Genomic DNA, 115,343 nt, shown 5'->3' on the forward strand with positions numbered 1-115,343 from the left:
TGCCGCCTGAGATGAAGACTGACCAGTCATACCATTCCCCGGAAGGTGTTATTTAATAAGCCGGGGAAGTTTACGCCTCGCCCTGCGCGATTTCACGCAGTTTTGCCGAAGGGATAATATTAACCCCCTCCTGCGACGGAGCCAGCGCCTCTTTTAGCATCGCCAGCGCGACATCCCGCGCCTCGATGGACTTCCAGTTACCCGGCAGAATGCGAAACAGCGGAGCGAAAAAAGACTCGTTAAAACGACGTTCGTCACGGTGCCCCATCAGCATGGAAGGCCGCGCGATGGTCAGGCGCTCCCATTTCTGCGCGATTAACGCCTCTTCCATTTTGCCCTTCACCTGGTTGTAAAAAAACGGCGAGCCTGCGTTCGCGCCGTGCGCGCTGACCACCAGGAAATGTTTTGCGCCCAGCTTTTTCGCCGTCAGGGCGGTATCCACCACCAGCGTGTAATCCGCATGGACAAAAGCTTCTTTACTGCCCGCTTCCCGTCGGGTGGTGCCAAGGCAGCAAAAGGCGATATCAATGGGATCCTGCACCTGCGCCAGCGCGTCGGTGAGCTGTGGATCGTGCGGGTTATAGACGCCGGTGATATCCAACAGCGGGCGACGCGTCGGGGCGGCGATATAATTGATATGCCGATCCTGGATCAGCAGCCGCAGCAGATGTCCACCCACCAGCCCGGTTGCGCCGGTAATCAGTACCTGACTCATCTTATCCCCTTTACAGAATTGTCCGTTTGCGTTCTGGGCCTGCTCTACCACACTTAAAAGTCTGTTACAGGTAAGTATTTACCACAAACGGGAAAAAAACAGTCTGAAGCGAAAACAACGGAGGAAGCATGGGTAAAAAAATCGCAGTCTTGATTACCGACGAGTTTGAAGATTCAGAATTTACGTCGCCAGCAGAGGCATTCCGCAAGGCGGGCCACGAGGTGGTCACCATCGAGAAAGAAGCGGGTAAAACCGTGAAGGGCCATAAGGGCGAAGCCAGCGTGACCATTGACGAATCCATTGATAACGTCAGCCCGTCGGATTTCGACGCCCTGCTGTTACCGGGCGGCCATTCACCGGATTCCCTGCGCGGAGACGAGCGTTTCGTCACCTTTACCCGTGACTTCGTCGGCACCGGTAAACCGGTATTTGCCATTTGCCACGGTCCGCAGCTGCTGATCAGCGCCGAGGTGGTACGCGGGCGTAAGCTCACCGCGGTGAAGCCGATCGTTATCGATCTGAAAAACGCGGGAGCCGAGTTCTACGATCAGGAAGTGGTGAACGATAACGATCAGCTGATCACCAGCCGTACACCGGACGATCTGCCGGCGTTTAACCGTGAAGCGCTACGCCTGCTCGGCGCGTAACCAGTGCAGCTTTTTACCAAAGCCCAGGGTGTTGTCGGTAAATTTCAGCTCATCAAGGCGGATTTCCCACACCGGGGCTTTTAGCGCCGCAGCCACCGGGAAGCGGCGCGTATAGCGTTTACGTTGCGCGTCGCTCTCCTTCCCTTCCAGGCGACGAATTTCACCTTTGAACTGGACCCCGCGGATCAGCGCAACAGTTTTAGGCTGACCGTTTACCGTACCTGCCACTTTTGCCTGCTGGCCCGTCATCTGCGCATGCCGCGTTTTGTCTTCGCTCATTACGTAAAAGGCCACGCGCTCGGGATCGTAGTAATAAAAGGCATTTGCGCACCACATCTCCTCGTCTTTACAGACGCACCAGGTCACGACATGCTGCTTTGCCAGCCAGCGGTTAATGGCGGCCAGTGTTTCCATTTTCGCTCTCTCTCATGCTATGGTGCGTTCACCTTAACATACTGAATCTGTTTACTGTGTGCTGGTTTCTCTATCTTGTCCGAACCGCTGATAACGCACTCTACACCGGGATCACTACCGATGTGGCACGGCGTTTTTTACAACATCAAACGGGGAAAGGGGCGAAAGCACTACGGGGGAAAGGTGAACTTCAGTTAGCGTTTTCAGCCGCCGTGGGCGACAGATCCCTGGCGCTCAGGCTGGAATACCGCATCAAGCAGCTGACAAAGCGCCAGAAAGAGCGTCTCGTCAACGGGGACGGCTCTTTCGAGGCGCTACGCGAAAGCCTGCTTAAAAACGATTGAAATGATCGTGGTACTCCACCAGACCGGTAACGCCGTCGAGCGCATCATCTGCCAGATGATGCACCTGGAAAGATGTTTCCGTGCCCGGCCAGTGGCAGCGCAGATCGTATCTGGACGCTGGCTCAAAACCTAAACGTTCGTAGAACGCCGGATCGCCCAGAACGACGACAGCGGCATAGCCAAATTCATTCAGTGAATCCAGTCCTTCATAGACCAGCTGGCGCGCCAGGCCCTGGCCACGGTAGTTTTCATCCACCGCCAACGGCGCCATGCCGACCCACTGCAACTCTTCACCCTGCACAATCACCGGGCTGAAGGCCACGTAGCCGACCACCTGCCCTTCATCGTCAGTGGCAACCAGGCCCAGCGTAATCAGGCCATCTTCGCGAAGATCGTGAACCAGTTGGGCTTCGGCGTCGCCTGCAAAAGAGCGGCGTAACAACGCATCGATACCCGGCGCATCAATCCCAATTTCGACTCGAATCAGCATGGTTCACCTACTGAAGTGTGTTTACTGTCCGGCGGGGTTTTTAGCCCGGCCTCAACGAAATCTGCCATTTGCATCAACATCATACGCAGCGCTTTCGGCATCTGCTCCAGTTCAATGGCATCCATTAAATTTTTGACGTACAGACCGAGCTCCGTGTCGCCTTCAATCACCAGACGACGCTGGAAGAAGAGGGTGTCCGGATCCTGTTTGCGCGCGGCGATCATCAGCAGATCGCTGGCATCCGCGCTAAAGCTGACATCCGCCTCGGCGGTTTCACGGACGATAAGCCGATCGTTCTCAACGGAAGTAAACCAGCGCAACCCGATATCGCGCACTTCAATCTTTAACCAGCGGCCTTCCAGAAACTCCAGCTCACCGTCCTGTAGCGCCTGGCGGAACTGCCAGCTCAGTACCTGTTCCAGCACCTGGCGTTTAAGCGCGAACGGCGCCAGTTTTACCGGCACGCTCAGCATTGATGGACCAAATTGTACGAGACGTGAACGCAGTTTATCCAGCACGAGCTTTACTCCCTGATAGCTATAGTCCTGCTATTTTGCCATATCCCGACAAGAAGATAGCGGCGTAAATCAACAAACCGTTGTCCGGTGTACCTCATTATTGGTGCCATCAATACGCCATTAGCTGCCTTAAATCAAAAATTGTCGCGTATGGGTTAATTAAAATCCCAGCTCGTTAACATTTTTTACGATCCCTGCGATCGACAACATCGGGATAAATTATGGAGCTGCTCTGCCCTGCCGGAAACCTTCCGGCGCTTAAGGCGGCCATCGAAAATGGGGCCGATGCGGTCTATATCGGGCTGAAAGATGATACCAACGCCCGCCATTTTGCGGGTCTTAACTTTACGGAGAAAAAGCTTCAGGAAGCCGTTAACTTCGTCCACCAGCACCGGCGCAAACTGCACATCGCCATCAATACCTTTGCCCATCCTGATGGCTATGCCCGCTGGCAGCGCGCCGTGGATATGGCGGCCCAGCTGGGCGCCGATGCGCTGATCCTGGCCGACCTCGCCATGCTTGAGTATGCGGCAGAACGTTATCCGCATATTGAGCGCCATGTCTCTGTTCAGGCATCGGCCACCAATGAAGAGGCCGTCCGTTTTTATCATCGACACTTTGACGTGGCTCGCGTGGTGCTGCCGCGCGTACTCTCTATTCATCAGGTTAAGCAACTGGCGCGCGTCACGCCAGTGCCGCTGGAGGTTTTTGCCTTCGGCAGCCTGTGCATCATGGCCGAAGGCCGCTGCTATCTTTCCTCGTATTTGACCGGCGAATCGCCAAATACCGTCGGCGCCTGCTCGCCTGCCCGCTTCGTTCGCTGGCAGCAAACGCCGCAGGGACTGGAGTCACGCCTGAATGATGTGTTAATTGACCGCTATCAGGACGGTGAAAACGCGGGCTACCCGACGCTGTGCAAAGGCCGATATCTGGTGGACGGCGAGCGCTACCACGCGCTGGAGGAGCCCACCAGCCTCAACACGCTGGAACTGCTGCCAGAGCTGCTGGCCGCCAATATTGCCTCGGTGAAAATCGAAGGCCGCCAGCGCAGCCCGGCCTACGTGAGCCAGGTGGCAAAGGTGTGGCGTCAGGCCATCGACCGCTGCATGGCGGACCCGCAAAACTACGCCCCGCAGGCGGCATGGATGGAGACGCTCGGCGCGATGTCCGAAGGCACCCAAACCACGCTCGGCGCGTATCACCGTAAATGGCAGTGAGATAATCATGAAATATTCATTAGGGCCGGTGCTTTACTACTGGCCAAAAGAGACGCTGGAAGATTTTTACCAGCAGGCGGCTAACAGCAGCGCCGATGTGATTTACCTCGGCGAAGCGGTGTGCAGCAAGCGCCGCGCCACCAAAGTGGGCGACTGGCTGGATATGGCGAAAAGCCTGGCCGGCAGCGGCAAGCAGGTGGTGCTCTCGACGCTGGCGCTGGTGCAGGCGTCCTCTGAACTGGGCGAGCTGAAGCGCTATGTCGAAAACGGTGAGTTCCTGCTGGAGGCGAGCGACCTGGGCGTGGTGAACATGTGCGCCGAGCGTAAGCTGCCGTTTGTCGCCGGACATGCGCTGAACTGCTATAACGCGGTGACCCTGCGCCTGCTGCTCAAACAGGGGATGACACGCTGGTGCATGCCGGTTGAGCTCTCCCGCGACTGGCTGGCCAACCTGCTTACACAGTGTGAAGAGCTGGGCATTCGCAACAAGTTTGAAGTGGAAGTTCTGAGCTATGGGCATCTGCCGCTGGCCTACTCTGCCCGCTGCTTCACCGCACGTTCCGAAGATCGTCCGAAAGACGAGTGCGAAACCTGCTGCATTAAGTACCCGAACGGACGCAGCATGCTGTCGCAGGAGAATCAGCAGGTGTTTGTTCTTAACGGCATTCAGACCATGAGCGGTTACGTCTATAACCTCGGCAACGAGCTGGCGTCAATGCACGGGCTGGTGGATATGGTGCGTCTTTCGCCGCTGGATACCGGCGTATTCGCCATGCTGGACGCCTTCCGCGCCAACGAAAATGGCGCTGCTCCACTGCCTCTGACGGCAAACAGCGACTGCAACGGTTACTGGCGACGTCTCGCCGGGCTGGAATTGCAGGCGTAAAAAAAGCTCACTTTGTTAACAACGGTTATCATTTTTTAATGCAGTATTAAAGATTGACCGTCGACAAAGTGAGCTGTTATGACTGACAAAACCATTCCGTTTTCGGTGCTGGATCTGGCGCCGATCCCACAAGGCTCCTCGGCCAGAGAAGCCTTCACGCACTCTCTCGATCTTGCTCAGCTTGCCGAAAAGCGCGGCTATCATCGCTACTGGCTGGCGGAGCACCACAATATGGTGGGCATCGCCAGCGCCGCCACCTCGGTGCTGATTGGCTATCTGGCGGCGAATACCACCACACTGCACCTGGGCTCCGGCGGCGTGATGCTGCCAAACCACGCCCCGCTGGTGATTGCTGAGCAGTTCGGGACGCTGAATACCCTCTATCCGGGCCGTATTGATCTAGGGCTTGGCCGCGCGCCGGGCAGCGACCAGCCGACCATGCGCGCCCTGCGTCGCCATATGAGCGGCGATATCGATAACTTCCCGCGCGATGTGGCGGAGCTGGTGGACTGGTTTGACGCGCGGGATCCGAACCCGCACGTGCGTCCTGTGCCGGGGTACGGGGAAAAGATCCCGGTATGGCTGTTAGGCTCAAGTCTGTACAGCGCGCAGCTCGCCGCCCAGTTGGGGCTGCCGTTTGCGTTTGCCTCGCATTTCGCACCGGATATGCTGCATCAGGCGCTGCATCTCTACCGCACGCACTTCAAACCGTCCGAGCGTCTGGAGAAACCGTACGCGATGGTCTGTATCAATATCATTGCCGCCGACAGCAACCGCGACGCGGAATTCCTGTTCACCTCCATGCAGCAGGCGTTTGTGAAGCTGCGTCGCGGTGAGACGGGCCAGTTGCCGCCGCCAGTAGAGAATATGCATCAGCTGTGGTCGGCCTCCGAGCAGTATGGCGTGCAGCAGGCTCTGAGTATGTCGCTGGTAGGTGATAAGGCGAAAGTGCGTCACGGGCTGGAGTCGGTGCTGCGTGAAACCCAGGCGGATGAGATTATGGTTAACGGCCAGATTTTCGATCACCAGGCGCGTCTGCATTCGTTTGATTTGGCAATGCAGGTGAAAGAGGAGTTGGTGGGGTAGTTTTTTGCTATGCCCGGTGGCGCTTCGCTTACCGGGCCTACGGGATCGCGTAGGCCGGATAAGGCGTAGCCGCCATCCGGCACAAAAACTTACTGATATACCGGCAACAGGTTAAAACTCGACAGCACGTGGACCACCGCGTTGCCGATACCAAATACCAGAATCAGCGCAATCATCGGCTTTCCGCCCCAGACGCGGAATTTCGGGCTGCCGAAGCGCTTACGTGATTTGCGCGCCAGCAGCGCCGGTACAATCGCCGCCCAGATGGTGGCCGCCAGTCCCGCATAGCCGATGGCGTACAGGAAACCGTTCGGCCACAGCAGGCCGCCCACAATCGGCGGCAGGAAGGTCAACAGCGCCGTTTTGAAGCGCCCCGTCGCAGAGTCATCAAAACCAAACAGATCCGCCAGGTAGTCAAACAGGCCCAGCGTCACGCCGAGGAATGAACTCGCCACCGCAAAGTTCGAGAAGACCACCAGAAGCAGATCCAGGCTGCGGCTGTTCAGCACGCCGCCCAGCGCCTGTACCAGCACATCAATGTTACCGCCCTTCTGCGCAATGCCGATAAATTCCGGACGCGGGATGTTACCCATCGTCCCCAGCAGCCAGATCACATACAGCGCCAGCGCCAGCAGCGTGCCGTAAACCAGGCATTTCACGATGGTGCGCGGATCCTTGCCGTAGTACTTCATCAGGCTCGGTACGTTACCGTGGTAGCCAAACGACGCCAGACAGAACGGCAGGGTCATCAGCAGGTACGGCGTATAAGAGGTGTTCGTTTCGGCAACGTTAAACAGCGTGGCCGGCGTGACGTGCCCCAGCAGGCTGCCGAAGGTAAGAAAGAAGGTGATGACCTTTGCGCCCAGCACGATTGCCGTCATGCGGCTGACCGCTTTGGTGCTCATCCAGACGATAAACGCCACGCCCAGCGCGAAGCAGAGACCCGCCAGACGCGCCGGAACGTTCAGCGACATCTCTGAGAAGGTGTGATGCAGAATCGACCCGCTCGCTGAAATGTACGCGTAGGTCAGGATATAGAGTACAAACGCGATGGACAGCCCGTTCACCAGGTTCCAGCCTTTGCCCAACAGATCCCGGGTGAGGGTGTCGAAGCTGGAGCCAATGCGGTAGTTCAGGTTTGCTTCAAGGATCATCAGCCCGGAATGGAGCATGCAGAACCAGGTGAAAACCAGCGCCGCCAGCGACCAGAAGAACCACGCACCGGACATGACCACAGGCAGGGAAAACATCCCGGCACCAATGATGGTTCCGCCGATGATCACCACGCCGCCAAGCAGCGAAGGTGACGTTTGGGTGGTGGTTAGTGTTGCCATGCGGCCTTATCTCCAGTGAAAAATGTGGTTCTGCATTTTAGTGTGTTGCACTGTACCAGTACAAGAGTACAAAAGGAATAAAAAAAGCCCCGATAGCGACTATCGGGGCTGTATATTTTACTTTACGTCAGAAGCGAAAGGCTTACGCGTCACCGAAACGACGACGGCTGGCACCTTCTTCACGGCGTGGACCACGGTTTTCGCGGCGCTCGCCGGAGAAACGACGGCCTTCACCACCGCGACCTTCGCTGCGACCGCCTTCACGACGCTCGCCACCGAAACCGCGACCACCGCCACGACGTTCGCCGCCACGGTCAGGACGTGGCTGTGCATCGCCCAGCAGCTGCATGTTCATCGGCTTGTTCAGGATGCGGGTGCGAGTAAAGTGTTGCAGTACTTCGCCCGGCATGCCTTTTGGCAGCTCGATGGTGGAGTGGGAACCGAACAGCTTGATGTTACCAATGTAACGGCTGCTGATGTCGCCTTCGTTAGCGATCGCGCCAACGATGTGACGAACTTCAACACCATCATCACGGCCCACTTCAATGCGATACAGTTCCATTTCGCCAGCGTCACGACGCTCGCGACGTGGACGGTCTTCACCACCACGCTCTGGACGGTCACCGCGTGGACCACGGTCGTTACGGTCGCCACGACGTTCGAAACGATCGTCACGGTCACGGAACTCACGCTTAGGACGCATCGGCGCATCAGGTGGCACGATCAGGCTACGTTCGCCCTGCGCCATTTTCAGCAGTGCTGCGGCCAGGGTTTCCATGTCCAGCTCTTCGCCTTCAGCGACAGGCTGGATCTGGGACAGCAGCGCACGGTACTGATCCAGATCGCTGCTTTCCAGCTGCTGCTGTACTTTCGCGGCGAATTTTTCCAGACGGCGTTTGCCCAGCAGTTCTGCGTTTGGCAGCTCAGCTTCTGGAATGGTCAGCTTCATGGTGCGTTCAATGTTACGCAGCAGACGACGCTCGCGGTTCTCAACGAACAGCAGCGCACGGCCTGCACGACCCGCACGACCGGTACGGCCGATACGGTGAACGTAAGACTCGGAGTCCATTGGGATATCGTAGTTTACAACCAGGCTGATACGCTCAACGTCCAGGCCACGTGCTGCCACGTCGGTTGCAATCAGGATATCCAGACGACCGTCTTTCAGACGCTCCAGAGTCTGCTCACGCAGGGCCTGGTTCATGTCGCCGTTCAGCGCTGCGCTGTTGTAGCCGCTACGCTCCAGGGCTTCAGCCACTTCCAGGGTCGCGTTTTTGGTACGTACGAAGATAATCGCCGCATCAAAATCTTCCGCTTCCAGGAAACGGACCAGCGCTTCGTTTTTGCGCATGCCGTATACAGACCAGTAGCTCTGGCTGATGTCCGGGCGAGTGGTCACGCTGGACTGAATGCGCACTTCCTGCGGCTCTTTCATGAAGCGGCGGGTAATGCGACGGATCGCTTCTGGCATAGTTGCAGAGAACAGAGCGGTCTGATGACCTTCCGGGATCTGCGCCATGATGGTTTCTACGTCTTCGATGAAGCCCATACGCAGCATTTCATCGGCTTCGTCCAGTACCAGGCCGCTCAGTTTAGAGAGGTCCAGGGTACCGCGCTTCAGGTGATCCAGCAGACGGCCCGGCGTACCGACAACAATTTGTGGGCCCTGGCGCAGGGCGCGTAACTGCACGTCATAACGCTGGCCGCCGTACAGGGCTACCACGTTTACGCCGCGCATATGTTTAGAGAATTCCGTCATGGCTTCAGCAACCTGAACAGCCAGTTCACGGGTTGGAGCCAGGACGAGGATCTGCGGCGCGCGCAGGTCCGGATCAATGTTGTTCAGCAGCGGCAGCGAGAATGCTGCGGTTTTACCGCTACCAGTCTGGGCCATGCCCAGCACGTCACGACCAGAAAGCAGGTGTGGGATACACTCAGCCTGGATCGGAGATGGTTTTTCGTAACCCAGATCGTTAAGGGCTTCAAGGATAGGAGCCTTCAGGCCCAGATCTGCAAAAGTGGTTTCGAATTCAGCCATGTAGTACAAGTGCCTCGATATTAATGGCGGCCAGTCTACTTAGCTCATCGTGAAAATGATTAGCAATTTTCATTGAAAAGTGTGAACCGGCTCAAATTAGGTGTATTGACGAACAACAACGCCCTCACCAGTGAAGGTGATGGCAATCAAAAGATTACGGGCTGATGTTTATGTCGTCAGCTATTGCTGGTCCGATTCTGCCAGGTCGTCTTGCTCCTGGCCCAAGAGCGATAATTCCAACAATGCATAACGGTGCTCAACGAAGTTATGTACGTTGTTAGCAACCGCTAATTTGAACAGTGCCGTAGCGCTGTCCATATCCCCCAGACTTAGGTAGTACTTACCTAAATAGAAGTTGGTTTCACTGAGATGCTCAGCGAGCGAGGTGTTATCCGTTGCGTCCGCCTTGAGGCGTTCCATCAGCGTTGCTTCGCTAATGTTGCCCAGGTAGAACTCGACAATGTTCCATCCCCACTGTTCCTTGTCCGATTTCTCGAAGCGCTGTTTCAGTGCTTCTTTGGCCTGCTTCTCATCAAGCTTCTGCTCAACGATGTAAAGCCACAGGCTGCGGAAAGGATCATTAGGATCGTCTTGATAAAACGCCAGCAGATCATCTTGCGCTAACTTATCACGTCCGCCGTAATACAATGCGATACCGCGATTCAAGTGCGCGTAGTTGTAAGTTGGATCAAGCTCAAGTACAGAATCAAACGCTTCATAGGCAGCATCAAAATTGCCTGCCTGCGTTAAATAAATGCCTAAGTAATTGAATACTTCAGGCATATCAGGTCGAATCGCCAGCGCTTGTGAAAAATCATTTCGCGCCAGTGCCCTCAGACCGAGACTATCATACAACACTCCGCGCTCATATAAAAGCTGTGCGCGTTCGTCATCGGTTAAAGCCCGACTGGCAAGTATTTGTTCCATGCGTGCCAGAATGACTTCCTGCTGCAAAGTCGGTTGCAATGGCACTGCGAGGACTTCGCTCTTACGCCAGGCAGAGTTGCTGCATCCTGCCAGCGTTAAAGCTGTCGCAACGAAACACCAGCGCAAAAAAGGCTTCATTTCCCACTCCCGAAGACAACTATTGGATGAACGTCCTGTCCCCCGGCGGCTTAACAAGGCGTCCTGCCTGATAATAAGCCCTCCGCCTGCGCGGAGGGCAAATGGCAACCTTACTCGCCTTGCTGTTCAGCAGCCGGAGCTTCCGGCGCCGCAGCAGGCTGAGACTGCTCGGTTGCTTCTTTAATGCTCAGACGGATACGGCCCTGGCGGTCAACTTCCAGAACTTTCACCGGTACTTCCTGACCCATTTGCAGGTAATCGGTCACTTTCTCAACGCGCTTGTCAGCGATCTGAGAGATGTGTACCAGACCTTCTTTACCGCCACCGATGGCAACGAATGCGCCAAAGTCAACGATACGGGTCACTTTACCATTGTAGATACGGCCCACTTCGATTTCTGCCGTGATCTCTTCGATACGACGGATAGCGTATTTCGCTTTCTCGCCGTCGGTTGCTGCGATCTTCACAGTACCGTCATCTTCGATTTCGATGGTGGTGCCCGTTTCTTCGGTCAGTGCACGGATAACGGAACCGCCCTTACCGATAACATCTTTGATCTTGTCTGGATTGATCTTGATGGTGTGAATACGCGGAGCGAATTCAGAGATATCACCGCGTGGCGCGTTGATAGCCTGTTCCATCACGCCCAGGATGTGCAGACGCGCACCTTTAGCCTGGTTCAGAGCAACCTGCATGATCTCTTTGGTGATACCTTCAATTTTGATATCCATCTGCAAGGCAGAGATACCGTCGCGGGAACCCGCCACTTTGAAGTCCATATCACCCAGGTGGTCTTCATCACCCAGAATGTCAGACAGAACAACGTAGTTGTCGCCTTCTTTCACCAGACCCATTGCGATACCCGCAACGGCGGCTTTAATTGGCACGCCTGCATCCATCAGCGCCAGAGAAGCGCCACACACGGAAGCCATGGAAGAAGAACCGTTGGATTCAGTGATTTCAGACACCACACGTACGGTGTACGGGAATTTGTCTGCTTCTGGCATCACTGCCAGCACGCCGCGCTTCGCCAGACGACCGTGACCAATTTCACGACGCTTCGGTGAGCCAACCATACCGGTTTCGCCCACAGAGTACGGAGGGAAGTTGTAGTGGAACAGGAAGCTGTCAGTGCGCTCGCCCATCAGTTCGTCGATGATCTGTGCGTCACGTGCAGTACCCAGGGTCGCGGTTACCAGCGCCTGCGTTTCACCACGGGTGAACAGCGCAGAACCGTGAGTACGTGGCAGTACGCCAGTACGCACGTCCAGACCACGGATCATGTCTTTTTCACGGCCATCAATACGCGGCTCGCCTGCCAGTACGCGGCTACGAACAACGTTTTTCTCGATGGCATGCAGGATTTCACCAATTTCGTTAGCGTCCAGCGTTTCGTCTTCGGCAACCAGGGTCGCGGTTACTTCAGATTTGATCACATCAACCTGAGCATAGCGCTCCTGTTTGTCGGTGATGCGGTATGCGTCGCTCAGACGAGATTCTGCCAGTGCAGCAACGCGTGCGTTCAGCGCGTCGTTGGCCGCTTCTGGCTGCCAGTCCCAACGTGGTTTACCGGCTTCTTTCACCAGGTCGTTGATGTTCTGGATAACAACCTGCTGCTGGTCGTGGCCGAAGACCACAGCGCCCAGCATCTGGTCTTCGCTCAGCAGTTCAGCTTCGGATTCAACCATCAGCACCGCGGCTTCAGTACCGGCGACAACCAGGTCCAGCTTACTCTCTTTCAGCTCTTCCTGAGTTGGGTTCAGCACGTACTGATCATTGATGTAACCCACGCGCGCAGCACCGATTGGACCATTGAATGGAATACCAGACAGTGACAGGGCAGCAGACGCACCGATCATCGCAACGATGTCCGGGTTAACCTGCGGGTTAACGGAAACAACGGTTGCGATAACCTGCACTTCGTTCACGAAGCCTTCCGGGAACAGCGGACGAACCGGGCGGTCAATCAGACGCGCGATCAGGGTTTCGCCTTCGCTTGGACGGCCTTCACGACGGAAGAAGCCACCTGGGATTTTACCGGCAGCGTAGGTACGCTCCTGGTAGTTAACGGTCAGTGGGAAGAAGTCCTGACCTGGTTTAGCTTTTTTCTGGCCAACTACGGTAACGAATACAGCAGTGTCATCCATGCTTACCATAACGGCAGCAGTAGCCTGACGCGCCATCATGCCGGTTTCCAGCGTGACGGTATGCTGACCATACTGGAATTTACGAACGATCGGATTCAGCAAAGTTCTGTCCTTTCTTAAATGTTTGAAAGCACACCTCAGGTGTGCTGACGATTTAACCCGACCTTCTTCGCATCCTCGCGACTAATGACAACCGACACCCCCATGGGTGAAGCCTCTCATTAGCCGCGCGAACCTCTGCAATGAAGATCATTTATAGCAACAATACAATAGTTTCCATTGAATTGCTGCCGTCTGGTTGAAAAAAGGGGCCATCAGGCCCCCTTTTCTGAAACTCGCAAGAATTAGCGACGCAGACCCAGACGCTCGATCAGCGCGGTGTAGCGTGCAACATCTTTACGCTTCAGGTAGTCGAGCAGTTTACGACGCTGAGAAACCATACGCAGCAGACCACGACGGCTGTGGTGATCTTTTTTGTGCTCTGCAAAGTGACCTTGCAGGTGGTTAATCTGTGCAGTCAGCAGTGCAACCTGAACTTCGGTAGAACCGCTGTCGTTAGTACCACGACCAAACTCAGAAACGATTTTAGCTTTAGCTTCAACGCTTAGAGACATTTTCAAACTCCAAAGTATAAAGAATGTAAGGATGCCGATCTCTAATTCAGCTATCCCATGTACGCCCCGCAGATTGTTAAACAATTTACCAGGCGTTAAGCGGCGATATTCTACTCGTCTCCCCTGCTTATCGCAAGGTAAGGCGTTATCACCGTCACGCTTCGACCGGATATTCGACGACCAGACGACGCGGCGCCACACGCCCTTCGCCGTCCATTTCGCCCATACCGATGAATTTCCCTTCGTCACCTTCCGTCACGCGTACCAGGCCCTCAAGCGGTGCCCCCGTTGTGCGAACCGGGTTTCCGTTCTTAAAGTAAACGGACGATGTTAAAGGAAGATTAACAACCGGGAAGTCCACTGCCGGACTGTCCATTGGCATCAGCAGGGGGTCCAGCAGATCGGCCGGCGCAACGCCCTGCGCTTGCGCCTGCTCAATCAGGGCGTGCAGATGCTCAAGCGTCACCATGCGTTCGACCGGATATTTGCTGACCGCCAGACGACGCAGATAAATCACATGCGCGCCGCAGCCCAGCTTTTCACCGAGGTCATCAATGATGGTGCGGATATAGGTCCCTTTCGAACAGTGTACTTCCAGCTCGAGTTCATCACCTTCGTGACGAATGAACAGCAGCTCATACACGGTAATCGGACGAGCTTCGCGCGGAACCTCAATGCCCTGACGTGCATATTCGTAGAGCTTTTTGCCCTGATATTTCAGCGCCGAATACATCGACGGCACCTGTAGCGTATCACCACGGAAGCTGTCCAGCGCCGCATCAAGTTGCTCTGCGCTGAAGGTCACCGGGCGCTCTTCCACCACCTGGCCATCTGCATCGGAGGTATCCGTGCGCTGGCCCAGTTTGGCAATCACGCGGTAGCGCTTATCGGAATCCAGCAGGTACTGGGAAAACTTTGTCGCTTCCCCCAGGCAGATCGGCAGCATGCCGGTTGCCAGCGGATCCAGCGCGCCAGTGTGCCCTGCTCGGTTGGCGTTATAAATACGCTTCACTTTTTGCAGCACGTCGTTGCTGGATGCGCCCTGTGGTTTATCCAGCAACAGCACGCCATGCACGTCACGACCGCGACGACGAGGACGACTCATCAGTCCTCCTTGCTGTCGTCCGCCGGGTTAACACGACGCTCATCGTCATGTTTCACCACGCTGGTCACCAGGTTGGACATACGCATACCTTCAACCAGCGAGTTGTCGTAGAAGAAGGTCAGCTCTGGCACGATACGCAGGCGCATCGCTTTGCCAAGCAGAGAGCGAATGAAACCAGAGGCTTCCTGCAACGCTTTAATGCCGTTCTTCACAGCGTCTTCATCCTGGTCATTCAGGAAAGTTACAAACACTTTGGCGTACGCCAGGTCGCGGGACATTTCCACGCCAGACACGGTGGTCATCATACCCACGCGTGGATCTTTGATTTCACGTTGCAGAATGAGAGCGATCTCTTTCTGCATCTCCTGCGCGACGCGCTGTGGGCGACCAAATTCTTTCGCCATAATAAATTCTCCAGACAAAAAAGGGGCTTAAGCCCCTTTTTAAAATTACTGCCGGGTGGCGCTTCGCTTACCCGGCCTACGCTCATTAATCTTCTGTTGACGAAGATTACGCGATGGTACGCTGAATTTCGATGATCTCGAACACTTCGATCATATCGCCAACGCGAACGTCGTTGTAGTTCTTCACGCCGATACCACATTCCATGCCGTTACGGACTTCGTTAACGTCATCTTTGAAGCGGCGCAGGGATTCCAGCTCACCTTCGTAGATAACCACGTTGTCACGCAGCACGCGGATTGGGTTGTGACGCTTGATGGTCCCTTCGGTAACCATACAGCCCGCGATCGCACCGAATTTCGGTGATTTGAACACGTCACGTACTTCAGCCAGACCGATGATCTGCTGTTTCAGCTCAGGAGACAGCATGCCGCTCATCGCTGCTTTCACTTCGTCAATCAGGTTATAGATGACGGAGTAGTAACGCAGATCCAGGCTTTCAGCATCAATCACTTTACGCGCAGATGCGTCAGCACGAACGTTGAAGCCAACCAGGATCGCGTTTGACGCTGCTGCCAGAGTTGCGTCGGTTTCGGTGATACCACCTACGCCAGAACCGATGATCTTCACTTTCACTTCGTCGGTAGACAGTTTCAGCAAGGAGTCGGAGATCGCTTCCACAGAACCCTGAACGTCCGCTTTCAGAACAACGTTCACTTCGTGAACTTCGCCTTCGGTCATGTTGGCGAACATATTCTCGAGTTTAGATTTCTGCTGACGAGCCAGCTTCACTTCACGGAATTTACCCTGACGATACAGAGCGACTTCACGCGCTTTCTTCTCGTCACGTACGACGGTTACTTCGTCACCGGCAGCCGGAACACCGGACAGCCCCAGGATTTCCACTGGAATGGACGGACCCGCTTCCAGCACTTCCTGACCCAGTTCGTTACGCATCGCGCGAACGCGACCGTATTCGAAACCACACAGAACGATGTCGCCCTTGTGCAGAGTACCTTCGCGAACCAGAACGGTTGCAACCGGACCACGACCTTTATCCAGGAAGGATTCGATTACCGCGCCGCTCGCCATACCTTTACGAACCGCTTTCAGCTCCAGAACTTCAGCCTGAAGCAGGATGGCGTTCAGCAGGTCGTCGATACCGGTACCCGCTTTTGCAGATACAGGGATGAACTGTGCTTCACCGCCCCACTCTTCCGGCATAACGCCGTACTGGGACAGTTCGTTCTTCACGCGATCCATATCGGCTTCTGGCTTATCGATTTTGTTGACTGCAACAACCAGAGGCACCTGCGCCGCTTTCGCGTGCTGGATAGCTTCAATGGTCTGTGGCATCACGCCATCGTCGGCAGCAACAACCAGAACAACGATATCCGTTGCCTGAGCACCACGAGCACGCATTGAGGTAAACGCTGCGTGGCCTGGGGTATCCAGGAAGGTGATCATGCCGTTTTCGGTTTCTACGTGGTAAGCACCGATGTGCTGGGTAATACCACCCGCTTCGCCGGAGGCAACCTTAGTAGAACGAATGTAGTCAAGCAGAGAGGTTTTACCGTGGTCAACGTGGCCCATGATGGTCACAACCGGTGCGCGCGGTTCAGCCGCTGCGCCCGTATCACGGTCGCTCATTACTGCTTCTTCCAGCTCGTTTTCACGACGCAGGATAACTTTGTGGCCCATCTCTTCGGCAACCAGCTGTGCGGTTTCCTGGTCGATGACCTGGTTGATGGTGGCCATTGCGCCCAGTTTCATCATCGCTTTGATGACCTGAGAGCCTTTCACCGCCATCTTGTTAGCCAGTTCGCCAACGGTGATGGTTTCGCCGATCACAACGTCACGGTTAACGGCCTGAGCAGGCTTCTGGAAGCCCTGCTGGAGAGCGGAACCTTTACGCTTACCACCTTTACCGCCGCGAACCGCTGCACGCGCTTCTTCACGGTCAGCTTTTGATTCAGCGTGTTTGTTACCTTTTTTCGCAGGACGCGCAGCTTTTGCACTGCGAGTACGACCACGACCACCTTCTACTTCGCGGTCGTTGTCGTCTTCTGCCTGACGCGCATGCTGAGACGTGGTGACGTGATAATCGCTGGTATCTTCAGTTGGTTCAGCGGTATTCACACCATTCTTCTCGTTTTCTTCTGCCATGCGACGCGCTTCTTCGGCGACGCGGCGAGCTTCTTCTTCAAGCTTGCGGCGGGCTTCTTCTTCCGCTTTACGCTTCAGCTCGGCAGCTTCATTTTCACGGCGGGCTTTTTCAGCCTGGGCAGTTTTGGTCATTTCGTCGGTCTGTTGATTGCTCACTTTGTCTTTTTCCGCAGCGTCACGCTTCGCTTTTTCACCGGCGTCGCGTTTCGCTTTTTCTGCGGCCTCACGTTCAGCTTTTAATTCTGCTTCACGTTTGGCAGTGGCTTCTGCCTCACGCTGAGCTTGTTCTTCCGCTTCACGCTGTGCCTGCTCTTCCGCGGCAAGGCGTTCTGCCTCTTGCGGATCACGTTTTACAAAGGTGCGCGTCTTGCGGACTTCAATTTGTACCGACTTGCTTTTGCCACCGGTACCAGGGATGTTCAACGTGCTACGCGTTTTACGCTGTAGCGTTAACTTGTCAGGCGTAGAGCCGTGTTCACGGTTCAGGTGCGCTAACAAGGTTTGTTTTTCTTGCGCGGTCACCGAGTCATCAGCGGACTTCGGGATCCCTGCATCAGCAAATTGCTGTACCAGGCGGTCCACGGAGGTCTGAATCTCAGCAGCCAGCGATTTTACAGTTACATCAGTCATGCTGTTCCTTCCTGCTACAGTTTATTACGCTTCGTCGCCGAACCAGCAAATATTACGTGCGGCCATGATGAGTTCGCCGGCTTTCTCGTCGGTTAAACCTTCGATATCGGCCAGGTCATCAACGCCTTGCTCAGCGAGATCTTCCAGCGTACAAACACCACGGGCAGCCAGCTTGAACGCAATCGCACGATCAAGACCTTCCAGATTCAGCAGGTCATCAGCCGGCTTCTTATCGCCAAGGCTTTCTTCCTGAGCCAGCGCCAGGGTGGTCAGTGCGTTTTTAGCGCGTTCACGCAGGGCTTCAACGGTTGGTTCATCCAGACCGTCAATTTCCAGCAGCTCTTTCATTGGCACGTAGGCCAGTTCTTCCAGCGTAGAGAAACCTTCTTCAACCAGCACAGTGGCGAAGTCTTCGTCAATGTCCAGGTATTTGGTGAAGGTATCGATCGCCGCGTGGGCTTCAGCCTGATGCTTGGCCTGAAGGTCATCAACGGTCATCACGTTGAGTTCCCAGCCGCTCAGCTGTGACGCCAGACGTACGTTCTGACCGTTACGGCCAATCGCCTGCGCCAGGTTGCCCGCTTCTACAGCGATATCCATGGTGTGTTTGTCTTCGTCAACAACGATAGACGCCACATCAGCCGGTGCCATTGCGTTGATCACGAACTGCGCCGGGTTGTCGTCCCACAGAACGATATCAATGCGCTCGCCGCCCAGTTCGGTAGAAACCGCCTGAACACGTGCGCCACGCATACCGACGCAAGCACCGACCGGGTCGATACGCTTGTCGTTGGTTTTCACCGCAATTTTCGCACGGGAACCCGGATCGCGGGCCGCCGCTTTGATTTCGATAACTTCTTCGCCGATTTCCGGCACTTCGATACGGAACAGTTCAACCAGCATTTCTGGTTTAGAACGCGTCACGAACAGCTGTGCACCACGCGCTTCAGGACGTACGGCATACAGCACACCACGAATACGGTCGCCTGGGCGGAAGTTTTCACGCGGCAGCATGTCTTCACGCAGGATCACGGCTTCAGCGTTACCCGGCAGCCCTTCGGATTTGATCTCCAGAGAGATGTTGTCGCGGTTCACTTTCTTCACCACGCCAGTGATGATTTCGCCTTCCTGATCGCGGAACTGATCGACAACCAGCGCGCGCTCGGCTTCGCGAACTTTCTGCACGATAACCTGCTTCGCGGTCTGGGTGGTGATACGGTCGAAGGTAACAGATTCAATCTGATCTTCAACGTAGTCACCCACGTTCAGACTTTCGTCTTCAAAACGTGCCGCTTCCAGGGTGATCTCTTTGGTCGGTTGGGTCACTTCTTCAACGATTACCCAACGACGGAATGTATCGAAGTCACCGCTTTTACGATCGATTTCTACGCGAACATCGATCTCTTGTTCGTATTTTTTCTTGGTTGCTGTAGCCAGTGCACTTTCCAGCGCTTCGAAAATCTTCTCACGCGGCAGTGATTTCTCGTTGGAGACGGCTTCAACAACAGCCAAAATTTCTTTGTTCATCGCGGGCTTTTCACCTCAATCCAGACTGTTAAAAGTGGGGAACCAGGTTCGCCTTCTGGATATTACTCAGCGCGAACACTTCATCTTTGCCTTCGACTGTCACCGTGATCATTTCACCATCAACGGCTTTAATAATTCCCTGCCATTTACGGCGATTCTGTACGGCCATACGCAGAACGAGAGCCACTTCTTCACCGGTAAAGCGCACGTAGTGCTCGGCCGTGAACATCGGACGATCGAGGCCAGGTGAGGAAACTTCCAGGTTGTACGCAACGGTAATCGGATCTTCAACATCAAGAACCGCACTCACCTGGTGGCTGACATCAGCACAATCATCAACATTGATGCCATCTTCACTATCAATATAGATGCGCAGTGTGGATGTACGGCCGCGAACGAATTCGATGCCGACCAGTTCGTAGCCCAGTGCTTCGACCGGCGCAGTAATCATCTCTGTTAATTTTTGCTCTAATGTGGACAAGCCCACCCCCAAGACATAAAAAAAGGGCGTAAAGCCCAGTTATTCTGTAGTCAGATAACAAAAAACCCCGATAAATCGGGGCTTTAGATAACTGAACCCTATAGCCACAACTGTGGCCTGGAGCACTCTCCGAAAGCATTTTTTCAAATCCAGCTACGAAGGCTCTAAGTCTTCACAGTATATTTGAAAAAGAACTTTATGGGAAAGTGGTTGCGGGGGCCGGATTTGAACCGACGACCTTCGGGTTATGAGCCCGACGAGCTACCAGGCTGCTCCACCCCGCGCCTGAAACGTGGCAAATTCTACGCGTTTTGGACAGAATTTGCAAATAATGCTGGGATTTGGTACCGAAGACGGGACGTAAAATCGGCATTCAGTATATTGATAGTTGACCCCACCTGTCAACCCAACTTCGGCCAGGGCAATAAAAGGGAAATTTTTACAAAAAACGCACACGTCTCTTTCGGTCGTCGATAAAAGATGATTAAATGAATACTCACTTATTTTGCATAAACATGCATCGAGAGCGAAAGCGGTCTCTAATCAGTCAATCAAGCAGGGTTTTATTATATGACGACGATTCTCAAGCATCTCCCGGTAGGACAACGTATTGGCATCGCTTTTTCTGGCGGCCTGGATACCAGCGCTGCACTGCTGTGGATGCGCCAGAAGGGAGCGGTTCCTTATGCATATACTGCGAACCTGGGTCAGCCGGACGAGGAAGATTATGACGCGATCCCTCGTCGTGCCATGGAATATGGCGCAGAGAACGCACGTCTGATCGACTGCCGTAAGCAGCTGGTCGCCGAAGGGATTGCCGCGATCCAGTGCGGTGCTTTCCATAACACTACCGGCGGCCTGACCTATTTCAATACCACCCCGCTGGGTCGTGCCGTCACCGGCACTATGCTGGTCGCCGCCATGAAAGAAGATGGCGTGAACATCTGGGGGGACGGTAGCACCTATAAAGGCAACGATATTGAACGTTTCTATCGTTATGGCCTGCTGACCAACGCCGAGTTGCAGATCTACAAACCGTGGCTGGATACCGACTTCATCGACGAGCTGGGTGGCCGCCATGAAATGTCTGAGTTTATGATTGCCTGCGGCTTTGACTACAAGATGTCGGTTGAGAAAGCCTACTCAACCGACTCCAACATGCTGGGTGCGACGCATGAAGCGAAAGACCTGGAATTCCTGAATTCCAGCGTAAAAATTGTTAACCCGATCATGGGCGTGAAGTTCTGGGATGAGAACGTTAAGATCCCGGCGGAAGAAGTGACCGTGCGTTTCGAACGTGGTCATCCGGTTGCCCTGAACGGTAAAACGTTCTCCGACGATGTTGAACTGATGCTGGAAGCAAACCGCATCGGCGGTCGTCACGGGCTGGGTATGAGCGATCAGATCGAAAACCGTATCATCGAAGCAAAAAGCCGCGGCATTTACGAAGCTCCAGGGATGGCGCTGCTGCACATCGCTTATGAGCGTCTGCTGACCGGTATTCACAACGAAGACACCATTGAGCAGTATCACGCTCATGGCCGTCAGCTGGGCAAACTGCTGTATCAGGGTCGCTGGTTTGATCCACAGGCGCTGATGCTGCGTGACGCCCTGCAACGTTGGGTGGCAAGCGCCATCACCGGCGAAGTGACCCTGGAACTGCGTCGCGGTAACGACTACTCCATCCTGAACACCGTGTCTGACAACCTGACCTATAAAGCAGAGCGTCTGACCATGGAGAAAGGTGAGTCAGTATTCTCTCCGGACGATCGTATTGGCCAGCTGACCATGCGTAACCTGGACATCACCGATACCCGTGAGAAGCTGTTCAACTATGTTGAGAATGGCCTGCTCTCCGCGAATTCCGGTAATGGTCTGCCGCAGGTTGAGAACCTGGAACACAGCGATAAGAAGTAATCGACAGCAAGACATGCAAAAGGCGCCCAATGGGCGCCTTTTTTGTGGTCTTCGTAGGCCCGGTAAGCGCAGCGCCACCGGGCAAAACGGCGGGTGGCGCTGCGCTTACCCGCCCTACAATAGATCGGAAACACAGAATATAGAGACGAAAAAAAAGACGTCTTGCGACGTCTTTCTTCTGGAATATTGGTACCGAGGATGGGACTCGAACCCACAAGCCCGTTAGGGCACTACCACCTCAAGGTAGCGTGTCTACCAATTCCACCACCTCGGTACGGAATACTTACTGCGGGATATCGCTGGTTGGCTTAGCCGGTGCAGCTGGCTGAGTTTGCTCAGTTTTTGCTGGCGCGCTCAGGTTTTCCCACTCGCTTCCTTTACTGGTCTTGTTGCTGTTGATATTGCCCAGCACCAGACTGATAATGAAGAACAGCGTAGCCAGAATCGCCGTCGTGCGGGTCATGAAGTTCGCAGAACCACTTGAACCGAACAGCGTACCAGAAGCGCCTGCTCCGAAGGAGGCTCCCATATCAGCGCCTTTACCTTGCTGTAGCATAATCAGCGCTACGAGAGCGATGGCTACAATAAGGAAAATAACTAAAAGAGCTTCGTACATAATCAACCTGTTCCTTGCGGATTTGCCGCATACCAATGCTTCGACCAATTAGCAGGATTTTGTTTCCCACTGAAGCGGGTGTGAATACTAACCAAAGCGAATCACCTTCGCAAGGGCATTTTCGAGGCATTGTATCAACTGCGGAAAAAAACAGCAAAAAGCCATTAATTGTTTAAAACAAAGGCGGCAAACGCCGCCTTTTTAAACACTTATTCTGAAAGATTATGCAGCTTTGACTGCATCCGCAATGCGGTGCGCAAATTCAGTCACCTGCGCTTCGTCTTCGCCTTCCACCATCACGCGGATCAGCGGCTCGGTACCCGACTTACGCAGCAGGACGCGCCCACGGCTGCCAAGCGTCGCTTCCACCTCTGCCATCACCGCTTTCACGTTATCATTTTCCAGCGGGTCACCTTTACCCGCGGTGAAACGCACGTTGACCAGGATCTGCGGGAACATTTTCATGCCGCTGCACAGATCGTGCAGGCTCATATGGTTACGCGCCATCGCGGCAACAACCTGAAGCGCCGCCACAATGCCGTCACCGGTGGTGGTTTTATCGAGCAGGATCACGTGGCCGGAGTTTTCCGCGCCAATACGCCAGCCTTTCTCCTGGAGTTTTTCCAGCACGTAGCGGTCACCCACTTTCGCACGAACAAACGGGATGCCCAGCTGTTTCAGCGCCAGTTCCAGTCCCATATTGCTCATCAAAGTGCCCACCGCGCCACCGCGCAGTTGCCCCTGACGCAGGCCTTCACGCGCAATGATGTAGAGGATCTGATCGCCATCGACCTTGTTACCTTCGTGATCAACCATGATCACACGGTCACCATCGCCATCCAGGGCAATACCCAGATCGGCCTTTTCAGCCAGGACACGCGCTTGCAAGGCACGCACGTCTGTCGCGCCAACTTCTTCGTTGATGTTCAGACCGTCCGGCTCGCAGCCGATAGTGATCACTTTCGCACCCAGCTCGCGGAACACATTCGGCGCAATGTGGTAAGTCGCACCGTTTGCACAGTCCACCACAATTTTGAGGTGTGCCAGGCTCAGTTCATTCGGGAAAGTGCCTTTGCAGAATTCAATGTAGCGGCCTGCGGCATCGACAATACGGTTGGCTTTACCCAGCTCAGCGGAGTCAACACAGGTGATCTCTTTTTCCATTTCCGCTTCAATCGCCTCTTCCACGTCATCCGGCAGTTTAGTGCCGTCGATGGAGAAGAATTTGATACCGTTGTCATAGAACGGGTTATGGGAAGCGGAAATGACGATGCCCGCTTCCGCACGGAAGGTGCGGGTCAGATAGGCAACAGCAGGAGTCGGCATTGGCCCCGTAAAGGAAGCTGAAAGCCCCGCCGCCGCCAGCCCGGCTTCCAGCGCGGATTCCAGCATATAACCCGAAATACGGGTATCTTTACCAATAATGATCTTACGGGAGCCATGACGCGCCAGCACTTTCCCCGCTGCCCAGCCCAGCTTCAGGACAAAGTCAGGGGTAATTGGCGCATCGCCTACGCGCCCACGGATGCCATCGGTACCAAAATATTTACGATTACTCATAGCGTTTGTTTTCCTTCGCTGCCAGTGTGGCTTCCACCACACGCATGGCTTCTACTGTTTCTTTTACGTCATGGACGCGAATGATGTGTGCACCTTGCATCGCGGCAATCACCGCGCAGGCCAGACTGCCGCTCAGACGTTCGCTCGGCCCGACATTCAACAACTGACCAATCATCGATTTTCTCGACATTCCCACCAGCAGTGGCAGGCCGAACTGATGAAACTCTGATAAGCGCGCAAGCAACGCGTAATTGTGTGAGAGATTTTTACCGAAACCGAAGCCCGGGTCGAGCAGCAATTTCTCTTTTGCGATACCCGCACGTTCACAGCGTTCGATATGCTCAATAAAGAAGCGGGTGACGTCGGCAAACACGTCTTCATATTTTGGCGCCTCCTGCATTGTCTTAGGCTGGCCCTGCATATGCATCAGACACACCGGTAGCCCGGTTTCTGCGGCGGCTTCAATCGCGCCCGGCTCGGTCAGCGAGCGGATATCATTGATAATGTGAGCGCCCACTCTCGCCACTTCACGGATCACTTCGGGTTTGGAGGTATCAACAGAGATCCACACTTCAAAGCGCCGGGCGATAGCCTCCACCACCGGCACCACGCGCGCCAGCTCTTCTTCCACCGAAACCTCCGCCGCGCCAGGCCGCGTTGACTCCCCTCCAACGTCAATGATGGTGGCACCCGCGTTAATCATTAAATTCGCGTGTTTAACCGCGTCGATAAGCGAATTATGCGTGCCGCCGTCAGAGAAGGAATCAGGCGTGACATTCAGGATCCCCATCACATGGGGATGTGAAAGGTCGAGATGCGAGTCCTGGGCGAATAGTTTCATGGTGAAGTCCCTGGGATTAATGTGGTTAAACAGATAAGAAAAACCCCGGAGCAAGCTCCAGGGTTTGAGATACAGACAAACGCTTCAACAGCAGTGACTTACTTGTCGCCTAACTGCTCTGACATGGTGTTGCCCGGGTTTGGCGTACGCGGTTCATCGACCGGACGCGGCGCACGCGGGGTGCCATTGTTGTCAGAATTGTTAGACGCGCCTGGGTCTTCCCAGCCTGCCGGCGGACGCACTTCGCGGCGCGCCATCAGGTCGTCAATCTGTGGTGCATCGATGGTCTCATATTTCATGAGCGCATCTTTCATCGAATGCAGGATGTCCATATTGTCGTTCAGGATCTGACGGGCGCGAGCGTAGTTACGTTCAATCAGCGCTTTCACTTCCTGGTCGATGATACGTGCCGTTTCATCGGACATATGTTTCGCTTTTGCCACGGAACGGCCCAGGAACACCTCGCCCTCTTCCTCTGCATACAGCAGCGGACCGAGTTTGTCGGAGAAGCCCCACTGGGTCACCATGTTACGCGCCAGGTTTGTCGCCACTTTAATATCGTTCGACGCACCGGTGGAAACATGTTCCGCACCGTAGATGATCTCTTCTGCCAGACGACCGCCGTACAGGGTTGAAATCTGGCTTTCCAGCTTCTGACGGCTGGCGCTGATCGCGTCGCCTTCAGGCAGGAAGAAGGTCACCCCCAGCGCACGACCGCGCGGAATAATCGTCACCTTGTGTACCGGATCGTGTTCCGGCACCAGACGACCGATAATCGCGTGGCCCGCTTCGTGATATGCCGTGGACTCTTTCTGCGCTTCCGTCATCACCATGGAGCGACGTTCCGCACCCATCATGATTTTGTCTTTCGCTTTCTCAAATTCCACCATGGACACCACGCGCTTGTTACCGCGAGCGGCAAACAGGGCTGCTTCGTTGACCAGGTTAGCCAGATCCGCACCGGAGAAGCCTGGAGTACCACGCGCGATGATTGCCGCGTCGATATCTGGCGCCAGCGGTACGCGACGCATATGCACTTTCAGAATCTGTTCACGACCGCGAACATCCGGCAGACCGACCACAACCTGGCGGTCGAAACGGCCTGGACGCAGCAGCGCAGGGTCAAGTACGTCCGGACGGTTAGTTGCCGCGATAACGATGATACCTTCGTTACCTTCGAAGCCGTCCATCTCAACCAGCATCTGGTTCAGCGTCTGCTCACGTTCATCGTGACCACCACCCAGGCCTGCGCCACGCTGGCGGCCTACGGCGTCGATTTCATCGATGAAGATGATGCACGGTGCTGCCTTCTTAGCCTGCTCGAACATGTCACGCACACGAGATGCACCGACACCCACGAACATTTCAACGAAGTCAGAACCTGAAATAGTAAAGAACGGCACCTTCGCTTCACCCGCGATGGCTTTTGCCAGCAGGGTTTTACCGGTACCCGGAGGGCCGACCATCAGGACGCCTTTCGGGATCTTACCGCCCAGTTTCTGGAAACGGCTCGGCTCGCGTAGGTATTCAACCAGTTCACCCACCTCTTCTTTTGCTTCGTCACAACCTGCTACGTCAGCAAACGTGGTCTTGATCTGGTCTTCCGTCAGCATACGCGCCTTGCTCTTACCGAACGACATGGCACCTTTGCCACCACCGCCCTGCATCTGGCGCATAAAGAAGATCCAGACGCCGATAAGAAGCAGCATCGGGAACCAGGAAATGAAGATAGAAGCCAGCAGGCTTGGTTCTTCCGGCGGCTCGCCTACCACTTTGACGTTTTTGGTCAGAAGGTTATCAAGCAGCTTAGGATCGTTCACCGGGATGTAAGTCGTGTAACGGTTACTATCTTTCTTGGTAACGTTGATCTCACGTCCGTTGATACGCGCTTCGCGAACCTGGTCCTGATTGACCTCTTGCAGGAAGGTAGAATAATCCACCTTGCGGCCATTCGACTCGCTGGGCCCAAAGCTCTGGAATACTGACATCAGCACAACGGCAATGACCAGCCAGAGTATTAGGTTTTTCGCCATGTCACTCAAGGGATTAACCTCATATTACAACTGTGTTAAAAACAGCGTCAGGATACTCTATATCCAGTTTCATTCAAACTTTCGCCTGAAATCTACCGGTTATCATTTTCGCCCGGTCGCTACAATATACACTTCACGGGAACGGGCCCGGGAAGAGTCCGGCTTACGAACTTTGACCTTCGCAAACAGGGAGCGAATTTCCTTAAGATACTCCTCGAAACCTTCGCCCTGAAACACCTTCACAACAAAACTACCACCAGGCGCTAGTACATCACGACACATTTCTAACGCTAGTTCCACCAGATACATGGCGCGGGGGATATCCACCGCCGGTGTTCCACACATATTTGGCGCCATATCCGACATGACAACCTGGACCTTACTGTCACCTACACGATCAAGTAATGCTTTCAGCACTAATTCATCACGAAAGTCGCCCTGAAGGAAGTCGACACCGACGATGGGATCCATTGGTAAAAGATCGCATGCGATGATTCGGCCCGTTCCGCCGATCTGCGTAACCGCATACTGGGACCATCCGCCAGGTGCCGCACCGAGGTCGACCACCGTCATTCCCGGTTTAAAAAGTTTGTCACTTTGCTGTATTTCATCAAGTTTAAACCAGGCGCGGGAACGCAACCCCTTTTTCTGCGCCTGTTGAACATATTTATCGCTAAAGTGTTCCTGAAGCCAGCGGCTGGAGCTGGCAGAACGCTTTTTACCTGTCATTTAACATTTCCGTCCTGGTTCATCGTTGCTTGCCTGTGACGTAAATTTCTACGCAGCTATTTGGCGATATTAGGGAGATGGCGGTAGAATGAACCGTTTTCAATCCCAACGTAAGCAAAAATATACGATGAATCTGAGTACTAAACAAAAACAGCACCTTAAAGGTCTGGCACATCCGCTCAAGCCTGTAGTGATGCTTGGCAACAATGGTTTGACCGAAGGGGTGCTTGCCGAGATTGAACAAGCGCTGGAACACCACGAGCTGATCAAGGTGAAAATCGCCTCTGAAGACAGAGACACTAAAAACCTGATCGTGGAAGCCATCGTGCGCGAAACCGGCGCCTGTAATGTACAGGTCATCGGTAAAACGCTGGTGCTCTATCGCCCATCTAAAGAGCGCAAAATCTCGCTGCCACGTTAAGGATATCCTGAATCGAACACATTTTCTGTGTGAAACGAGGGATTTCTTTCAGCAGGCGAGCAAAATGCCATGCTCCGTGAGTTGATAAAAGGCCGCTATGCGGCCTTTTTCTTTTCTTTACAATGTATCAACATCTTAGTAGAGAAGCGAATTACAGATATTCAACCTTAATAATTTCGTATTCCACTTCACCACCAGGGGTGCGGATGGTGACCACATCGTCCTGCTCTTTGCCAATCAGGCCACGAGCAATCGGCGAGTTCACCGAAATCAGGTTCTGTTTGAAGTCCGCTTCATCATCACCCACGATGCGATAGGTCTGCTCTTCGTCGTTGTCCAGGTTCAGCACGGTAACGGTTGAACCAAAAATCACACGGCCATTATTCGGCATTTTGGTGATATCAATAACCTGCGCGTTAGACAGTTTCGCCTCGATATCTTTAATGCGCCCTTCACAGAAGCCCTGCTGCTCACGCGCGGCGTGGTATTCAGCGTTCTCTTTCAGGTCGCCATGCTCACGCGCTTCCGCGATAGCGGCGATGATTTCAGGGCGACGTACGGATTTCAGAAAATCCAGCTCTTCGCGCAGTTTTTCGGCACCACGTAAGGTCATCGGAATAGCTTGCATTTGTTATACCTCTTAAACATTCCTGTTGGGAGCAGTGTTCCCTGCTCCAGCCCACCTGAACAGGCCAGAAGCAAAAAGAAAACCGACCCGGGAGCAACGCCCCAGGTCAGCAGCAATTTTTCAATTTGATACGCATTTTACCGCGAAGTTCACTATGGGTCATCGTTTACTTTACAGTGCCATGCACCGTAGTATGACGGTTTGTTTTCGGGTTGTTAGCGCGAGATTATGCGATTTTCCAGTTTTATCATCGGATTGACTACCAGTATAACGTTCACCGTTCAGGCCGCGAATGTTGATGAGTACATTAATCAACTGCCCGCCGGCGCGAACCTTGCCCTGATGGTGCAGAAGGTTGGCGCGCAGGCTCCCGAGATTGACTATCACAGTCAACAGATGGCGCTGCCTGCCAGTACCCAGAAGGTGATCACCGCCCTCGCCGCTCTGCTCCAGCTCGGGCCTGACTTCCGTTTTACTACCACCCTTGAAACCAGAGGTAACGTTGAGGGTGGCGAACTGAAAGGCGATCTTATCGCCCGTTTTGGTGGCGATCCCACCTTTAAGCGCCAGGATGTCCGCAACATGGTGGCGGTACTGAAAAAATCCGGCGTAACAAAAATTGATGGCAACGTGCTGATCGACACCTCCATTTTCGCCAGCCACGATAAAGCGCCTGGCTGGCCATGGAACGACATGACGCAGTGTTTTAGCGCCCCGCCAGCCGCCGCCATCGTTGACCGTAACTGCTTCTCCGTATCGCTTTACAGCGCGCCAAAACCAAATGACTTAGCGTTTATCCGCGTGGCGTCTTACTACCCGGTCACGATGTTCAGCCAGGTGCGGACGCTGGCGAAAGGCTCCCCGGAGGCACAGTATTGCGAGCTGGACGTGGTACCGGGCGATCTCAACCGCTATACGCTCACCGGCTGCCTGACCCAGCGGGCCGATCCACTCCCGCTGGCCTTTGCCATTCAGGATGGCGCAGGTTATGCCGGTGCCATTTTTAAAGATGAACTGAAGCAGGCGGGCATAACCTACACCGGAACGCTGCTGCGCCAGACGCAGGTGAATGAGCCAGGCACGGTGATTGCCAGCAAACAGTCCGCGCCACTGCATGATTTGCTTAAGATTATGCTGAAAAAGTCGGATAACATGATTGCCGACACGGTATTCCGCATGATCGGGCACGCGCGCTTTGGTGTGCCGGGCACCTGGCGGGCCGGTTCTGATGCCGTACGTCAGATCCTGCGCCAGCAGGCGGGTATCGATCTGGGCAATACGATCGCCGTTGATGGTTCCGGTTTATCGCGTCATAACCTGATCTCGCCGGCCACCATGATGCAGGTGTTGCAGTACATTGCTCAGCATGACGCTGAGCTAAACTTTATTACGATGCTGCCGCTTGCCGGACACGACGGCTCTCTTCAGTACCGCGCGGGCCTTCACGCTGCGGGCGTGGATGGCAAAGTTTCAGCCAAAACGGGTTCCCTGCAAGGCGTTTACAACCTTGCCGGTTTCATCACGACCGCCAGCGGACAACGCATGGCATTTGTGCAGTATCTTTCCGGCTATGCCGTCGAACCGGCTGACCAGCGCAATCGCCGTATTCCACTGGTACGTTTCGAAAGCAGGCTCTATAAGGACATCTACCAGAATAACTAGCGATGAAACTACTGATAGTTGAAGACGATCTGTTATTGCAGGAAGGGTTAGCGCTGGCGCTGGGCAATGAGGGCTACGCCCTGGATTGTGCCGCCACGGCCGCTGAAGCAGATGCCCTGATCCAGAGCGGTGAATACAGCCTGGTGATCCTGGATTTGGGACTGCCGGATAAAGACGGCGCGACGCTGCTCTGCCAGTGGCGTCGTCGCGGAGTGGAGAATCCCGTATTGATTCTCACCGCCCGCGATGCCATTGAAGACAGAATTAACGGGCTTGATTCTGGCGCTGACGATTATCTGGTAAAACCCTTCGCCCTTGCCGAGCTACAGGCTCGCGTGCGGGCGTTGATCCGCCGCTATCAGGGCCACAGCGACAACCTGCTGACGGACGGAGATATCACCCTCAATCTGCAAACTCAGCAGGTGCTGCGCCAGTCTCAGCCTGTGGAAGTGACGCCAAAAGAGTTCGCTCTGCTGACGCGCCTGATCATGCGCAGCGGGCAGACCGTGCACCGCGAAACGCTGCAACAGGACATCTACTCCTGGCAGGACGATCCAGGATCAAACACGCTTGAAGTTCACATTCATAATCTGCGCCGCAAGCTCGGTAAAGATCGCATCAAAACCGTACGCGGCGTGGGTTACCGTCTGGAGAGTCAGAAATGAACAGTATGCGCCGGCGATTAATGGTGTTGCTGGCGGTTATTCTGCTTTTTTTTCAACTCATTAGCGTAGTCTGGCTATGGCATGAGAGCCGCGAGCAAATCGGTTTTCTGGTGAACGAAACGCTGTCCGCCAAAGCGCGCAACAACCATGTCGAAAAAGAGATCCGCGAAGCCATTGCCTCCCTGCTGGTCCCTTCACTGGTGATGGTCGGTTTTACCCTGCTCTTCTCATTCTGGGCAGTCACATGGATCACCCGACCACTCAACAAACTTCGCGCCAGCCTTGCGAACCGTTCGGCGGATAATCTGACTCCCCTGCCGATGTATTCTGATATGGAAGAGATAGGCGCAGTAACCACGTCCCTCAACCAACTCCTCGCCCGGCTGGACCACACTATTCAACAGGAACGCCTGTTTACCGCCGATGCGGCACACGAGTTACGTACGCCGCTGGCGGGGATTAGGCTCCATCTGGAACTGATGGCTCAGTCCGGTTCCCCGCAGGCCACGCCACTGATAAACCGGATCGATCAGCTGATGCACACGGTGGAACAGCTGCTGATGCTGGCGCGTGCCGGACAGGCGATGGCCAGCGGCCATTACGATACCGTGAACTGGACTGAGTCGATCATTGCTCCGCTTAGCCTGGAGCATGAAGCCAAAGAGCATACGGTAATATGGCCGGCCCACAGCACGCTGACGGTACAGGGGGACGCCGTCCTGTTACGTCTGATGCTAAGGAACCTTCTGGAGAATGCCGCCCGTTACAGCCCGGCAGGCACAATCATTGAAGTGGCATTAACAGCGACGGAGGGGGGTACCCGGGTGAGCGTTACCGATCAGGGGCCGGGTATTGATGAGGCGCACCGCCAGTCGATCACCGAACCTTTCCGACGTCTCGACCAGCGCTACGGCGGCAGCGGCCTTGGGCTGAGCATCGTACAGCGTATCGTACAGCTCCATCATGGTCATTTAACGCTGGAGAACGGCGCTGAGGGCGGCCTCATCGCCAGCTGTTGGTTACCGACGAAAATAGGATAAAAAAAAGCCCCGTTAAGGGGCTTTATACAGGGGTTAGTGCTTGTAGATGAACTCGACGCCTTCTTCGTCGTCTTCATCCCAGTCATCGTCCCAGTCTTCATCATCTTCTTCCGCTTCCAGCTCTTCGAGCTGCTGGCGGTGGTAGTCATCCCACATGAATTCGACTTTTTCAGGCTGTTTCGCCTCTTCTGCCTGAACAACCGGATTCTCGATGATAAAGGTCATCACATCCCAGCAGAGATCTTTCACGCCAACCTGGCTGGCGGCAGAGATCAGATAGTACTTATCTTCCCAACCCATCGCTTCGGCAATCGCTTTAGCTTTCGCTTCAGCTTCCGCTTTGTCCATCAGGTCGATCTTGTTGAATACCAGCCAGCGCGGTTTTTGCGCCAGTTTTTCACTGTATTTCTCCAGCTCGCCGATAATGATACGAGCGTTTTCAACCGGATCGGAACCATCGATTGGATCGATGTCGATGAGGTGCAACAGTACGCGGCAACGCTCAAGGTGCTTCAGGAAGCGAATACCCAGACCGGCGCCTTCTGCAGCCCCTTCAATCAGACCCGGGATGTCAGCGACCACGAAGCTCTTCTCGTTATCCATACGGACAACGCCCAGGCTCGGTACCAGCGTCGTAAACGGATAATCTGCCACTTTTGGTTTCGCCGCAGAGACCGCACGGATAAACGTCGATTTACCGGCGTTTGGCATGCCCAGCATCCCCACATCCGCCAGCAGCATCAGTTCCAGTTGCAGGTCGCGCTTATCACCCGGGGTACCCATGGTTTTCTGACGCGGGGTACGGTTAACGGAAGATTTGAAACGGCTGTTACCCAGACCGTGCCAGCCGCCTTTCGCCACCATCAGGCGCTGACCGTGTTTGGTCATATCACCCATGGTTTCGCCCGTACCCTGATCGATGACACGCGTACCCACCGGCACTTTGATCGTCACGTCTTTACCGCGTTTACCGGTACAGTCGCGGCTCTGGCCGTTCTGGCCACGCTCGGCGCGGAAAGATTTTTCGAAACGGTAGTCGATCAGCGTGTTGAGGTTTTCATCCGCCTCCAGCCACACGTCGCCACCGTCCCCACCGTCACCGCCGTCAGGACCGCCACGAGGAATATATTTTTCACGGCGGAAGCTTACACAACCGTTACCGCCATCACCTGCCACGACCAGGATCGTCGCTTCATCAACAAACTTCATTTTACTCTCCGTAACTCATTCGCCTGAGCGGGGGACTATTACAACCGCTTCATTTTTGCGCCAACGCCCCCAGAGACGATGACCAATGGCGGAATACATCGCGCCCGCAACCACGACAAACGCACCGAGATAACCCAACAGGTTGAGCATCGGCTTGACGAAGACATCGGGCCAGGCCATTGATAACAAATCTGAAAATAACAGCGTAAACAGCGGGGTAAGCGTGATTAAGGCGCTCACCTGTGCTGCCTGCCAGCGCGCCATGGCTTCAGCCAGCGCGCCATAACCGACCAGCGTATTCAGCCCACAAAAAATGAGGCACGCCAGTTGCCAGTCGCTGAGCTGGGTAATTACACCCGGCTTCGCTAAAGGCAATAATGCCAGTGTACACAAAGTGTACAGCAAAAAGAGGATCTGCTGTGAGGCAAGACGGCGCAATAACACCTTTTGCGCGACGCCATAACTCACCCAGACCGTTGCTGCGCCCACCCCAAAAATGACACCCCAGGTGTAATCCGTCAGGCGGGTAAAAATCTCAATCAGGCTGGTGTTAAAGAACATCACCAGCCCGCAAAGCAGCATACTTGCCCCGATGATCTGCGTGCCGCGCATCTTCTCCTTGAGGATGAATACGCTGGCGACCATCATGCCGACCGGTGAAAGCTGACCAATCACCTGCGACGCTGTAGGGCTAAGATATTGCAGGGAAGAGCTGAACAGAATGAAGTTACCGAACAGACCGCCCGTCGCGATAGCCAGTAACACCAGCCAACGCGGTTTTCGAAAGATGCGCAGCGGTGGCAGCTTACCTTTGACGGCCAGAATGGCGCCCAGGCCTATGCTTGCCATCAGGAAGCGATAAAACACCACCGTCGGTGGCTCCATGACTTCCAGTACCTGCTTCATTGCAATTGGCAGCGCACCCCAGCACATTGCGGTAGTGAGCGCCAAAAGAATACCAATGCCGGCCTGCTGCTTCATGCCCGTTTTCCCTACAGAAAATTTTCCGGGTTTCCAATGTAAAAAGCCCCGCAACACGTTGCGGGGCTTTAATCCGTTACCGGACCGAGAAAACCTTACTCAGCAACGATGCTGATGTATTTACGGTTGTTCGGGCCTTTAACTTCAAATTTCACTTTACCGTCTGCTTTAGCAAACAGAGTGTGGTCACGACCGCAACCTACGTTGGTACCCGCGTGGAACTTGGTGCCACGCTGACGAACGATGATGCTACCCGCCAGAACGGATTCGCCACCGAAACGCTTAACGCCCAGGCGTTTAGCTTCTGAATCGCGACCGTTACGTGTGGAGCCGCCAGCCTTTTTATGTGCCATTTAAATCTCTCCTCAGGTCTTAGGCGCTGATGCCAGTAATTTTCACATCAGTGAACCACTGACGGTGGCCCTGCTGCTTACGATAGTGTTTACGACGACGAAACTTAACGATTTTAACTTTCTCGCCACGACCGTGAGCAACAACTTCAGCTTTGATAACGCCGCCATCAACGAAAGGAACGCCGATTTTGACTTCTTCACCGTTTGCGATCATCAGAACTTCAGCGAACTCAACAGATTCGCCAGTTGCGATGTCCAGCTTTTCCAGGCGAACGGTCTGACCTTCGCTTACTCGGTGTTGTTTACCACCACTTTGGAAAACCGCGTACATATAAACTCCGCTTCCGCGCACATCCTCGTATGATTCAGAGTGCGCTATAAATATTCACAATAGGGCGCGAATATTACGCAAAACGCGAGCCTTTGACAAGTGCTACCATCAATACATGAAGAAAAAAAACACAACACGTACGGTAACGTTTATCTGAGCCGTTTTTTCAGTACAATCAGCAATACTATTTATAAACCGAAACCCTTTGTGTACCCATCTCGTGTGGGATAAACAGGATAAAAAGCCCGGCTTTTGCGATGAATTTAGAAAAAATCAATGAGTTAACCGCGCAAGATATGGCGGGTGTGAATGCAGCAATCCTGGAGCAACTCAACTCTGACGTTCAGCTGATCAATCAGTTGGGCTATTACATCGTCAGCGGCGGCGGTAAACGTATTCGTCCGATGATTGCCATTCTGGCCGCACGCGCGGTTGGCTATCAGGGAAATGCCCATGTCACGATCGCGGCGCTGATCGAATTTATCCACACCGCCACCCTTCTTCACGACGATGTTGTGGATGAATCAGACATGCGTCGTGGCAAAGCCACCGCCAACGCCGCGTTTGGTAATGCGGCAAGCGTTCTGGTAGGCGATTTTATCTATACCCGAGCCTTCCAGATGATGACAAGCCTTGGCTCGCTGAAGGTGCTGGAAGTGATGTCAGAAGCCGTGAACGTTATCGCTGAAGGTGAAGTCCTACAGCTGATGAACGTCAACGACCCGGACATCACCGAAGAAAACTATATGCGGGTGATTTACAGCAAGACCGCACGTCTGTTCGAAGCCGCCGCGCAGTGCTCTGGCATTCTGGCTGGCTGTAGCGAAGCGGAGGAAAAAGGCCTTCAGGACTATGGCCGTTACCTCGGCACCGCGTTCCAGTTGATTGATGATTTGCTGGACTACAGCGCGGATGGCGAAACGCTCGGTAAAAACGTCGGCGATGACCTGAACGAAGGCAAGCCAACGCTGCCGCTGCTCCACGCGATGCGCAATGGTACACCAGAGCAGGCGAAAATGATCCGGGAGGCTATCGAGCAGGGAAATGGACGCCATCTTCTGGAACCGGTACTGGAAACAATGGCAATCTGCGGCTCCCTGGAATGGACGCGTCAGCGCGCTGAAGAAGAAGCGGACAAAGCCATCGCCGCTATTCAGGTCATTCCCGACAGCCCATGGCGTGATGCGCTAATCGGCCTCGCGCACATCGCCGTCCAGCGCGACCGTTAATCCCTCATCATCTCCCTGCCCCTACGCAGGGAGACTCCAGTACGCTCCAGTAAATTACATTTACGCGTAAGCCCATCGGGTTACAGGCCGTATGTATAAAGCCGTGCCTTATTCTGAATATTGCTTCTCGTAACATGAACTTTTTAGAACAGATGTTCGAAGTGAGTATAGTAATGCTGTCTTTTCACACGAAACGACGTGGACGATAACGAACACAAGGACAGCATTATGGATACAAAATTCATCGACTGGCATTCTGCTGACATTATTGCGGCACTGCGTAAAAAAGGAACTTCGCTGGCTGCCGAATCACGTCGTCATGGGCTGAGCTCGTCGACGCTGGCAAACGCCCTGACCCGCCCATGGCCGAAGGGGGAACTGATTATCGCGACGGCGCTGGATACGCATCCGTGGGTGATATGGCCGTCACGCTACCACGATCCCATCACCCATGAATTTATCGACAGAACGCGCATGATGCGCCAGAGCAAAACGAAGAAAGCGCATCAGGACTGATGCACCAGAATTGACAAGAACAGCAATCCCCCGGCCTGTTCTGGCAGGGGGGTGCCGGAATGATTACTCGCCCTTCACACGCTCGATATTTGCACCCAGCGCGCGCAGCTTATCCTCAATACGCTCGTAACCACGATCGATGTGGTAGATACGATCGACAACGGTAGTCCCTTCCGCAATACAACCTGCCAGTACGAGGCTCGCAGATGCGCGCAGATCGGTCGCCATCACCTGCGCACCGGACAGTTTTTCAACGCCGTGGCAAATTACCGTGTTGCTTTCAATCTCAGCATGCGCACCCATACGGATCAGTTCCGGTACGTGCATGAAACGGTTTTCGAAGATGGTTTCCGTGATGAAGCCCGTGCCTTCGGCCACCAGGTTCAACAGCGTGAACTGTGCCTGCATATCCGTCGGGAATGCCGGATGTGGCGCAGTACGCACGTTAACGGCTTTAGGACGCTGCCCGTGCATATCCAGGCTGATCCAGTCTTCACCGATTTCAATGTCCGCACCCGCATCGCGCAGCTTCGCCAGCACCGCATCCAGGGTATCCGGCTGGGCGTTACGGCAGACAATCTTACCGCCAGAAATGGCCGCGGCCACCAGGAAAGTGCCGGTTTCGATACGGTCTGGCAGTACGCGATACACACCGCCACCCAGACGTTCAACGCCTTCGATGGTGATACGGTCTGTGCCCTGCCCGCTGATCTTCGCTCCCAGCGCGACCAGGAAGTTCGCGGTATCCACGATCTCCGGCTCACGGGCGGCGTTTTCGATGATGGTAGTGCCTTCTGCCAGCGTAGCAGCCGACATGATGGTGACCGTTGCGCCCACGCTCACTTTGTCCATGACAATGTGCGCGCCTTTCAGACGACCATTGACGGATGCTTTAACGTAACCCTCTTCCAGCTTGATCTCCGCGCCGAGTTTTTCCAGCCCGAAGATATGCAGGTCAACGGGACGCGCGCCGATAGCGCATCCGCCCGGCAGTGAAACCTGTCCCTGACCGAAGCGCGCCACCAGCGGACCAAGCGCCCAGATGGACGCACGCATGGTTTTCACCAGCTCATACGGCGCTGAGAAGTTGTTCACGTTGCTGGCATCGATCCAGACGGAACCGTTACGCTCCACTTTGGTGCCCAACTGGCCGAGCAACTTCATGGTCGTGTCGATATCTTTCAGCTTCGGTACGTTCTGGATCTCTACCGGCTCTTCTGCGAGCAGCGCAGCGAAAAGAATGGGCAGCGCGGCGTTTTTAGCGCCAGAAATTGTGACTTCGCCCTGGAGACGCGTAGGTCCCTGTACACGAAATTTATCCATCGTTTGCTCTCTTATAAATTCAACCGTGCTGCGGGCGTTTCGCCCTCAGCTCAAAAACCGTTTAGTTTGCGATCGCGTGCCCACTCCTGTGGGGTGAACGCTTTAATCGACAGGGCGTGGATGCGGTTATCCGCAATGTATTCCATCAGCGGCGCGTACACAGCCTGCTGTTTCTTCACGCGACTCATTCCGTCGAACATCTCACCCACAGCAATAACCTGGAAGTGACTGCCATCGCCAGAGACGTGGGCTTCCTGAAGGGAGAGTGCATTCATCAGCACAGTCTGGATTTCATTATTTTCCATGGGGTCTACATCATCTGATAGTGAAAACAAGCTCAACATCTTAGAGCAAAGTGGCGCGGTCTTAAACAAGCAAAAAGCCCCGACGCGTAAACTGTCGGGGCTTTCAGAAGTAACGTACTGAAAAAATTAGCGAGGTAATACGTCTTCGGGCAAATTGTAAAGCTGTGCAAGGGTAATCACGTTATCGCTTACCCCCGTCAGGGTGACGCTACTCCCCTGCTTTTTGCCCGTGGCCACCAGGTGCGCCAGCAGGGCGATACCGGCGGTATCTACCCGCGTGACGCCATGGAGATCAATCAGCGTCACGCCCTGCATCGCGTTATGGCGAGCGTCCCACAGCGGGTTAAGCAGATCCTGATCCAGCTCTCCCGTCAGCGTCAACGTCTCGCCGTCACGCGCCCAGCTAAGCTGCTGTGACATTACTTCTTCTCGTCCAGGGTAATTTTCTGACGAGAGATGGACTGAAGCTGAGCCGTCAGGCCATCAATGCCTTTAGTGCGCAGCAGATCGCTCCACTCGTTCTGTTTAGTGGTGATCATGCTGACGCCTTCAGCGATCATGTCGTACGCCTGCCAGTTTCCGGTCTGACTGTTTTTACGCCACTGGAAGTCCAGACGAACCGGTGGACGACCGTTTGGATCGATAATCGTCACGCGAATAGGAATGATAGTGGCATCGCCCAGCGGTTGTTCAGGGGCAATCTGATAGGTCTGCCCGTGATACATCGCCAGCGCCTGGCCGTAAGCCTGTTTCAGGTATTCACGGAACGCCGCAAAGTAAGCCTCGCGCTGCGCCGGGGTCGCGTCTTTGTAGTAACGGCCCAGCACCAGTGCGCCCGCGTACTTGATCTGCACATACGGCAGCAGCTCCTGATCCACCACATCACGTAGATAATCAGGGTTAGAACGGATTTTTGGCTGTTCGTTTTTAAGACGGTCGAAGGTTTTCTTCGCGGCCTCATTCATCAGTTTGTACGGGTTACTCTGATCCGCAGCGTGCGCCGCGGTAAGAGGGGCAATGACCAGCATGGCAACCATTAACAGTCGTTTAAACATGAATAACTTCTCCTGAAATTAATTCGTCGCGCCTGGCGTCGGTTCGACGTTGGTGTGGTCTTCACTCTGCGCAGGGGCATCGTCAGACTTTTTATCATCCCCTTTACTGTTGTAAAGGAACTGACCAATCATATCTTCCAGCACCATCGCTGACTTGGTATCCTGGATTACGCTACCGTCTTTAAGGATAGTCGTTCCCAGCTCAGGATCTTCAAAACCAACGTTAAGGGCCAGATATTGCTCCCCCAGCAGGCCAGAGGTGCGGATAGAAAGCGAGCTGGTGTCCGGAATGTGGTTATAGCGCTCTTCGATATCCATCGCGACGCGCGGCAGATAGGTTTTCTCATCAAGCGTAATGTCGGCGACACGTCCGATAACGACGCCACCAATACGCACCGGTGAGCGCGCTTTCAGGCCGCCGATGTTATCGAAAGTCGCGTAGATACGGTACGTCGGCTCGGCGCGAACAGAGGTGATGTCCGCCGCTCGCAGGCAGATGAACAGCGCGGCCAGCAGCGCCAGAAGCAGAAACACGCCAACCCAAATTTCATTTTTTCTCGTTTGCATGAACTCAATTCCCAAACATCAGTGCGGTGAGCACAAAATCCAGACCTAAAACGGCCAGCGACGAATGTACGACAGTACGCGTCGTTGCACGGCTAATGCCCGCCGACGTCGGAATGGCATCGTAACCATTAAACAACGCAATCCAGGTAACCGTCACAGCGAAAACCACGCTCTTGATCAGACAGTTCACCAGATCCATCCGCAGATCGATGGCGTCCTGCATGGCAGACCAGAAGAATCCGGCATCAATGCCTTTCCAGTTAACGCCAACCAGCGCGCCTCCCCAGATACCTACCGCCACAAAGAGGATAGTCAGTAACGGCAAGGAGATAACCCCGGCCCAGAAGCGCGGCGAGATCACCCGGCGCAGCGGATCGACTGCCATCATCTCCATACTGGAGAGCTGCTCGGTGGCGCGCATCAGGCCAATTTCCGCAGTCAACGCTGACCCGGCACGCCCGGCGAACAGCAGCGCGGCAACCACCGGCCCGAGTTCACGCAGCAGCGAGAGCGCCACCAGCATGCCAAGGCTGGTTTCCGCGCTGTAGGTTGTCAGTACCAGATACCCCTGCAACCCCAGCACCATGCCAATAAACAGACCCGACACGATGATGATAAGCATCGACAGCACGCCGACGTTATAGAGCTGCCGCACCAGTAACGGCGCATGCTTGCGGAACTCCGGTTTGCCGACCAGCGCGTTGAACAACATTAATCCGGCACGCCCGAACGTACTGATGGTTTTTAGGCCACGGTGTCCAAGACCCGCCAACGCATTTAACAGCATGAGTGGCTTAACTCCCTATTCCCAGTAAATCGTCATGATAGTCGCCCGCCGGATAGCGGAAAGGCACCGGCCCATCTGCGATACCGTCCAGGAACTGCCGCACGCGCGGATCGCCATTCTCCTGCAACGCCTGCGCGCTGCCGTGGGCGACGATCTTTTTGTCAGCCACAATATAGGCGTAATCAGCGATACTCAGCACTTCCGGCACGTCGTGGGAAACCACCACGCAGGTGACGCCAAGGGCGCTGTTCAGCTCCGAAATTAACTTCACCAGCACGCCCATGGTGATGGGGTCCTGCCCGACGAACGGTTCATCGAACATGATTAAATCGGGTTCCAGGGCAATAGCACGCGCCAGCGCGGCGCGGCGCGCCATCCCACCCGAGAGTTCGGACGGCATGAGTTTCGCAGCCCCCCGCAGCCCCACGGCTTCAAGCTTCATCATCACCGTGCTGTGCAACAGCGCAGGAGGAAGATGGGTGTGCTCACGCAGCGGATAGGCCACGTTGTCAAAAACGTTCATATCGGTGAACAGCGCACCCGACTGAAAGAGCATGCTCATCCGTTTGCGAACCGTGTAGAGGCGCGAGCGAGACATCGCCGGGACGTTTTCGCCGTCGAAGAGAATTTCGCCGCTGTCAGGGGGGATTTGCCCGCCGATAAGACGCAGCAACGTGGTTTTACCGATCCCTGACGGCCCCATGATGGCGGTGATTTTACCGCGCGGCACGGTCAGCGAAATATCATCAAATATTAACCGGTTGCCGCGAGAAAAACTGACGCCCCGGACATCGACTATATTCGCCATCGTTTGGCTCATTTATGGTTCCTTACTTACCTTGCTTCACGGCTGGCATGAAGCGTAAATCAGCCCTAAACCCCGCATTTTTACAGAATATTCACTATTGGGGTTAGCGAAAGCTGGCATTTGTTTTACTTTTCCGGCGCATAAAGTCAAAATTAGGAATTCGTCACGTCTCAGACTTCATCTGGCGCTAAAATTCGTGCGCAGTGGACCAGCGAGTATACCTGAAGAAAGGACTTTTGATGCTTTTAGCAACAGCACTGTTAATAATTGGTTTACTGTTGGTGGTCTACAGTGCTGACCGTTTGGTCTTTGCCGCATCCATTCTCTGTCGACTCATTGGCATGCCGCCCATCATTATCGGCATGACGGTGGTCAGTGTAGGCACATCGCTTCCTGAAATCATCGTTTCTGTTTCAGCCTCGTTGCATGGCCAGGTTGACCTCGCTATCGGCACCGCGATTGGCTCTAACATCGTCAATATCTTGCTGATTTTAGGCTTAGCCGCATTACTGCATCCATTTCGCGTACATTCCGATGTTTTGCGTCGTGAATTGCCGCTAATGTTAGTCGTCAGTCTGCTGGCGGGCTATGTGCTTTATGACGGGGTGCTGAGCGTCGGTGACGGTATATTCCTGCTCGCCCTGGCCGTGATCTGGTTGCTTTACAGCGTGAAGATCGCACGTCTGGCGGAAAAACAGGGTAACGATAGCCTCACGCGTGAGCACCTCGCCGAGCTGCCCCGGGAAGGGACCTTACCCGTCGCCCTGCTGTGGCTGGGCGTCGCGCTGATTATCATGCCAATGGCCACGCGGATGGTGGTCGATAACGCGACGGTGCTGGCGAACGCGTTTGCGATGAGCGAACTGACAATCGGTCTGACGGTCATCGCTATCGGCACCAGCCTGCCAGAGCTGGCTACCGCCATCGCCGGGGCGCGTAAAGGGGAAGATGATATCGCCATCGGCAATATCATTGGCTCGAATATTTTCAATATCGCGATCGTGACGGGGCTGCCGGCATTAATCTCACCGGGGCCGTTTAACCCTATGGTTTTCACGCGCGATTACGGTGTGATGCTGCTGGTCAGCGTGATTTTCGCCCTGCTCTGCTGGCGGCGAAAAGAGCAGATCGGCAAAGGCGCGGGCGCGCTGCTGACGGGTGGATTTATCGTATGGCTGGCGATGCTGTACTGGCTCTCGCCACTTCTCTCTGGGTAAACGGAAACGCATTATGTCGCAAATAGAATTGCAGCCGGGTTTTGACTTTCAGAAAGCAGGCAAAGACGTTCTGGAGATTGAACGTGAAGGTCTGGCGCAGTTAGATCAGTACATTAATCAGGATTTTAGTCTGGCCTGTGAGAAGATGTTCTACTGCGCCGGTAAAGTCGTGGTGATGGGGATGGGCAAATCCGGCCATATCGGGCGCAAAATGGCGGCGACCTTTGCCAGTACCGGCACGTCGTCATTCTTCGTTCATCCCGGTGAAGCCGCGCACGGTGACCTCGGCATGGTTACGCCGCAGGACGTGGTTATTGCGCTGTCCAACTCCGGGGAATCGAATGAAATCCTGGCGTTGATCCCGGTGCTGAAGCGTCTGCACGTACCGCTGATTTGCATGACCAGCCGCCCGGAAAGCAGCATGGCGCGCGCGGCGGATATTCACCTGTGCGTGAAGGTGCCTAAAGAAGCCTGCCCGCTGGGGCTGGCGCCGACCTCCAGCACAACCGCCGCGCTGGTGATGGGCGATGCCCTTGCCGTTGCGCTGCTGGAAGCCCGCGGTTTTACGCCAGAAGATTTCGCCCTGTCTCACCCCGGCGGCGCGCTCGGGCGCAAACTGCTGCTGCGGGTTAACGATATTATGCACACCGGGGATGAGATCCCGCACGTCAGCAAAGAGGCCTCTTTGCGCGACGCGTTACTGGAGATCACCCGTAAAAACCTGGGCATGACGGTTATCTGCGACGATCTGATGAAGATTCAGGGCATTTTCACCGACGGCGACCTGCGCCGGGTATTCGATATGGGTGTGGATGTCCGAACGCTGGGCATCGCTGATGTAATGACACCAGGAGGGATCCGCGTCCGTCCGGGTACGCTGGCGGTAGATGTACTGAACCTGATGCAGTCCCGTCATATTACCTCAGTGATGGTTGCCGATGGCGACCAACTGCTGGGTGTGGTACATATGCATGATCTGCTGCGCGCTGGCGTAGTGTAATGAAGGATAAGACAATGAGTAATGCGGGTGCATCCCTTGCAACCTGTTATGGCCCGGTGAGCGCCCACATGATGTCAAAGGCGGAAAATATCCGCCTGCTGATCCTCGATGTGGATGGTGTGCTCTCCGACGGTCTGATTTATATGGGCAATAACGGCGAAGAGCTGAAAGCCTTTAACGTTCGCGACGGTTACGGTATCCGCTGTGCGCTCACGTCCGGTATTGAAGTTGCAATCATCACCGGGCGGAAAGCTAAACTGGTAGAAGATCGGTGTGAAACGCTGGGCATTACGCATCTCTATCAGGGACAGTCTGATAAGATGGTAGCCTTCCGGGATTTGCTGGGAAAACTGGCCATTGCGCCAGAGAATGTGGCATACGTCGGGGATGATTTGATCGACTGGCCAGTCATGGCGGAGGTGGGTCTGAGCATCGCCGTGGCTGACGCGCACCCGCTGCTGATCCCGCGTGCTGATTACGTTACCCATATTCACGGTGGCCGTGGCGCCGTCCGTGAAGTCTGCGATCTGCTTCTGCTGGCGCAGGGCAAGCTTGATGAGGCGAAAGGGCAATCGATATGAGTAAAACCAGACGTTGGGTTATCATTCTGCTTGCGCTTGTCGCCCTGATACTGATTGGCGTAAATCTCGCTGACCGCGATGATACGCAAGCGGAAGTGGTTAACACGAGCGACCCGACCTATAAAAGCGATCACAGCGACACCGTGGTCTATAGCCCGGAAGGTGCGCTGAACTATCGCCTCGTTGCTCAGCATGTAGAATATTTTTCAGATGACGGCACCTCGTGGTTTACCCAGCCGGTCCTGACCACCTTTGATACGGACAAAGTGCCGACGTGGTCAATCAAGTCTGACCGGGCAAAACTGACAAATGACCGTATGCTTTACCTGTATGGTCACGTTGAAGTCAACGCCCTGACCGCTGACGCGCAACTGCGAAAAATTACGACGGATAACGCCCAGATCAACCTGGTCACCCAGGATGTCACGTCGCAGGATTTAGTCACCCTGTATGGCACAACATTTAATTCCAGCGGTTTAAGAATGCGCGGGAACTTACGCAGCAAAAACGCCGAGCTGATTGAAAAGGTTAGAACCTCCTATGAAATTCAAAACAAACAAACTCAGCCTTAAAGTTGTTATCGCCAGCGCGCTGCTGGCGGCCAGTCTTCCCGCGCTTGCTGTGACTGGCGACACCGAACAGCCGATTCATATTGAATCCGATACCCAGTCTCTGGATATGCAGGGTAACGTCGTCACCTTTACCGGCAACGTCGTTGTGACCCAGGGCACCATCAAAATCAACGCCGACAAAGTGGTCGTTACCCGTCCGGGCGGCGAGCAGGGGAAAGAGATTATCGATGGTTATGGCAACCCGGCCACCTTCTACCAGATGCAGGACAACGGCAAGCCGGTGAAAGGCCATGCCTCGCATATGCACTATGAACTGGCGAAGGATCTGGTCATCCTGACCGGTAATGCTTACCTGGAACAGCTGGACAGCAATATCAAAGGCGACAAGATCACTTATCTGGTGAAAGAGCAGAAAATGCAGGCCTCCAGCGAAAAAGGCAAACGCGTCACGACCGTGCTTGTGCCTTCGCAGTTGCAGGACAAGAACAACGGTCAGGCTCCGGCAAAGAAAAAGAGTAACTAATTCGTTATGGCAACTTTAACTGCAAAAAACCTCGCGAAAGCGTATAAGGGCCGCCGCGTCGTCGAAGATGTCAGTCTGACCGTCAACTCCGGCGAAATCGTGGGTTTGCTTGGCCCTAACGGCGCGGGTAAAACTACGACCTTCTACATGGTAGTGGGCATCGTCCCGCGTGACGCCGGCAACATCATTATCGATGATGAAGATATCAGCCTGCTGCCGCTGCATGCCCGCGCGCGTCGTGGCATCGGCTATCTGCCGCAGGAAGCGTCTATCTTCCGCCGCTTAAGCGTGTTCGACAACCTGATGGCCGTGCTCCAGATCCGTGACGATCTGACCAGCGAGCAGCGCACTGACCGTGCGAACGAGCTGATGGAAGAGTTTCATATTGAACACCTTCGCGACAGCCTCGGTCAGGCGCTGTCCGGTGGTGAACGCCGCCGCGTTGAGATTGCGCGCGCGCTGGCAGCAAACCCGAAATTTATCCTGCTGGATGAACCGTTTGCGGGCGTTGACCCCATCTCCGTTATCGATATCAAACGTATCATTGAACACCTGCGCGACAGCGGGCTTGGCGTACTGATCACGGACCACAACGTTCGTGAAACGCTGGCGGTGTGTGAGCGCGCCTACATAGTGAGCCAGGGCCATCTGATTGCCCACGGTACGCCGCAGCAAATCCTCGAAGATGAGCATGTTAAGCGCGTGTACCTTGGGGAAGACTTCAGACTCTGATAGGGTAGAGGTTAAGTCACGCCGAACCGGAGAAAAACGCTCTGAACATGAAGCAAGGTTTGCAATTACGGCTCAGCCAGCAACTGGCCATGACGCCGCAGCTCCAGCAGGCAATCCGTCTGTTGCAGCTGTCCACGTTAGAACTCCAGCAGGAGCTCCAGCAGGCGCTGGACAGCAATCCGCTGCTGGAGCAGACCGATCTTCATGACGAGGTAGACGCCCAGCAGACGCAGGACACAGAAACGCTCGACTCCGTAGATGCACTCGAACAGAAAGAGATGCCGGACGAACTGCCGCTGGATGCCAGCTGGGATGAAATCTACACCGCGGGTACCCCTTCCGGGACGCGTGCAGACTACCAGGACGATGAACTCCCGGTCTACCAGGGCGAAACTACCCAATCGCTTCAGGACTACCTGATGTGGCAGGTGGAGCTGACGCCTTTCTCCGATACCGATCGCGCCATTGCCACCTCGATTGTCGATGCCGTTGACGACACGGGCTATTTGACCGTGACGCTGGACGAGATTCTTGAAAGCATCGGCGATGACGAGATTGAACTGGAAGAGATCGAAGCCGTCCTGAAACGCGTTCAGCGTTTCGACCCGATTGGCGTCGCCGCGAAAGATCTGCGTGACTGCCTTCTGATCCAGCTTTCGCAGTTTGCTAAAGAGACACCGTGGATTGACGAAGCCCGGCTCATCATCAGCGATCATCTGGATCTGCTGGCGAACCACGACTTCCGCACCCTGATGCGCGTCACGCGCCTGAAAGAAGAGGTGCTGAAGGAAGCGGTGAATCTGATCCAGTCGCTCGATCCGCGTCCGGGGCAGTCGATTCAGACCAGCGAACCGGAATATGTCATTCCCGATGTGCTGGTGAGAAAACACAATGGCCGCTGGGTCGTTGAACTGAACGCCGACAGCATTCCTCGCCTGCAAATCAACCAGCAATACGCCTCCATGTGCACCAGCGCCCGTAACGACGCTGATAATCAATACATTCGCAGCAACCTTCAGGAAGCACGCTGGTTGATTAAGAGTCTGGAGAGCCGTAATGACACGCTGCTGCGCGTCAGCCGCTGTATTGTCGAACAGCAGCAGGCATTCTTTGAGCAGGGCGAAGAGTTTATGAAACCGATGGTGCTGGCGGACATAGCCCAGGCCGTCGAGATGCATGAATCAACCATTTCCCGCGTGACCACGCAGAAGTATCTGCACAGCCCACGCGGTATTTTTGAGCTTAAGTATTTCTTCTCCAGCCACGTGAACACCGAAGGCGGCGGCGAAGCCTCGTCGACGGCCATTCGCGCACTGGTGAAGAAGTTGATCGCCGCGGAGAACCCCGCGAAGCCACTCAGTGACAGTAAGTTAACCACCATGCTGTCCGATCAGGGTATTATGGTGGCACGTCGTACTGTCGCGAAGTATCGAGAGTCTTTATCCATTCCGCCGTCTAACCAGCGTAAACAACTGGTTTGACACAACCGATAAGGAAGACACTATGCAGCTCAATATCACCGGACATAACGTCGAGATTACTGAGGCTTTACGCGATTTTGTAAACACTAAGTTTGCGAAACTCGAGCAGTATTTCGAGAGGATCAACCAGGTCTATGTTGTGTTGAAAGTGGAGAAAGTGACGCATATCTCGGATGCGACCCTGCACGTCAACGGAGGGGAACTCCATGCCAGTGCGGAAGGGCAAGACATGTACGCGGCTATCGACGGCTTGATTGATAAGCTTGCGAGACAGCTCAATAAACATAAAGATAAACTGAAACAACACTAATTGTCCGGGCAGTTAACGGGTGCAGGACGGCCTGTTGTGAAACACAACAGGCCATTTGTACAGTTAGCGCTTAGGTGAAATTATGATAAACAACGATTCCGCTCTTCAACTGAGCAATGTCCTTAACCAGGATTGTACCCGCAGTGGCGTTCACTGCCAGAGCAAAAAACGTGCGCTGGAAATCATCAGTGAGCTGGCCGCAAAACAGCTGGGTCTGCCGCCGCAGATCGTGTTTGAAGCCATTCTGACTCGTGAAAAAATGGGCAGTACCGGCATCGGTAATGGCATTGCGATCCCGCATGGCAAGCTGGAAGAAGATACGCTGCGTGCCGTGGGGGTGTTTGTGCAACTGGAAACGCCTATCGCTTTTGACGCCATTGATAACCAGCCTGTGGATCTGCTCTTCGCGCTGCTGGTTCCTGCCGATCAGACCAAGACCCACCTGCACACGCTGTCGCTGGTTGCCAAACGTCTGGCGGATAAAACCATTTGTCGTCGACTGCGCTCAGCCCAAAGTGATGAAGAGCTTTATCAAATTATCACTGAAGCAGAAGGCAATCAGGATGAGGCATAATCGGGAAAGGGCCTTCAGAACGGCTGCCCTGAGGAGAAACGGAACATGGTGCTGATGATCGTCAGCGGTCGTTCGGGGTCCGGGAAGTCCGTGGCTCTGCGCGCGCTGGAAGACATGGGATTTTACTGTGTAGATAACCTGCCGGTAGTGTTGTTACCCGATCTGGCGCGGACGCTGGCGGACAGGCAAATCTCTGCCGCCGTCAGTATTGACGTGCGTAACATGCCGGAATCGCCGGAAATCTTCGAGCAGGCAATGAACAGCCTGCCGGAATGCTTCTCGCCTCAGCTCTTGTTCCTGGACGCTGACCGCAACACGCTGATCCGCCGTTACAGCGATACACGTCGTTTGCATCCGCTCTCCAGTAAAAATCTTTCGCTGGAAAGCGCCATCGATAAAGAGAGCGATCTGCTTGAGCCGCTGCGTTCGCGGGCCGACCTGATTGTCGACACCTCTGAAATGTCCGTCCACGAGCTGGCGGAAATGCTGCGTACGCGCTTACTCGGCAAGCGCGAGCGTGAACTGACGATGGTGTTTGAATCCTTTGGCTTTAAGCACGGCATACCTATCGATGCGGATTACGTTTTTGATGTGCGTTTCCTGCCGAACCCGCACTGGGATCCGAAACTGCGTCCGATGACTGGTCTGGATAAGCCGGTGGCGGCGTTCCTCGACCGACACACAGAAGTACACAATTTTATCTACCAGACGCGAAGCTACCTTGAGCTATGGTTACCTATGCTGGAAACAAACAATCGCAGCTACCTGACGGTGGCGATTGGCTGTACCGGCGGTAAACATCGTTCGGTCTACATTGCCGAACAGCTGGCCGATTACTTCCGCTCACGCGGGAAGAACGTTCAGTCCCGTCATCGCACGCTGGAAAAACGCAAAACATGACCGTAAAACAGACCGTCGAAATCACCAATAAGCTGGGCATGCATGCGCGCCCGGCGATGAAGCTGTTTGAGCTGATGCAGGGTTTTGATGCTGAGGTGCTGCTGCGCAACGACGAGGGAACCGAGGCAGAAGCCAATAGCGTGATCGCCCTGCTGATGCTGGATTCTGCCAAAGGCCGCCAGATTGAAGTTGAAGCCACCGGCCCGCAGGAAGAAGAAGCGCTGGCGGCAGTGATTGCCCTGTTTAACGCCGGGTTTGACGAAGACTAACGTTCGCCATGTCGGCGGGTAGCGCTGCGCTTACCCGCCCTACATAAGATTATTTCGCTCCATAAACCCTTCCCCACCCAACTGACGCATCTGGCGCATAATCCACGCCTGGCGGCTTCGCACGTAGCCTGACGGGGTGCTGGCCTTAAAACGCAGCGGGTTCGGCAGCACGGCGGCAAGGAGTGCCGCTTCGGACATAGTCAACCTGCTGGCGGGCTTGCCAAAATAGCGCTGCGATGCCGCTTCGACGCCAAACACGCCGTCACCAAACTCCGCGATATTCAGGTAGACGGTCAAAATGCGTTTTTTGCTCCACACCGTCTCGACCCCCAGCGTCAGCCCGGCCTCCAGCCCTTTTCTTACCCAGCTGCGACCGTCCCATAAGAACAGATTTTTTACCGTCTGCTGAGAAAGCGTTGACGCGCCGCGGACGCGGTTTTCATGACGTTCATTATGATCCAGCGCCTTCTCAATAGCCGCCACGTCAAAACCCCAGTGCTCCGGGAATTTCTGATCTTCTGCCGCAATGACCGCCAGCCCCATCCACGGGGAGATTTCATCCATGCCGACCCAGTCTGAGTGGGCAACATAGCCAAAATCACCCAAGAGCCAGGCGCTAATCTGCCGCTCTGCCATCACGGCGGAGAACGGGACGGGCAGGATGCTGAACAGCGCAATGCCTCCGCCCCAAAAAACGGCCAGGACCAGCACAATACGCAGCAGGATCCGTTTTAACCACCCGCCAGGGGATAATTTACGACTCATTCGGTAAGAACCAGCACTCTGTCCACCAGCTTTTCAATGCCTGCGGCAGCCTCAGCGATATTCTGCGCCAGCATATACGCCGGCGTGGTGATGATTTTATTGTCCTCATCCACCACAATGTCGTCTACCGGGCATGGCACGTGCTCGCCGCCCATATCCTCGATAATTTCAGCGGTATCAATGTCGGTTCCGATCGTGAGCCGCAGCGGGAAATCAAAAATTTTCGGCAGCATGGCTGGCGCAATACAGATAAAGCCCTGCGGCTTACCTGCTGCATGCATCGCCAGCGATAGCGCTTTCAAATCGGGATCGACATGGCACGCCGCGCCTTCTGTTGCAAACGTGCTCAGGTTTTTTGCCGCGCCAAAGCCGCCCGGCACGATGAGCGCATCAAGTTCAGCGGCATCGGCCTGTGCCAGCGGATGAATATCTCCACGCACAATACGTGCCGCTTCAATCAGCACGTTACGGCTTTCCGCCATTGGCTCGCCGGTAAGATGATTCATTACGTCTGCTTGAGTTTTATCCGGCGCGAAGCAGAGAACGTCTGCCCCCTGCCGCGATAATGCCAGCAGCGTTAATACGGTTTCATGTATCTCTGAACCATCGTAAACGCCACATCCGCTCAGCACGACACCCACTTTCTTCATTCTGACGATCCTTCTAAGCAACTCGCTGAAGCACATTAAAAATTCTGATTAAAACGCTATGCTTCACACATTTCACTGATTCATGTAACAAACTTTTTAAGATTTGCTATCTTATCTGCGTGCGGCCTCAATTTTCAGGCGGCGTCCATGCGAAAACAACCCACAAAAATCAGGCGCAGCCACGATTTCCCTGGTGTTGGCGCAGTATTCGCGCACCCCGGTATAGCCGGGGTCATTTTTTTCTGGCATCTACCCAGGCTTTCAGCACTGCCACATCGTTTTGCCACTCCTGTTTCATCTCTTCGACCCAATCACCTACATTATCTTCCCAGGCAGGTAAATCAGGCGACTGAATCTGTTGGCCCAGTTGCTGGAGATGACGTAACCCGACCGATCCTGCCGCGCCTTTGATTTTATGTCCCTCTTCGACGATGCCCTTCTGGTCACGCGCCGTCAGGTTGGATTCGAGCACGTTCAGATAGCCCGGCATCATTTTTTCGAACACGGCCAGGCCATCGGTGATCAGTTTTGGTCCTACCAGATCGATATACTGCTCCAGCATGGCGGTATCCAGTATCGTTTGGGCTTTGGCGCTATCAACAGACGTCATGGTGCTCTCCTCTTCATCACAGGTATCCCAGAACTTCTTGATCATCGCCGTCAGGGCAGGTACCGCCAGCGGCTTGCTGAGCACATCGTCCATTCCGGCCTCGAGGTACTCTTTTTTATCTTTCAGCACGTTTGCGGTCAACGCCACCAGCGGCGGCAGCTCGTCAGGAGCATATTTGCGCGTCAGCTCGCGGGAGATATCCAGTCCGGTCATGTCCGGTAGCTGAATATCGAGCAGCACCAGGTCGTACTCGCCCGGCGTGAACATCTCCAGCGCGGCTTTGCCGGTCATCGCCACATCCACGCTGTTACCGAGTTTTTCCAGTACCGACCGGGCGACAATGACGTTCAGCTCAATATCTTCCACCAGCAGGACGTGCAGGGCTGGCAGCGGCATATCGTCGTTCTCAAACGTATCTTCCACCTCTTCCGCTACGGCAGGCGCATGGACGGTAAGCGTAAAGGTGGAGCCTTTACCCGGCTGGCTGGCAACGGTGATATCCCCGCCCATACTTTTCGCCAGACGTTTCGACACCGCCAGGCCAATGCCCGTACCGGTCGCCGGTTTACCGCCGTGGCTGTCTTTAACCTGATAATACATGGCGAAGATCTTATCCTGCTCTTCCTGAGGAATGCCGATACCCGAGTCCTCAACTTCAAAGTGCAGCATGTCGCCTTCGTCATAGCGAATGCGCACCGCAACCTGCCCCTTCTGGGTAAACTTCACGGCATTGCTGATGAGGTTCCACAGGATCTGACGCAGCCGCGTGCCGTCCGTCACCACTTTATGCGGCAGCGGCAGCGTCGGCTCCATCACAAAGCTCAACCCTTTTTGCTGGGCCTGCAAACCTGACAGGTTCTCCAGGTCCGCAAGGAAGCCTGTAAAATCAACCGGCTGGTTGTCGAGCTGAACTTTACGGCGCTCCATCTTATCCATGTCGATAATATCATTGAAGATATTGCCAAGCGTGACCGCCGAGACGTGGATCGTTTTGAGGTATTTTTCCTGCTCGCTGGTCAGCTCGGTATCCAGCAGAATGCGGCTCAGCCCCACAATGCCATTCAGCGGGGTGCGCAGTTCATGGCTGATGGTGGAGATGAAGGTGGTCTTGTCACGGCTGGCGCGCTCCAGCGCATCCTGATAGCGCTTACGCTCGGTGATATCACGGCCAAAGCCCATCAGACCATGACGTTTACCCACCCGGTCGTAATAAGGTACTTTGCGGATCTCAAAGCAGGCTTTGCGCCCGTCGGGGTAGTCCAGCCACTGCTCATAGGTCAGCGAAACGTTATGGCGGAAGACCTTTTCATCCGTCTCCATCACTTTTGCTGCCGCCTCTTCGGAATAGACATCCTGAGGTTTCAGGTGGATCAGCTGTTTTTCGCTTTTCCCGGTCAACAGTTCCATGGCCCGGTTACAGCCGGAGAACTCTTTATCTTCATTACGGTAGAACACCAGATCCGGCGACGCATCGAGGAACGAGCGCAGGAAAGAGGATTGCTGTTCAAGCTGGATCTGCGTGACTTCACGCTCTTTCATCTCAATTTTCAGCTGCTCAAGCGTGGTCTGACGCTCGGCTTCCGCCTTCTCACGGTCTGAAATTTCCTGATTCAGCTGGGCAATGTTGTCCTTGAGCTGAACGTTGAGTTTAAGATCGCGCTCGCGCATCTCTTCCAGCTTATCCACCAGTTTCGATAAACGCTGTCGGGACTCTTCCAGCTGCTCAACCACCACGGAGAGGAAATAGACCGCCCATGGGGTGATCAGCAGGCCAAAGAAAATAGAGCGGATCACGTCGATGCTCTCGACCTGACCATGCAGAACCATGGTCACGGCCATTTGCACGACAATGGCCAGAACGACCAGCGCCAGCGCCAGCAGCATGGAAAAACGCACCAGCCCGAGCTTCATCATCAGGTCGACGTAGTACTGGGCCAGCATTCGAATTTGCTTCATAGAGGATCCCTTCACGACTTTATCGCTCAATAATACTCAAATTCACGGCGAGGCGTTGAAGGTTGTGAGAAAAAGTGCGGGGTGAAACAGGAGATTAGCCTCGCCCCCGGGCTAGCGGGAGCGAGGAAGACGTTTTATCAGGAGCGTTTTAGCAGCATCCAGAGGCTGATCAGGAAGAAACTGGCGCTCGGCAACAGCGCGCCGATAATTGGCGGAATGCCATACACCAGTGTCAGTGGACCGAAAATCTGATCGAGGACGTAGAACACGAAACCAAAGCTGATACCAGTTACCACGCGAACCCCCATCGGCACGCTACGCAGCGGTCCAAAGATGAACGACAGCGCCATTAGCATCATCACCGCCACGGACAGTGGCTGGAAGATTTTGCTCCACATGTTGAGCTGGTAACGCCCCGCATCCTGTCCGCTCGATTTCAGATACTTCACGTAGTTATGCAGACCGCTGATGGAGAGCGCATCGGGATCGAGCGCTACCACGCCAAGCTTGTCCGGCGTCAGGTTGGTTTTCCAGGTACCGCTTACGGTCTGCGAACCGGTGATCTGTTTCGGGTTCGTCAGGTCAGATTCATCAACCTGGGATAACCGCCACAGCTTGTTGTTCGCATCAAATTTAGCGGAGGCGGCATAACGCACCGACTGCAAACGACGATCGTTGTTGAAGGCGTAGATGCTCACGCCGCCCAGTTCATCGTCCCCTTTCACGCGTTCGATATAGACGAAGTTCTGACCATCTTTCGCCCATAACCCCTGCTGCGTGGAGAGCAGCGAACCACCGTACATAGCCTGAGCACGGTAGTTACGCGCCATCTGTTCGCCCTGCGGCGCGACCCATTCGCCAATCGCCATGGTCAACAGCACCAGCGGGATCGCGGTTTTCATTACCGACAGCGCAACCTGCATACGGGTAAAGCCAGATGCCTGCATCACCACCAGCTCGCTACGCTGAGCCAGCATCCCCAGGCCCAGCAACGCCCCCAGCAGGGCCGCCATCGGGAAGAAGATCTGCACATCTTTTGGTACGCTGAGCAGGGTGTACATCCCGGCACCCAACGCATCGTAACTCCCCTGCCCGGCTTTTTTCAGCTGGTCAACAAATTTGATAATGCCCGAGAGCGACACCAGCATGAACAGGGTCATCATGATGGTGGTGAAAATCGTTTTACCGATATAGCGGTCAAGTACGCCAAACGCCTGCATTAGATGGCTCCTTTACGCGTAAACCGGGCACGAAGACGACGCACAGGCACCGTGTCCCACAAGTTGAGTCCGACTGCCAGCAGCAGATACAAACCATTCACGACCCAGGTCCAGATCATCGGGTCAATTTTTCCTTTCCCGCCGTTAGACTTGATTGAGGTTTGCAGCAGGAAGAACACCAGATACAGCAGCATCGCTGGCAGCATCGACAGCACGCGGCCCTGGCGCGGGTTCACCACACTCAGCGGAACCACCATCAGCGCCATCATAAATACGGTGAATACCAGCGTGATACGCCAGTGCAGTTCAGCACGCGCACGATCGGTATCGGTATTCATTAAGGTGCGCATATCCATCTGCTCAGTATCCGTTGGATCGAGCGCGACGGCCTGATGACCAATGATGGCCTGGTAGTTCTGGAAATCGGTAATACGGAAGTCGCGCAGCATAGCCGTGCCTTCGAAACGCGTTCCTTTGTTCAGCGTGACAACCTGAGAGCCGTCTTTACGCTGAGACAGCTGACCGGAGTCCGCCACCACCACAGAAGGCCGAGCGTTACCTTTCGGGCGCAGTTGAGCAAGAAACACGTCATTGAAGCGGTTGCCATCGACGCTTTCGATAAACAGCACGGAGTTACCGTCGGTCGCCTGCTGGAACTGCCCCTGCGCCAGCGCCGCCAGCCCCGGGTTAGCTTTTGCTTCCGCCAGCACCTCATCCTGATGACGAGAGGAGGTCGGCCCCGCCCACATGACGTTAACCGCGGCAACAATGCCCGTAAACAGTGCCAGCACCATGGCTGCTTTTACCAGTACGGCTTTACTGAGGCCGCAGGCATGCATCACGGTGATTTCACTTTCGGTATAGAGCTTACCCAGGGTCATCAGCAGACCAAGGAACAGGCTTAACGGCAGGATAAGCTGCGCCATTTCCGGCACGCCAAGCCCGAGCAGGGAAAGCACCAGATTCGTTGGGATTTCGCCATCAACCGCCGCGCCGAGGATCCTGACCAGCTTCTGACAGAAAAAGATCAGAAGGAGGATAAAGAGGATCGCCAGTTGGCTCTTCAGCGTCTCCCGAACCAGATATCTTATGATTATCACTTTAAATACGCCCGTTAAAACTCGTCTTATGCAGGAATTTAGCTTGTTTCATGGCTTAAACGTCATTTATTCTCTTGAGTCGTCGAAATCATCGCTAAGATTAAAAAACCCGGCGGATTCGCGCTTCATGACATTTATTGACGTGTCGAAACCGTAGTAACGTAAGATTAACACGAAGTCACCACAACGGCGGACATGAGTTACGAAAGGTTTCAATTCTATCCGTAGCCGCCGCCGTTGTCTTTAAGATTCAGGAGCGTAGTGCATGGAGTTCAGTGTAAAAAGCGGTAGCCCGGAGAAACAGCGGAGTGCCTGCATCGTTGTGGGCGTCTTTGAACCACGCCGACTCTCCCCGATCGCCGAGCAACTCGATAAAATCAGCGACGGCTATATCAGCGCCCTGCTGCGCCGTGGCGAACTGGAAGGCAAACCAGGGCAGACCTTGTTGCTGCACCATGTTCCGAACGTCCTGTCCGAGCGTATTCTGCTGATTGGCTGTGGTAAAGAACGTGAGCTTGATGAGCGCCAGTACAAGCAGGTTATTCAGAAAACCATTAATACACTGAATGATACTGGTTCGATGGAAGCCGTCTGCTTCCTGACGGAGCTGCACGTTAAGGGCCGCAACACGTACTGGAAGGTGCGCCAGGCCGTCGAAACCGCAAAAGAGAGCCTCTACAGCTTTGATCAGCTGAAGACCACCAAAAGCGAGCCGCGTCGCCCGCTGCGTAAAATGGTCTTTAACGTGCCAACCCGTCGCGAGCTGACCAGCGGCGAGCGCGCCATTCAGCACGGTCTGGCCATTGCCGCCGGTATCAAAGCGGCAAAAGATCTTGGCAATATGCCGCCAAACATCTGTAACGCCGCGTACCTGGCGTCTCAGGCGCGCCAGCTGGCTGACGCCTACAGCAAGAACGTTATCACCCGCGTTATCGGCGAACAGCAGATGAAAGAGCTGGGGATGCACTCTTATCTGGCGGTCGGTAACGGCTCCCAGAACGAATCCCTGATGTCAGTCATTGAGTACAAGGGCAATCCGTCTGAAGATGCGCGTCCGATCGTGCTCGTCGGTAAAGGGCTGACCTTCGACTCAGGCGGTATCTCCATCAAGCCTTCAGAAGGCATGGATGAGATGAAGTACGACATGTGCGGCGCGGCGGCGGTTTACGGCGTTATGCGCATGGTCGCGGAACTTCAGTTGCCCATCAACGTGATCGGCGTGCTGGCGGGCTGCGAAAACATGCCTGGCGGCCGCGCTTATCGTCCTGGTGATGTGCTGACCACCATGTCCGGCCAGACCGTTGAGGTGCTGAACACCGACGCCGAAGGTCGTCTGGTACTGTGCGACGTGCTGACCTACGTTGAGCGTTTCGAACCTGAAGCGGTGATTGACGTGGCTACACTGACCGGCGCCTGCGTGATTGCGCTGGGGCATCACATCACCGGCCTGATGTCGAACCACAACCCGCTGGCGCATGAACTGATCGGCGCGTCCGAACAGGCCGGCGACCGCGCGTGGCGTCTGCCGCTGGGGGACGAGTTCCAGGAACAACTGGAGTCTAACTTCGCAGACATGGCAAACATCGGCGGTCGTCCTGGCGGGGCGATTACCGCGGGCTGCTTCCTGGCGCGCTTTACCCGCAAGTACAACTGGGCGCACCTGGACATCGCGGGGACCGCATGGCGCTCCGGTAAAGCCAAAGGCGCGACCGGACGTCCGGTGGCGCTGCTGTCGCAGTTCCTGCTCAATCGTGCGGGTTTTAACGGCGACGAGTAATGATAAACGCCGGGTGGCGCTACGCTTACCCGGCTTTGCATTTAAATCCACGACAAGAAACCCCATATATGAAGAATGCAACGTTCTACCTTCTGGACAATGACACCCATCAGGATGGCCTCAGCGCCGTTGAACAACTGGTGTGTGAAATTGCCGCAGAACGTTGGCGCGCAGGTAAACGCGTCCTGATTGCCTGTGAAGATGAGCAGCAAGCGATTCGCCTGGATGAAGCGCTATGGGCGCGCCCGCCGGAGAGTTTTGTTCCGCATAACCTGTCGGGCGAAGGTCCACGCGGTGGGGCACCGGTGGAGATTGCCTGGCCGCAAAAACGCAACAGCAGCGCGCGCGACATTCTCATTAGCCTGCGGACAGACTTTGCAGATTTTGCCACCGCTTTCACAGAAGTGGTAGACTTTGTCCCTTACGAAGAATCTTTGAAACAACTGGCGCGCGAACGCTACAAAGCGTACCGCCTGGCCGGTTTTAACCTGAATACGGCAACCTGGAAATAATGGAAAAGACATATAACCCACGCGATATCGAACAGCCGCTTTACGAGCACTGGGAACAGCAGGGCTATTTCAAGCCTAACGGCGACGAAAGCAAAGAGTCCTTCTGCATCATGATCCCGCCGCCGAACGTCACCGGCAGTTTGCATATGGGGCATGCTTTCCAGCAGACCATCATGGACACCATGATCCGCTACCAGCGCATGCAGGGCAAAAACACCCTGTGGCAGGCGGGGATTGACCACGCGGGTATCGCGACCCAGATGGTGGTTGAGCGTAAAATTGCCGCTGAAGAGGGTAAAACCCGCCACGACTACGGTCGCGACGCGTTCATCGACAAAATCTGGCAGTGGAAGGCAGAATCCGGCGGCACCATTACCCGTCAGATGCGCCGCCTCGGCAACTCCGTGGACTGGGAGCGCGAGCGCTTCACCATGGACGAAGGCCTGTCCAACGCCGTGAAAGAAGTCTTCGTCCGTCTGTACAAAGAAGACCTGATTTACCGCGGCAAACGCCTGGTCAACTGGGACCCGAAACTGCGTACCGCCATCTCTGACCTGGAAGTGGAAAACCGCGAGTCTAAAGGCTCCATGTGGCACATCCGCTATCCGCTGGCAGACGGTGCAAAAACCGCAGACGGCAAAGATTATCTGGTGGTGGCGACCACCCGTCCGGAAACCCTGCTGGGCGATACCGGCGTGGCCGTTAACCCGGAAGATCCGCGTTATAAAGATTTGATCGGCAAATTCGTGGTGCTGCCGCTGGTGAACCGCCGTATTCCGATTGTGGGCGACGAACACGCCGACATGGAAAAAGGCACCGGCTGCGTGAAAATCACCCCAGCGCATGACTTCAACGACTATGAAGTCGGTCGTCGTCATCAACTTCCGATGATCAACATTCTGACCTTCGACGGCGATATCCGCGAAAGCGCAGAAGTGTATGACACCAAAGGCAACGAGTCCGACGTTTATTCCAGCGACATCCCGGCTGAGTTCCAGAAGCTGGAGCGCTTTGCCGCGCGTAAAGCCATCGTAGCCGCCGTTGACGCGCTCGGCCTGCTGGAAGAGATTAAGCCTCACGATCTGACCGTGCCGTACGGCGACCGTGGCGGCGTAGTTATCGAGCCAATGCTGACCGACCAGTGGTACGTGCGTGCCGACGTGCTGGCGAAACCGGCTGTGGAAGCGGTTGAGAACGGCAGCATTCAGTTCGTGCCGAAGCAGTACGAAAACATGTACTTCTCCTGGATGCGCGATATTCAGGACTGGTGTATTTCCCGTCAGCTGTGGTGGGGTCACCGTATCCCGGCGTGGTACGACAACGAAGGCAATGTCTACGTTGGCCGCACCGAAGAGGAAGTGCGTCAGGAAAACAACCTGGGCGCTGACATTGCCCTGCGCCAGGATGAAGACGTGCTGGATACCTGGTTCTCCTCCGCGCTGTGGACCTTCTCTACCCTCGGCTGGCCGGAAAACACCGACGCGCTGCGTCAGTTCCACCCAACCAGCGTGATGGTCTCCGGCTTCGACATCATCTTCTTCTGGATCGCCCGCATGATCATGATGACCATGCACTTCATCAAAGACGAAGACGGCAAGCCGCAGGTTCCGTTCCATACCGTTTACATGACCGGCCTGATCCGCGACGACGAAGGCCAGAAGATGTCCAAATCCAAGGGTAACGTTATCGACCCGCTGGATATGGTAGACGGTATCTCTCTGGAAGAGCTGCTGGAAAAACGTACCGGCAATATGATGCAGCCGCAGCTGGCGGAGAAAATCCGCAAGCGTACCGAGAAGCAGTTCCCGAACGGGATCGAATCTCACGGTACCGACGCCCTGCGCTTCACCCTGGCGGCGCTGGCCTCCACCGGCCGTGACATCAACTGGGATATGAAGCGTCTGGAAGGTTACCGTAACTTCTGTAACAAGCTGTGGAACGCCAGCCGCTTCGTGCTGATGAACACCGAAGATCAGGATTGCGGCTTTAACGGCGGCGAAATGACCCTGTCTCTGGCAGACCGCTGGATCCTGGCGGAATTTAACCAGACGGTTAAAGCATTCCGCGACGCGCTGGACAGCTACCGCTTCGACATCGCGGCAGGCATCCTGTACGAATTCACCTGGAACCAGTTCTGCGACTGGTACCTGGAGCTGGCGAAGCCGGTCATGAACGGTGGTTCTGAAGCGGAACTGCGCGGCACGCGTAATACGTTGATTACCGTTCTGGAAGGTCTGCTGCGCCTTGCGCACCCGATCATTCCATTCATCACCGAAACCATCTGGCAGCGCGTGAAGGTGATTGCCGGTATTAATGCCGATACCATCATGCTCCAGCCGTTCCCGGCATTCGATGCCGCGAAAGTGGATGAAGCCGCGTCTGCGGATACCGAGTGGCTGAAACAGGCGATCGTTGCGGTACGTAACATCCGCGCGGAAATGAACATCTCTCCGGGTAAACCACTGGAGCTGCTGCTGCGCGGTTGCAGCGAAGCTGCCGTTCGTCGCGTCACCGAGAACAACACATTCCTGAAAACCATGGCGCGTCTGGAAAGCATCACCGTGCTGCCTGCCGATGACAAAGGTCCGGTTTCCGTGACCAAAATCATCGACGGCGCGGAGCTGCTGATCCCGATGGCGGGCCTGATCGACAAAGACGCGGAGCTGGCGCGTCTGGCGAAAGAAGTGGCGAAAGTCGACGTGGAAATTGGCAAAATCGAAAGCAAACTGGCGAACGAGGGCTTTGTGGCCCGCGCGCCGGAAGCGGTCATCGCCAAAGAGCGTGAGCGTCTGGTTGCCTTCGCCGATGCGAAGACCAAACTGATCGAGCAGCAGGCGGTTATCGCAGCCCTGTAATGCTTTTACCCCTTACGCTTCAGGGCGTAAGGGGTATCCTTCCTGAAAACTCCTCGCTTGCACTCCCCTTTCTGCGGTGCTATTAACAGCAGTTGTGTGTCAATTTTTGTCATGAGTAATGCTATGAGCGTGATTACCCCCGTCGCGACGACAATGCGTCGGATCACTGAGCAGGACAACCCGGCTATCGCCGCCGTTATCCGCACGGTTTCTGCCGAATATGGCCTGACCGCCGACAAAGGCTACACCGTGGCCGACCCCAATCTGGACGAACTTTTTCAGCTGTACAGCCAGCCGGGTCATGCCTACTGGGTCATTGAACAGGACGGCCAGGTCGTGGGCGGCGGCGGCATTGCCCCACTGCTTTGCAGCGAGCCGGATATCTGTGAACTTCAGAAAATGTATTTCCTGCCAACGATACGCGGACAAGGCCTGGCGAAAAAGCTGGCGCTGGTCGCCCTGGAACATGCACGCTCACAGGGCTTTAAACGTTGCTACCTCGAAACCACCGCTTTCCTTAAAGAGGCCATTGGCCTGTATGAGCATCTGGGCTTTGAGCATATCGATGCGCCACTGGGCTGCACGGGCCACGTGGACTGCGAAGTCAGGATGCTGAAAAGTCTGTAAGTTTCGTTCCTGCCGTCTTCTGTTAAGCGTCTGTAAACTGAATGCTCTACACTCACAGTTCACACCAAAACAGGGGAAACGCGATGTCGAAGATAAAAAGCTACGCCGCACCGCAGGCGGGTGCAGAACTTGAGCTGTACGAGTACGATGCGGGCGAACTAAAAGCGGAAGACGTCGAAGTACAGGTTGATTACTGCGGGATCTGCCACTCGGATCTCTCGATGATCGACAATGAATGGGGCTTTTCCAGCTATCCGCTGGTTGCCGGGCACGAAGTCATTGGCCGCGTCGTGGCGCTCGGCAGCGCCGCGCAGGACAAAGGGCTGAAAGTGGGCCAGCGCGTGGGTATCGGCTGGACGGCACGCAGCTGCGGTCACTGCGATGCCTGTATCAGCGGCAACCAGATCAACTGCCTTGAGGGCGCAACGCCGACCATCCTTAACAAGGGCGGTTTCGCCGATAAGCTGCGCGCCGACTGGCAATGGGTTATCCCGCTGCCGGACAGCATTGATATTGAATCCGCAGGTCCGCTGCTGTGTGGCGGTATCACCGTATTTAAACCGCTGCTGATGCATCACATCACCGCCACCAGCCGCGTCGGCGTGATCGGTATTGGCGGTCTGGGGCATATTGCCATCAAACTGCTGCATGCGATGGGCTGTGAAGTGATGGCGTTCAGCTCTAACCCGGCGAAAGAGCAGGAAGTGCTGGCGATGGGTGCGGATAAAGTGGTGAACAGCCGCGATCCTCAGGCACTCACCGCCCTGGCAGGCCAGTTTGACCTGATCATCAACACGGTAAACGTCGATCTCGACTGGCAGCCGTACTTTGAAGCGCTGGCCTACGGCGGTAACTTCCACACCGTGGGTGCGGTGATGAAGCCGCTGCCGGTTCCGGCGTTTACCCTGATCGGCGGGGATCGCAGCGTGTCAGGCTCCGCGACCGGTACACCGTACGAGCTGCGCAAGCTGATGAAGTTTGCCGGACGCACAAAAGTGGCACCCACCACCGAGCTGTATCCGATGTCAAAAATCAACGAAGCAATCCAGCACGTGCGCGACGGCAAAGCCCGCTACCGCGTGGTGTTGAAAGCGGATTTTTGATGTGACATTGCCGGGGAATGTGCGGCCTGATGCCCTCACCCCAACCCTCTCCCTCAAGGGAGAGGGGGCCGTCTGTGCAGGCATTATTTTGTGGGGATCCCTCAGCTCACAGGGAGAGGGCGCAAACACTAAAAACGGTAACGGTTGTTACCGTTTTGCATCTACCATGGTCTTAAACACTTCCGCCACCGCGACTGCCCCCGGATCCATCACCCCGTCCAGATTCTCTTTATTCACATACGACGAGCGTCCCGCGCCGGCTTTCGCCATTTTTGCCGTTGCTTCGGCGCCCTGCTGCGCGGCCTGCGCTGCCGCCTGAATATTGCCTTTCTGTAACGCCTCCAGCGCCGGTTGCAGCGCATCGATCAGCGTACGATCGCCGAGATCCGCGCCGCCATACTGCTTCATCTGCGCAAGTCCGCTCAGCAAGGCTTCAGGTAGCGGCTGTCCATCGTGAAGCTTTTGTCCTGCCGCCGTGAAGAAGATCGACATCAACACCCCACTCGATCCGCCCATCACCGTTGCCAGCCGCTCGCCTACCAGCAGGAGTAATGTCGGCACGTCGTTAAGGGGCAGGTTGTTCTCCTCAAGTCGCTGCGCAATATCCCGCGCCCCTTGCGCAAAAGTGGAGCCCGTGTCGCCATCGCCTACTTTGGCATCCAGCGCGTTAAGGCGGTTTTCCAGCTGAATCAATGTTTTCGTTACCGAGGCGACGGCCTCGCTCACCTCCGTATTGTCCGACGGGGCATATTCCACGCGATCATGAAGGGCGCTATGTGGGACGGTACGCAGGGGCGCGAACGCCACGGGCTTCTGCCAGCCCAGCGTCTCGACCTCGGCGTGAATCGCCTTCTCGAAGAAATCGTTGAGCTTTAGCAGCGTTAACGAAAAGCCTTTCATATCCAGCGCACTCACCAGCGGCGCCGGGCCAATCAGATACGCAATATTCTCTTTCAGCGCCGAGTGCGCCAGCTCTTTGGTCAGCAGCGCCATCTCCAACGCCGATACGCCACCAAGATTGTTAATCAGCACCGCAAAACGCCCTTCCCCCGCCTGCGCGCGTAACGGCGTCACCAGCGTGTCGATAATGGCTTTGCTGTTTTGCGTATCCACGACGGAAGCTCCCGGCTCGCCGTGAATGCCCAAACCCAGCTCGACATGGCCTTGTTTAATGCGCCCCCCTTCATCATCGCTGCCCGGCAGGTTGCACGTTTGCATCGCCACGCCCAGGCTCCAGAGGTTATCGCAGGCCTGTTGCGCAATATCCCGCACGTCGTTTAGCGATTTCCCCTGCTCTGCCGCATATCCCGCAATTTTATGCACCAGCGCCGTTCCCGCGATACCACGCGGCTGCTTGTTATCCGGCAGGGCGATATCATCCGCCACGATAACCATCTCGACCTTCAGGCCGTAGCGTTTGGCTTTTTCCGCCGCCAGGCCAAAGTTAAGCCGGTCGCCGGTGTAGTTTTTCACAATCAGCAGGCAGCCACGGTCGCCCGTCACCGCCACAATGGCATTGAGGACCGCATCCACGCTTGGGGAGGCGAACAGATCGCCACACACCGCTGCGGTAAGCATGCCTTTGCCGACGAACCCGGCATGTGCCGGTTCATGGCCGGAGCCGCCACCGGAGATCACCGCCACGCGGCTTTTATCCCAGTCGCCGCGAGCCACCACGCGGATGGCCGGATCGATATCCAGTTTGACGAGATTACCGTGCGGCGCGGAGAGAAGTATGCCTTCAATGGCATCGTTGACAAGCTGTTTGCGGTCGTTAAAAAAGAATCTGGACATAGTTTCCCAAAATTTTGTTTACCGTATGCAAAAGCATAGTCCGCACTGGATAATGCGCCGCAAAGTGAGGAATTTACGCAGACATTTTGCCGTCAGGTTGCCTATACTCCACCCAGGACTACGAGAGGACGTGCATCATGAGTACACCATTGTTAATCGCCAGGACGCTGGAAAAAGAGCTGTTTTTACTGCCCGCGATGGCGAACCGTCATGGCCTGATCACCGGCGCGACCGGGACGGGAAAAACCGTTACCCTGCAAAAGCTGGCTGAGTCGTTTTCAGAGACTGGCGTGCCGGTTTTTATGGCTGACGTGAAGGGCGATTTAACTGGGGTGGCTCAGGAAGGTGCAGCGTCAGAAAAACTGCTTGAGCGCCTGAAAAATATCGGTATCACGGACTGGACGCCGCACGGTAATCCGGTGGTGGTCTGGGATATCTTCGGCGAAAAAGGGCATCCGGTGCGTGCCACCGTCTCCGACCTCGGCCCGCTGCTGCTGGCTCGTCTGCTTAACCTCAACGACGTGCAGTCCGGGGTACTGAACATTATCTTCCGTATCGCCGACGATCAGGGGCTACTGCTGCTCGACTTCAAAGATCTGCGCGCCATCACCCAGTACATTGGCGATAACGCCAAATCCTTCCAGAACCAGTACGGCAATATTAGCAGCGCCTCAGTGGGCGCCATTCAGCGCGGGCTCCTGACGCTGGAGCAACAGGGCGCCGAACACTTCTTCGGCGAGCCAATGCTGGATATCAAAGACTGGATGCGTACCGACAGCAGCGGCAAAGGCATCATCAACATTCTGAGCGCAGAGAAGCTCTACCAGATGCCGAAGCTTTACGCCGCCAGCCTGCTGTGGATGCTCTCTGAACTGTACGAACAACTGCCGGAAGCAGGCGATCTGGAAAAACCCAAACTGGTGTTCTTCTTTGACGAAGCGCACCTGTTGTTTAACGACGCGCCGCAGGTGCTGCTGGATAAAATTGAACAGGTTATCCGCCTGATCCGCTCCAAAGGCGTCGGGGTCTGGTTTGTGTCGCAAAACCCGTCGGATATTCCGGACAACGTACTGGGGCAGTTGGGTAACCGCGTGCAGCACGCCCTGCGCGCCTTTACGCCGAAAGATCAGAAAGCGGTGAAAGCCGCGGCGCAAACCATGCGTGTCAATCCGGCCTTTGATACCGAAACCGCCATTCAGGCGCTGGGCACCGGTGAAGCGCTGATTTCGTTCCTCGATGCAAAAGGCAGCCCGACAGTTGTCGAGCGCGCGATGGTGATTGCGCCCTGCTCGCGCATGGGTCCGGTAACGGACGATGAACGCAACGGCCTGATTAACCACTCCCCGGTGTACGGAAAGTATGAAGACGAGGTGGATCGCGAATCGGCGTTCGAGATGCTGCAAAAAGGGGTGCAGGCGACTGCCGAATCGCAGGATGCGCCTGCCGCAAAAGGGCAATCTGTTGCCGTGGACGACGGCATTCTCGGCGGGCTGAAAGATATTCTGTTCGGCAGCACCGGGCCACGCGGTGGCAAACGCGATGGCGTGGTTCAGACCATGGCAAAAAGCGCGACGCGTCAGATTACCAACCAGATAGTACGCGGCATGCTGGGAAGTCTGCTAGGCGGCCGTCGCCGGTAGCGGGGGAACCCACGGGCGGCCAAGCGCCGACCCCTGTACGCCGTTCTCCTGTAGATAGCGGTTGATTTCCAGCATCCCCGTCCAGCGGTTCTCACACCATAGCGGTGCCAGAAGCGTTGGACGGCGGGCGCTTGCCGAGATGCGGTGGTAAACAATCTCCGGCGGCGTATGGCGAATCATTTCCCCCGCAGTCACCGTATAGTCGTCGAGTTCGATACCACATAACCGCCCCGCTTCCCAGGCTTTCGCCATTATGCTGCCCTTCACGATATGCAGCGGATGCAGCTTAATGCCATCCACGCCGGTCTCAACGACTTTTTCCAGCGTTTCCAGCCCGTGCTGCTGCCCTTCTCCCGGCAAGCCGACAATCAGATGCGAGCAGACTTTTAATCCACGCTCGCGGGCGAGACGCGTGGTGCGCTGATAGCAGGCGAAATCATGCCCGCGATTGATACGGTGCAGGGTTTTGTCATGCGCGGTCTGCAAGCCCAGCTCCAGCCAGATCTCGTAGCCCTTCTCTTTGTACTCGCTAAGTAAATCCAGCACGGCGTCCGGCACGCAGTCCGGACGCGTCCCCACGCACAGCCCGACAATGTTCGCTTGAGCAACCGCCTGCTGATACATCGAGCGCAGCACCTGCACCTCCGCCCACGTGCTGGTATAGGCCTGGAAATAGGCCAGATACTGCTTCGCGCGGTTCACCAGACTCGCCTGATGGGCGAGCTGTTCAGCGATAGATTTATGCTGCTGGGCCTCGTCAGCAAACGAGGCCACGTTACAGAAGGTGCAGCCACCACGCCCGATGGTGCCATCGCGGTTCGGGCAGCTAAAGCCGCCGTGCAGCGTCAGTTTGTGAACCTTTTGTCCGTAGCGCTGCAAAAGATCCCCACCAAACATATTGACTAATTTCTGTAACTGCATAATCTGATAGACCGTCCCGAAGAAAGGGGACAAGCCTGCCATTTTTAGCCTCTGTCGGCGATGACCTGGATCAATCGCCCTGGACGGCTTTTATCTATTTGAATAAATAATCACGATTACCGACATTTCATTCACCCTGAACGTAATTACTTTTCCTTATGTTCTGATGGTTTTTTTCATTTATAGCGCCAGGACTGAAAAACAGTGATTTTATGCGGCATTGAATGAAACACCAGATTAATATTCTGCTATAAATCTGCATTTCAGCACGCTGCATCGATAATACCGCTTTCGTATAGTGAGTCAGATCACACTCCCCTGCACCTGCCCGGTGCTTTAAGCGGTTGTAAAAATAGTTAAATACACAATAAAAACAACTAGATAAGCACTCTTTAGCACATTTTTGTATAAATAAGATTGCCATTTGACCTGTGTACCAATTCCCGATAAGTTGGAAATCCGCTGGAAGCTTTCTGGATGAGCGGCCTGCTCATCATATTTATGCAGTAATTGAGATTCCCTCTGAAGCAAGTCCTCAAACTTGTTTACCTGCGCAAAAGGATGAAAAAGAGGGCGAATGCGAGGTCCGCGTATGAAACGCTAACCCCGTCGCCATGCTCTTTCTGCGCCTGTGCGCCACGGTAAAGTTCAGTGGGAAGCCCGACGAGCCTGGGGAGGTTCACTGATATGTTGTACGATAAATCCCTTGAGAAGGATAACTGTGGTTTCGGCCTGATCGCCCACATAGAAGGCGAACCTAGCCACAAGGTAGTGCGTACTGCTATTCACGCACTGGCCCGTATGCAGCACCGTGGCGCCATCCTTGCCGATGGTAAAACCGGCGACGGTTGCGGTCTGCTGCTGCAAAAACCGGATCGTTTCTTCCGCATCGTGGCGGAAGAGCGCGGCTGGCGTTTAGCCAAAAACTACGCTGTCGGTATGCTGTTCCTGAATCAGGATCCAGAAAAAGCTGCCGCGTCACGCCGCATCGTTGAAGAAGAACTTCAGCGTGAAACCCTGTCGATTGTCGGCTGGCGCGATGTGCCAACCAACGAAGGGGTGCTCGGTGAAATCGCCCTCTCCTCGCTGCCTCGTATTGAACAGATTTTCGTCAACGCGCCTGCGGGCTGGCGTCCGCGTGATATGGAACGCCGTCTGTTTATCGCACGCCGCCGCATTGAAAAACGTCTTCAGGACGATAAAGAGTTCTACGTCTGTAGCCTCTCTAACCTGGTGAACATCTATAAAGGTCTGTGTATGCCGGCTGACCTGCCGCGCTTCTATCTGGACCTGGCGGATCTGCGTCTGGAATCGGCCATTTGCCTGTTCCACCAGCGCTTCTCCACCAACACCGTTCCACGCTGGCCGCTGGCTCAGCCGTTCCGCTACCTGGCGCACAACGGTGAGATCAACACCATTACCGGCAACCGCCAGTGGGCCCGCGCCCGTACCTATAAGTTCCAGACCCCGCTGATCCCGGACCTGCACGATGCCGCACCGTTCGTCAACGAAACCGGCTCGGACTCCAGCTCCATGGATAATATGCTGGAGCTGCTGCTGGCGGGCGGGATGGATATCGTGCGCGCCATGCGTCTGCTCGTGCCACCGGCCTGGCAGAACAACCCGGATATGGACCCTGAGCTGCGCGCGTTCTTCGACTTTAACTCCATGCACATGGAGCCGTGGGACGGCCCGGCGGGCATCGTGATGTCCGACGGTCGTTTTGCCGCCTGTAACCTGGACCGTAACGGTCTGCGTCCGGCGCGCTACGTTATTACTAAAGACAAGCTCATCACCTGCGCCTCTGAAGTCGGGATCTGGGATTACCAGCCTGACGAAGTGGTCGAAAAAGGCCGCGTCGGTCCGGGCGAGCTGATGGTGATCGACACCCGCGGTGGGCGTATTCTGCATTCCGCCGAAACCGACAACGATCTGAAGAGCCGCCATCCGTACAAAGAGTGGATGGAGAAAAACGTGCGTCGTCTGGTGCCGTTTGAAGATCTGTCGGACGAAGAAGTGGGCAGCCGCGAGCTGGACGATGACACCCTCGCGAGCTTCCAGAAGCAGTTTAACTACAGCGCGGAAGAACTGGACTCGGTTATTCGCGTGCTCGGCGAAAACGGCCAGGAAGCGGTCGGCTCAATGGGTGACGATACCCCGTTTGCCGTGCTTTCCAGCCAGCCACGCATTATTTACGACTATTTCCGTCAGCAGTTTGCGCAGGTCACTAACCCGCCAATAGACCCGCTGCGCGAAGCCCACGTCATGTCGCTGGCCACCAGCATCGGCCGTGAGATGAACGTATTCTGTGAAGCCGAAGGCCAGGCGCACCGTCTGACCTTTAAATCACCGATCCTGCTGTACTCCGATTTCAAACAGCTCACCACCATGAAAGAGGAGCACTATCGCGCCGACACGCTCGATATCACCTTCGACGTGACCGAAACGAGCCTCGAAGAGACGGTGAACGCGCTGTGCGACAAAGCCGAGCAGATGGTACGTAACGGCACCGTTCTGCTGGTGCTCTCTGACCGCAACATCGCGAAAAACCGTCTGCCGGTGCCTGCACCCATGGCGGTGGGGGCTATCCAGACGCGTCTGGTGGACAAGAGCCTGCGCTGTGATGCCAACATCATCGTTGAAACCGCGAGCGCGCGCGACCCGCACCACTTTGCGGTGCTGTTAGGCTTTGGCGCCACGGCGATTTATCCGTACCTGGCCTACGAAACGCTGGCACGCCTGGTAGATACCCGCGCGATCGATAAAGGCTACCGCGCCGTGATGCTGAACTACCGTAACGGCATCAACAAAGGTCTGTACAAGATCATGTCCAAAATGGGCATCTCGACCATCGCCTCTTACCGCTGCTCGAAGCTATTTGAAGCGGTCGGCCTGCATAACGAGGTCGCCAACCTCTGCTTCCAGGGCGTGGTCAGCCGTATCGGTGGCGCCGGTTTTGCTGACTTCCAGCAGGATCTGGTGAACCTGTCGAAACGCGCCTGGCTGGCACGTAAGCCGCTGGAACAGGGCGGCCTGCTGAAATATGTCCACGGGGGTGAGTATCACGCTTATAACCCGGACGTAGTGCGCACGCTGCAACAGGCGGTGCAGAGCGGCGAGTACAGCGATTATCAGCAGTATGCTGAGCTGGTGAACAACCGTCCCGCGGCGACGCTGCGCGATCTCATTGCCCTCAATCCGGGTGAGGAAGCGGTGAGCATTGACGAGGTTGAACCCGCGTCTGAGCTGTTCAAACGCTTCGATACTGCGGCGATGTCCATCGGCGCGCTGAGCCCGGAAGCCCACGAAGCGCTGGCGGAAGCCATGAACAGCATCGGCGGCAACTCCAACTCCGGCGAAGGCGGTGAAGATCCGGCCCGCTATGGCACCAATAAAGTGTCCCGTATTAAGCAGGTGGCGTCTGGTCGCTTTGGCGTAACGCCTGCGTACCTGGTTAACGCCGACGTGATTCAGATTAAAGTCGCGCAGGGTGCGAAACCGGGTGAAGGCGGTCAGCTGCCGGGTGATAAAGTCACCCCATACATCGCTAAGCTTCGCTATTCAGTGCCGGGCGTGACGCTGATCTCCCCGCCGCCGCACCACGATATCTACTCTATCGAGGATCTGGCGCAGCTGATTTTCGACCTGAAACAGGTCAACCCGAAAGCGATGATCTCCGTGAAGCTGGTTTCCGAACCGGGCGTTGGCACCATTGCCACCGGCGTGGCGAAAGCCTATGCGGATCTGATCACCATCGCCGGTTACGACGGCGGCACCGGCGCAAGCCCGCTCTCCTCCGTGAAATATGCGGGCTGTCCGTGGGAGCTCGGCCTGGTGGAAACCCAGCAGGCGCTGGTGGCTAACGGCCTGCGTCACAAGATCCGTTTGCAGGTGGACGGTGGGCTGAAAACCGGCCTCGACATCATCAAAGCGGCGATTCTGGGAGCGGAAAGCTTCGGCTTTGGTACCGGCCCAATGGTTGCGCTCGGCTGTAAATACCTGCGTATTTGCCACCTGAACAACTGTGCAACGGGCGTTGCTACCCAGGACGAAAAGCTGCGTAAGAACCACTATCACGGCCTGCCGTTCAAAGTGACTAACTACTTTGACTTCATCGCCCGTGAAACCCGCGAGCTGATGGCGCAGCTGGGCGTGAAGCGTCTGGTGGATCTGATTGGCCGTACCGACCTGCTGAAAGAGCTTGAGGGCTTCACGGCCAAGCAGCAGAAGCTGGAGCTGTCCAAGCTGCTGGAAACCGCTCAGCCGCATCCTGGCAAAGCGGTTTACTGCACCGAGAACAATCCGCCGTTCGACAACGGCGTGCTGAACGCGCAGCTGCTGCAACAGGCGAAGCCGTACGTGGACGAGAAGCAGAGCAAAACGTTCTGGTTTGATATCCGCAACACCGACCGTTCCGTGGGTGCGTCCCTCTCCGGTTACATCGCACAAACGCACGGTGACCAGGGTCTGGCGTCGGATCCGATTACCGCGCACTTCAGCGGTACCGCGGGTCAGAGTTTCGGCGTGTGGAACGCAGGCGGAGTTGAGTTATACCTGACCGGCGATGCCAACGACTACGTCGGAAAAGGCATGGCGGGCGGTCTGCTGGCGGTGCGTCCTCCGGTTGGTTCAGCCTTCCGCAGCCATGAAGCGAGCATCATCGGCAATACCTGTCTGTACGGCGCAACCGGCGGTCGTCTGTTTGCCGCGGGCCGTGCGGGCGAACGTTTTGCGGTGCGTAACTCCGGCGCCATCACCGTGGTGGAAGGCATCGGCGATAACGGCTGTGAATACATGACGGGCGGAATTGTGTGCGTCCTGGGTAAAACCGGCGTGAACTTTGGCGCGGGCATGACGGGCGGTTTTGCCTACGTCCTGGATGAAGACGGTGAGTTCCGCAAACGCGTGAACCCGGAGCTGGTGGAAGTGCTGGACGTTGATACGCTGGCCATCCACGAAGAACACCTGCGCGGTTTAATTACCGAACACGTGCAGCATACCGGTTCTTCGCGCGGCGAAGAGATCCTGGCCAACTGGCCGGCGTTCTCTGCGAAATTCGCGCTGGTTAAGCCGAAGTCCAGCGATGTTAAAGCCCTGTTGGGTCACCGTAGTCGTAGCGCAGCAGAGCTGCGCGTGCAGGCGCAGTAAGGAATTCAGATGAGCCAGAACGTTTACCAGTTTATCGACCTTCAGCGTGTTGATCCGCCAAAGAAACCGCTGAAGATCCGTAAAATTGAATTTGTTGAAATCTATGAGCCGTTTTCAGAAGGCCAGGCCAAAGCACAGGCAGACCGCTGCCTGTCCTGCGGTAACCCTTACTGCGAATGGAAGTGTCCGGTCCATAACTACATCCCGAACTGGCTGAAGCTGGCCAACGAAGGGCGTATTTTTGAAGCCGCCGAGCTGTCTCATCAGACCAACACCCTGCCGGAAGTGTGCGGCCGCGTGTGCCCTCAGGATCGTCTGTGTGAAGGCTCCTGTACGCTGAACGACGAGTTTGGCGCGGTAACCATCGGCAACATCGAACGCTATATCAACGATAAAGCGTTCGAGATGGGCTGGCGCCCGGATATGACCGGTGTGCGTCAAACCGACAAGCGCGTAGCGATTATCGGCGCGGGCCCGGCAGGCCTGGCCTGTGCGGACGTGCTGACCCGTAACGGCGTGAAGGCGGTGGTCTTTGATCGCCACCCGGAGATTGGCGGCCTGCTGACCTTCGGTATCCCGGCCTTCAAGCTGGAGAAAGAGGTCATGACCCGCCGCCGCGAAATCTTCACCGGCATGGGCATTGAGTTCAAACTCAACACCGAAGTGGGCCGCGACGTACAGCTCGACGACCTGCTGAAGGATTACGACGCCGTGTTCCTGGGCGTGGGAACCTATCAGTCCATGCGCGGTGGTCTGGAGAACGAAGATGCGCCAGGCGTGTACGACGCGCTGCCGTTCCTGATTGCGAATACCAAACAGCTAATGGGCTACGGCGAGACCGCCGATGAGCCGTTCGTCAGCATGGAAGGCAAACGCGTGGTGGTGCTGGGCGGCGGTGATACCGCGATGGACTGCGTGCGTACCTCCATTCGTCAGAATGCGGCGCATGTCATCTGTGCCTACCGTCGTGACGAAGAGAACATGCCGGGTTCTAAACGCGAAGTGAAAAACGCGCGTGAAGAGGGCGTCGAGTTCCAGTTCAACATCCAGCCTCTGGGTATTGAAGTGAATGCCAACGGTAAAGTGAGCGGCGTGAAGATGGCGCGCACGGAGATGGGTGCGCCAGATGCGAAAGGCCGTCGTCGCGCGGAGATCGTGGCCGGTTCTGAACACGTGATCCCGGCTGATGCCGTGGTGATGGCGTTTGGTTTCCGTCCTCACAGCATGGAGTGGCTGGCGAAGCACAGCGTAGAGCTGGACTCTCAGGGCCGCATCATTGCGCCAGAAGGCAGCGACAACGCGTTCCAGACCAGCAACCCGAAAATCTTCGCCGGTGGCGACATCGTTCGTGGCTCTGACCTGGTGGTCACGGCGATTGCCGAAGGCCGTAAAGCGGCTGATGGGATCATGAACTTCCTCGAAGTGTAAATAATAATGCCCGGCAATGCCGGGCATTATTTTTATATTCTGCCAGTTTCTGAATATTACAGATACTTGATGGTAAACGTTGCCTGACCATCCATGTTGGTATCATCAGTAATAGCCAGCGTATTGGTATCCTGAATCGCAGCAGAAACCGCCATCGGAATGACCAGGTTTTTAAACGCAACTGGCGCGGTGCTGCCAACTGTAGCAACGGATACAATCTGGCTACCGTCATTAACCATCAGTGTGCCGTTATCAGACCAGCTGGTGCCGTTGTCTGCGCTGTAGATCGCCCCAACAGTGGCACCATCAGCAGTAATCGTGTCGTTTTTCACGAAAATGGTGTAGTTACCGATGTTAACGTTTCCTGCGGTCTTATTCAGACCAAACATATTGAGCGGCTGAATAATATCGTTACCGTTACCCGCACCATCTTTAACCATAATGTTTGGCGCAGTACCAGTACGGTCGTCAGAAACGCTAAAGCCCGCTTTGGTCAGCGCAGGGCAGGTAATAGAAAGAGAGAAATCTTTCTGGCCCAGCTGGTTAATAGCAGTGGTGTTCAGGGCTGACAGGTGGATCGTACCGTAATCTACCACGCCACCGCCGCTGATTTCAGGGATGCAACTGCTATTTGTCAGAACGCCTGTGACTTTCAGTACGGCGGTGTCTGCGGCAAAGGCAGAAGATACAAACATGACAAGCATAGAAGCCAATACAACTTTTTTCATTTGTTAATTCTTAACGTTAATGTAAATGTTCTTTCTGCTTTTAATAAAGTGGGCTACTCTCGCTATTAAAAACAGAATTTTCTAAACAAAGAGGGAAGTTACTCCCTCTACATATTCAAACCTAAATAATCCGCTGTAAGCGTAAATGCTAATATAGCCTTACACAACGACAGAGCGGGATATTAATACCCAAATAACTTAAAGGTATTTCAGGGTAATTGTTGCCTGACCATCTAAAGATGTATCGTCAGTAATCGCCAGCGTATCGGTCCCCTGAATAGCCAGAGAGGTAACCAGTGGGAAAACCGCAGTGGTAAATGCAACAGGGGTCGTTGTGCCTGTGGTTGCGGCACTGATAATGGAGATACCGTCGCTGCGAACCGCACCGCCTGATTCCCATTTAGAGCCATTCCAGTCGACGTTTGAAAAAATTTCGTCGCCCTCTTGCCCATCAATGGTGACTTTCTTATTTTTGATGAAAAGCATATAGTTACCAATATTCACACCACCTGTGGTTTTACCTACGCCATACTGATAGTAAGAAATGTTTTGCATTGTGCCGTTGAAATCGACATTAATACCAGCCTTACTTGACTCGCGATCGTCATTCACAACCCAACCAACCTGAGTAGGCGCACCGCATGTAATCGTCAGGTTAATATCTTTGTCACCTAACTGGTTAACAGCTGTTGCAGAGAGCTCACCCAAATGGATAGTGCCATAATCTACGACACCGCCGTTACTTAACTGAGGAGTACAAGCGGCATTTGTCAGCTTACCTTTTACCTGCAATACTGCGGTATCAGCAGCAAATGCGGAAGCGACACAAAGAGACAACGCGGTAGCGAGAAGAACTTTTTTCATTTGTTAATCCTTAACATTATTGATTCACGGAAACCCAACCCAATCTTTTATTCATGTAAAGAATGGGTTGTATATTCCGCACTTACTAATTGAATGGCGTACCATTCGTGATAAAACAATCCTGCAACGCTTAAAGATAACGTTATTACGATATCATCACCACATTGCCTATGGATTATTTTGCAATATTTTCCAGCTTAAATCGCTTTCCAGCGTTGTTTGATCGGCATTATTACTGAATGCACTTTCATTAAGCACAGGGAATATCGTAGCTGTAAATGTCATCTGCTGGCCCGTAACGGCCTGGTTATTTTCAACCGCGACGACGGCTTCATTATTTCTTAAATAGAATGGCGAAGGCGACCCGCTTTCCGGCGTAAAGTTAAGCTGATCAACCGTTTTACCCACGGTATAGCTTTTGCCATCAACATTCATATCATCAATTTTAACTGCGACACCGCCATTCTGACCAAAACGGAAGCGACCTTTCTCTCCAGCATTACCCTGTAAAAGCACTGCCAGCTTCTGTTTGTCTGGACAAAACACATTCACGGTAACTTCCCGTTCCGGCAATTTATGCCAGCTTTGCTGAGACGTAACAATATCGTCACGCTTGAGCTGTTTATAATCTACAATGGGCTGAGAAAGCGTGATCTGACAATCTTCGGCAAGCGTCAAACCGGGTAAACAAAACGCCAGAAACGTCGCTACTTTGATTACGCGCTGAGTCTTCATTGGCATACTCCGTTTACTTCCTCATAGAACGCTTCGTCATCTTTTTTATCACTTAAGGTATAGTGAATCTGACAAAGCCGATTGTTATTGTCATCCATGGCATACAGCCCTTTCAGCTGATCGGCATCATTGATAAACACATGGCCGTCATCCACGCTGGTGACGATATAATTGCCCTTCTCATCAACAATGGATAACCCCTTCGCCAGTGGTGTACCATCCGCTCTCTTCACCCGCAGCATCACGCGACGGCTATTCAGAATTTTAAAGCTGACTTCACTGACGGAAGCATGCCCTGCCGCAACGTATTTAATGCCGTTCGCCAGCGTCATGCTTGGCGGAAGTTTATTGGCATCAATTTCAATACGGGAGTTACGCCACTCATTCAGCCCCGGTACCACAGCCTGTCCCCAATGGTCGGTCCAGATGGTGCCCTGCGGCGTTGAAATCTCTACGCCACTCTTCGGCTCGTTCAGCTTAGCGATGGCGAACGTATCTTTAATAGCGTACGGCGAGAAGGTCACGCCATCTTTATGCATTGCGATACCGCCCGTCAGCGTTGCGCTATAGTTGCGCTGGTTACTACCGCTGCTGCCCCCACCAACGCTCAACTGGGTATAGTGCAGGTTAGTGTTGATATTGCCGTTAAAGCTATTCTCATTGTCATCGTTATCACGATCCGCAGAGATATAATAATTGGTGTTATCGCCAATGGCGCCGCTGTTCGCGACACCATAGGTGGTTCTGTCACCCTGCTTGCGCATATAGCTGCTCAGGCTTTGCGAGCCGCCGAGTGGAATGCTCAGGTTGACGTAGAGCATATCGTCATCCTGCTCGTCATCAGTATTTCCGACGGCGCTCTGCCAGTTCACGGTGATGCTGGCATATTTAAAGGTTTTACCCCACGACAGCAGCAGGTAGCGGCTGTCCTCGTAGTTTGCGCTCTGGTTGTAGTTAAACCCTGCGCTAAACGTACCCGCAATTCCTGTCGCAAAACTTACGTTGCCGCTGTAAGTATTATCATTAGGCTGAAATTCATCATCCAGCGCATCGGCAAGCTCGCGGTAACCGCTGCTAAAATGCGTTGCGCTGGCGGAAAGGCTCACGTGTTCACCCAGCGTTAAATCGCTTTGCAGCTCGGTTTTGAGCCCGCTATTACTGTCGCCAAACTGCTCTTTACTTGCCGCAGCGGTAGTCGTGATGCCCCATATATCAGAGAGCATAAACTCCGCGCTGCCGCCCGCAGCCTGATACTTTTCTGCCACTGCGCCGGATGCCAGTACGTTCATCCATGGTGTGATACGCCAGCCGTCAGAGACGTTCGCGACCAGCGGATCGCTATAATCGCTGTCAATACTCCGTACCTGGCCCACAGACATGGTCAATCCCTGCGGACGCCCCAGCTTGCGGGTTCTGACTGCGGAAGCAGGCACAATGAAGTGGCTTGAAGAGCCATCTGATTCCACGACAGTCACGTCGAGATCGACGTTATTTCTGACAACTGGCACATCGTCCAGGGTAAACGGACCCGCCGGCACTAACGTACTGTAGACGAGACGACCACTCTGGCGCACCTCAACGCGCGCCTGCGAGGAACGGGCGATACCCGATACGCTTACGCCAGTCCCGTCCCTTTCCAGGCCGTTGGTGGGCATGAGCTGCACCCCCGTAATCGGCACGCCGCTTAATACACCGGACATGGCGTTAATTTCACCCACCTGCATGGTCAGGCGCTGGGGAACAAATACATGCTCCGCGTAGGTGTAAATGCTTTCCGCATTTTTATCGCCATCATCATCCGTCAGGATATAACGGCTGCGCACAGACCAGTCCATCGTATTAAAGCCAGCCTCCAGGCTAGCCTGCGAATAGCGGCTGTTATCGCTGTCGCCATATTCGTTACGGGTACTGAATAATGAGTAGTTCAGTAACCCCGCCGTGCCACCTTGCTGAAAGTGTTTAATATTGGAGGTTAAACTGTTAATTGCCTCCTGGGGTAAATAAAGCTCTACCGCGTCCTGGTTTGGTAATGCGTTGACAACCGCCTGCGCATAATCGCTGCGGATATCATGGCACGCTTCGCCAGCCTTGAGCGGGACAGGCATAATCCCGGCAAAATCCAGAAAATCTTTATCAATACAGAGCTCGCCGTCTTCATTAAAACGTGCAGCGGCCGTACCGCGATCTTTCCCATTCACTTTAACCTGTACAGAGTGTGTGCCGGGTAAGAATCGTGGCGCTTGTGCAAAGTAATGGTTTAAATCGGGGCTTAATCCACGTGACTGAATAATGCCCGTATCAAACGTCACTTCCCTCGCATACAAAGAGGGTGTCGCGAGGACTACCAGAGGTAATGTGCCACAAAGAATAGCGCGGACACAAAGTGCAAGGCGGCTTTTTTTACACACCGTCATATCCCTATTGAGTGTTATTTATTTAATTCTGAAACAAAGCTCGGTACTTCCACACCGTAGCGACTGGCCGGGAAAAATTTCACTTTATTATCGCCGCTCACCGTTTTCTTCAGCGTTGCGGTCATACTTTGGCCTGGTAAAATATACGTTTTAGGCAGCGTGCCTGCGGTGCCAGATGGCTGAGTCATAACGTTTTGTGCCAAACGCACAACGTATTTGCTGGGGTTTTTCACCGTAAGCGTTGTACCCGTTGCGTTCCATTCCAGGTACTTCCATGCATCGGTAACAACCGCCAGTTTCGCCGGACGGATAAGCACAGGCAAATCCTGACGAAGATTAAATCCGATCTTAATGTTCTTGTTATCGCTTTTCGGCGGAATACCCTCGAACGTCACACGTTTATAGTGCTCAGCCTCCAGCGGTTCTTTATTTTGTAAAATAAAACGAAGCTGCTGGGTCTGGCCAGGCTCCAGACGTACCACTGGTTGGGTGGAAATCAGTTTTAAACCCTGATCGTCCGGTAAATCAAGGACATTGGTATATAACAGAGCCGGAAAGCTGTCCGTATTTTTGACGTTGATCGTACCGCTGTGCGTTGCCTCATCAATTACCAGTAAACTGGTTTCAGGAACCATTCCTGCTGCATACGTCGAGAATTGAGCTGAAAACAGAGCGGCAGCAATAACGGACTTCAGTAAGGTTTTCTTTAAACAAGACATAATTATCACTCCTTTAATCCACAACACAACATTCCATGTTCACGTGTAGTTAGAAAGGAATAAACAAGATATGTTTATTCCCTTTTTAATTAATATACCGATTTTAAAATATTATAACTTTTAAAATATTATAAATATTTCAGGCTGATAGTCAGCTGACCATCAAGTGTGGTATCGTCGGTAATGGCCAGCGTGGTAGTATCCTGAATAGCCAGTGATGTCACCAGCGGGAATGTTGCACTCAGGAATGCCAATGGAACTTTTTCGCCAGATTTTGCAACAGTAAACTCACGGATGTTTTGAGCCTGACTAGAACCATTCGTGCTCGTGGTCCACTTGGAGGTATCACCATTCTGAGTGTAAATAGGATCAACTGTCGCCCCGTCAGCGGTTACGCTATCAACCTTAACAAACATTGCATAGCTGCCGATGTTCACGCCGCCCGTTGTTTTACCTACACCGTAGGTCTGACTAGAATTGGATAGGCTTGCACCGGTAAACATTGCGTTATTAACGGTTAAACCCGCATTCGTCTCTGCACGATCGTCAACCATAGTCCACGAAACTTTCGTCGCAGCAGAACAAGTGATGGTTAGATCGATATTATTCTGACCTAACTGGTTTACTGCGCTGGCAGACAATGAACCAAGGTGAATAGTACCGTAATCTACTACACCACCTTTACTTAATTCTGGAGTACAGGCAGCATTTGTCAGCTTACCTTTTACCTGCAATACTGCGGTATCAGCAGCAAATGCGGAAGCGACGCAAAGAGACAGTGCGGTGGCAATAAGAACTTTTTTCATTCGTTAATCCTTAACATATGATAATTAAAAATAGGTTTCCATCAGGTACAAAACTATTTTTGCAATATGAGCTGTCACTGGGGAACTTTATAATATTATTTTTATAAATATATGCAATTTAGCAAATTTAATTTATACTTTTAGTTTCTCTGATATAATAATCATGAATTATTAAATCGGGTATTACGCAAGGCTACCCGCTTAAATTATTCATTGCGTTTATTATTGTAACCATTCTTCTCGAGATAAAAAAAAACCAAAAATGCAGTCTCATATTCTTATTTTTCGATCAATTTAAAAAATATATAATTTTCTCCAAAAAAAAACGGCCAGGCATAAACCTGACCGTTAAGATTAAAATTGAGTTAGCGTTATTTTACAACGCGTAATGCCGGACGTCCTCCGCGCGGCGGCGGATCGTCATCAGGATCGTTATCATCTTCGCGATCGGGCTTATCACCATCAATCACAGACATCACCGTTTCGCTCTCGGTCCCAACGCCGCCCTCTTCATCGTTCAGGCTCGCAACCTCTTCATCATAAGCTGCTTCCGGCTCAAACATTGTGCCCGCACCGTTTTCACGGGCGTAGATAGCCAGCACAGCTGCCAGCGGCACGGAAACCTGACGCGGCACGCCGCCGAAGCGCGCATTAAAGCGCACTTCGTCGTTCGCCAGCTCCAGGTTACCCACTGCGCGTGGCGCAATATTCAGTACAATCTGTCCGTCGCGCGCGTATTCCATTGGAACCAGCACGCCCGGCAACGTCACATCCACAACCAGGTGCGGCGTGAGCTGGTTATCCAGCAGCCATTCATAGAAGGCGCGCAGCAGATACGGACGGCGTGGTGAAAGTTGTGACATTTCCACAGTCATTAGCCTCGGCCGAGACGCATTTCACGTTCCGGTTCAGTTAAGGATGCCAGGAAAGAGTCGCGTTCAAAGACGCGAGTCATGTAGCCTTTCAGCTCTTTCGCGCCAGGACCGCTGAACTCTACGCCCAGGGTTGGCAGACGCCACAGCAGCGGAGCCAGGTAGCAATCTACCAGGCTGAACTCGTCGCTCAAGAAGAAAGGCTTTTGACCAAATACCGGCGCAATCGCCAGCAGCTCTTCACGCAGCTGTTTACGTGCAGCATCCGCTTCAGAAGAGGAACCGTTGACAATAACGTTCATCAGCGAGTACCAGTCTTTCTCGATACGCTGCATGTACAGGCGGCTTTCACCACGCGCAACAGGATAAACAGGCATCAGCGGCGGATGCGGGAAACGCTCATCTAGGTATTCCATAATGATACGGGATTCCCACAGGGTCAGCTCGCGATCCACCAGCGTCGGTACGCTTTGGCTCGGGTTGAGATCGATCAGATCCTGAGGCGGGTTATCCTTTTCCACATGCTCGATCTCAAAACTGACACCCTTCTCGGCCAGCACGATACGAACCTGATGGCTATAAATGTCAGTAGGACCAGAAAACAGCGTCATTACCGAACGTTTGTTGGCAGCGACAGCCATGAAAACCTCCAGGTATATTCAGAATTTTTACTGCTACCAGCCCAACGGGGCCAGCCAGATGATGTATCGCCCATCCCAGAGAAGACATATTGTTCAAGAATCGAACAAAAATCGAGTATTCACCGATATTTGGGCAGAAAATTGGATGATAGTTTACCAGATTTTGATGGCTTTGTGGTGAGGGGATTCCGGAAATGTGGAAAAAGAGAAGATATATGAAATGTTACTGTGGATAACCTGCGTATTATCCATAAAAAAACCCGCCGAAGCGGGTTTTTCGCCAATCGTTCTGCGTAAGCAGAATGGATTAACGTTTTGAGAACTGTGGACGACGACGTGCTTTACGCAGACCCACTTTCTTACGTTCAACCTGACGCGCGTCACGAGTAACGAAGCCAGCTTTACGCAGTTCAGAACGCAGGGATTCGTCGTACTCCATCAGAGCGCGGGTGATACCGTGACGGATCGCACCTGCCTGACCGGAGATACCACCACCTTTAACGGTGATGTACAGATCCAGTTTTTCTACCATATCAACCAGTTCCAGCGGCTGGCGAACTACCATGCGGGCAGTTTCGCGACCGAAGTATTGTTCCAGAGAACGCTGGTTGATTACGATTTTACCACTGCCCGGTTTGATGAAAACGCGAGCTGCGGAACTTTTGCGGCGACCAGTGCCGTAGTATTGATTTTCAGCCATTGCCTATAATCCCGATTAGATGTCAAGAACTTGCGGTTGCTGTGCCGCGTGGTTGTGCTCGTTGCCTGCGTAAACTTTCAGTTTACGGAACATAGCACGACCCAGCGGGCCTTTTGGCAGCATGCCTTTAACCGCGATTTCAATCACACGCTCAGGACGGCGGGCAATCATCTCTTCAAAGGTCGCTTCTTTGATACCACCGATGTGGCCGGTGTGGTGGTAGTACATTTTGTCAGTACGCTTGTTGCCGGTAACAGCAACTTTGTCAGCGTTCAGAACGATGATGTAATCACCGGTATCAACGTGCGGAGTGTATTCCGCTTTATGCTTACCGCGCAGGCGACGAGCCAGTTCAGTAGCCAGACGGCCCAGAGTTTTACCGGTCGCGTCAACAACATACCAGTCGCGCTGTACGGTTTCTGGTTTAGCTGTAAAAGTTTTCATTAAAAGCTTACCCAAATAATAAGTTACACGTTGGTGAACACCCAAACGTTTAGTCAGTTGAGGTTCACACGACAAAGTCCGGCAAACCTACCCCTTCGAATAGCACATGCCGACACATAGAAAGTTTCGGGAAAAAAACCTTCTCGTAACGTGGGGTCGCAAGATTATAGAGAAGTTGAGGTCAAAGATCGACCCTTAAATGTGATTTGGAATGGGTTTTTCGGGGTTGCGTACTGTGCGGTCTGGTGCCCTCACCCCCAGCCCCTCTCCCACGGGGAGAGGGGCGCATTTATTACGGCATATGCTCACGCTTGAGGTACTCTTCGCTCTGCATCTCTTGCAGGCGCGACAGGCAGCGCTGGAACTCAAACTTCAGGCGCTCGCCCTGATAGATCTCATATAAAGGCACCTCGGCGCTGACCACCAGCTTAACGTGGCGCTCGTAAAACTCATCTACCAGCGCGATGAAGCGGCGCGCTTCGCTCTCCATGAGTGGGGTCATAACGGGTACATCCCACAACATAACGGTATGGAACAGACGTGAAAGCGCAATGTAGTCATGCTGGCTGCGGGCGTCCACGCAGAGCGTTGCAAACGAGACGGCCAGCGTCTGGTTCTCTACGCCAAGCGTCGACAACGGGCGATGATTAATCTCCAGCGCTGGCGCCTTATCCCGCGGCGCCCCTGCCAGCGCCAGCCACAGTTTATCCATCTCGCTGGCTGTGTCGGCGTTCAGCGGTGAAAGCCACAGGTGCGCCTGCGTTAATGTGCGCAGACGATAATCGACGCCGGCATCGACATTCATGATGTCGCAGTGCTGTTTAATGGCATCTATGGCTGGCAGGAAACGCGCCCGCTGAAGACCATTGCGATAAAGCTCATCCGGCGGGATATTTGAGGTCGCCACCAGGGTGATCCCACGCGCAAACAGCGCTTTCATGAGGCCCCCCAGCAGCATGGCATCCGTAATATCGGAAACAAAGAACTCGTCGAAGCAGAGCACGTCCGTTTCCGCCTTGAAGCGATCGGCCACAATCTCCAGCGGGTCGGTTTCGCCCTGGAGCGCCGTCAGCTCTTCATGGACCCGCAGCATAAAACGGTGAAAGTGCAGACGCTGCTTACGCGTGCCGGGCAGGCTCTGGTAGAACATGTCCATCAGCCAGGTCTTACCCCGCCCAACGCCACCCCACATATATAATCCACGAACCGGTGCGTTTACCGTGGGCTCTTTTTTGCCCAGTAAACGGCCGAATGCCGCCTTCAGCCCACTGCTCTGCACCGCATCGGCGGGTTTCGCCAGAATTTCCTGATAAATCGTGTCCAGGCGGTTAACCGCTTCACGCTGGACATCATCCGGCTGGTGTGTGCCCTCGCTCAGGGCCAGTTGGTAACGCGATGAAGGGGACAGGTTTTGCATGATGTTGTTGTTATTCCTTTAGTTAAACCTCACCAGCGCGCGTGGCTGATGAAAAAAAGGCCGTTCTACACTACGCGATGATACGTCAGGATTCCACTTCTGCGGAAATAGCGGTTATAGTGGCATAATCAGGCACAGGCAGGAGCCGAGCCAACACCCTACGGAACAACAAGACAACGGGAGAAGTTCATGACCTGGGAATATGCGCTAATCGGTTTAGTCGTCGGCATCATCATTGGTGCTGTGGCCATGCGTTTCGGTAACCGCAAATTGCGTCAGCAGCAGTCACTGCAATACGAACTGGAAAAGAACAAAGCCGAACTGGAAGAATATCGCGAAGAGCTGGTCAGCCACTTTGCCCGTAGCGCTGAGCTGCTGGACAACATGGCGACAGATTATCGCCAGCTCTACCAGCACATGGTGAAAAGCTCCAGCAGCCTGCTGCCGGAAATGACCGCGGAGACCAACCCCTTCCGCAATCGTCTGGCTGATTCTGAAGCCGGTAACGATCAGGCACCGGTTCAGATGCCACGCGACTATTCAGACGGCGCGTCCGGCCTGCTGCGCGGTGGCGTAAAACGCGATTAATCGCACAACCTGAATAAATTTTACGGGCGCACCTTATGCGCCCGTCCTTTCTTCCCGTCCCCAGCTATTATTTAGTCAAACACCTCATTGTTCAGCGGTTGAAAATTCAATAACATCAAGATGTTTTTGGGGCCGTTCTTTTTCATTCCAGGATACGAGAGTCAGCATCGATGAAGAAAAAAAACCAGCTGTTGAGCGCCTTAGCGTTAAGTGTCGGGTTATCTCTCTCGGCGTCCTTCCCCGTCAGTGCGGCACTGCCTTCGCAGGTGCCTGGACAAGAAGCCATTCCCAGCCTTGCGCCGATGCTTGAAAAAGTCCTGCCTGCGGTAGTCAGCGTTCAGGTGGAAGGGACGGCACGCCAAAGCCAGCGTATTCCCGAAGAGCTGAAGAAATATTTTGGCGAAGACGCGCCGGATCAGCAGGCTCAGCCGTTTGAAGGTCTGGGCTCAGGGGTAATTATCGACGCGGCTAAGGGCTATATCCTGACCAATAACCACGTGATCAGCCAGGCCGATAAAATCAGCGTTCAGCTGAACGATGGCCGGGAGTTTGACGCCAAACTGATCGGCGGTGACGATCAGAGTGATATCGCCCTGCTACAGGTACAAAACCCCAGCAACCTGACCCAGATCGCCATTGCTGATTCCGATAAGCTGCGCGTCGGTGATTTTGCTGTCGCGGTCGGTAACCCGTTCGGCTTAGGCCAGACCGCCACCTCCGGAATTGTCTCCGCCCTGGGGCGCAGCGGCCTGAATCTCGAAGGGCTGGAAAATTTCATCCAGACCGATGCCTCCATCAACCGGGGCAACTCCGGCGGTGCGCTGCTTAATCTGAACGGTGAGCTGATCGGCATCAACACCGCTATCCTCGCGCCAGGCGGCGGCAGCATCGGGATTGGTTTTGCCATTCCGAGCAACATGGCGAAAACTCTGTCTCAACAGCTGATTCAGTTTGGCGAGGTTAAGCGCGGTCTGCTGGGCATCAAAGGCATGGAGATGAGCGCCGATATCGCCAAAGCCTTTAAGCTCAACGTCCAGCGCGGGGCGTTTGTCAGCGAAGTGTTGCCCAACTCAGGCTCTGCGAAAGCGGGCGTGAAATCCGGTGACGTTATTGTCAGCCTGAACGATAAACCGCTGAGCAGCTTCGCTGAATTACGTTCGCGTATTGCCACCACGGAGCCTGGCGCTAAAGTGAAGCTGGGCCTGATCCGCGAGGGCAAACCGCTGACCGTGGAAGTGACGCTGGACAAGAGCACCTCCTCTTCCGCCAGCGCAGAACAGATCTCCCCGGCTCTACAGGGCGCTACGCTGAGCGATGGTCAGCTTAAAAACGGCACGAAAGGCATTTCTGTCACTACCGTTGAGAAGAGCAGCCCGGCCGCGCAGGCAGGTTTGCATCAGGACGACGTGATCGTGGGCGTGAACCGTACTCGCGTGCAGTCTATTGCCGAAATGCGTAAGGTGCTGGAGAGTAAACCGGCGGTCATTGCCCTGCAAATTATCCGTGGCAACGATACCCTCTACATTTTACTGCGTTAACCATTTGCGACTCCGGGCATCGCCGCTGCGTGTGATGTCCGGATAACTCATGTTATGCTGCAAACCGTTCCTTTTTTAACGACACACGCATCATGCTTTTAAAGCTCTTTCGTTCAATTGTCATTGGTTTGATCGTTGCCGGTCTGCTGCTGGTGGCTATGCCATCTTTACGCCAGTTCAACAAACTGTCGGCTCCTCAGTTCGACAGCACGGATGAAACGCCTGCGACGTACAATCAGGCGGTACGCCGTGCCGCCCCCGCCGTGGTTAACGTCTATAACCGCGGGCTTAACAGTTCTGCTCATAACCAGCTGGAGATCCGCACGCTCGGTTCCGGTGTGATCATGGATGACCGGGGCTACATCATCACCAATAAACACGTCATTAACGATGCCGACCAGATTATCGTCGCCTTGCAGGATGGCCGCGTGTTTGAAGCCCTGCTGGTGGGGTCGGACAGCCTGACCGATCTGGCGGTGCTGAAGATCAACGCCACCGGCGGTCTGCCGACTATCCCGATTAATCGCAAACGAACGCCGCATATCGGCGATGTGGTACTGGCGATCGGTAACCCGTACAACCTGGGTCAGACCATCACTCAGGGGATCATCAGCGCGACCGGTCGAATCGGCCTGAACCCGTCAGGGCGGCAGAACTTCCTGCAAACCGATGCCTCTATCAATCACGGTAACTCCGGCGGTGCGCTGGTGAACTCTCTGGGCGAACTGATGGGCATTAACACCCTCTCCTTCGACAAGAGCAACGACGGCGAAACACCGGAAGGGATTGGCTTTGCCATTCCATTCCAGCTGGCGACCAAGATCATGGACAAGCTGATCCGCGATGGCCGCGTGATCCGTGGCTACATCGGTATTGGTGGGCGTGAAATCGCACCGATGCATACGCAGGGCGGTGGTATCGATCAGATCCAGGGGATTGTGGTCAACGAAGTGGCGCCTGGCGGCCCGGCGGCCAATGCAGGTATCCAGGTGAACGACGTTATCCTTTCCGTCAACGGTACGCCAGCGGTCTCTGCGCTGGAAACCATGGACCAGGTGGCTGAGATTCGCCCGGGCTCCATCATCCCTGTTGAAGTCATGCGTAATGACAAGAAGCTGACGATCCAGGTCACCATCCAGGAATACCCGGCCACTAACTGACGGGCATAAAAAAACGGAGCTTAGCGCTCCGTTTTTTTTACCGGGACAAGATCACTTGTTAACGAACTCTTCGCCCAGCGTGATGTCTTTCTTCAGCGTATCCAGCATGCCTTCCATCGCGTTTTGCTCAAACGCGCTCAGCGTGCCGATAGACTTACGCTCTTCAACACCGTTTTTACCCAGCAGCAGCGGCTGAGAGAAGAAGCGCGCGTGTTCACCGTCGCCTTCAACATAGGCGCATTCAACAACGCCTTTTTCGCCCTGCAACGCGCGAACCAGAGACAGGCCGAAACGTGCCGCCGCCTGACCCATAGACAGGGTTGCAGAACCGCCACCCGCCTTCGCTTCCACCACTTCGGTGCCTGCGTTCTGAATGCGTTTAGTCAGGTCAGCCACTTCCTGCTCGGTGAAGCTCACGCCCGGGATCTGCGACAGCAGAGGCAGGATGGTCACGCCAGAGTGACCGCCGATAACCGGCACTTCCACTTCCGTTGGCTGCTTGCCTTTCAGCTCAGCCACGAAGGTGTTGGAGCGGATGATATCCAGCGTAGTTACGCCGAACAGTTTGTTCTTGTCGTAAACGCCTGCTTTCTTCAGTACTTCTGCTGCGATGGCAACGGTGGTGTTCACCGGGTTGGTGATGATACCGATGCACGCTTTCGGGCAGGTTTCAGCGATCTGCTGAACCAGGTTTTTCACGATGCCCGCGTTGACGTTGAACAGGTCTGAACGATCCATACCCGGTTTACGTGCAACACCCGCGGAGATCAGCACCACGTCGGCACCCTGCAACGCAGGGCGCGCATCTTCACCGGAGAAGCCTTTGATTTTCACAGCTGTCGGGATGTGGCTCAGGTCAACCGCCACACCTGGGGTTACCGGAGCAATATCGTACAGGGAGAGTTCTGAGCCTGAAGGCAGTTGGGTTTTCAGTAGTAGGGCAAGCGCCTGGCCGATACCACCAGCAGCGCCGAGGACTGCGACTTTCATCCTAAACTCCTTATTATGGTTAACTTAAGTATCTGTAACTCCGTTGCGGCGACCATAATTCAGCACGTCATTAATTACAATTTTCATCGCTAAAGAATTTGAGGTCGCACGTCTTTCACCTTCACCTGAATACTATCGGGCTGTAGGCAACAACGAATTAAGAGGGGGTTACAATACACCCTGCCACGCCACCAAAACAACATCATTTTGATAACATTTAATTTACTTTTAAGGTTATTTGCGCGGCGTGACCCAGGCATGTTTTCCGATAACGAAATCTGATAAAATCTCTCCCTTTCATAACATTATTTCAGCCTGGCGTCAGGTAGATAATTTGCATAAAAATTCATCCACATGCATAATAATGTTGTTTCTATCGTCATATTCCGGGTGACTTATGCGAAGCTCGTCTAAGCAAGAAGAATTAGTGAAGGCGTTTAAAGCGCTACTCAAAGAAGAGAAATTCAGTTCTCAGGGAGAAATTGTTCAGGCGTTGCAGGAACAAGGCTTCGACAACATCAACCAGTCGAAGGTCTCTCGCATGTTAACCAAGTTTGGAGCGGTGCGTACGCGCAACGCCAAAATGGAAATGGTTTATTGCCTGCCTGCTGAACTTGGCGTGCCAACGACCTCCAGCCCGCTGAAAAACCTGGTTCTGGACATCGACTATAACGATGCCGTGGTCGTGATCCACACCAGCCCGGGCGCAGCCCAGCTGATTGCCCGCCTGCTGGACTCGCTGGGTAAAGCAGAGGGGATCCTCGGAACCATCGCCGGTGATGACACCATTTTTACCACCCCGGCAAATGGTTTCTCGGTGAAAGACCTCTACGAAGCGATTCTGGTCCTGTTCGAACAGGAGCTGTAATTGTCTGCCCCGTAGCGCCTGACTGCGGGGATCATTCTGCTGCTTCCGCGTTTTACCCTGCTTTTCTCTGCCTGCTGTTTTTGCAAATAGTGCTTTTTACCGCCTGTTAACATTCATTCAGTGAATGATCTGCCGCAAAACCGCACAAAAAATCAAATTGATCTATCCCTTTGATTTAGACAAGAAAAAACCATAAACCTCGCATTGTGGCGCTCCTTTTTATGCATTCGCGTTATAAAAAATGATTTTTTTAACACGTAATAACAGGCGAAACCATTAGTCTGGTATTAATTTTTTGCGTGATTAGTGTATACTTGATTTTGTGATGAGGGTCACAGAACAAAGACCCCAGTAAAATAATTGACGAGGTAAATAATCATGAAAATTAAAACCACTGTAGCTACCCTGAGCGTACTGTCAGTCCTGTCATTCGGTACGTTTGCAGCCGACACCATTAATGCCGAACAGGCACAATCCCGTCAGGCTATCGGGACTGTTTCTGTTGGTGCCATCGGTACGTCTCCGATGGACATGCACGAAATGCTGAACAAAAAAGCGGAAGAACAGGGTGCGTCATCTTATCGCATCATCGAAGCGCGCAGTGGCGACCACTGGCACGCTACCGCAGAACTGTACAAATAAACCCTCGTCGTATCTCATCATACGACTTGCCCCTGACCTCCCGGTCAGGGGCTTTTTTATCACTGGCGCACGTTGAAACGCAGTTGCCCTTCCAGCTCCTCCTCCGCTTCATCAAACAATAAAATCAATGCGCCAAAGCGTCTGCGCAGTTTTTCAGGCAGATGGGTAAATTCGATTTCCAGCGGTAACGGCAGCCTGTCGCCGGTAACCACATCCCACAGCATATCAAGATTGCTTACGCTGCCCCGCTCCAGGTCGAACGCCCGAATAAACTCGCGATAGAAGTCTTCCTGACTCTCAATTTCGTCAAAATCAAAGGTATAAATTTTCATTGCCAGCCACCCGGTACAGGCGGGCGGCAAATGCCGCCCTGTCTATTATAATCCCCCGATATGCAGGGTTTTAACTTCCAGAAACTCCTCCAGCCCCAGCACGGCCCCCTCGCGGCCCAGCCCGGACTCTTTTACGCCCCCAAACGGACCCAGTTCGGTCGAGACCGCACATTCATTAATTCCGATCATGCCGCTCTCAATGGCCTGTGAGACGCGGAACACGCGCGAAAGATTCTGGGTATAAAAGTAGGCCGCCAGCCCGTAAGGCGTATTGTTAGCGCGCATAACCACTTCGTCTTCCGACGTGAAGCGGAAGCAGGCGGCTACGGGACCAAAGGTCTCCTCTTCTGCCAGCTTCATGCCTTCATGGCAGTCACCGAGTACGGTTGGCATCCAGAAGTTGCCGCCAAGTTCGTGCGGTTTACCCCCAGCCAGCACCGTGGCGCCCTTCGCTACCGCATCTTCGACGTGCTCACGCACTTTCTCGACAGCCGAAGGCTCAATCAGCGGGCCGACAACGACGCCCTCGTCCAGACCGTTACCCACCTTCAGCGCCTTCACCGCATCGGCAAGTTGATTGACGAACTTGTCATAGACCGTCTCCTGAATATAGAAACGGTTTACGCTGACGCAGACCTGCCCGGCGTTACGGAACTTATTGGCGATCGCGCCTTTGACGGCGGCATCAATATCCGCGTCCTCGAAAACGATATACGGCGCATTACCGCCCAGCTCCATCGATACCTTTTTCATGGTCTCTGCGGAATTGCGAACCAGCGTTTTCCCGACGGCGGTTGAACCCGTAAACGAGATTTTGCGCACGTCATGGCTGGCCATAATGGCGTCGCTAATTTCTGAGGTGCTCCCCGCGACCGCATTCAGCACACCATCCGGCACACCAGCCTGCTTCGCCAGCGTCAGCAGCGCAAAGGCGCTCAGCGGCGTGTTGTTTGCAGGTTTGATCACGCCGGTACATCCTGCTGCCAGCGCCGGGCCGAGCTTACGGGTGAGCATAGCCATCGGGAAATTCCATGGCGTGATAGCAGCAACCACCCCGACAGGTTCACGAGTGGCCAGAATACGGGAGCCAGGTTTAACCGGAGGAATGATTTCACCGTTGGCGCGCTTGGCCTGCTCGGCAAACCACTGAATGAAGCTGGCAGCGTAGTCCACCTCACCTTCAGCCTCTTTCAGCGGCTTGCCCTGCTCGGTAGTCATCAGCCGCCCGAGCCAGCTTTTGTTCTCGATAATCAGTTCATACCAGCGATAGAGGATCGCGGAACGCTCTTTTGCCGTTTTTGCGCGCCATGCGGGAAAGGCCTTCGTCGCGGCCACAATGGCCTCTTCGGTTTCGGCTTTTCCTGCTTTCGCCACTTTCGCAATGACCTCGCCCGTGGCCGGGTTTAGCACATCAAACGTGGTGTCGAGTGTTTTCCAGATACCGTTGACCAGATACCCGGTCTGAAAAAGAATACTGTCCTGAAGAGCCTGGGTTGTCATGTGTCCTCCCTTCCTGAATGTTTGAACCTGCAAGAATAAGTATAGCCACAAAAAAACCGACGCTTTTGGCGTCGGTTTTCTCTTCGTTAGCTGTCTGTCAGCGCATTCTGGTAGCGGTGCAGCATAAACACCAGCCGCTCTACCGGCTCGGTAACCTGCGGCGGCGCTTCCCAGATCCGCAGTTTCTCCTGGTAGATATCCAGCTCCTCCAGCAGTTGCTTAAAGTAGCGGCGACGTTTGTCATCACTGGATGCCGATATCACATGGTCCGCCGTGCGCCGTAGCTGGCGGTGGAAGGCGGACAAATCGTCGTTGATCGGCACTGGCGCGTTCCGCAGACGCTGGTGCGCGATAATCATGGTTAACGCCAGGCGGAAGCGGGCGACATCGCCCGGGAATTTATTTAGCAACAGGAACAGCTGCTGATAGAGCGCCGGCAGGTGGTTCTCCTTGCGCCGCGCGGTGTTGGTGGTCAAGGACGATACGGCGGCCGATACAAACTGATTCAGCAGCACGCGCCCTGTCCGCGCCTGAGAGTTATCCCGCACCAGCAGGATCACCATCATTGCTAGGAAACAGCCCACCAGCTGACCTAGTGCGCTATCCAGGAACTGACTGAAATGGAAGGTCATCGGGTTATCCAGCACGATGATGTTAATCGTACTCGCCAGTGCGCCTAACGATCCCAGACGGCGTTTTTGTACCTCAATCCCGATAAAGAACGCCATCACCGCCAGGCTGATGCAGAGCAAAAGCATGCTTTGCTGCGTCGAGGGAATAATCACCAGGAAGTAGAGCGCGCCAATAGGTAACGCCGCAATAGTGCCGTACAGAAAATCGATCGCGACCATGCGCGGGTTGGGCAGACGCATCGCCAGCGCGGTGACGACGGCAATCATCACCATCGCGCCGCTGCCAGACGTCCAGCCGGTCCACAGCCAGAACAGCGTGCCGAGTATACAGGCCAGGGTGGTACGCCAGAAGTTAACCATCGCATGATGGCGCTCGGCGGATTCAGGTTTGATCACCACTTCGCCCTGTAACACCTCTTCTTCCGCCGCACTGATTTTGGTGTTGCTAATCACGCCGCGTTTCAGGAGCAGGTAGCGCGTTGCGGCGCCTACCCAGGTATAAATGATGACTGGCGTATCCCGTTCTCCTGTCCACGCAATCACACGACGCATGCGTTTAAGCTGTCGATGCACGTCCTGCACCGTCTCCACAGGCTCATCAAACAGTTCGCGGAAAGTATCCGTTACCACTTCGGGGCGGGTGTTCTGAATCAGGTAGGTTTCACACGCCTGGGTGATCAGCGTTAACGAGACGGTATTGATCGCTTTCAGACGACGGTTGGCCCGCTCCCAGCGGGAAGACTCCATATTGAGGTTACTGCGCATCCCTTCCAGCGCCTGCGTGCGGCGCACCAGCGCACTCCAGGCCTTGTCGACCTCTTCGCTGTCGCCGTGCTTAATGCACAGCTGCATGAGCTGGTACTGAGCAACAATCAGCGCGTCCAGCTCACGATCGACTTCCTGCTTGATCGATCGCGGAGAGAAGAGCAGGTCTGCGACAATCGCGCAGACGATACCAATGACAATCTCGCTGCAACGTTCCACGGCGAACTGCGGAGCAAGCAGCGGTTCACTCTGAATGGTGATGATAATAATCAGCGCGGTATATCCCGCCAGACCCCAGGCGTACGAGTTCTCCACCTTCACCAGCGAAGAGACCCAGGTGCAAAAACCCGCCCAGATACAGCATACAATCAGCATCAGCAGCGGCGTGCGGATCATCAGGATGATAATGGTCAGGGCGGCGATACAGCCGATAAAGGTGCCGATAATACGCAGCATCCCGCGATAGCGAATTGCCCCGGAGTAAGGTTCGCCACCCGCCGCGAAGGCAGGACCGGCGGCGACGATCGCGGCGGTCAGAACGGCCCAGCGCGGCGTTTCAAGCTGGAAATGGAAGCCAACAAACAGCGCCAGCACAATGGCGCATGCCAGCTTCACGGCGAAGCGGATGTGCTGGCTGGCGATGGAAAAAATGCCCATAGCGATCAACCAAACTCGCGCAGGCGATGGGCGATTTGACGGAAGATCGAATCCTGGCTGGCATCACGGTCTTTTTCACCCGTGATCACCACCGTCGCCGTGGTGCCTGCGGGCCAGAGGTTGCTCTGCTGCTCATCCAGACGAATGCGTACCGGTACGCGCTGCGCCAGACGAACCCACTCGAGGTTAGAATCGACGGTCGCCATCCCTTTTGAATCATTGGTACTGCTGGAGTTGGTCACCCCCGCGGCCACGCTGTCCACGGTTCCCTTCAGGACCCGGTTGCTGCCGAGCGGCGTGATTTCGGCGCGATAGCCCGGACGCACGCCTTCCAGCTTGGTCTCTTCCATATAGGCGAGGACGTAGAAAGAGTTCTTTTTCACCAGCGCCACGGCCGTAGAGCCGCGCGTAATAAACTCGCCCGCATAGACATTGAGGTTGGTCACCCAGCCATCGGACGGGGCGCGGATAACGGTACGTTCCAGATCGAGCTTCGCCAGATCGCGCGTCGCCTGCGCTTTTGCCAGCTGATGCAGCACGGTTTGCAGCACGTTATTGGACTGGTCAATCTCTTCCCGGGACATGGCCTGGATGCCCAGCTTGTTACGGCGTCCTGCTTCACGGCGTTTTTCAGAGGCCAGCGCGTTGTAATACGCCACGTCTGCTTCCGCTTCTTCCAGCGCTTTTTGATAGCGCGGCTGGTCGATGGTGAACAGCACCTGATCTTTTTTCACCAGTTGGTTATCGTGGACGTTGACTGCCGTAATGAGACCGGCGACATCGGGCGCTATCGCGACCACCTCCGCGCTGAAACGCGCATCGCGCGTCCACGGGGATTCGGTGTAATAAACCCAGGCGCGAAAAATAGCGATGAACGCCAGGATGACCAGCGCCATAGTGATGGCAGTGCGGGAGATTTTTCTTGTTAGCGTTTTCACATCAACCTCAGACAAACATGCGCGATATTAAATAGAACAGGCAGCAATACAGCGCGGTATTGAACAATGCAGGATGCCAGACGAAATCATAAATCCCGGTAGGGACCAGCACCTTGCGCACCAGCCAGAAGATCGCCAGTGATAAAAGAAGCTCGAAAAATATCGGTGGGAACGACAAACCGAACACCACGATAACGGGAAACAGACTCATGTTGACCTTGATTAAAGAGAGTGCAGGTTACTGGATTTTTAAGCTCGCGCCGCCGCAGGAGAGCAAGAATTGCCGGGCGAGAGTGGCGCAGCCGTTATGTAATTAATAATATATTAACGTAACTGTTATGCTGTTATCTATCATATGTGATCTAAATCACTTTTAAGCCAGAGTGAATAATGGAACGTCTAAAACGCATGTCCGTCTTTGCGAAAGTGGTTGAGCAAGGCTCTTTTACCGCCGCAGCACGTCAGCTACAAATGAGCGTCTCATCCATTAGCCAGACAGTGTCAAAACTGGAAGATGAGCTTCAGGTGAAGCTGCTCAACCGCAGCACCCGCAGCATCGGGCTGACGGAAGCGGGTAAAATTTACTATCAGGGCTGCCGTCGAATGCTGCATGAAGTGCAGGACGTTCACGAGCAGCTCTATGCCTTTAACAACACGCCTATCGGCACGCTGCGTATAGGGTGTTCTTCAACTATGGCACAAAATGTTCTCGCTGCCATGACGGCGGAAATGCTGAAAGAGTATCCCGGTTTAACCGTTAATCTGGTTACGGGCATTCCGGCACCGGACCTGATTGCCGATGGGTTAGACGTGGTGATCCGCGTTGGCGCGTTGCAGGACTCTAGCCTGTTCTCGCGTCGACTGGGCAGCATGCCGATGGTGGTCTGCGCTTCGAAAAGCTACCTGGCACAGTATGGCGTGCCGGAGAAACCTGCCGATCTGAGCAACCACTCGTGGCTGGAATACAGCGTTCGGCCAGATAACGAATTTGAACTGATCGCGCCGGAAGGGCTTTCCACTAAACTGCTGCCTGAAGGCCGCTTCGTCACCAACGATCCGATGACCATCTCACGCTGGCTGGTGGCCGGGGCCGGGATCGCCTACGTACCGCTGATGTGGGTGATCAACGAGATCAACAGCGGCGTACTGGAGATCCTCTTCCCGCGCTACCAGTCCGATCCGCGTCCGGTGTACGCGCTCTATACGGAAAAGGACAAGCTGCCGCTGAAGGTGCAGGTCTGTATTAACTATCTGACGGACTATTTTGTGGAAGTGGCGGAGCTGTTTCAGGGCATGCGGGGCAGAAGGAAAGAGTAGGCTTTTCCCCTCTCCCCGTTGGGGAGAGGGTTAGGGTGCGGGGGAAAATTTACGCCGTGCCGCCCACCGTCAGATTATCTACTTTCAGCGTAGGCTGACCGACGCCCACAGGCAGGCTCTGGCCCTCTTTGCCGCAAACGCCCACGCCGTTATCCAGCTTCAGATCGTTACCCACCATGGAAATCTGCTGCATGGCCTCAATGCCGGAGCCAATCAGGGTTGCGCCTTTCACCGCTTTGGTCACTTTGCCCTTCTCAATCAGATACGCCTCTGAGGTAGAGAAGACAAATTTGCCGGAGGTGATATCCACCTGACCGCCACCAAAGTTTGGCGCGAAGATCCCGTAATCAACGGATTCGATAATCTCCTGCGGCGTGGATTTGCCCGGCAACATGTAGGTGTTGGTCATGCGCGGCATCGGCAGGTGCGCGTAGGATTCACGACGGCCGTTACCCGTTGGCGCTACGCCCATCAGGCGCGCGTTAAGCTTGTCCTGCATGTAGCCTTTCAGTACGCCGTTTTCGATCAGCACATTGTACTGGCCCGGCGTGCCTTCATCGTCGATAGAAATCGAGCCGCGACGGTCGAGCATGGTGCCATCATCCACCACGGTACACAGTTCGGAGGAGACAAGCTGCCCCATCTGACCGCTGAATACGGACGTCCCGCGACGGTTGAAATCACCCTCAAGGCCGTGACCGACCGCTTCGTGCAGCAGCACGCCAGGCCAGCCTGCGCCCAGAACCACCGGCAGCGTACCGGCAGGAGCCGCCACGGCAGACAGGTTGACCAGCGCCATGCGCACGGCTTCTTTTGCCCACGCATCCGCGCGCGCTTCGCCGTCAACGTCGCCGAGGAACCAGTCGTAGCCAAAACGACCGCCGCCACCGCTTGAGCCGCGCTCGCGCTTGCCGTCGTCTTCAACCTGCACGCTGATAGAGAGACGCACCAGCGGGCGAACATCCGCCGCCAGGGTACCGTCCGTCGCCGCCACCAGGATCAGTTCATAAACACCGGTCAGGCTGGCAGAGACTTCCTGCACGCGTTTATCCGCCGCGCGAGCCACTTTGTCCACGCGACGCAGGATGTCGAGCTTCTCTTCGCGGCTCATGCTTTGCAGCGGGTCGATGCTGGTATAGAGCGCAGCGTGCTGCACTTCACCCAGCGTTTTCACGCGACCATCTCCGGTATCACGCACAATGGTGCGCGCGGCCTGCGCGCTCTGCTCAAGTGCGGCGAGGCTAATCTGATCGGCATAAGCAAAACCGGTTTTCTCCCCGCTGACGGCGCGCACGCCGACGCCCTGGTCGATGTTGTAAGAGCCATCTTTAATGATGCTGTCTTCTAAAACCCAGGATTCGTGATAGCTCGACTGGAAATAGAGATCGCCGTAGTCGAGGCGGCGTTCGGTCAGTTGACCAAGAATGGAGAACAGGTCCTGATGGCTCAGGCCGTTCGCTGCGAGCAAATGTTCACTTACCAGGTTCAGACTCATCTATTGCTACTCGTTCGTTGCCGCCCGTGGCGGTATAAAGATCGTATTTATTGAGAGTGAGGCAATTACCTGCCCACGTCAAATCATTGCGGTGCTTCTTTGCGCGGCTGGCGCAGCACCTCGTTAATCTGCGGTTTATCGACCGGACCGGTAATGCGATAGCGCAGAATAGAGACCTTGCTCCACAGCGGCCCCAGCACTTTACTGGCGGCAAACACCGCCGCACCGACAATCGGGTTCACCACAAAGGCCGCCGCAACGCCCACGCTTGCGGAAATTTCCGGCGCCACCACGGCTTCCATATCCAGTTCGCGACGCACGAGGTTGACCGAGCCTTTCATGGCGATATCCGCTTCCAGGCCATCCACCAGCGTATCGTCCGTATGCAGAACGCCGTCTTTGATCCACGCCGTACTGCGAATGGAATCGTAGTAGAAACCTTCGCTGAAGGTGTCGCTGAAATCGAAGCGCAGCTTGCGCAGCAGCGCATCAAAACTCAGCAGGCGCAGGATCTGCCCGGCGCGCCCCGTGCTCACGTCGGCAATCTCACCCTTACCGAAGTTGGTTTTCAGGATGCCGTTAAGCGAAGCTTCATCGGGTGTCCACGGCGCAGCGCGCCAGTGCAGATCGTAATTCACATCGAAGGACGATCCGCGAAGCGGCGTGCTAATGCCGAAGAAGTTAGCCGCGGCGTCCAGCTTATTGCCTTTAATATCGCCTTTCAGCGAGGTGCGTTGTTCACCCGGTTTGTTCACCCATTCGCCCGCGGCAGTCATGCGGCCAAAGCCGGTATCCACCAGCCCACCAGAGAGGCTCAGCGTATTTCCCTGAATGGCAAAATCACCGTCGATACGGCCATATTTCTGTCCCCACAGCCAGCACTCCGCGCAGCGCAGCTGGAGATCGGGCCAGCCGCTGAAATCCACGCGCGACGTCCCATTGCCACTGACAGGAGAAGTGCTTGTCGACTCTGCTTTAGACGCCGTAAAGGTCGGATTGTAATAGAGATAACGGATAGCCGCCTGCCATGGCGCGTGATCGCGCATGATCAACGAACCGTTGATCTCACGCCCCTGCGCCTCGACCTTTGAGCCGTTTACCGTCGGCCGGGAGACAATACTCAGGTTGTTCCACTGCTGCCCGCCCAGCGTCAGCGCAGGCGTGCGCAAGGTAATGGACTGCGGGAACTGCGCCGTTTGGTCGACGTTTTGCCCGACACCTTTCTGGAACAGTGCCAGCCACTCTGCGCCATCCATCGGCGGGAGATTCAGTTCAACGCCCGCCTGCTCCGGCAGCGGCGGCGTGGTACGGCTGTCCGTCGTCCAGATCGCCCTGTCCAGCGTCAGCTTGCGGTTAAGCAGCCAGCGGCTGTTGAAGTGGTTTGTTCCGCCCGCGTTTCCGGTTAAATCGAAGCTGTTAAGGTTGCCCGCAACCTTAACGTTGACGGGCAATGCTTCACCGCTTTTTTTATTCAGCGGCGCGGGAAGCTGGCTGCTGAGGTTTTTTAGATCGCCCGTAATGTCGACGTTATAGCGCGCACCGGCATGATAAGGCAGGTCGATGGCGACCTTGCCATTCCATGACACCGCACCGTCCACCGCATTCTCAATCGGCTTCGGCAGAACATCCATGCGTGACGGCTGCCAGTTCGCGTCCATATTGACCGCCACCTGGTAGGCTTTATCGCCCTCGGTGGTGGAGAAATCGATATTAACGGGTTGATTGAACCAGGTCGCTTTAAGCGGCTCACTTTTCAGCGTGCCGTTAACAAAGCTGAACTGACCGCTGAGGTTTTTCAGGGTGCTGTCCAGCGGCTTGATATAGAGGCTGTTGTTATTAAGGCGAACGTCGCCTTTGGCGGTGGTCAATTCACCGTCCAGCGGGATATCCAGATGTAAGCGAGCATTCACATCGCCATCTAACTGCAACTGCTGAAGGGTGGCTGCCAGGGAGTCATTCAGCGGCGTATCTTCAAAGTACGGGCCAACCGCTTTACCCGGCCCCTTAATATCCGCATCAATCAGCAGCTTCTCTTTGGAATAATCCGGGATGTTTGCCGTCAGGTTGCTTGCCGTTACGCCGCCCAGCGCGACGCTGTCCGTCTTCATCCACAAGCCGTCATTCAGGAAGTTGAGTTCAATATCCAGATTCTTCAGCGCCGGCCAGTCTGGCTGGAAGGCATAGGTGGCGTTGCGTAGCGGCACCAGAACCTGGAACTGGCCTTCGTTGTGCTTATACGGGAACAGGTGCGGGTTGCCGCCGTAGACCAGCGTGGCGTTATCCGCCTGGCCGCCCTGAATAGCGCCGCTGAGATAGTCCACCAGCGCTTTCCCCATCAGGTTTTCCGGGAAGTAGCGCCACGCCTGCGAACCGTCATCCGTGCTGATGCCCGCCAGAATACCCAGCCACGGCTCATCGCCTTCAGGCTGTAGATAACGGAAATTACCGCGGGCATGTACCGCTTTGGCTTTTACATCAATATCGCGGCCATCGAGCTGAAAACCTTTGTCATTCTTCAGCCAGTTGAGAGTGGCATTTCCCTTTTCGATCTCCAGTGGCGCACGGAAGACCGTTTCGTACGGCATTTTCGCGTCCTGCATTTCTGCCGTCAGCCTGCCGTTTTCCACGCTTCCTTCCAGTTTACCGCTGAAGTGCTCGGCACCCGGCAGCAGTTTCCACTGTTTCCATGCGAGATTTTTCCATGCCGCCTGAAAACGCGTCTTTTCCGTAGCCTGGAGCGGAATATCCAGCGCCAGCCGGTTTATCTGCCCGCTCGGCTGCGTCGCCAGCCAGATTTCGCCCAGCTCCGGTGAAAGTTTTGCGGCCATTGAACGCAGCCCTTCGATCGCCGTCAGATCCAGGTTACTGGCGCGGATACGCAGCTCGTCGCTGCGTTTACCGTTTATCCCGCCGACGTCCTGTTCCGGCATCCACGCCAGCGTCAGCGCGCCGCGCGGCCAGGGTTTGTTATCCATGGAGATGCGCGTATCCGGAATGGCGAACTGCCAGCCGCCTTTATCCTGCGTCACGTGTGCGGTGAGGTTATCGACGGAAAGTTGATGCTGATGGTTTTCCCCTTTCCAGCTCGCGCCCCCCTGCTTAAGCCAGATATCGCCGCTGGCGAACGCCCCGTTCGTCAGCGTCATCCAGCCTTCCAGGCTGAAGCGCGCGGTCTCCAGCTGCATGTTCTGCTGTAGCCACTCACCGAGCCACGGCTTCACGTCCACGTCGTCCGCCTGTAGCCAGACCCTGCCGTTGTTCAGCAGGCCATTGTCGTCACGCAGATCCATCCGCACCTGCATAACCCCGTGCTGCCCGTTCAGGCTGGAGAGATTCACCTGCCCCTCGGCGCGGTGGCGATCTTTCCCGTTTAACCAGGTCAGCTGTGGGATCGCCAGCTCAGCGCGCTGACCGGAAAGAGTAATAAAGCTCACTTCGCTGTCGCGCAGATCGAAATGATCGAACTGCCGCAGGAACAGATCGCTGATACGGCTGGTTTCCAGCCCTCGATCGCTGTCGCCGCTTTGCAGCGACGTGTTAGTCATCAGCTGAAGTTGCCAGAAGGTGAGATCGCGAAACTGCCAGCGCAGATGCAGCAGGCTTTGCCAGACATCCAGCGCCAGGGTGACGCGTTTGATTTTGAGGTGGCCGCCATCTTTCAGGCTGGCGTGGATATCCCGCGCATCTAGCGTCGGGCCAAAGTTCTGCCAGCTTGCCTCGATATGACTCACGTCCACCGGCAGGCCGGTGGCGGATTCGATTTTTGCCAGTATCTGCGGACGCCAGCTGTCCAGATGCGGCAAGGCGAGACGCAGCCCGCTCACGAGCAACGCGACAATCACGACCAGCGTTGCCCCTGTAAGCAGTAAAATCCCCGGCAATCGCCTCACGCGTCTCTCCTTGTCAGCCTTAAATCTCGCAGCGAACTGCGTTTACATCATGACGACGTCAAACTGCTCCTGGTTATAGAGCGGCTCAATTTGCACTTTTACCTGTTTGCCGACAAAGATTTCCACTTCCGCCAGCGCGTGCGACTCTTCCCCTTTCAGGGCCTCCGCCACCGCAGGGGAAGCATAGACCAGAAAACGGTCTGAGTCGTAGGCATGATGGACACGGACAATTTCACGCATGATCTCGTAGCAGACCGTCTCCACCGTCTTTACCGTTCCGCGTCCATGGCAGGTTGGACACTCATTACACAGGACATGTTCCACGCTTTCGCGGGTCCGTTTCCGGGTCATTTCCACAAGACCGAGCTGCGAGAAGCCATTGATGCTGGTTTTCACGCGGTCCTTACTCAGCGCCTGCTCCAGAGAGTGCAGCACGCGACGGCGGTGATCTTCATTGTTCATATCGATAAAGTCGATGATGATAATGCCGCCCAGATTACGCAGGCGAAGCTGACGCGCGATGGCCTGCGTCGCTTCGATGTTGGTGTTGAAGATGGTGTCATCGAGGTTGCGATGGCCGACAAACGCGCCGGTGTTGATATCGACGGTGGTCATCGCTTCGGTTTGATCGATGATCAGATAGCCACCCGATTTCAGCTCAACCTTACGCTCCAGCGCACGCTGGATTTCGTTTTCAACGTCATAGAGGTCAAATATCGGCTGGCGTCCGGTGTAATGCTCCAGCAGACCCGGCATTTCCGGGATGTACTCGGCGGTGAACTCCAGTAAGGCTTCGTACGTCAGACGGGAGTCCACGCGGATGCGGTCAAGCTGGGCGTCGGCGAAATCACGTAATACGCGCTGAGCGAGCGCCAGCTCACCGTACAGCCGGTAGCGGGTCTGGTTGCGTTTTTTACGCTCCATCACTTTGGTCCAGACGCGCTTCAGGTAGGCCGCATCCGAGGCGAGATCTTCTTCGCTGATCCCTTCCGCCGCGGTACGGATAATAAACCCGCCCTGCTCGTCGCAGTAGGCGCTGACCACCTTTTTCAGGCGCTCACGCTCGCTTTCGCTCTCAATACGCTGTGACACGCCGACGTGCGACGCCCCCGGCATAAACACCAGGTAGCGTGAAGGCAGGGTGATGTCGGTGGTCAGACGCGCGCCTTTAGTGCCCAGCGGATCTTTTACCACCTGCACCATCAGATCCTGGCCCTGACGCACCAGCTCAGAGATGTCGCGCACGGCAAACTGCTTTTGCTCTTCGCCTGCCACACATTCGGTGTGCGGCATGATATCGGAGGCATGTAAAAACGCCGCCTTATCGAGCCCAATATCTACAAAAGCCGCCTGCATACCCGGCAGGACACGACTGACACGACCTTTGTAGATATTGCCTACGATTCCGCGTCGCGCTTCACGCTCAATATGAATTTCCTGAAGAATGCCACCATCAATGTAGGCCACACGGGTTTCCGATGGCGTTACGTTTACCAACAATTCAGCCGTCATAATTATCCCTTCCCTCACGCAGTGAGTTAAAATTGCTCAGCAACTCATACGTTTCCACCAGCGGTAAGCCGACTACGGCGTGATAGCTGCCATTTATCTTCCTGACAAAACAGCCACCCAACCCTTGAATACCGTATGCACCTGCTTTATCCATAGGTTCACCGCTGGCGATATAGCCGGCGATCTCCTCGTCGGTGAGGACTCTGAACGTCACTTCCGTTACCACAAGGCAATCCAGAACGTACTGGCTGTCTGCCAGCGCTACCGCCGTCATCACCTGATGGGTTTGTCCGGACATGTTACGCAGCATCCGCGCCGCATGGTCTGCGTCGCGGGGTTTCTCAAGCACCTCACCATTGAGAATGACAATGGTATCCGCACCCAGCACCGGTAAGTCACGCGGCACGCATGCCACGCCCGCCTGCGCTTTTTCACGCGCCAGACGAGAGACATACTGCTGAGCGCTTTCACCCTCAGCGCGTTTTTCTTCAATACCGGTAACGATGCGTTCGAAGGAGACACCCAACTGCGCGAGCAGTTCCTGGCGACGCGGAGAACCGGAGGCAAGATACAAAGACGTCATAGAAACCTTTTATTGCACGGCAAACTGCTGGCGAATTTTACGCATCAGCAGGAACAGCCACGGCCAGAGCACACCGTTTACTACACTACTCCAGAACACTTCCGGTCGGAAAGAGACGTTGATCACTAAAAACTCTGCCCAGAAAACAACGATATCCGCAGCGAGCGACAACAACATCACCACCAGCGCCTGTTGCCAGAGCGCAAGGTTACGAAAGAGCTGGAATTTGAGTGCGACGAGATACGCAATAATGCTCATGGATAAGGCGCGGACGCCAAGCGTAGAGCCACTGATAAGATCCAGTATGGCACCCATCACAAAACCTGTGCCGACATTTACGCGGTGCGGCAGGGCAAGGATCCAGTAGAGCAAAATGAGCAATACCCAGTTTGGCCGGAAAACAAGAATGTCGTCCGGCCAGGGCATAATTTGCAGCAACAGTGCAACGAGGAATGAGAGCCAGATTACCCAGCGCCCCTGGCTACGATAACTGGCCACTACTGCCCTCCACCCGAGACTTGCGGCGGTGGCGGCGCATCCGGCAGCGGCTGCGTTAACCCCGTCGCCGGAGCCGGTACGGGTGCAGGTGGTCCCATCGCATCCGGCGCAGGCAGTACCTGCGGCATCATCTGCATCAGGCGTTCATTCGCCACGCGATGCACATCTTCCGGGGTCATCGGGTTAGCTCCGTTACGATCGGCGCCCCACAGCAGCAGCAGGTAGCGCAAACGCTGCAAGCCGGCCGTTGGACGCGCCTGAATCACGGTGTAGGCACGCTGAGTGTCGAGCTTCACGGAAGAGACAACCGCAACCGGGTAGCCCTCAGGGAAACGACCGCCCAGACCGGACGTCACTAGCACGTCGCCCACGCGGATATCCGTGTTGGCGGGCAGATGTTCCAGTTGCAGATCGTCCGTGCAGCCGTTACCGGCGGCAATCACGCGAATATCGTTACGCAGCACCTGAATCGGCAGTGCATGGGTGGCATCGCAAATCAGCAGCACGCGGCTGGTCAGTTTAGCAACCGCCACAACCTGGCCCACGACGCCTTTATCGCTGATGACAGGCTGACCTTCGTATACGCCGTTCACGCTGCCTTTATCAATCACCACCTGATCGCTGTACGGATCGTTTACGGTGGAGATCACCTGGGTGACCATTTTCTGTTCATCCTGGCGCAGCGGCGAGCCAAGCAGTTCACGCAGGCGTGCGTTTTCCTGCTTATATTGCCCCAGCATCAGCAGCTCGCTGTTTTTCAGCAGCAGTTCCTGGCGTAACGCACGGTTTTCGAGTTCGAGCTGGTCACGCGATGAGAGCGTTTGCGACACGGAGTCGAGCAGTTCACGGGGACCATTTGAAATAAAGTAGAAAGGACTGACGGCGGTATCCATGTACGTTCGGATCTGGCTGAACGTACCGAGGCGGCTATCGGCAATAATGACCCCGAGCGCAACCAGAACCGCCAGGATCAGGCGAAACTGTAGCGACGGGCCACGGCTAAAAATTGGCTTCATAGGCTATGCGTATTCTCGCGTCAGAGAGAAAGGGTAGCAAATTGCTACCCTCTCACACCCGACTACTCTTCGCTAAACAAGTCGCCGCCGTGCATGTCGATCATTTCCAACGCCTTGCCACCACCACGGGCGACGCAAGTCAGTGGATCTTCTGCAACTACGACAGGAATACCTGTCTCTTCCATTAACAGGCGGTCGAGGTTACGCAGCAGCGCACCACCACCGGTCAGCACCATACCGCGCTCGGAGATATCGGAAGCCAGCTCTGGCGGGCACTGTTCCAGCGCAACCATCACCGCGCTCACGATACCGGTCAGTGGCTCCTGCAACGCTTCCAGGATTTCGTTGGAGTTCAGGGTGAATCCGCGTGGCACGCCTTCCGCCAGGTTACGACCGCGAACTTCGATCTCGCGCACTTCATCACCCGGGTAGGCAGAACCGATTTCGTGCTTGATGCGCTCTGCGGTCGCTTCACCGATCAGAGAGCCGTAGTTACGGCGAACGTAATTGATGATAGCTTCGTCGAAACGGTCGCCGCCGATACGCACGGAAGAGGAGTACACCACGCCGTTCAGGGAGATAACGGCTACTTCAGTGGTACCGCCACCGATATCCACCACCATAGAACCGGTTGCTTCAGAAACCGGCAGACCCGCACCAATTGCCGCAGCCATCGGTTCTTCAATCAGGAAGACTTCACGCGCACCGGCACCCTGAGCAGATTCACGGATTGCACGGCGTTCAACCTGGGTCGCGCCAACCGGCACACACACCAGCACGCGCGGGCTTGGGCGCATGAAGCTGTTGCTGTGAACCTGCTTGATGAAGTGCTGAAGCATTTTTTCGGTCACGAAGAAGTCAGCAATAACGCCGTCTTTCATTGGGCGGATCGCGGCGATGTTGCCCGGCGTACGGCCCAGCATCTGCTTCGCATCATGACCTACTGCGGCCACGCTTTTTGGCGAGCCGGCACGATCCTGACGAATGGCCACAACGGAAGGCTCATTCAATACGATGCCTTGTCCTTTTACATAAATAAGGGTATTCGCGGTACCCAGGTCAATGGACAGGTCATTGGAAAACATGCCACGAAATTTTTTCAACATACTAAGGGATAATCCTGAAAGCTGGGGCGGAAAACAAAATCCGCTTACTTTACCAACCACACGCAGCAGCGACAAGGCGCAAAAATCGTCTGCTACGGTGAAAATTAGTGCAGCACGTTTCCTTTGTTACAAATTCATCCCCTGAATCCCTCAGGGCTGAGTAAACAGCAGCGTCCCTCACTTTCACTTGTAACCCATTAAAGGTCGTTCACTGGCTTTTATGCTCGTCTTACTCAAAGCTACAGGCGCGATATTCTACGTGAAAACAAAGTAAACGGCAGGTCAAACAGAGTATCTTTGCAAATATTTTTTCACATTGGTGTCAAGCGGCTGAGAGGCGGCAAAAAAATCCCCCTGACCGCCCGTCACGCCGCGCTCTGTCAACATCTGCCATTCACTTCGTGAACGTACGCCTGTGGCAAATACTTGCGTTTGCGTTCCTTTGCACGCTTCCACCAGGCTTTGTACCAGCAGCTGGTTTTCCGTGCGTTTTTCAATATTCCTTACCAGACCCGGATGCAGCTTCAATAATTCAACATCCAGCTCTTTGATCCAGCTGGTGCTCACCAGCGTCAGACCCGCCTGGGTTACCGCCACGCGAGCTCCAAGCGCATTGATTAAACGCACCACCGGGCGCAACCGGCTGATGTGTTGACCTACATCTGCCTCTGCAAGTTCAAAAATAATGCGTTTGCGTTGCGATTTTTCGCATTGCATTAACGTGTCACGTAACCAGCGCTGGAAGCGCGGACGGATCAGCGATTCGACGGTCACCTGTAAAGCCAGATTTTCTTCAGGCCAGTACGATAAAAACGGAATGAGGCGGGTGATTTGCTGACGGTCATACTCTTCGGACAATCCGAATTGCAACACCATGGGCAGATATTCCGCGGAGATAACCTCTTCGGTGCCATCAAAAATACGGCACATCAGCTCACGATGATGGACATGACCACTCTTCATGACCGCCGGTTTTTGATAGATGCGCGGTCCGCCCCGGCTCAGCATCTGTTCAATCAGGGTTCGCCAGCGCACGTTGCCGCGCCCTTTCTCAGGCAGCGTATCATCATAGACCGCCCAGCCGTTCGCCCCCTGCAATACGGCGTTACGCGTTGCCGCTTCCGCATGTTCCATCACCTGCTCCGTCGACTGACCGCCGCGCCAGGCACAGATGCCTATATGCACCATGTCGTCTCTGTCGAGCATTTTGCTCTGGGGCAGCGCATCGACGGCTTTCAGCAGCTGGCTGGCGATACTCTCGGACTCCTTTAAGGTGCGATGCGGCAGCAAGACGGCAAAATCGCTGCGGTGGTAGCGTGCCAGTAACGCGCCGGGGTAGCGCATAATAAAGGTGGACAGCAGGTTAATCAGCGTAAAGAGGTTCTCTTCCGCCACGCGCTGACCCCAGGTATCACGGAGCAGATCAAAGTCGGGCAGGCGAATCATCATTACCACGCCATGCGTACCCACCTTTTCGGGGTCATCAAGAAGGGTAGCCAGCTGATTATCAAAGAAGAGACGGTTGTTGAGGCCCGTTTTGTTATCCTGCGCGGCATAAGAGCGAATCAACGTGTCCATACGGCTACGCTGATCGCTGGCAAACTGGATTTCGGAGAGCAGCACGTCCAGGGCGCTACTGGTGCGTGATGGCCATTCATAAACCGATCCCCGCACCTGCGGACCCCGCTCGCCATTCAGTATCCGCACGGAGCGTGTTTCCAGCAGTTCCTGACCGGAAAGTTGACGACGCTGCCAGCGAACGGCGAGGAAAATCAGCAGTACGATAAAGGCAACTGCGATGGTTAAGGGCGCGGTGGTCATAAGCGAGCGTAAATAGTTGCTCATCGGATCCTGGTACATCAGATGAATTGTCATACCCGGATGTTTAAGTGAATTAACCGTGACGTCCCGATACTGATCTACCGTGCCGGCAGGACGATAGCTGCCCTGGCGGGTATGGCTGAAAACGGTCTGCTTCCCCTGTTTAATGTCGATCTGCACTATATCCACAGGCACCATTAACTCATCCAGCTCACGCGAAAGCGCCGGGAAGGAGGACGTTATCAGGCGAGTGTCGATAACCGATGCAACCGATTCAACCCGGTTAACCAGCTTATCCTGGATGGCATTGTAAAAGCTCAGCGAGCAGCCGATTAGCGTGACAAATATGGTCAGCCCCGTCAGCAAGGTAATAAAAGCTGAGAACTTCGTCGTTAATCGCATCCTTGAGATTACTCCGTGGGTTGAAGGGGGGCAAGTGAGCACTAACTTGCATTTTAAATGCGACATACTACCAAACCTGGTGTATCTGGCAATTTATTGCGTTAAATCGGCACTGCGTTTCATTGAGCGAGTATAGTCATCAGGACATATTTTCCCATCATCAAACCTAGTGAGGACCCTGTATGCAGGCTTTGATCTTAGAACAGCAGGACGGCAAAACCGTTGCCTCGGTGCAAGCCATTGAGGAGAACCGCCTGCCGGAGGGCGACGTGACCGTAGATATCGACTGGTCCAGCCTGAACTATAAGGATGCACTGGCGATTACGGGAAAAGGTAAAATCATCCGAAATTTCCCGATGGTGCCAGGAATCGACTTTGCAGGCCGCGTGCATACCAGTGAAGATCCGCGTTTTCACGCCGGACAGCAGGTGCTGCTCACCGGCTGGGGCGTAGGTGAAAACCACTGGGGCGGACTGGCAGCACAGGCGCGCGTCAAAGGTGACTGGCTGGTCCCGATGCCCAAAGGCCTGGACGGTCGTAAGGCGATGATCATCGGCACGGCAGGCTTCACCGCCATGCTGTGCGTGATGGCGCTGGAAGAGGCCGGGATCCGTCCTGAGTCGGGCGAAATTGTCGTCACTGGCGCCAGCGGCGGCGTGGGCAGCACGGCCGTCACGCTGCTGCACAAGCTGGGGTATCAGGTCGCCGCCGTCTCTGGCCGCGAAAGTACGCATGATTATCTACGTCAGCTGGGCGCAAGCCGCATTCTGAGCCGCGACGAATTTGCCGAGACCCGCCCGCTGGAAAAACAGGTCTGGGCTGGCGCAGTAGATACCGTCGGCGACAAAGTGCTGGCGAAGGTGCTGGCGCAAATGAATTACGGCGGCTGCGTGGCGGCCTGTGGTCTGGCGGGTGGATTTGCCCTGCCGACGACGGTGATGCCATTTATTCTGCGTAACGTGCGTCTTCAGGGTGTCGATTCGGTCATGACCCCAGCCGAGCGGCGGGTTGAGGCCTGGGAACGTCTGGTGCAGGATCTGCCAGCCTCATTCTATGAGCAGAGCGCCACTGAGATTACCCTGAGCCAGGCGCCAGAGTTCGCCAATAAAATCATGGACAACCAGTTCCACGGTCGTGCGCTGGTTAAAATCGCCTAATCTTCAAATTTTCGTGACATATTCGCGCTAACCCTCCTCCTCCGTCATGCTTAGAAAAACGCCTGACGGAGGATGCCATGAAAACCCGAAAACTGACGGAAGCCGACGTAACGTCTGAATCTGTCTTTATGCTACAGCGCCGCCAGATCCTGAAAATGCTTGGCATCAGCGCCACTGCCCTGACGCTCACCCCTGCGGCCCATGCCGATCTGCTCGACTGGTTTAAGGGCAACGATCGCCCGAAAGCCCCCTCCGGCGCACCGCTTGACTTCACCAAACCGGCACAGTGGCAGAATAAACTGACGCTGACGCCGGAAGATAAAGTCACCGGCTATAACAACTTCTATGAGTTTGGTCTTGATAAGGCCGATCCTGCCGCCAACGCCGGGAGCATGAAAACCGATCCCTGGACACTGAAGATAGATGGCGAGGTGGCAAAACCGCTGACGCTGGATCATCATGACCTCACCACCCGCTTCCCCCTTGAAGAACGCATTTACCGTATGCGCTGTGTGGAAGCCTGGTCGATGGTGGTGCCGTGGGTAGGTTTCCCTTTGCATAAACTGCTGGCGCTGGTTGAGCCCACCAGCAACGCGAAGTATGTTTCTTTCCAGACGCGCTATGCCCCGGACGAGATGCCAGGCCAGAAGGATCGGTTTATCGGCGGCGGGCTGGAGTATCCCTACGTTGAAGGTTTACGTCTCGACGAAGCCATGCATCCGCTTACGCTGCTCACCGTCGGGGTTTATGGCAAAGCGCTGCCGCCGCAAAACGGGGCGCCCATTCGCCTGACCGTACCGTGGAAATACGGTTTCAAGGGCATCAAATCGATCGTCAGCATTAAGCTCACCCGTGAACGCCCCCCCACCACCTGGAACCTGGCAGCGCCTGACGAGTATGGTTTTTTTGCCAACGTTAACCCGCACGTTGACCATCCGCGCTGGTCGCAGGCAACAGAACGTTTTATCGGTTCCGGCGGCGCGCTGGATGTTAAACGCCAGCCAACGCTGCTGTTTAACGGCTATGCGGATGAGGTGGCATCCCTCTACCGTGGTCTGAACTTACGGGAGAACTTCTAAGTGCGTTTAACGGCAAAGCAGATAACCTGGCTGAAGGTACTCCTGCATTTAGCCGGATTGCTCCCCTTTATCTGGCTCTTCTGGGCAGCCAGCCAGGGACAGTTCAGTGCCGATCCGGCGAAAGATATTCAGCATTTTACGGGTCGGATGGCTCTGAAATTTTTGCTGGCGACCTTGCTCGTCTCACCGCTGGCGCGCTACGCTAAACAGCCATTATTGATACGCACCCGTCGGCTTTTAGGGCTATGGTGTTTCGCCTGGGCAACGCTGCATCTCACCAGCTACGCCCTGCTGGAACTGGGCATTAACAACCTGGCACTCCTTGGCAGCGAACTGGTGACGCGTCCCTATCTGACGCTGGGTATCGTAAGCTGGCTGGTTTTACTGGCGCTAACGCTGACATCCACGCAGTATGCGCAGCGAAAACTGGGTCGACGCTGGCAACTACTGCATAACTTCGTCTATCTTGTCGCGATCCTCGCCCCTATTCATTACCTGTGGTCGGTGAAGATATTATCCCCTCAGCCGGTCATCTACGCCCTGCTGGCCCTGGCCCTTTTAGCGTGGCGTTACAAGAAGTTCCGCCAGTGGTTGCGATAGTTCACGAAACTGTGCGTTTTCCCGCAGATTATTTATCAACCGCGAATCTTTTTCGGATAGCGGTTGATAATCTTCCCTGATAAGACCAGTATTTAGCTGCCAAATGCTACGAAATCGTTATAATGTGCGACTTCGGTTTTCCGGACAGGGGTTTTAGGCCTCTGAAAGGGTGACAATTGCGCTTTGAGGGTATATGTTGTTTTTTACCCGAAGATCGCAGGAGATAGCGGCATAATGGCTGATAAATTCCAAATTTTAGTTTTAAACGGACCGAACCTGAACATGCTCGGCACCCGTGAGCCAGAGAAGTACGGCACGCTAACATTGAGCGAAATTGTTAACCGTCTGAGTACGGAAGCAGCGTCGCTGAATGTGGATTTGGACCATTTTCAGTCTAACGCGGAGTACGCAATCATCGACCGTATTCATCAGGCTAAAGACACTGTGGACTATATCCTGATCAATCCGGCCGCGTTTACGCACACCAGTGTTGCTATACGCGACGCACTGCTCGCGGTGAGTATCCCGTTTATCGAGATCCACCTGAGTAACGTGCACGCCCGAGAGCCGTTCCGCCACCACTCCTACCTGTCAGATATCGCCGCTGGCGTGATTTGTGGGCTGGGTGCAGACGGCTATTCATACGCTTTACAGACAGCGGTAAAACGCTTGTCACAATCACACTAAACAAGAGTACGGAACCCACTCATGGATATTCGTAAGATTAAAAAACTGATCGAGCTGGTTGAAGAATCAGGCATCTCCGAACTGGAAATTTCTGAAGGCGAAGAGTCTGTACGCATCAGCCGTGCAGCCCCAGCCGCTAGCTTCCCGGTAATGCAGCAAGCTTATGCTGCGCCAGTGCAGCAGCCTGCGCTCTCCGCAGCCGTTGCGCCAGCGGCAGCAGAAGCGGCACCTGCGGCTGCAACAGAAATCAGTGGTCACATCGTACGTTCCCCAATGGTTGGTACTTTCTACCGCACCCCGAGCCCGGACGCGAAGGCGTTCATCGAAGTGGGTCAGAAAGTCAACGTAGGCGATACCCTGTGCATCGTTGAAGCCATGAAAATGATGAACCAGATCGAAGCAGACAAATCAGGTACTGTGAAAGCGATCCTGGTCGAAAGTGGTCAGCCGGTAGAATTTGACGAGCCGCTGGTCGTCATCGAGTAACGAGGCGAACATGCTGGATAAAATTGTTATCGCCAACCGTGGCGAGATTGCACTGCGTATTCTTCGTGCCTGTAAAGAACTGGGCATCAAGACCGTGGCCGTGCATTCAAGCGCGGATCGCGATTTAAAACACGTATTGCTGGCGGATGAGACGGTCTGTATCGGTCCGGCTCCGTCCGTAAAAAGCTATCTGAACATCCCGGCGATCATCAGCGCCGCCGAAATCACTGGCGCGGTCGCGATTCACCCGGGTTATGGTTTCCTCTCTGAGAACGCCAACTTTGCTGAGCAGGTTGAACGCTCTGGCTTTATCTTCATCGGCCCGAAAGCCGACACCATCCGCCTGATGGGCGACAAAGTGTCTGCGATCACCGCGATGAAAAAAGCCGGTGTACCAACCGTACCGGGCTCTGACGGCCCGCTGACCGACGATATGGATGCTAACCGCGCCCATGCTAAACGCATTGGCTATCCGGTGATCATCAAAGCGTCCGGCGGCGGCGGCGGTCGCGGTATGCGCGTTGTACGCAGCGATGCTGAACTGGCGCAGTCCATCTCCATGACCAAAGCGGAAGCGAAAGCGGCTTTCAGCAATGACATGGTGTACATGGAAAAATACCTGGAAAACCCACGCCACATCGAAATTCAGGTGCTGGCTGACGGTCAGGGTAACGCGATCTATCTGGCAGAACGTGACTGCTCCATGCAGCGTCGTCACCAGAAAGTCGTCGAAGAAGCGCCAGCGCCGGGCATTACGCCGGAACTGCGTCGCTACATCGGTGAGCGTTGCGCCAAAGCGTGTGTCGATATCGGCTATCGCGGGGCGGGTACCTTTGAGTTCCTGTTCGAAAACGGCGAGTTCTACTTCATTGAGATGAACACCCGTATTCAGGTTGAACACCCGGTTACCGAAATGATCACCGGCGTTGACCTGATTAAAGAACAGCTGCGTATCGCAGCCGGTCAGCCGCTGTCCATCAAACAGGAAGAAGTTGTGGTTAAAGGCCATGCGGTAGAGTGCCGTATCAACGCCGAAGACCCGAACACCTTCCTGCCAAGCCCGGGTAAAATCACGCGTTTCCACGCGCCGGGTGGCTTTGGTGTGCGCTGGGAGTCCCATATCTACGCCGGTTACACCGTACCGCCGTACTATGACTCAATGATTGGTAAGCTGATCTGCTACGGCGAAAACCGTGACGTGGCCATTGCCCGCATGAAGAACGCCCTTCAGGAGCTGATCATCGACGGGATCAAAACCAACGTTGATCTCCAGATGCGCATTATGAGCGACGAGCACTTCCAGAATGGTGGGACTAACATCCACTACCTGGAGAAAAAACTCGGTCTGAACGAGAAGTAAGAGATCAGTGTTGCTAAAAGGCCGGATTATCCGGCCTTTTTTATTTCTGGGGATCGCTAAGCCCCATCATGTACAATCCCCGCTTTCTTCATCCACAAGGGACAAAAAATGGACAAACGTTTTGTTCAGGCCCATAAAGAAGCGCGCTGGGCGCTGTGGCTGACCCTTCTCTATCTCGCCGCATGGTTAGTAACTGCTTACTTACCTGATTCGGCAATTGGCATTACCGGCCTCCCGCACTGGTTTGAAATGGCCTGCCTGCTGCTGCCGCTGGTGTTTATCCTGCTGTGCTGGGCGATGGTGAAATTCATCTATCGCGATATTTCACTGGAGGACGATGATGCAGCTTGAAGTCATTCTGCCCCTTATCGCTTACCTGTTCCTGGTGTTTGGCCTGTCGGTTTATGCGATGCGTAAACGTTCGACCGGCACCTTTCTGAACGAGTATTTCCTCGGGAGCCGCTCAATGGGTGGCGTCGTGCTGGCCATGACGCTGACCGCTACTTACATCAGCGCCAGCTCGTTTATCGGTGGCCCGGGCGCCGCTTATAAGTACGGGCTGGGCTGGGTACTGCTGGCCATGATCCAGCTGCCTGCCATTTGGCTCTCTCTGGGCATATTGGGTAAAAAGTTTGCCATTCTGGCCCGTCGCTACAATGCCGTAACGCTGAACGATATGCTGTTTGCTCGCTATCAGAGTCGCTTGCTGGTATGGCTGGCAAGCCTGAGTCTGCTGGTGGCGTTTATTGGCGCAATGACGGTGCAGTTTATCGGCGGCGCACGTCTGCTGGAGACGGCAGCCGGTATCCCCTATGAGACGGGCCTGGTCATTTTCGGTGTGAGTATCGCGCTGTATACCGCGTTTGGCGGGTTCCGCGCCAGCGTACTCAACGACACGATGCAGGGGATGGTGATGCTCATTGGCACTCTCGTTCTGCTGGTGGGTATCGTGCATGCCGCAGGGGGCCTGAGCCATGCGGTTGAAACCCTGGAAGCGATCGATCCGAAACTGGTCTCGCCGCAGGGGGCGGATGACATCCTCTCTCCAACCTTTATGACCTCGTTCTGGGTGCTGGTGTGCTTTGGCGTGATTGGCCTGCCGCATACTGCCGTGCGCTGCATCTCATATAAAGACAGCAAAGCGGTGCACCGCGGGATCATTATCGGGACAATTGTGGTGGCGATCCTGATGTTTGGTATGCACCTGGCGGGCGCGCTGGGCCGCGCGGTTATCCCTGACCTTACCGTACCGGATCTGGTCATTCCGACCCTGATGGTGAAAGTGCTTCCGCCGTTTGCCGCCGGGATTTTCCTCGCCGCACCCATGGCGGCCATTATGTCGACCATCAACGCTCAGTTGCTGCAAAGTTCCGCTACGATCATTAAAGATCTCTATCTGAATTTGCGCCCTGAACAGGTCGAAAATGAGCGACGCCTCAAGCGTATGTCGGCGGTGATTACCCTGGTGCTGGGGGCGTTACTGCTGCTGGCCGCGTGGCGTCCACCGGAGATGATCATCTGGCTAAACCTGCTCGCCTTTGGCGGGCTGGAGGCCGTTTTCCTGTGGCCGCTGGTGCTGGGGCTGTACTGGGAACGCGCGAATGCCGCGGGTGCATTAAGCGGCATGATTGTCGGGGGCGTCCTGTATGCCGTTCTCGCCACGTTTAAAATTCAGTATCTGGGCTTCCATCCGATCGTGCCTTCGTTACTGTTAAGT

The 115,343-nt window shown here is 54.9% G+C and carries 110 protein-coding genes and 2 tRNA genes (2 of these 112 cut by a window edge); 45 read left to right on the forward strand and 67 right to left on the reverse strand.

What is annotated here, in order from left to right:
- Both SK53_RS14095 and SK53_RS14100 read right to left on the reverse strand, forming a co-directional pair.
- Positions 1-30 carry the beginning of a permease gene (locus SK53_RS14095; protein WP_003861758.1) on the reverse strand. It extends 1,008 nt beyond the left edge of the window, so the window shows 30 of its 1,038 coding nt (coding positions 1-30); it begins with the start codon at positions 28-30; its stop codon lies beyond the left edge, outside the window.
- Positions 31-70: 40 nt separating this feature from the next.
- Positions 71-715: an NAD(P)H-binding protein gene (locus SK53_RS14100; protein WP_023304489.1), complete on the reverse strand. Its 645-nt coding sequence runs from the start codon at positions 713-715 to the stop codon at positions 71-73.
- A 128-nt stretch (positions 716-843) separates the two neighbouring features.
- On the opposite strand from SK53_RS14100, the gene SK53_RS14105 reads away from it, so the two are divergent.
- Positions 844-1,362, forward strand: coding sequence for a type 1 glutamine amidotransferase domain-containing protein (locus SK53_RS14105; protein WP_015571965.1), 519 nt, complete (start codon positions 844-846; stop codon positions 1,360-1,362).
- Here SK53_RS14105 and SK53_RS14110 read toward each other — a convergent pair.
- A complete protein-coding gene (locus SK53_RS14110; RefSeq protein ID WP_023314902.1) occupies positions 1,342-1,776 on the reverse strand; it encodes a YhbP family protein in 435 nt (144 codons plus the stop codon). The two genes, SK53_RS14105 and SK53_RS14110, sit on opposite strands and share 21 nt — an antisense overlap.
- A 14-nt stretch (positions 1,777-1,790) precedes the next feature.
- Between SK53_RS14110 and SK53_RS14115 the strand changes: the two genes are divergently transcribed.
- Positions 1,791-2,120, forward strand: coding sequence for a GIY-YIG nuclease family protein (locus tag SK53_RS14115; protein ID WP_003861768.1), 330 nt, complete (start codon positions 1,791-1,793; stop codon positions 2,118-2,120).
- Here SK53_RS14115 and SK53_RS14120 read toward each other — a convergent pair.
- Both SK53_RS14120 and SK53_RS14125 read right to left on the reverse strand, forming a co-directional pair.
- Complete coding sequence (locus SK53_RS14120; protein WP_023323783.1) at positions 2,107-2,610, reverse strand: GNAT family N-acetyltransferase; 504 nt, start codon at positions 2,608-2,610, stop codon at positions 2,107-2,109. The genes SK53_RS14115 and SK53_RS14120 overlap by 14 nt on opposite strands.
- Complete coding sequence (locus SK53_RS14125; RefSeq protein ID WP_003861771.1) at positions 2,604-3,128, reverse strand: ubiquinone anaerobic biosynthesis accessory factor UbiT; 525 nt, start codon at positions 3,126-3,128, stop codon at positions 2,604-2,606. Before SK53_RS14125 ends, SK53_RS14120 begins: the two co-directional genes overlap by 7 nt.
- Positions 3,129-3,349: 221 nt before the next feature.
- Between SK53_RS14125 and SK53_RS14130 the strand changes: the two genes are divergently transcribed.
- The 3 genes from SK53_RS14130 to SK53_RS14140 all read left to right on the forward strand — a co-directional run bounded on the left by SK53_RS14130 (position 3,350) and on the right by SK53_RS14140 (position 6,317).
- Entirely contained in the window at positions 3,350-4,345 is a 996-nt protein-coding gene (locus SK53_RS14130; protein ID WP_003861773.1) for a ubiquinone anaerobic biosynthesis protein UbiU, read from the forward strand.
- Positions 4,346-4,352: 7 nt separating this feature from the next.
- A complete protein-coding gene (locus SK53_RS14135) occupies positions 4,353-5,231 on the forward strand; it encodes a U32 family peptidase (protein ID WP_003861775.1) in 879 nt (292 codons plus the stop codon).
- 78 nt (positions 5,232-5,309) lie between these two features.
- On the forward strand, positions 5,310-6,317 hold the full coding sequence (locus SK53_RS14140; protein WP_003861777.1) for a luciferase-like monooxygenase: 1,008 nt from the start codon (positions 5,310-5,312) through the stop codon (positions 6,315-6,317).
- Positions 6,318-6,406: 89 nt separating this feature from the next.
- On the opposite strand, the gene mtr is transcribed toward SK53_RS14140, so the two are convergent.
- The 12 genes from mtr to SK53_RS14195 all read right to left on the reverse strand — a co-directional run bounded on the left by mtr (position 6,407) and on the right by SK53_RS14195 (position 20,110).
- The gene (mtr, locus tag SK53_RS14145) at positions 6,407-7,651 is read right to left on the reverse strand and encodes a tryptophan permease (RefSeq protein WP_003861779.1); all 1,245 of its coding nucleotides are present in this window, start codon (positions 7,649-7,651) and stop codon (positions 6,407-6,409) included.
- A 142-nt stretch (positions 7,652-7,793) separates the two neighbouring features.
- A complete protein-coding gene (locus tag SK53_RS14150) occupies positions 7,794-9,689 on the reverse strand; it encodes a DEAD/DEAH family ATP-dependent RNA helicase (RefSeq protein ID WP_003861780.1) in 1,896 nt (631 codons plus the stop codon).
- Entirely contained in the window at positions 9,682-9,762 is an 81-nt protein-coding gene (gene yrbN, locus SK53_RS23635; RefSeq protein ID WP_097397692.1) for a protein YrbN, read from the reverse strand. The genes SK53_RS14150 and yrbN overlap by 8 nt, the downstream gene beginning before the upstream one ends.
- A gap of 107 nt (positions 9,763-9,869) precedes the next feature.
- A complete protein-coding gene (gene nlpI / locus SK53_RS14155) occupies positions 9,870-10,754 on the reverse strand; it encodes a lipoprotein NlpI (protein WP_003861782.1) in 885 nt (294 codons plus the stop codon).
- Between the two features lie 110 nt (positions 10,755-10,864).
- Positions 10,865-13,003 (reverse strand): polyribonucleotide nucleotidyltransferase, encoded by a 2,139-nt coding sequence (pnp, locus tag SK53_RS14160; protein ID WP_003861786.1) that lies wholly within the window; start codon positions 13,001-13,003, stop codon positions 10,865-10,867.
- A 242-nt stretch (positions 13,004-13,245) separates the two neighbouring features.
- Positions 13,246-13,515, reverse strand: coding sequence for a 30S ribosomal protein S15 (rpsO, locus tag SK53_RS14165; protein WP_003861789.1), 270 nt, complete (start codon positions 13,513-13,515; stop codon positions 13,246-13,248).
- A gap of 154 nt (positions 13,516-13,669) precedes the next feature.
- Positions 13,670-14,620, reverse strand: coding sequence for a tRNA pseudouridine(55) synthase TruB (truB, locus tag SK53_RS14170; RefSeq protein WP_003861791.1), 951 nt, complete (start codon positions 14,618-14,620; stop codon positions 13,670-13,672).
- The gene (gene rbfA, locus SK53_RS14175) at positions 14,620-15,024 is read right to left on the reverse strand and encodes a 30S ribosome-binding factor RbfA (RefSeq protein ID WP_003861793.1); all 405 of its coding nucleotides are present in this window, start codon (positions 15,022-15,024) and stop codon (positions 14,620-14,622) included. Before rbfA ends, truB begins: the two co-directional genes overlap by 1 nt.
- A gap of 106 nt (positions 15,025-15,130) precedes the next feature.
- Positions 15,131-17,818, reverse strand: coding sequence for a translation initiation factor IF-2 (infB, locus tag SK53_RS14180; RefSeq protein WP_003861796.1), 2,688 nt, complete (start codon positions 17,816-17,818; stop codon positions 15,131-15,133).
- A 24-nt stretch (positions 17,819-17,842) separates the two neighbouring features.
- Positions 17,843-19,345 (reverse strand): transcription termination factor NusA, encoded by a 1,503-nt coding sequence (gene nusA / locus SK53_RS14185; RefSeq protein WP_003861798.1) that lies wholly within the window; start codon positions 19,343-19,345, stop codon positions 17,843-17,845.
- Between the two features lie 28 nt (positions 19,346-19,373).
- Positions 19,374-19,826, reverse strand: a complete 453-nt coding sequence (gene rimP / locus SK53_RS14190) for a ribosome maturation factor RimP (RefSeq protein ID WP_014833432.1) — start codon at positions 19,824-19,826, stop codon at positions 19,374-19,376.
- 207 nt (positions 19,827-20,033) lie between these two features.
- Positions 20,034-20,110 (reverse strand) — tRNA-Met (locus tag SK53_RS14195).
- 286 nt (positions 20,111-20,396) lie between these two features.
- Between SK53_RS14195 and argG the strand changes: the two genes are divergently transcribed.
- A complete protein-coding gene (gene argG, locus SK53_RS14200) occupies positions 20,397-21,743 on the forward strand; it encodes an argininosuccinate synthase (protein ID WP_022649518.1) in 1,347 nt (448 codons plus the stop codon).
- Between the two features lie 187 nt (positions 21,744-21,930).
- Here the strand turns inward: argG and SK53_RS14205 are convergent.
- From SK53_RS14205 to rlmE, 6 genes are all read right to left on the reverse strand, one after another.
- Positions 21,931-22,017 (reverse strand) — tRNA-Leu (locus tag SK53_RS14205).
- Between the two features lie 9 nt (positions 22,018-22,026).
- Positions 22,027-22,359: a preprotein translocase subunit SecG gene (gene secG, locus SK53_RS14210; protein WP_003861803.1), complete on the reverse strand. Its 333-nt coding sequence runs from the start codon at positions 22,357-22,359 to the stop codon at positions 22,027-22,029.
- 222 nt (positions 22,360-22,581) lie between these two features.
- On the reverse strand, positions 22,582-23,919 hold the full coding sequence (gene glmM, locus SK53_RS14215) for a phosphoglucosamine mutase (protein WP_003861804.1): 1,338 nt from the start codon (positions 23,917-23,919) through the stop codon (positions 22,582-22,584).
- Positions 23,912-24,760 (reverse strand): dihydropteroate synthase, encoded by an 849-nt coding sequence (gene folP / locus SK53_RS14220; RefSeq protein WP_003861807.1) that lies wholly within the window; start codon positions 24,758-24,760, stop codon positions 23,912-23,914. Before folP ends, glmM begins: the two co-directional genes overlap by 8 nt.
- A gap of 98 nt (positions 24,761-24,858) precedes the next feature.
- Complete coding sequence (gene ftsH, locus SK53_RS14225; RefSeq protein WP_003861810.1) at positions 24,859-26,793, reverse strand: ATP-dependent zinc metalloprotease FtsH; 1,935 nt, start codon at positions 26,791-26,793, stop codon at positions 24,859-24,861.
- Positions 26,794-26,895: 102 nt separating this feature from the next.
- Positions 26,896-27,522 (reverse strand): 23S rRNA (uridine(2552)-2'-O)-methyltransferase RlmE, encoded by a 627-nt coding sequence (rlmE, locus tag SK53_RS14230; RefSeq protein ID WP_003861812.1) that lies wholly within the window; start codon positions 27,520-27,522, stop codon positions 26,896-26,898.
- Positions 27,523-27,649: 127 nt separating this feature from the next.
- Between rlmE and yhbY the strand changes: the two genes are divergently transcribed.
- Positions 27,650-27,943: a ribosome assembly RNA-binding protein YhbY gene (yhbY, locus tag SK53_RS14235; protein ID WP_003861814.1), complete on the forward strand. Its 294-nt coding sequence runs from the start codon at positions 27,650-27,652 to the stop codon at positions 27,941-27,943.
- Between the two features lie 151 nt (positions 27,944-28,094).
- Here the strand turns inward: yhbY and greA are convergent, their stop codons facing one another.
- Positions 28,095-28,571: a transcription elongation factor GreA gene (gene greA / locus SK53_RS14240; RefSeq protein WP_003861815.1), complete on the reverse strand. Its 477-nt coding sequence runs from the start codon at positions 28,569-28,571 to the stop codon at positions 28,095-28,097.
- A 228-nt stretch (positions 28,572-28,799) separates the two neighbouring features.
- Between greA and dacB the strand changes: the two genes are divergently transcribed.
- Genes dacB through pmrB form a run of 3 tightly spaced genes read left to right on the forward strand, consistent with a single transcriptional unit; the run spans position 28,800 to position 31,938 of the window.
- Positions 28,800-30,233 carry a serine-type D-Ala-D-Ala carboxypeptidase gene (dacB, locus tag SK53_RS14245; RefSeq protein ID WP_003861817.1) on the forward strand — a complete coding sequence of 478 codons (1,434 nt, stop codon included), beginning with the start codon at positions 28,800-28,802 and terminating at the stop codon, positions 30,231-30,233.
- Between the two features lie 2 nt (positions 30,234-30,235).
- A complete protein-coding gene (pmrA, locus tag SK53_RS14250) occupies positions 30,236-30,898 on the forward strand; it encodes a two-component system response regulator PmrA (protein WP_003861819.1) in 663 nt (220 codons plus the stop codon).
- Entirely contained in the window at positions 30,895-31,938 is a 1,044-nt protein-coding gene (gene pmrB / locus SK53_RS14255; protein WP_045343290.1) for a two-component system sensor histidine kinase PmrB, read from the forward strand. The genes pmrA and pmrB overlap by 4 nt, the downstream gene beginning before the upstream one ends.
- A gap of 33 nt (positions 31,939-31,971) precedes the next feature.
- Here the strand turns inward: pmrB and cgtA are convergent, their stop codons facing one another.
- The 4 genes from cgtA to rplU form a co-directional block, all read right to left on the reverse strand.
- Positions 31,972-33,147 carry an Obg family GTPase CgtA gene (gene cgtA / locus SK53_RS14260; RefSeq protein WP_003861823.1) on the reverse strand — a complete coding sequence of 392 codons (1,176 nt, stop codon included), beginning with the start codon at positions 33,145-33,147 and terminating at the stop codon, positions 31,972-31,974.
- Between the two features lie 15 nt (positions 33,148-33,162).
- Positions 33,163-34,128: a DMT family transporter gene (locus SK53_RS14265; RefSeq protein ID WP_003861826.1), complete on the reverse strand. Its 966-nt coding sequence runs from the start codon at positions 34,126-34,128 to the stop codon at positions 33,163-33,165.
- A 95-nt stretch (positions 34,129-34,223) separates the two neighbouring features.
- The gene (gene rpmA / locus SK53_RS14270; protein WP_003861831.1) at positions 34,224-34,481 is read right to left on the reverse strand and encodes a 50S ribosomal protein L27; all 258 of its coding nucleotides are present in this window, start codon (positions 34,479-34,481) and stop codon (positions 34,224-34,226) included.
- Positions 34,482-34,500: 19 nt separating this feature from the next.
- Positions 34,501-34,812, reverse strand: coding sequence for a 50S ribosomal protein L21 (gene rplU / locus SK53_RS14275; protein ID WP_003025032.1), 312 nt, complete (start codon positions 34,810-34,812; stop codon positions 34,501-34,503).
- Positions 34,813-35,069: 257 nt separating this feature from the next.
- Between rplU and ispB the strand changes: the two genes are divergently transcribed.
- Positions 35,070-36,041, forward strand: a complete 972-nt coding sequence (ispB, locus tag SK53_RS14280) for an octaprenyl diphosphate synthase (protein WP_003861833.1) — start codon at positions 35,070-35,072, stop codon at positions 36,039-36,041.
- A 228-nt stretch (positions 36,042-36,269) separates the two neighbouring features.
- The gene (gene sfsB, locus SK53_RS14285) at positions 36,270-36,557 is read left to right on the forward strand and encodes a DNA-binding transcriptional regulator SfsB (RefSeq protein ID WP_017382732.1); all 288 of its coding nucleotides are present in this window, start codon (positions 36,270-36,272) and stop codon (positions 36,555-36,557) included.
- A gap of 63 nt (positions 36,558-36,620) precedes the next feature.
- Here sfsB and murA read toward each other — a convergent pair whose 3' ends face one another.
- The 7 genes from murA to mlaF form a co-directional block, all read right to left on the reverse strand.
- Positions 36,621-37,880: a UDP-N-acetylglucosamine 1-carboxyvinyltransferase gene (murA, locus tag SK53_RS14290; protein ID WP_006812128.1), complete on the reverse strand. Its 1,260-nt coding sequence runs from the start codon at positions 37,878-37,880 to the stop codon at positions 36,621-36,623.
- Between the two features lie 50 nt (positions 37,881-37,930).
- Positions 37,931-38,185, reverse strand: a complete 255-nt coding sequence (gene ibaG / locus SK53_RS14295; protein ID WP_003861840.1) for a BolA family iron metabolism protein IbaG — start codon at positions 38,183-38,185, stop codon at positions 37,931-37,933.
- A gap of 126 nt (positions 38,186-38,311) precedes the next feature.
- Positions 38,312-38,605: a lipid asymmetry maintenance protein MlaB gene (mlaB, locus tag SK53_RS14300; RefSeq protein ID WP_003861843.1), complete on the reverse strand. Its 294-nt coding sequence runs from the start codon at positions 38,603-38,605 to the stop codon at positions 38,312-38,314.
- Positions 38,605-39,240, reverse strand: a complete 636-nt coding sequence (gene mlaC, locus SK53_RS14305; protein ID WP_003861845.1) for a phospholipid-binding protein MlaC — start codon at positions 39,238-39,240, stop codon at positions 38,605-38,607. The genes mlaB and mlaC overlap by 1 nt, the downstream gene beginning before the upstream one ends.
- Positions 39,241-39,258: 18 nt before the next feature.
- On the reverse strand, positions 39,259-39,807 hold the full coding sequence (gene mlaD / locus SK53_RS14310) for an outer membrane lipid asymmetry maintenance protein MlaD (RefSeq protein ID WP_003861847.1): 549 nt from the start codon (positions 39,805-39,807) through the stop codon (positions 39,259-39,261).
- A gap of 4 nt (positions 39,808-39,811) precedes the next feature.
- Complete coding sequence (gene mlaE / locus SK53_RS14315) at positions 39,812-40,594, reverse strand: lipid asymmetry maintenance ABC transporter permease subunit MlaE (RefSeq protein WP_003861848.1); 783 nt, start codon at positions 40,592-40,594, stop codon at positions 39,812-39,814.
- A 7-nt stretch (positions 40,595-40,601) separates the two neighbouring features.
- Complete coding sequence (gene mlaF / locus SK53_RS14320) at positions 40,602-41,414, reverse strand: phospholipid ABC transporter ATP-binding protein MlaF (protein ID WP_003861850.1); 813 nt, start codon at positions 41,412-41,414, stop codon at positions 40,602-40,604.
- 227 nt (positions 41,415-41,641) lie between these two features.
- Between mlaF and SK53_RS14325 the strand changes: the two genes are divergently transcribed.
- From SK53_RS14325 to npr, 11 genes are all read left to right on the forward strand, one after another.
- The gene (locus SK53_RS14325; protein ID WP_003861852.1) at positions 41,642-42,619 is read left to right on the forward strand and encodes a calcium/sodium antiporter; all 978 of its coding nucleotides are present in this window, start codon (positions 41,642-41,644) and stop codon (positions 42,617-42,619) included.
- A gap of 13 nt (positions 42,620-42,632) precedes the next feature.
- Entirely contained in the window at positions 42,633-43,619 is a 987-nt protein-coding gene (gene kdsD / locus SK53_RS14330; protein ID WP_003861853.1) for an arabinose-5-phosphate isomerase KdsD, read from the forward strand.
- A gap of 14 nt (positions 43,620-43,633) precedes the next feature.
- Positions 43,634-44,200: a 3-deoxy-manno-octulosonate-8-phosphatase KdsC gene (gene kdsC / locus SK53_RS14335; RefSeq protein WP_003861856.1), complete on the forward strand. Its 567-nt coding sequence runs from the start codon at positions 43,634-43,636 to the stop codon at positions 44,198-44,200.
- Positions 44,197-44,772: an LPS export ABC transporter periplasmic protein LptC gene (lptC, locus tag SK53_RS14340; RefSeq protein WP_003861858.1), complete on the forward strand. Its 576-nt coding sequence runs from the start codon at positions 44,197-44,199 to the stop codon at positions 44,770-44,772. The genes kdsC and lptC overlap by 4 nt, the downstream gene beginning before the upstream one ends.
- Positions 44,741-45,295 carry a lipopolysaccharide ABC transporter substrate-binding protein LptA gene (gene lptA / locus SK53_RS14345; RefSeq protein WP_003861860.1) on the forward strand — a complete coding sequence of 185 codons (555 nt, stop codon included), beginning with the start codon at positions 44,741-44,743 and terminating at the stop codon, positions 45,293-45,295. The genes lptC and lptA overlap by 32 nt, the downstream gene beginning before the upstream one ends.
- A gap of 6 nt (positions 45,296-45,301) precedes the next feature.
- The gene (gene lptB, locus SK53_RS14350) at positions 45,302-46,027 is read left to right on the forward strand and encodes an LPS export ABC transporter ATP-binding protein (RefSeq protein WP_003861862.1); all 726 of its coding nucleotides are present in this window, start codon (positions 45,302-45,304) and stop codon (positions 46,025-46,027) included.
- Between the two features lie 47 nt (positions 46,028-46,074).
- Positions 46,075-47,508 (forward strand): RNA polymerase factor sigma-54, encoded by a 1,434-nt coding sequence (gene rpoN / locus SK53_RS14355; protein WP_003861864.1) that lies wholly within the window; start codon positions 46,075-46,077, stop codon positions 47,506-47,508.
- Positions 47,509-47,530: 22 nt separating this feature from the next.
- Positions 47,531-47,818, forward strand: coding sequence for a ribosome hibernation promoting factor (gene hpf, locus SK53_RS14360; RefSeq protein WP_003861866.1), 288 nt, complete (start codon positions 47,531-47,533; stop codon positions 47,816-47,818).
- Between the two features lie 82 nt (positions 47,819-47,900).
- Positions 47,901-48,392, forward strand: a complete 492-nt coding sequence (ptsN, locus tag SK53_RS14365; RefSeq protein ID WP_003861869.1) for a PTS IIA-like nitrogen regulatory protein PtsN — start codon at positions 47,901-47,903, stop codon at positions 48,390-48,392.
- Positions 48,393-48,437: 45 nt separating this feature from the next.
- Positions 48,438-49,292, forward strand: a complete 855-nt coding sequence (gene rapZ / locus SK53_RS14370; protein WP_003861870.1) for an RNase adapter RapZ — start codon at positions 48,438-48,440, stop codon at positions 49,290-49,292.
- Positions 49,289-49,561, forward strand: coding sequence for a PTS phosphocarrier protein NPr (gene npr / locus SK53_RS14375; protein ID WP_003861872.1), 273 nt, complete (start codon positions 49,289-49,291; stop codon positions 49,559-49,561). The genes rapZ and npr overlap by 4 nt, the downstream gene beginning before the upstream one ends.
- A 39-nt stretch (positions 49,562-49,600) precedes the next feature.
- On the opposite strand, the gene mtgA is transcribed toward npr, so the two are convergent.
- The 5 genes from mtgA to lptF form a co-directional block, all read right to left on the reverse strand.
- Complete coding sequence (gene mtgA / locus SK53_RS14380; protein WP_032660497.1) at positions 49,601-50,326, reverse strand: monofunctional biosynthetic peptidoglycan transglycosylase; 726 nt, start codon at positions 50,324-50,326, stop codon at positions 49,601-49,603.
- Complete coding sequence (gene elbB / locus SK53_RS14385; RefSeq protein WP_003861876.1) at positions 50,323-50,976, reverse strand: isoprenoid biosynthesis glyoxalase ElbB; 654 nt, start codon at positions 50,974-50,976, stop codon at positions 50,323-50,325. Before elbB ends, mtgA begins: the two co-directional genes overlap by 4 nt.
- Before the next feature lie 232 nt (positions 50,977-51,208).
- Positions 51,209-53,542: an aerobic respiration two-component sensor histidine kinase ArcB gene (arcB, locus tag SK53_RS14390; protein ID WP_000809803.1), complete on the reverse strand. Its 2,334-nt coding sequence runs from the start codon at positions 53,540-53,542 to the stop codon at positions 51,209-51,211.
- 137 nt (positions 53,543-53,679) lie between these two features.
- Complete coding sequence (gene lptG / locus SK53_RS14395) at positions 53,680-54,762, reverse strand: LPS export ABC transporter permease LptG (RefSeq protein ID WP_001147540.1); 1,083 nt, start codon at positions 54,760-54,762, stop codon at positions 53,680-53,682.
- Positions 54,762-55,862 (reverse strand): LPS export ABC transporter permease LptF, encoded by a 1,101-nt coding sequence (gene lptF / locus SK53_RS14400; protein WP_003861881.1) that lies wholly within the window; start codon positions 55,860-55,862, stop codon positions 54,762-54,764. Before lptF ends, lptG begins: the two co-directional genes overlap by 1 nt.
- A gap of 265 nt (positions 55,863-56,127) precedes the next feature.
- Here lptF and pepA point away from each other — a divergent pair, with 265 nt between their 5' ends.
- The 5 genes from pepA to SK53_RS14425 all read left to right on the forward strand — a co-directional run bounded on the left by pepA (position 56,128) and on the right by SK53_RS14425 (position 62,736).
- Positions 56,128-57,639 (forward strand): leucyl aminopeptidase, encoded by a 1,512-nt coding sequence (gene pepA / locus SK53_RS14405; RefSeq protein ID WP_003861882.1) that lies wholly within the window; start codon positions 56,128-56,130, stop codon positions 57,637-57,639.
- 68 nt (positions 57,640-57,707) lie between these two features.
- On the forward strand, positions 57,708-58,151 hold the full coding sequence (gene holC / locus SK53_RS14410; protein ID WP_003861884.1) for a DNA polymerase III subunit chi: 444 nt from the start codon (positions 57,708-57,710) through the stop codon (positions 58,149-58,151).
- Positions 58,151-61,006, forward strand: a complete 2,856-nt coding sequence (locus tag SK53_RS14415; protein ID WP_048209672.1) for a valine--tRNA ligase — start codon at positions 58,151-58,153, stop codon at positions 61,004-61,006. Before holC ends, SK53_RS14415 begins: the two co-directional genes overlap by 1 nt.
- Before the next feature lie 123 nt (positions 61,007-61,129).
- Positions 61,130-61,633, forward strand: a complete 504-nt coding sequence (locus tag SK53_RS14420; RefSeq protein ID WP_003861887.1) for a GNAT family N-acetyltransferase — start codon at positions 61,130-61,132, stop codon at positions 61,631-61,633.
- Between the two features lie 83 nt (positions 61,634-61,716).
- The gene (locus SK53_RS14425) at positions 61,717-62,736 is read left to right on the forward strand and encodes an NADPH-dependent aldehyde reductase Ahr (RefSeq protein WP_048209673.1); all 1,020 of its coding nucleotides are present in this window, start codon (positions 61,717-61,719) and stop codon (positions 62,734-62,736) included.
- 147 nt (positions 62,737-62,883) lie between these two features.
- Here the strand turns inward: SK53_RS14425 and SK53_RS14430 are convergent, their stop codons facing one another.
- Complete coding sequence (locus SK53_RS14430) at positions 62,884-64,530, reverse strand: dihydroxyacetone kinase subunit DhaK (RefSeq protein WP_022651917.1); 1,647 nt, start codon at positions 64,528-64,530, stop codon at positions 62,884-62,886.
- 137 nt (positions 64,531-64,667) lie between these two features.
- Here SK53_RS14430 and SK53_RS14435 point away from each other — a divergent pair, with 137 nt between their 5' ends.
- The gene (locus tag SK53_RS14435) at positions 64,668-66,170 is read left to right on the forward strand and encodes a helicase HerA-like C-terminal domain-containing protein (RefSeq protein ID WP_048209676.1); all 1,503 of its coding nucleotides are present in this window, start codon (positions 64,668-64,670) and stop codon (positions 66,168-66,170) included.
- On the opposite strand, the gene SK53_RS14440 is transcribed toward SK53_RS14435, so the two are convergent.
- Positions 66,150-67,091, reverse strand: coding sequence for a tRNA modification radical SAM protein MnmL/YtqA (locus SK53_RS14440; RefSeq protein WP_057979951.1), 942 nt, complete (start codon positions 67,089-67,091; stop codon positions 66,150-66,152). The two genes, SK53_RS14435 and SK53_RS14440, sit on opposite strands and share 21 nt — an antisense overlap.
- Before the next feature lie 687 nt (positions 67,092-67,778).
- Here SK53_RS14440 and gltB point away from each other — a divergent pair.
- Together gltB and gltD are read left to right on the forward strand one after the other, a co-directional pair.
- Positions 67,779-72,239, forward strand: a complete 4,461-nt coding sequence (gene gltB, locus SK53_RS14445; protein ID WP_048209678.1) for a glutamate synthase large subunit — start codon at positions 67,779-67,781, stop codon at positions 72,237-72,239.
- Between the two features lie 9 nt (positions 72,240-72,248).
- Positions 72,249-73,667: a glutamate synthase subunit GltD gene (gltD, locus tag SK53_RS14450; protein WP_017382721.1), complete on the forward strand. Its 1,419-nt coding sequence runs from the start codon at positions 72,249-72,251 to the stop codon at positions 73,665-73,667.
- A gap of 56 nt (positions 73,668-73,723) precedes the next feature.
- Here gltD and SK53_RS14455 read toward each other — a convergent pair whose 3' ends face one another.
- From SK53_RS14455 to zapE, 11 genes are all read right to left on the reverse strand, one after another.
- The gene (locus SK53_RS14455; protein WP_032627961.1) at positions 73,724-74,395 is read right to left on the reverse strand and encodes a DUF1120 domain-containing protein; all 672 of its coding nucleotides are present in this window, start codon (positions 74,393-74,395) and stop codon (positions 73,724-73,726) included.
- Positions 74,396-74,593: 198 nt separating this feature from the next.
- A complete protein-coding gene (locus tag SK53_RS14460) occupies positions 74,594-75,259 on the reverse strand; it encodes a DUF1120 domain-containing protein (RefSeq protein WP_023323796.1) in 666 nt (221 codons plus the stop codon).
- Positions 75,260-75,427: 168 nt separating this feature from the next.
- On the reverse strand, positions 75,428-75,994 hold the full coding sequence (locus SK53_RS14465; RefSeq protein WP_023323797.1) for a DUF1120 domain-containing protein: 567 nt from the start codon (positions 75,992-75,994) through the stop codon (positions 75,428-75,430).
- Complete coding sequence (locus SK53_RS14470; RefSeq protein WP_048209681.1) at positions 75,991-78,408, reverse strand: fimbrial biogenesis outer membrane usher protein; 2,418 nt, start codon at positions 78,406-78,408, stop codon at positions 75,991-75,993. Before SK53_RS14470 ends, SK53_RS14465 begins: the two co-directional genes overlap by 4 nt.
- Positions 78,409-78,422: 14 nt before the next feature.
- Complete coding sequence (locus tag SK53_RS14475) at positions 78,423-79,127, reverse strand: fimbria/pilus chaperone family protein (RefSeq protein WP_023323799.1); 705 nt, start codon at positions 79,125-79,127, stop codon at positions 78,423-78,425.
- 128 nt (positions 79,128-79,255) lie between these two features.
- Positions 79,256-79,933, reverse strand: a complete 678-nt coding sequence (locus tag SK53_RS14480; RefSeq protein ID WP_023323800.1) for a DUF1120 domain-containing protein — start codon at positions 79,931-79,933, stop codon at positions 79,256-79,258.
- A 371-nt stretch (positions 79,934-80,304) separates the two neighbouring features.
- On the reverse strand, positions 80,305-80,802 hold the full coding sequence (gene sspB / locus SK53_RS14485; protein ID WP_003860440.1) for a ClpXP protease specificity-enhancing factor: 498 nt from the start codon (positions 80,800-80,802) through the stop codon (positions 80,305-80,307).
- Positions 80,803-80,807: 5 nt separating this feature from the next.
- Entirely contained in the window at positions 80,808-81,446 is a 639-nt protein-coding gene (gene sspA, locus SK53_RS14490; RefSeq protein ID WP_003860438.1) for a stringent starvation protein SspA, read from the reverse strand.
- 307 nt (positions 81,447-81,753) lie between these two features.
- Positions 81,754-82,146 carry a 30S ribosomal protein S9 gene (gene rpsI, locus SK53_RS14500; protein ID WP_003860436.1) on the reverse strand — a complete coding sequence of 131 codons (393 nt, stop codon included), beginning with the start codon at positions 82,144-82,146 and terminating at the stop codon, positions 81,754-81,756.
- 15 nt (positions 82,147-82,161) lie between these two features.
- The gene (rplM, locus tag SK53_RS14505) at positions 82,162-82,590 is read right to left on the reverse strand and encodes a 50S ribosomal protein L13 (RefSeq protein WP_003860434.1); all 429 of its coding nucleotides are present in this window, start codon (positions 82,588-82,590) and stop codon (positions 82,162-82,164) included.
- Between the two features lie 292 nt (positions 82,591-82,882).
- A complete protein-coding gene (zapE, locus tag SK53_RS14510) occupies positions 82,883-84,007 on the reverse strand; it encodes a cell division protein ZapE (RefSeq protein ID WP_022651925.1) in 1,125 nt (374 codons plus the stop codon).
- Between the two features lie 189 nt (positions 84,008-84,196).
- On the opposite strand from zapE, the gene zapG reads away from it, so the two are divergent.
- From zapG to degS, 3 genes are all read left to right on the forward strand, one after another.
- The gene (zapG, locus tag SK53_RS14515) at positions 84,197-84,595 is read left to right on the forward strand and encodes a Z-ring associated protein ZapG (protein WP_048209684.1); all 399 of its coding nucleotides are present in this window, start codon (positions 84,197-84,199) and stop codon (positions 84,593-84,595) included.
- 170 nt (positions 84,596-84,765) lie between these two features.
- Complete coding sequence (degQ, locus tag SK53_RS14520; protein ID WP_003860431.1) at positions 84,766-86,133, forward strand: serine endoprotease DegQ; 1,368 nt, start codon at positions 84,766-84,768, stop codon at positions 86,131-86,133.
- A gap of 92 nt (positions 86,134-86,225) precedes the next feature.
- Positions 86,226-87,293, forward strand: a complete 1,068-nt coding sequence (gene degS, locus SK53_RS14525) for an outer membrane-stress sensor serine endopeptidase DegS (protein ID WP_003860430.1) — start codon at positions 86,226-86,228, stop codon at positions 87,291-87,293.
- 51 nt (positions 87,294-87,344) lie between these two features.
- Here the strand turns inward: degS and mdh are convergent, their stop codons facing one another.
- Positions 87,345-88,283, reverse strand: coding sequence for a malate dehydrogenase (gene mdh / locus SK53_RS14530; RefSeq protein WP_003860429.1), 939 nt, complete (start codon positions 88,281-88,283; stop codon positions 87,345-87,347).
- 397 nt (positions 88,284-88,680) lie between these two features.
- On the opposite strand from mdh, the gene argR reads away from it, so the two are divergent.
- Both argR and yhcN read left to right on the forward strand, forming a co-directional pair.
- Positions 88,681-89,151 carry a transcriptional regulator ArgR gene (gene argR / locus SK53_RS14535; protein ID WP_003860428.1) on the forward strand — a complete coding sequence of 157 codons (471 nt, stop codon included), beginning with the start codon at positions 88,681-88,683 and terminating at the stop codon, positions 89,149-89,151.
- A gap of 378 nt (positions 89,152-89,529) precedes the next feature.
- A complete protein-coding gene (gene yhcN / locus SK53_RS14540; RefSeq protein WP_048209686.1) occupies positions 89,530-89,793 on the forward strand; it encodes a peroxide/acid stress response protein YhcN in 264 nt (87 codons plus the stop codon).
- A gap of 59 nt (positions 89,794-89,852) precedes the next feature.
- On the opposite strand, the gene SK53_RS14545 is transcribed toward yhcN, so the two are convergent.
- The 5 genes from SK53_RS14545 to aaeX all read right to left on the reverse strand — a co-directional run bounded on the left by SK53_RS14545 (position 89,853) and on the right by aaeX (position 94,828).
- Positions 89,853-90,125 carry a barstar family protein gene (locus tag SK53_RS14545; protein WP_003860424.1) on the reverse strand — a complete coding sequence of 91 codons (273 nt, stop codon included), beginning with the start codon at positions 90,123-90,125 and terminating at the stop codon, positions 89,853-89,855.
- A gap of 45 nt (positions 90,126-90,170) precedes the next feature.
- Entirely contained in the window at positions 90,171-91,625 is a 1,455-nt protein-coding gene (locus SK53_RS14550) for an NAD-dependent succinate-semialdehyde dehydrogenase (RefSeq protein WP_048209688.1), read from the reverse strand.
- 86 nt (positions 91,626-91,711) lie between these two features.
- Positions 91,712-93,679 (reverse strand): p-hydroxybenzoic acid efflux pump subunit AaeB, encoded by a 1,968-nt coding sequence (gene aaeB / locus SK53_RS14555; RefSeq protein WP_048209690.1) that lies wholly within the window; start codon positions 93,677-93,679, stop codon positions 91,712-91,714.
- 5 nt (positions 93,680-93,684) lie between these two features.
- Positions 93,685-94,617, reverse strand: coding sequence for a p-hydroxybenzoic acid efflux pump subunit AaeA (gene aaeA / locus SK53_RS14560; protein WP_048209694.1), 933 nt, complete (start codon positions 94,615-94,617; stop codon positions 93,685-93,687).
- 7 nt (positions 94,618-94,624) lie between these two features.
- Positions 94,625-94,828: a p-hydroxybenzoic acid efflux pump operon protein AaeX gene (gene aaeX, locus SK53_RS14565; protein WP_003860416.1), complete on the reverse strand. Its 204-nt coding sequence runs from the start codon at positions 94,826-94,828 to the stop codon at positions 94,625-94,627.
- Positions 94,829-95,007: 179 nt separating this feature from the next.
- On the opposite strand from aaeX, the gene aaeR reads away from it, so the two are divergent.
- A complete protein-coding gene (gene aaeR, locus SK53_RS14570; RefSeq protein ID WP_003860415.1) occupies positions 95,008-95,934 on the forward strand; it encodes an HTH-type transcriptional activator AaeR in 927 nt (308 codons plus the stop codon).
- Between the two features lie 49 nt (positions 95,935-95,983).
- On the opposite strand, the gene tldD is transcribed toward aaeR, so the two are convergent.
- From tldD to csrD, 8 genes are all read right to left on the reverse strand, one after another.
- Positions 95,984-97,429 (reverse strand): metalloprotease TldD, encoded by a 1,446-nt coding sequence (gene tldD, locus SK53_RS14575; RefSeq protein ID WP_003860414.1) that lies wholly within the window; start codon positions 97,427-97,429, stop codon positions 95,984-95,986.
- 83 nt (positions 97,430-97,512) lie between these two features.
- On the reverse strand, positions 97,513-101,319 hold the full coding sequence (yhdP, locus tag SK53_RS14580; RefSeq protein ID WP_048209696.1) for an AsmA2 domain-containing protein YhdP: 3,807 nt from the start codon (positions 101,317-101,319) through the stop codon (positions 97,513-97,515).
- Between the two features lie 42 nt (positions 101,320-101,361).
- Entirely contained in the window at positions 101,362-102,831 is a 1,470-nt protein-coding gene (gene rng, locus SK53_RS14585; RefSeq protein ID WP_003860405.1) for a ribonuclease G, read from the reverse strand.
- On the reverse strand, positions 102,821-103,414 hold the full coding sequence (locus tag SK53_RS14590) for a Maf family protein (RefSeq protein WP_003860403.1): 594 nt from the start codon (positions 103,412-103,414) through the stop codon (positions 102,821-102,823). The genes rng and SK53_RS14590 overlap by 11 nt, the downstream gene beginning before the upstream one ends.
- Before the next feature lie 9 nt (positions 103,415-103,423).
- Positions 103,424-103,912 carry a rod shape-determining protein MreD gene (gene mreD, locus SK53_RS14595; RefSeq protein ID WP_003860402.1) on the reverse strand — a complete coding sequence of 163 codons (489 nt, stop codon included), beginning with the start codon at positions 103,910-103,912 and terminating at the stop codon, positions 103,424-103,426.
- Complete coding sequence (mreC, locus tag SK53_RS14600) at positions 103,912-104,928, reverse strand: rod shape-determining protein MreC (RefSeq protein ID WP_003860400.1); 1,017 nt, start codon at positions 104,926-104,928, stop codon at positions 103,912-103,914. The genes mreD and mreC overlap by 1 nt, the downstream gene beginning before the upstream one ends.
- Positions 104,929-104,990: 62 nt before the next feature.
- On the reverse strand, positions 104,991-106,034 hold the full coding sequence (gene mreB / locus SK53_RS14605) for a rod shape-determining protein MreB (protein WP_000913396.1): 1,044 nt from the start codon (positions 106,032-106,034) through the stop codon (positions 104,991-104,993).
- A gap of 282 nt (positions 106,035-106,316) precedes the next feature.
- Positions 106,317-108,257 carry an RNase E specificity factor CsrD gene (csrD, locus tag SK53_RS14610; RefSeq protein ID WP_003860399.1) on the reverse strand — a complete coding sequence of 647 codons (1,941 nt, stop codon included), beginning with the start codon at positions 108,255-108,257 and terminating at the stop codon, positions 106,317-106,319.
- A gap of 182 nt (positions 108,258-108,439) precedes the next feature.
- Between csrD and SK53_RS14615 the strand changes: the two genes are divergently transcribed.
- From SK53_RS14615 to panF, 8 genes are all read left to right on the forward strand, one after another.
- Complete coding sequence (locus SK53_RS14615) at positions 108,440-109,414, forward strand: acrylyl-CoA reductase (NADPH) (RefSeq protein ID WP_048209699.1); 975 nt, start codon at positions 108,440-108,442, stop codon at positions 109,412-109,414.
- Between the two features lie 77 nt (positions 109,415-109,491).
- Positions 109,492-110,493 (forward strand): protein-methionine-sulfoxide reductase catalytic subunit MsrP, encoded by a 1,002-nt coding sequence (gene msrP / locus SK53_RS14620; protein ID WP_003860395.1) that lies wholly within the window; start codon positions 109,492-109,494, stop codon positions 110,491-110,493.
- Entirely contained in the window at positions 110,494-111,093 is a 600-nt protein-coding gene (gene msrQ / locus SK53_RS14625) for a protein-methionine-sulfoxide reductase heme-binding subunit MsrQ (protein WP_003860393.1), read from the forward strand.
- A gap of 234 nt (positions 111,094-111,327) precedes the next feature.
- A complete protein-coding gene (aroQ, locus tag SK53_RS14630; protein WP_003860391.1) occupies positions 111,328-111,780 on the forward strand; it encodes a type II 3-dehydroquinate dehydratase in 453 nt (150 codons plus the stop codon).
- A 21-nt stretch (positions 111,781-111,801) separates the two neighbouring features.
- Positions 111,802-112,266 (forward strand): acetyl-CoA carboxylase biotin carboxyl carrier protein, encoded by a 465-nt coding sequence (accB, locus tag SK53_RS14635; RefSeq protein ID WP_003860389.1) that lies wholly within the window; start codon positions 111,802-111,804, stop codon positions 112,264-112,266.
- 10 nt (positions 112,267-112,276) lie between these two features.
- Positions 112,277-113,626: an acetyl-CoA carboxylase biotin carboxylase subunit gene (gene accC / locus SK53_RS14640; RefSeq protein WP_003860388.1), complete on the forward strand. Its 1,350-nt coding sequence runs from the start codon at positions 112,277-112,279 to the stop codon at positions 113,624-113,626.
- 108 nt (positions 113,627-113,734) lie between these two features.
- The gene (locus SK53_RS14645) at positions 113,735-113,977 is read left to right on the forward strand and encodes a YhdT family protein (protein WP_003860385.1); all 243 of its coding nucleotides are present in this window, start codon (positions 113,735-113,737) and stop codon (positions 113,975-113,977) included.
- Positions 113,967-115,343 carry the 5' portion of a sodium/pantothenate symporter gene (gene panF, locus SK53_RS14650; RefSeq protein WP_023323805.1) on the forward strand. It continues 75 nt past the right edge of the window, so only the first 1,377 of its 1,452 coding nucleotides appear in the window; it begins with the start codon at positions 113,967-113,969; its stop codon lies beyond the right edge, outside the window. Before SK53_RS14645 ends, panF begins: the two co-directional genes overlap by 11 nt.

It is taken from the genome of Enterobacter sp. MGH119, from assembly GCF_001037675.1.
Lineage (GTDB): Bacteria > Pseudomonadota > Gammaproteobacteria > Enterobacterales > Enterobacteriaceae > Enterobacter > Enterobacter hormaechei_C.

Bases quoted from the DNA above. Each gene is read 5' to 3' on its own strand.
- SK53_RS14100 (WP_023304489.1), bottom strand. From the start codon at position 715: ATGAGTCAGGTACTGATTACCGGCGCAACCGGGCTGGTGGGTGGACAT.
- SK53_RS14105 (WP_015571965.1), top strand. From the start codon at position 844: ATGGGTAAAAAAATCGCAGTCTTGATTACCGACGAGTTTGAAGATTCA.
- SK53_RS14110 (WP_023314902.1), bottom strand. From the start codon at position 1,776: ATGGAAACACTGGCCGCCATTAACCGCTGGCTGGCAAAGCAGCATGTC.
- SK53_RS14115 (WP_003861768.1), top strand. From the start codon at position 1,791: ATGCTATGGTGCGTTCACCTTAACATACTGAATCTGTTTACTGTGTGC.
- SK53_RS14120 (WP_023323783.1), bottom strand. From the start codon at position 2,610: ATGCTGATTCGAGTCGAAATTGGGATTGATGCGCCGGGTATCGATGCG.
- SK53_RS14130 (WP_003861773.1), top strand. From the start codon at position 3,350: ATGGAGCTGCTCTGCCCTGCCGGAAACCTTCCGGCGCTTAAGGCGGCC.
- SK53_RS14135 (WP_003861775.1), top strand. From the start codon at position 4,353: ATGAAATATTCATTAGGGCCGGTGCTTTACTACTGGCCAAAAGAGACG.
- SK53_RS14140 (WP_003861777.1), top strand. From the start codon at position 5,310: ATGACTGACAAAACCATTCCGTTTTCGGTGCTGGATCTGGCGCCGATC.
- mtr (WP_003861779.1), bottom strand. From the start codon at position 7,651: ATGGCAACACTAACCACCACCCAAACGTCACCTTCGCTGCTTGGCGGC.
- SK53_RS14150 (WP_003861780.1), bottom strand. From the start codon at position 9,689: ATGGCTGAATTCGAAACCACTTTTGCAGATCTGGGCCTGAAGGCTCCT.
- yrbN (WP_097397692.1), bottom strand. From the start codon at position 9,762: ATGAAAATTGCTAATCATTTTCACGATGAGCTAAGTAGACTGGCCGCC.
- nlpI (WP_003861782.1), bottom strand. From the start codon at position 10,754: ATGAAGCCTTTTTTGCGCTGGTGTTTCGTTGCGACAGCTTTAACGCTG.
- rpsO (WP_003861789.1), bottom strand. From the start codon at position 13,515: ATGTCTCTAAGCGTTGAAGCTAAAGCTAAAATCGTTTCTGAGTTTGGT.
- truB (WP_003861791.1), bottom strand. From the start codon at position 14,620: ATGAGTCGTCCTCGTCGTCGCGGTCGTGACGTGCATGGCGTGCTGTTG.
- rbfA (WP_003861793.1), bottom strand. From the start codon at position 15,024: ATGGCGAAAGAATTTGGTCGCCCACAGCGCGTCGCGCAGGAGATGCAG.
- infB (WP_003861796.1), bottom strand. From the start codon at position 17,818: ATGACTGATGTAACTGTAAAATCGCTGGCTGCTGAGATTCAGACCTCC.
- nusA (WP_003861798.1), bottom strand. From the start codon at position 19,345: ATGAACAAAGAAATTTTGGCTGTTGTTGAAGCCGTCTCCAACGAGAAA.
- argG (WP_022649518.1), top strand. From the start codon at position 20,397: ATGACGACGATTCTCAAGCATCTCCCGGTAGGACAACGTATTGGCATC.
- secG (WP_003861803.1), bottom strand. From the start codon at position 22,359: ATGTACGAAGCTCTTTTAGTTATTTTCCTTATTGTAGCCATCGCTCTC.
- glmM (WP_003861804.1), bottom strand. From the start codon at position 23,919: ATGAGTAATCGTAAATATTTTGGTACCGATGGCATCCGTGGGCGCGTA.
- folP (WP_003861807.1), bottom strand. From the start codon at position 24,760: ATGAAACTATTCGCCCAGGACTCGCATCTCGACCTTTCACATCCCCAT.
- ftsH (WP_003861810.1), bottom strand. From the start codon at position 26,793: ATGGCGAAAAACCTAATACTCTGGCTGGTCATTGCCGTTGTGCTGATG.
- rlmE (WP_003861812.1), bottom strand. From the start codon at position 27,522: ATGACAGGTAAAAAGCGTTCTGCCAGCTCCAGCCGCTGGCTTCAGGAA.
- yhbY (WP_003861814.1), top strand. From the start codon at position 27,650: ATGAATCTGAGTACTAAACAAAAACAGCACCTTAAAGGTCTGGCACAT.
- greA (WP_003861815.1), bottom strand. From the start codon at position 28,571: ATGCAAGCTATTCCGATGACCTTACGTGGTGCCGAAAAACTGCGCGAA.
- dacB (WP_003861817.1), top strand. From the start codon at position 28,800: ATGCGATTTTCCAGTTTTATCATCGGATTGACTACCAGTATAACGTTC.
- pmrA (WP_003861819.1), top strand. From the start codon at position 30,236: ATGAAACTACTGATAGTTGAAGACGATCTGTTATTGCAGGAAGGGTTA.
- pmrB (WP_045343290.1), top strand. From the start codon at position 30,895: ATGAACAGTATGCGCCGGCGATTAATGGTGTTGCTGGCGGTTATTCTG.
- cgtA (WP_003861823.1), bottom strand. From the start codon at position 33,147: ATGAAGTTTGTTGATGAAGCGACGATCCTGGTCGTGGCAGGTGATGGC.
- SK53_RS14265 (WP_003861826.1), bottom strand. From the start codon at position 34,128: ATGAAGCAGCAGGCCGGCATTGGTATTCTTTTGGCGCTCACTACCGCA.
- rpmA (WP_003861831.1), bottom strand. From the start codon at position 34,481: ATGGCACATAAAAAGGCTGGCGGCTCCACACGTAACGGTCGCGATTCA.
- rplU (WP_003025032.1), bottom strand. From the start codon at position 34,812: ATGTACGCGGTTTTCCAAAGTGGTGGTAAACAACACCGAGTAAGCGAA.
- ispB (WP_003861833.1), top strand. From the start codon at position 35,070: ATGAATTTAGAAAAAATCAATGAGTTAACCGCGCAAGATATGGCGGGT.
- sfsB (WP_017382732.1), top strand. From the start codon at position 36,270: ATGGATACAAAATTCATCGACTGGCATTCTGCTGACATTATTGCGGCA.
- murA (WP_006812128.1), bottom strand. From the start codon at position 37,880: ATGGATAAATTTCGTGTACAGGGACCTACGCGTCTCCAGGGCGAAGTC.
- ibaG (WP_003861840.1), bottom strand. From the start codon at position 38,185: ATGGAAAATAATGAAATCCAGACTGTGCTGATGAATGCACTCTCCCTT.
- mlaB (WP_003861843.1), bottom strand. From the start codon at position 38,605: ATGTCACAGCAGCTTAGCTGGGCGCGTGACGGCGAGACGTTGACGCTG.
- mlaC (WP_003861845.1), bottom strand. From the start codon at position 39,240: ATGTTTAAACGACTGTTAATGGTTGCCATGCTGGTCATTGCCCCTCTT.
- mlaD (WP_003861847.1), bottom strand. From the start codon at position 39,807: ATGCAAACGAGAAAAAATGAAATTTGGGTTGGCGTGTTTCTGCTTCTG.
- mlaE (WP_003861848.1), bottom strand. From the start codon at position 40,594: ATGCTGTTAAATGCGTTGGCGGGTCTTGGACACCGTGGCCTAAAAACC.
- mlaF (WP_003861850.1), bottom strand. From the start codon at position 41,414: ATGAGCCAAACGATGGCGAATATAGTCGATGTCCGGGGCGTCAGTTTT.
- SK53_RS14325 (WP_003861852.1), top strand. From the start codon at position 41,642: ATGCTTTTAGCAACAGCACTGTTAATAATTGGTTTACTGTTGGTGGTC.
- kdsD (WP_003861853.1), top strand. From the start codon at position 42,633: ATGTCGCAAATAGAATTGCAGCCGGGTTTTGACTTTCAGAAAGCAGGC.
- kdsC (WP_003861856.1), top strand. From the start codon at position 43,634: ATGAGTAATGCGGGTGCATCCCTTGCAACCTGTTATGGCCCGGTGAGC.
- lptC (WP_003861858.1), top strand. From the start codon at position 44,197: ATGAGTAAAACCAGACGTTGGGTTATCATTCTGCTTGCGCTTGTCGCC.
- lptA (WP_003861860.1), top strand. From the start codon at position 44,741: ATGAAATTCAAAACAAACAAACTCAGCCTTAAAGTTGTTATCGCCAGC.
- lptB (WP_003861862.1), top strand. From the start codon at position 45,302: ATGGCAACTTTAACTGCAAAAAACCTCGCGAAAGCGTATAAGGGCCGC.
- rpoN (WP_003861864.1), top strand. From the start codon at position 46,075: ATGAAGCAAGGTTTGCAATTACGGCTCAGCCAGCAACTGGCCATGACG.
- hpf (WP_003861866.1), top strand. From the start codon at position 47,531: ATGCAGCTCAATATCACCGGACATAACGTCGAGATTACTGAGGCTTTA.
- ptsN (WP_003861869.1), top strand. From the start codon at position 47,901: ATGATAAACAACGATTCCGCTCTTCAACTGAGCAATGTCCTTAACCAG.
- rapZ (WP_003861870.1), top strand. From the start codon at position 48,438: ATGGTGCTGATGATCGTCAGCGGTCGTTCGGGGTCCGGGAAGTCCGTG.
- npr (WP_003861872.1), top strand. From the start codon at position 49,289: ATGACCGTAAAACAGACCGTCGAAATCACCAATAAGCTGGGCATGCAT.
- mtgA (WP_032660497.1), bottom strand. From the start codon at position 50,326: ATGAGTCGTAAATTATCCCCTGGCGGGTGGTTAAAACGGATCCTGCTG.
- elbB (WP_003861876.1), bottom strand. From the start codon at position 50,976: ATGAAGAAAGTGGGTGTCGTGCTGAGCGGATGTGGCGTTTACGATGGT.
- arcB (WP_000809803.1), bottom strand. From the start codon at position 53,542: ATGAAGCAAATTCGAATGCTGGCCCAGTACTACGTCGACCTGATGATG.
- lptG (WP_001147540.1), bottom strand. From the start codon at position 54,762: ATGCAGGCGTTTGGCGTACTTGACCGCTATATCGGTAAAACGATTTTC.
- pepA (WP_003861882.1), top strand. From the start codon at position 56,128: ATGGAGTTCAGTGTAAAAAGCGGTAGCCCGGAGAAACAGCGGAGTGCC.
- holC (WP_003861884.1), top strand. From the start codon at position 57,708: ATGAAGAATGCAACGTTCTACCTTCTGGACAATGACACCCATCAGGAT.
- SK53_RS14415 (WP_048209672.1), top strand. From the start codon at position 58,151: ATGGAAAAGACATATAACCCACGCGATATCGAACAGCCGCTTTACGAG.
- SK53_RS14420 (WP_003861887.1), top strand. From the start codon at position 61,130: ATGAGCGTGATTACCCCCGTCGCGACGACAATGCGTCGGATCACTGAG.
- SK53_RS14425 (WP_048209673.1), top strand. From the start codon at position 61,717: ATGTCGAAGATAAAAAGCTACGCCGCACCGCAGGCGGGTGCAGAACTT.
- SK53_RS14430 (WP_022651917.1), bottom strand. From the start codon at position 64,530: ATGTCCAGATTCTTTTTTAACGACCGCAAACAGCTTGTCAACGATGCC.
- SK53_RS14435 (WP_048209676.1), top strand. From the start codon at position 64,668: ATGAGTACACCATTGTTAATCGCCAGGACGCTGGAAAAAGAGCTGTTT.
- SK53_RS14440 (WP_057979951.1), bottom strand. From the start codon at position 67,091: ATGCAGTTACAGAAATTAGTCAATATGTTTGGTGGGGATCTTTTGCAG.
- gltB (WP_048209678.1), top strand. From the start codon at position 67,779: ATGTTGTACGATAAATCCCTTGAGAAGGATAACTGTGGTTTCGGCCTG.
- gltD (WP_017382721.1), top strand. From the start codon at position 72,249: ATGAGCCAGAACGTTTACCAGTTTATCGACCTTCAGCGTGTTGATCCG.
- SK53_RS14455 (WP_032627961.1), bottom strand. From the start codon at position 74,395: ATGAAAAAAGTTGTATTGGCTTCTATGCTTGTCATGTTTGTATCTTCT.
- SK53_RS14460 (WP_023323796.1), bottom strand. From the start codon at position 75,259: ATGAAAAAAGTTCTTCTCGCTACCGCGTTGTCTCTTTGTGTCGCTTCC.
- SK53_RS14465 (WP_023323797.1), bottom strand. From the start codon at position 75,994: ATGAAGACTCAGCGCGTAATCAAAGTAGCGACGTTTCTGGCGTTTTGT.
- SK53_RS14470 (WP_048209681.1), bottom strand. From the start codon at position 78,408: ATGACGGTGTGTAAAAAAAGCCGCCTTGCACTTTGTGTCCGCGCTATT.
- SK53_RS14475 (WP_023323799.1), bottom strand. From the start codon at position 79,127: ATGTCTTGTTTAAAGAAAACCTTACTGAAGTCCGTTATTGCTGCCGCT.
- SK53_RS14480 (WP_023323800.1), bottom strand. From the start codon at position 79,933: ATGAAAAAAGTTCTTATTGCCACCGCACTGTCTCTTTGCGTCGCTTCC.
- sspA (WP_003860438.1), bottom strand. From the start codon at position 81,446: ATGGCTGTCGCTGCCAACAAACGTTCGGTAATGACGCTGTTTTCTGGT.
- rpsI (WP_003860436.1), bottom strand. From the start codon at position 82,146: ATGGCTGAAAATCAATACTACGGCACTGGTCGCCGCAAAAGTTCCGCA.
- rplM (WP_003860434.1), bottom strand. From the start codon at position 82,590: ATGAAAACTTTTACAGCTAAACCAGAAACCGTACAGCGCGACTGGTAT.
- zapE (WP_022651925.1), bottom strand. From the start codon at position 84,007: ATGCAAAACCTGTCCCCTTCATCGCGTTACCAACTGGCCCTGAGCGAG.
- zapG (WP_048209684.1), top strand. From the start codon at position 84,197: ATGACCTGGGAATATGCGCTAATCGGTTTAGTCGTCGGCATCATCATT.
- degQ (WP_003860431.1), top strand. From the start codon at position 84,766: ATGAAGAAAAAAAACCAGCTGTTGAGCGCCTTAGCGTTAAGTGTCGGG.
- degS (WP_003860430.1), top strand. From the start codon at position 86,226: ATGCTTTTAAAGCTCTTTCGTTCAATTGTCATTGGTTTGATCGTTGCC.
- mdh (WP_003860429.1), bottom strand. From the start codon at position 88,283: ATGAAAGTCGCAGTCCTCGGCGCTGCTGGTGGTATCGGCCAGGCGCTT.
- argR (WP_003860428.1), top strand. From the start codon at position 88,681: ATGCGAAGCTCGTCTAAGCAAGAAGAATTAGTGAAGGCGTTTAAAGCG.
- yhcN (WP_048209686.1), top strand. From the start codon at position 89,530: ATGAAAATTAAAACCACTGTAGCTACCCTGAGCGTACTGTCAGTCCTG.
- SK53_RS14545 (WP_003860424.1), bottom strand. From the start codon at position 90,125: ATGAAAATTTATACCTTTGATTTTGACGAAATTGAGAGTCAGGAAGAC.
- SK53_RS14550 (WP_048209688.1), bottom strand. From the start codon at position 91,625: ATGACAACCCAGGCTCTTCAGGACAGTATTCTTTTTCAGACCGGGTAT.
- aaeB (WP_048209690.1), bottom strand. From the start codon at position 93,679: ATGGGCATTTTTTCCATCGCCAGCCAGCACATCCGCTTCGCCGTGAAG.
- aaeX (WP_003860416.1), bottom strand. From the start codon at position 94,828: ATGAGTCTGTTTCCCGTTATCGTGGTGTTCGGTTTGTCGTTCCCACCG.
- aaeR (WP_003860415.1), top strand. From the start codon at position 95,008: ATGGAACGTCTAAAACGCATGTCCGTCTTTGCGAAAGTGGTTGAGCAA.
- tldD (WP_003860414.1), bottom strand. From the start codon at position 97,429: ATGAGTCTGAACCTGGTAAGTGAACATTTGCTCGCAGCGAACGGCCTG.
- rng (WP_003860405.1), bottom strand. From the start codon at position 102,831: ATGACGGCTGAATTGTTGGTAAACGTAACGCCATCGGAAACCCGTGTG.
- SK53_RS14590 (WP_003860403.1), bottom strand. From the start codon at position 103,414: ATGACGTCTTTGTATCTTGCCTCCGGTTCTCCGCGTCGCCAGGAACTG.
- mreC (WP_003860400.1), bottom strand. From the start codon at position 104,928: ATGAAGCCAATTTTTAGCCGTGGCCCGTCGCTACAGTTTCGCCTGATC.
- mreB (WP_000913396.1), bottom strand. From the start codon at position 106,034: ATGTTGAAAAAATTTCGTGGCATGTTTTCCAATGACCTGTCCATTGAC.
- csrD (WP_003860399.1), bottom strand. From the start codon at position 108,257: ATGCGATTAACGACGAAGTTCTCAGCTTTTATTACCTTGCTGACGGGG.
- SK53_RS14615 (WP_048209699.1), top strand. From the start codon at position 108,440: ATGCAGGCTTTGATCTTAGAACAGCAGGACGGCAAAACCGTTGCCTCG.
- msrP (WP_003860395.1), top strand. From the start codon at position 109,492: ATGAAAACCCGAAAACTGACGGAAGCCGACGTAACGTCTGAATCTGTC.
- aroQ (WP_003860391.1), top strand. From the start codon at position 111,328: ATGGCTGATAAATTCCAAATTTTAGTTTTAAACGGACCGAACCTGAAC.
- accB (WP_003860389.1), top strand. From the start codon at position 111,802: ATGGATATTCGTAAGATTAAAAAACTGATCGAGCTGGTTGAAGAATCA.
- accC (WP_003860388.1), top strand. From the start codon at position 112,277: ATGCTGGATAAAATTGTTATCGCCAACCGTGGCGAGATTGCACTGCGT.
- SK53_RS14645 (WP_003860385.1), top strand. From the start codon at position 113,735: ATGGACAAACGTTTTGTTCAGGCCCATAAAGAAGCGCGCTGGGCGCTG.